This window comes from Dickeya sp. MK7, assembly GCF_000406305.1.
Lineage (GTDB): Bacteria > Pseudomonadota > Gammaproteobacteria > Enterobacterales > Enterobacteriaceae > Dickeya > Dickeya fangzhongdai.
In genome coordinates this window covers 2,559,115-2,640,311 of the sequence record NZ_CM001984.1, presented here as the reverse complement: position 1 = coordinate 2,640,311, position 81,197 = coordinate 2,559,115, and the positions used below count along the sequence as shown (strand labels likewise).

Genomic DNA, 81,197 nt, shown 5'->3' with positions numbered 1-81,197 from the left:
GGTGGAGAATAACTATCTGAGTGCGAAAGAAGCGGAAAAGAAAACTGCACTGGAGCGTAAGGAAAAAGACGGGACACTGACAGCGGACGAAGCCAAGGAACTGGCCGATACCCGTCAACTGGATAAAGATCGTGACCAGGCCATCCGTGATATCTGTACGCAGGGCAACAAGTCAGGCGGGGCGTGCTCGGCACTGGTGGCTCAGGCGCAGCAGGCGCTGAACAGTTACGGTGAAAGTGCAGCGAGTTACCGATTGATCTTTAAAGACCTGTACCCGCAGGATGCGGCCAATGCGAGCGCGATACTGAAAGGGCTGGATGAAGGGAGCATCACCCGCGACGCGGCCATCACTGCCATCGCCAAAGCGACCGGAAAAGGCTGGGATGACGTGGCGTCGCAGTATGATTCTGTCATGACGGCTCATGCTATTACGGTGGCACTGGCTGGTGTGTATGGGATGAAACCGACTGTTCCAGATAGTAAGGGAATAACACCTGCTTTAGAGTCTGGAGAATATTCAGCAATCAAACCCGGTCCACTTAAACCATCAATGGCGGAAACATTCTCAGGTGGACGCTATCAGGAAAAAATCTTCACTGAAGATACGATCTTGTATCGTGCTGGGGTAAGTGATACTCCCTTTGGGCAATATTTTAGTTTCGAGAAGCCGACAAGTGTGATTCAAACGCGAATTGATAAAGCGGTACTTCCTGTATGGCCTACTGGGGATAAGTCGCCTATAGATACCACATTCGGAATTAAAATCCCTGCCGGAACTAAATACTATGTCGGTGAAGTTGGTTCCCAAAGTGGATTTTATGTTGGGGGAACTCAGCAGGTTGTGATACCAACACCGTGGAAGTTACCCGGAGTTGAGGTGATCTCTAAAGAGCCTTTGAAATGATAAAATCTGTTGAAATTAAAGAAGTATTGAATGAAATGGCGTTTTTATTGGCCGACTGTAATATGAGTGACTGGTCACATATATTACTGCGACTGTGTAACTACATTGATGATGATCCGCAAGATGCGATTTATAGAATTCTTAATTTGTACGGTGGCATGGGATCTTTGAATGATCTTGTGTTGTGTAAAGATGGACAAATGCTACAGGCTGAGAATGATATCTTTGATGAATTAAGAACTCGTTTATATGAGTTGTCTGTGTCTCATTAGCAACAAAAATCCCAGCCCCTAAAACAGGCCGGGATTTTTTTATCTGCTTATCAGACCCTGAGTTCCACCTTAACTATCAGTCGCTCTTGAACTTGAGCGGCGGGGTTGCCCGAAAAAGCCTAACCACCCGGACAGGAAATGTTTTGTGGCCACCGCCAGTGGGCCGTGCCCCCAAAACCACCCGGTCAGGGCCATGCCCCGACACCCCAGCCATAAAACAAAAAACCCCGGTATGACCGGGGGGTGGTGTTGGTTACTCGGCAAACGTCAGCCCGCCGGGGTAATGCTTGATCCAGTTGGCCGCCGCGTCCGGGTCAAAGGGTTCGATGCTCAGCCCTTCGAGACAGTGCCACAGCTCGCGGGTGTTCTGCACGGTGATCACCATGCAGCCGGGCATGACACGTATTTCTAACGGCATCCCGTCGGTAAATCCGGCCTCGGTAAGCCACGCCCCTTGCCTTGAGCGCGAGTTATGTCGTCGGTGTGTTCTCCATTCCATCAGGGGAACCGATGGCATAGTTTTCCTCGCTGCTGCTTAACGCATAAACTCCGTACCTTCCCGCCATTCCCCCAATCTTCACGTCCCTTGACGCACGTCAAGGGACGACCCGCAGACAGGAATATGATTGATAATCGTTATTACTTGCTTTGATGCATTGCCGCCAGTGGGTTGGCGGAATGCCGCGTACTGTCAGTGAAGGAATGTCGTATGGCCCTGAGTCTTCAAACGCTGCTTGATCTCCCTCTTAACGTGAATGCCGTGGTGGCGCGTATCCGTTCAACGGGCGAATACCAGCAACGGCTGACCGAGCTTGGCATCCGCGTCGGCGGGCAGGTGCGCGTGATTCAGCGCGACGCCAATCAGCCTCTGATGTTGGCCGCCGGCGATAGCCGGGTGGCGATCAACTGGGAGATGGGCAAGCAGGTGTGGGTGTCGCCACAGCAATAATCAGCCTGACAATCGGTCTATAACCGCAGGTTTTAGAATAACGGTGTTTATAACAACCGTTTTTACAACAACAGGTTTACGACAACGGTCGTTCTTCTGACGCAACAATGGGTATGAGGTCAACACAGCGATGACACTGGAAGCATTGGCGGTGGGCACACAGTGGCGTGTGCTGGGGTTTCAGAAGGGCTCGGCGGATTACCGCAAGCGTCTGCTGGCGCTGGGCGTTACGCCGGGGGTGGAGTTTTCGGTGTCGCGTGTGGCGCCGTTGGGCGACCCGATTGAGCTGCGTCTGCGCGGCGCGGCGATCAGCGTGCGCAAAGGCGAAGCGCAGATTTTGATTCTGGAAAAATGTTAATCCGGGCAGGTAAGGATTTTTTATGAGTACGCAATCCGTAATTTGCGTGGTGGGTAACCCGAACTGTGGCAAAACGACGTTATTCAACGTCCTGACCGGCGGTAAGCAAACTGTCGGCAACTGGCCGGGCGTGACGGTGGAAAAGAAGGTCGGGAGCTACCGTTATCAGCAACAGCAGGTGACGCTGGTGGATCTGCCTGGGGTTTACTCGCTGAACCCGTCTTCCGAGAGTTCGGAAGATGAGCGGGTGGCACGCGATTACATCCTGTCCGGTGAAGCCAACCTGGTGCTGAATATCGTCGATGCTTCCAATCTGGAGCGTAACCTGTATCTCACCGCGCAGTTGCTGGATATGCAGGTGCCGATGGTGGTGGCCGTCAACATGATGGATATCGCCATCGCCCGCAAACTGGACATTGATATCGCCGGTTTGCAGCAGCGATTGGGATGTCCGGTCATCCCAATTACCGCCAGCCAGAAGAAAGGCATCGAGATGCTGCGCGAGGTGTGTCAGGCGGCGCTGGCGCAACCGGTCATTCCACCGGTGTCGATTCCTTACGACGCGCCGCTGAGCCAGGCTGCGCAGGCGATTGCGGTACAGCTGCAGGGGCAGAGTGCCATTCGCAATCCGCATTGGCTGGCGATTCAGTTGCTGGAAGGCGATGTTACCGTGCGTCACCGGGTGCCTGCTGACGCGCTGGCGTTTGCCGATGCGCAGGTGACCCGGCTGGTGGCGGAATATGAAGATGAGCTGGATATCTTTCTGGCGGACGCGCGTTATCAGTTTGTGGGAGCGGTGGCTCGTGAGGTGATCACCCGGCGCGGCGAAGTCTCCGCCACCCTGACCGACAAGATCGACCGCATTGTGCTGCATCGTTTTTTCGGTATTCCGATCTTCCTGCTGGTGATGTACCTGATGTTTGTGTTCACCATCAATGTCGGCAGCGCGTTTATCGACTTCTTCGATAAGCTGTTCGGCACATTGCTGGTGGAGGGGTTCGGCGAACTGCTGCTGGCGCTGCACACCCCTGAATGGCTGAAAACCTTGCTGGCGGATGGCGTGGGCGGCGGTATTCAGACCGTGTCCACCTTTATTCCGGTGATCGGTTGTCTGTATCTGTTCCTGTCCTGGCTGGAAGACTCCGGTTACATGGCGCGGGCGGCGTTCGTGATGGACCGGTTCATGCGCAGCATCGGTTTGCCGGGTAAGGCGTTTGTGCCGTTGATCGTCGGTTTTGGCTGTAACGTGCCCGCGGTGATGGCGACCCGTACTATGGAACGTCACAGCGATCGCGTGGTCACGGTGATGATGGCGCCGTTTATGTCTTGCGGCGCGCGGCTGCCGGTATACGTGTTGTTTGCCTCGGCGCTATTTGTCGAAGGCGGGCAGAATCTGGTGTTCGGGTTGTATCTGGTAGGGATTGCCGCCGCCATTGCCACCGGTTTTCTGCTGAAAAACACTGCGCTGAAAGGCGATGCTTCCGCCTTCGTCATGGAGATTCCTCCTTACCATCTGCCCAGTCTGCGCAGCGTGTTGATCCGTACCTGGGAGCGCCTGAAAGGGTTCCTGTTGCGCGCCGGCCGGCTAATTGTGGTAGTGGTGACGGTGTTGGGTTTCCTTAACTCGATGGGGACGGACGGTTCGTTCGGCAACCAGAATACCCAGAAGTCGGTGCTGTCGGCAGTGGGACAAGCCATCGTGCCGGTGTTCAAACCGATGGGGATCCGGGAAGAGAACTGGCCGGCGGCGGTGGGTGTCTTCACCGGGATCTTCGCCAAAGAGGCGGTCGTCGGTACGCTGGATTCGCTGTATGGCGCCATGGCGGCCTCGCAGAGCGGCGGCGCGAAGGAGGAAAAAACCTTCAGCCTGATCGATGGTATTCACGGCGCGCTGGCGACCATTCCGGAAAACCTGGGCAAGCTGGGCGACGCGCTGCTTAACCCGATGGGGATCAACGTCGGGGATTTGACCGATACCGATACCATCGCCAAAGACAACAAGTTTTCCGTCACCTCGCTGACCGTGATTAGTCAGCTGTTTGACGGCCGGTTGGGCGCATTCAGCTACTTGCTGATGGTGCTGCTGTACATCCCGTGCGTGGCGGCGGTGTCGGCTATTTGGCGTGAAGTGGGAACCGCCTGGACGCTATTCTGCGCCGGGTGGACCATTCAGGTCGGGTATAGTACCGCGGTGGTGGTGTATCAGATCGGACGTTTTGCCCAGCATCCGCTGTATTCGTCATGCGCGCTGGTAGGTGTGGCGGCGATGCTGTGCGTCACGGTGATGATGCTGCGCCGTAATGGCTTGCAACGCCAGCGAATAGCGGTGGGTGAAGCGAAGTAACCAGTCGGGTGGGCCTGCCGCCCGCCGGGGAGAACATAATGACGCTACTGGAATTGCGGGATTTTGTCCGCGAAAGAAAAAAGGTGTCGCTGCAGGACATCAGCACCGCTTTTAAGGCGGATCCCGGCGTAGTGGAAGGGATGCTGGCGGTGTGGGTGCAGAAAGGCAAAATTCGCTTTCACAGCGGCGAAGCCGCGCCAAAATGCGGCAGTTGCTGCGGCTGCGATAAAAGTCTGGGCCAGTATTACGAGTGGTTGTAACCTACGCATGCCGGCGGGCGTCAAACCGCCGGCCCATACTCCTGCCTTGTGGCGACACGTGGTCGCCAGTCTCTATGTGTTAATGGTTTGTTGTTTAATTGCTGAGCCTCATGGCGCGGCCGGTATGCCGGTGTGTTCGCTGCCCCGCGGCGCTGGCGGCCTGAGCGGTGGCGCCGGGGGGAAAACCAATAAAAACTGACCTGACGCAATATCTGACGCTGACACCCTCTACATAATGAAACACGTAATCCATCGGAGGGGGTGGTGATGGAAAAATTACTTGATCGTTTTTTGAATTATGTTGCGTTTGACACCCAGTCCAAACCGGGTGTACGGCAGGTGCCGAGTACCGAAGGGCAATTAAAACTGGCGCAGGCGCTGCAACAGGAATTGACCGAACTGGGATTTGAGCAGGTATCCGTCAGCAAGCACGGCTGCGTGATGGCGACGTTGCCGTCCAATGTGGCCTGGTCGGTGCCGGCGGTGGGGTTTATCGCTCATATGGATACCTCGCCGGATTTCAGCGGCAAGCACGTTAATCCGCAGATTGTGGAGAATTACCGCGGCGGTGATATCGCGTTGGGCGTGGGTGACGAGGTGCTGTCGCCGGTGATGTTCCCGGTGTTGCACCATCTGCTGGGGCAGACGCTGATTACGACCGACGGCAAAACGCTGTTGGGCGCCGATGACAAGGCGGGGATCGCGGAGATCATTACCGCGCTGGTGCGGCTGAAAAAGCGGCAGATCCCACATGGCGATATTCGCGTCGCCTTTACGCCGGATGAGGAAGTGGGCAAGGGCGCGCAGCATTTTGATGTCGAGGCGTTCCGGGCCGAGTGGGCTTATACGGTGGACGGCGGCGGCGTGGGCGAGCTGGAGTATGAAAACTTCAATGCCGCGTCGGCAGTGGTGAAGATTGTCGGCAACAATGTGCATCCTGGCTGGGCTAAAGGGGTGATGGTTAATGCGCTGTCGCTGGCGACGCGTTTCCACCAACTGGTGCCGGCTGATGAGACCCCGGAACAGACCGAAGGCTATCAGGGGTTCTACCACCTGCACAGCGCGAAAGGGACCGTGGAGCGGGCCGAGCTGCATTACAGCATCCGGGATTTTGAGCGCGACGGTTTTGAGCGGCGCAAGAAAACCCTGCTGGATATTGCTGAAACGGTGGGTAAAGGGTTGCACCCGGATTGTTATATCGAGGTCACGATTACCGACAGCTACTACAACATGCGCGAGCAGGTAGAGCAGTACCCGCATATTATCGCGCTGGCGCAGCAGGCGATGCGCGATTGCGACATTACGCCGCTGATGCAGCCGATTCGCGGCGGCACCGATGGCGCGCAGCTTTCCTTCCGGGGGCTGCCGTGCCCTAATCTGTTCACCGGTGGCTACAATGCCCACGGTAAGCACGAGTTTGTCACGCTGGAAGGGATGGAAAGCGCGGTGGCGGTGATTATGCGTATCGCCGAACTGACCGCGCTGCGTGCCAAAACCCGGCAGAGCAGCAGTGAGAGCATGTCGGTTAAAGCCTGATAATGGTTTGGGCTTTGGGCAAAAAAAGAGACGCCGAATGGCGTCTCTTGCGTTTCTGATGACCGGGAAACCGATAATCAGTCGACAAAATACCAGTAGCCGCTGTTGACCAGCGCGGTCAACTGAGCAAGGAACGAGGGATCGTCCAGCGCGTCGCCAAGGCGTTCGGCATTCAGCACGTCATAGTGCGCCAGCGCGGCAATTGCCTGCGACTGGCGGCTGTCCAGATGCTCGCCGTTTACGAAGCAGTCCTCGCCGATACGCACAACCCGCAGCCCGCCAAGACGGCGCAATGCCTCGCCCTGTTGTAGCAGATCGTACATCTCGCCCGGCTGATAAGGCGGCTCTGGCGGCGCCAGGTCCAATTCATGACGCGACTGAGAGACAAATTCGCCGAACCACTGGCGGAAAGCGTCTTTATGCTGCACCAGATCCAGCATCATGTGCTGCAGTTTATCCAGCTCCTGCGGCAGTATGTCCGCCGGATGCGCGCGCGAAGGGATATCCGGGTCGCTGTAGCGCTGGCCGCCCAGTTCACGAGACAGCACATAGTCGGCGAAACCGCTGACCAGTTCACGGGAGCTGGGCGCGCGGAAGCCTACCGAGTAGTTGAGCGAGTTTTCCAGCGAATAGCCTTCATGCGGGAAACTGGGCGGAATATAGAGAATATCGCCGGGTTCCAGTTCCTCATCAATAATGGCGTCGAACGGGTCGACTTGCAGCAGGTCAGGATGCGGGCAGTGCTGCTTCATCGGCACTTTGTCGCCCACGCGCCAGCGGCGGCGGCCGGTACCCTGAATGATAAACACGTCGTACTGGTCAAGATGCGGACCAACGCCGCCGCCCGGCACCGAGAAGGAAATCATCAGGTCGTCAATGCGCCAGTCAGGCAACTGACGGAAAGGGCGCATCAGCGCGGCGGAAGGTTCATGCCAGTGATCGACCGCCTGCACCAGCAGAGACCAGTTGCTTTCTCCCAGGTGGTCGTAGCTTTCGAACGGACCGTGGCTAACATCCCAGCGGCCGTCCTGATGGCTGACCAGCCGGCTGTCCACCTCGTTTTCCATAGCAAGCCCGGCTAATTCGTCGGGGGTAATTGGATCGATGAAATGGCGGAAACCACCTTTGATGATTACCGGTTTTTTTTGCCAGTGGTGGGCCAGAAAATCCTGCCAGTCGAGATTAAGTTGGTAGTCCATAACGCATTTCCAGTAACAGGGAGCTGTCGGCGATTATAACGAAGTCGCCGCGATGGTGTCCCGTCCTTAATTCACGGGCGAGACGGAGGGTTAAAAAATCCTGAACCGTGTCGACCGGCAGACGGTGGTTTTCCCTGTATTGTAGACGGTTAATGCCAGACGGTGTCAGTTCTCATTCTGACCAAGATGCTGACGGCCGAAAATGGCTTCCACCTTGGCGCCGCCGAGCGCGCTGGCGCCGATCAGAATTTCCCCTTGATACTGATCGATGATTTCCGCCGCGACCGCCAGCCCGATGCCCTGACCGGGGCGCAATGTGTCCGCCCGTTGTCCGCGCTGGAAAATCACTTCCCGTTTGCTGTCGGGAATGCCGGGGCCGTCGTCCTCAATCACCAGATGCAGTTTTTGACCGGAATAGCGAGCGCTGATTTCCACGAACTCCAGACAGTATTTACAGGCGTTGTCGAGGATGTTGCCCATCACCTCCATAAAATCGTTTTTCTCGCCAATGAAGGTCAGTTCCGGAGCGATGTCCATCGTCAGCACCACGCCTTTACGCTGGTACACTTTGTTCAGCGCAGAGCAGAGCGCGTCCAACTGCGCCGGAACGGAGTGCACTTCCCGCGTGATGGCCAGATGTTCCGTTCGCACGCTGGCGCGGTGCAGGTAATAGCCGATTTGCTGCGAGATACGGCTGATTTGCGTCAGCATGATCGGTTCGGCCTGCTCGATGGTCAATTCTTTACCGGTACGCAACGAACGCAGCGTGGTTTGCAGCACGGCCAGCGGCGTTTTCAGGCTGTGGGTCAGGTCGGTGAGGGTAGTGCGGTATTTGTGATAGCGCTGGCGCTCATTACTCAGCAACGTATTCAGGTTGCGTACCAGACTGTTCAGTTCCCGCGGCGGATTTTCGTCCAGATGCTCGCGGGAGCCGTGCTCCAGCTCGCTGATCTGATGCACCAGATGTTTGATCGGCCGCAGGCTCCAGTGCGCCGCCAGCCACAGCAGCGGCAATACCAGCACCAGATGGGCGATAAACACGTAGCGGAACCACTCCCAGACTACGTCCGCCTGTTGCAGTTCCTGCGGCACCCGGTCCACCACCACAATCACCATTTTGGGCAGGCGTTCGGACGCCGGGTAAACATTAACGGCGATAGAATGGGTAAACGGCGTTTTGTCTTCTGAACTGTAGGCGTGCAGTTTGTCCAGCATCTGCGGGTTGCTGCCCTGCAATACCGCATTACTGGTGTTGGTGTCGGCGTCCAGCTCGTGATAGTCGGTTTTTTCCAGCCATTCCGATTTGATCTGGGATTCCAGCTCCGGGACGGCGCGCTCCCGCCACAGCAGTTTGCCGTGCTTATCGTAGATAAACACCAGCGTCGGGTAATTGATGTCGATTTCAGGCGGCGTGGCGATAGTCAGTTGATTGTCGTGCCATTGCGCCAGGCTGTAGAACAGGTTGCTTTCGCCGCGCAGCAGGCGGAATGAGGTTTTGTCGAAACTGACGCTGTATCCCACCACGGCGACGATGCCGTAGGAGAGCGTCAGCGCCAGCACCACCGCGGCGGTGGCGATCAGAAAGCGAAAACGCAGCGAAAAAGGAGATTTTTTCAATATGCCATCCAAAATAATATGCCATCCAAAATAAAACATACCGTCCAGAATGATTAGATATCGAAGCGGTAACCCTGCCCGCGAACGGTAGTGATGACATCGTGGGAATTGGCGGACTGCAATTTTTTGCGCAATCGGCCCATCAGCACGTCAATGGTATGGCTTTCCCGCAATTCGGCGTCCGGGTACAACTGCAGCATCAGCGACTCCTTGCTGACCACCTTGCCATTATTGCGGATCAGGGTTTCGATGATGGTGTATTCAAACGCCGTCAGCTTCACCGAGTCGCCATTCACCAGTAATTCCCGCCGCGACAGGTCCACCTCAAAAGGCGGCAGGCTGATGATTTGAGAAGCCAGGCCGCTGTTGCGACGCATCAGCGCCTGCATGCGCGCCACCACTTCCTCGATGTGAAACGGCTTCGTGACGTAATCGTCGGCGCCGGCTTCCAGCACCGCTACTTTTTCCTGCCAGCTTTCCCGTGCGGTAAGCACCAGAATCGGCAATTTGATCTGATGCGCGCGCCAGCGGCGGATCAAACTGGTGCCGTCTTCTACCGGCAGGCCCAGGTCGATAATGGCGATGTCCGGCGCATGTTCCTGAAGGAAATAATCCGCTTCTTTCGCGTCCGCGGCCGCGTCAACCTGATGCCCCATTTCATTCAACTGGACATTGAGGTGATGGCGTAACAGAACATTATCTTCAACGACAAGAATGCGCATGACGTTTTCCTCGGTCATTTTCCTGATGGGATCTATCCAAACTTAGTGAACTATCAACGTGTTGTACAGACCTTGCAGCCTGCGCCCGCACGTTTACCGCAATCCGGGATAGTCATAGGTAGAAATACGCCATTGTCGGCGGTACGTCAGCATTATCCACAGTCGTTATCAACTGAGGCTAAACAGTGAGGCAGGAAATAAGCGTCTCTCCCAATAGGGTTGGGATAGACGCTAAGCCGGGCGGCGGGATAATGCCGCCCGGAGCAGGGTCAGAGTTCGTCGACCAGTTTCACGGCGCGGCCGATGTAATTGGCCGGGGTCAGCGCTTTGAGCCGCGTTTTTTCGTCGTCCGGCAGCGCCAGACCGTCGATAAAGGCTTTCATGCCTTCGGCGTCCACGCGCTTGCCGCGAGTCAGTTCTTTGAGTTTCTCGTATGGTTTCTCAATGCCGTAACGGCGCATCACCGTCTGGATCGGCTCGGCCAGCACTTCCCAGTTATGATCCAGCTCGTCCAGCAGGCGATCGCGGTTGACTTCCAGCTTGCTGATGCCTTTCAGGGACGCCTGATAGGCGATGACCGCATAACCTACGCCGACGCCGAGGTTACGCAGCACCGTGGAGTCGGTCAGGTCGCGCTGCCAGCGCGATACCGGCAGTTTGCTGGCAAGGTGGCTCATTACCGCATTAGCCAGACCCAGGTTGCCTTCGGAGTTTTCGAAATCGATCGGGTTGACTTTGTGCGGCATGGTTGACGAACCGATTTCACCCGCGATGGTTTTCTGTTTGAAATGGTTGAGGGCAATGTAGCCCCACACATCGCGGTCGAAGTCGATCAGAATGGTGTTGAAACGGGCGACGCAGTCGAACAGTTCGGCAATGTAGTCGTGAGGCTCAATCTGCGTGGTGTAGGGGTTCCACTGGATGCCCAGCGAGGTGACGAAACTTTCGCTGAACTGGTGCCAGTCGACTGCCGGGTAGGCCACCATATGGGCGTTATAGTTCCCCACGGCGCCGTTGATTTTGCCCAGGATTTCCACCTGCTGCAGTTGACGGAACTGGCGTTCCATACGGTAGGCGACGTTGGCGAATTCTTTACCGATGGTGGACGGCGTGGCCGGCTGGCCGTGGGTACGGGACAGCAACGGAATGTCGCGATACTGCAGCGCCAGCTGTTTGATGGCGTCAATGATGTTGCGCCAGAACGGCAACAGCACATCGCGACGGGCGGTGTCCAGCATCAGGGCGTGGGACAGGTTGTTGATATCCTCGGAGGTGCAGGCGAAATGGATAAATTCGCTCACGGCGTGCAGCGCCGGAACCGCCGCCACTTTTTCCTTCAGGAAATACTCCACCGCTTTGACGTCGTGGTTAGTGGTACGCTCGATGGTTTTGATGCGCGCGGCGTCTTCTTCGCTGAATTCGGCGACAATTTTGTCAAGGAAAGCGTTTGCGTCAGCGTCAAATGCAGGAACTTCCCTGATTTCTGCACAGGCCGCCAGTTTTTGCAGCCAACGTACTTCAACCTGCACACGGAATTTCAGCAGACCGTATTCGCTGAAAATAGTGCGCAACATGCTGACTTTATCGCCATAGCGTCCATCAATGGGGGAAACGGCGGTCAGTGAGGATAATTCCATCGCAAGCAACTCCTGGGATTGTTTTCAAATAAAGAACATCGTTTGTCGTCATCCTATCGCATGACGAATAGCATTTCATGACGAATGGTATTTCATGGCGAATAGTATTTCATAGTAGACAGTATCTCATGGCGGCGGCTGAACCGGAATAAGCGGCCGCCGTCAATGAGCAGATGCATTGGTTCGGGTCAGTCCTGGCAGCGGGCCAGGATCTCCTGCGCATGGCGCACCAGCTTGCTGCGGGAGAACATCAATTGCAGCCGGCTGCCGCCCACCTGTTGCCAGAGCACGGCGGCGCGGATCCCGGCCAGCAGCGCCGCCCGAACCTTCGCCTGAATCTGTGGGTTCCGCAGCACTTCCTGCGCGCCGGTCACCTGGATGCGCGGGCCGAGTTTGCTGATCACGTCCACGTAAACGCCTGCCAGCACATTAATGAAGGTGTCCGACAGCAGATCGTAGTGCTCCAGTTGTCGGTCCAACTGGCTGATGCGGCTGCCCAGTTCGTCCATCGCTTCGCGGTTATTGTGCAGGCGGCGTTCCAGCACCATCAAACTGAAGGTATAGCGCGACAGTTCCGCGCCCAGCCCTTCGCGTGATGAATTGAGAATGCCCAGCAGGGTTTCCAGCCCGGTTTTTAGATTACGTTCCGTGTTGCCAAAAACATCCAGCGTGTTGGGCGGGTTAATGTTCATGATGCTTTTCAGCGACGCTTTTAGCGCGTCCATATTACAACTGCCCTGGTGTGCCAATTGCTGCACCAAATGAGCAGACTGGCAGATTCCTGCCATTGCCAGCGTAATGTCATGATAGTTTTTAGCCACAATTGCTCCTGTCAACATCATCTGGCCGGCGTGCGAGTCCGGAATACCTGTACTATCTGTGTTTCCGACTCGGCTGTGTTTCCGGTTCGATCCAGAGGAAAAGTAAACGCCGGCGAACATGCCCTGGCTTTTTCACTCACACAGCCTAAAAGGGCGGTGATCATGCCATAAAAATCAGCATGAACCCAGCCTGAACCCGGTAAAACCTTGTTCAGGCTGAAAATCGTCAGACTCGATCGTCCGGCAATTCAAGTTTAGTGTCATGAAAACGGAAAAGGTGCCCGAGCCGCGTTTTATTTGACGCAGCGCACTGGTGTGATTGGTTTCTTGTGGGGATGTCAGAAATGCCAGAGGAACCGATGCGGTTCCTCTGACTGATGCGACGACCGATTATTGTGCCGCGCGCAGACGTTCTTCAATGATGCCGCCGCCAAGGCAGACTTCGCCCAGATAAAATACGGCGGACTGACCCGGCGTGACCGCGGCCACCGGCTCGTCAAAACGGACGTCGATGCGGTCCGCGTCGATCGGCGTTAAAAGGCAGGGAATATCGGCCTGACGATAGCGGGTTTTTACCATGCAACGCAGCGGTTGAGTCAGCGGTTCACGATCGACCCAGTGCAGTTGCTGAGCTATCAGGCCGACGGACATCAGGCGCGGGTGTTCATGACCCTGAGCGACATACAGCACGTTGCTGGCGACATCTTTGTCGACCACATACCACGGATCGTCGCCGCCTTCTTTAACGCCGCCAATGCCAAGACCTTTGCGCTGACCCAGCGTGTGGTACATCAGCCCCTGGTGTTCGCCCATCACCTTACCGTCGTCGACGGACAGAATCGGACCGGGCTGTGCGGGCAGGTAGCGCGCCAGAAAGTCGCGGAATTTGCGCTCGCCGATGAAACAGATGCCGGTGGAGTCTTTTTTCCGGGCGGTGGCCAGATCCAGCTGCTCCGCGATTTTGCGTACCTGCGGTTTTTCCAGCTCGCCGACCGGGAACAGGCTCTGCGCCAGTTGCTGGTGGCTCAGGGTGTAAAGGAAATAACTCTGGTCTTTATTGCCGTCCAGACCGCGCAGCAGGCGGCTTTTACCATCCACATCCTTACGGCGCACGTAATGGCCGGTGGCGATGTAATCCGCCCCCAAATCCTCGGCGGCAAACTCCAGGAAGGCTTTGAACTTGATTTCCTTGTTGCACAAAATATCGGGATTGGGAGTGCGCCCGGCGCGGTATTCCGCCAGAAAGTGCTCAAAAACGTTGTCCCAATATTCGGCGGCGAAATTGACGGTGTGCAGTTCAATGCCCAGTTTGTCGCAGACAGCCTGCGCATCGGCCAAATCAGTGGCGGCGGAGCAATACTCCGTATCGTCATCTTCTTCCCAGTTCTTCATGAACAGGCCTTCTACCCGATACCCCTGCTGTTGCAGCAGGTAGGCGGATACCGATGAGTCAACACCGCCGGACATACCGACAATGACTTTTTTCTGGCTGTTATCTGACATGGCAGTCTCGCGAACTCTTAATAAAGCGTCTTAATTCTTAATGATGTAAAGCGTTAAGGCGAAAAACAGGCGTAATACTATAACACACTCGCCCTGCGGAAGCACGGCCGATGCCTGCGCAGGGATAGGCTGTTCCGGTACGCCGCATGCCGTACCGGACGTGGTTTTCCCAACGTTATGCCGGGTCAGGAAACGGCCAGTTGAAGGCTTCCAGTATACTTAGCGGGTAGCGCTGGCCGCGCTGATAGCATGTCAGGCTGGCGGCCACGAGGGGGGAGCGCAGGCAGTCGGCCTTGAGAATGTCTTCCGGCTTCAGCCAGTGGCAGCAGGCGATATCGCTATCGTGCGGAGTGGTGGGCAGCCGTTCGGGCAGGTCGATGGTGAAACTAAAACGCAGAAAGGGCGTTTTGTCCGGCGCGATCCACTGGTGTAGTTGCAGGAAGCTTTGCGGCGTGGCGTGAATGCCGGTTTCCTCAAACAGTTCTCGCTGCGCCGCCTGAATCAGGGTTTCGTCCGCCTCCAGATGGCCGGCAGGCTGGTTCCACAGACGCCGGTGGTTAATTTCTTCCTCAACAACCAGAAAATAGCCTTCCGCCTGTACGACACAGGCCACGGTCACATGCGGTTTAAACATGGTCGATCTCCCTCCATTCGCCGGGGTGTAATCCATCAAGCGTTTGATTCGCCATACTGTAGCGAATCAAACGCAGCGTTGGGTAGCCGATATGCGCCGTCATACGCCTTACCTGGCGGTTACGCCCTTCGTACAACGTGATTTTCAGCCAGCTAACCGGAATATTTTTACGTTCGCGGATCGGCGGCTGGCGCGGCCACAACCAGGACGGCTCTTCCACCTGTTCAGCACCGGCGGGTAGGGTCGGGCCGTCACTCAGTATCAGGCCGGAGCGAAACGCGTGCAAAGCCTCTTCGTCGGGAACGCCTTCTACCTGGGCGTAATAGATTTTGGGCGTTTTCTTGCCGGGCTGGGTAAGGCGCGCCTGCAGTTTGCCGTCGTTGGTCAGTATCATCAGGCCTTCGCTATCCCGATCCAGTCGCCCGGCGGAATAAACGTCGCGAAAGGGGACATAGTCCTTCAGCGTGGCGCGGCCGCCCTCGTCGGTAAACTGGGAAAGCACATCGAAAGGCTTATTGAACAACACGATGCGCGTTTTCGTTACGGCGGTGGATTCATTTTTTGCCGGTCGAGAGCTGAATCGTTTAAGTCGGTGATTTTTAACAGGGAATTTATTCATCTTATTACTGGCTGTGGATGGCAAAACCATTATACTCGAAATGGTTTGTGATTGGCTCAGGCTAAATATTCAAGTAGTATTGACACGCATCTTACAAGTCATTAACAAAATGGCGCTCGAAGGAGAGGTTAATGGAAAGTAAAGTAGTTGTACCGGCAGAAGGGCAGAAAATCACGGTTGACGCCCAGGGTAAACTGGTCGTGCCGGCTAATCCGATCATTCCGTTTATCGAAGGCGACGGTATCGGTGTCGATGTTACGCCAGCCATGATTAACGTAGTCGATGCCGCGGTGAACAAAGCTTACCAGGGCAAGCGCAAAATTTCCTGGATGGAAATTTACACCGGTGAGAAATCCACTCAGGTGTATGGTCAAGATGTTTGGTTGCCGGATGAAACGCTGGATCTGATCCGCGAATACCGTGTAGCCATTAAAGGGCCGCTGACCACGCCGGTAGGCGGCGGTATCCGTTCTTTGAACGTGGCGCTGCGCCAGCAACTGGATCTGTACGTTTGTCTGCGTCCGGTTCGTTATTACGAAGGCACGCCAAGCCCGGTTAAACAGCCCGAACTGACCGACATGGTCATTTTCCGCGAAAACGCCGAAGACATTTATGCCGGTATCGAGTGGAAAGCCGGTACGCCGGAAGCGGACAAAGTCATCAAGTTCCTGCAAGACGAAATGGGCGTGAAGAAAATCCGTTTCCCGCAACAGTGCGGTATCGGTGTGAAGCCTTGCTCTGAAGAAGGGACTAAACGTCTGGTTCGTGCCGCGATCGAATACGCCATCACCAATGATCGCGATTCCGTGACGCTGGTGCACAAAGGCAACATCATGAAGTTCACCGAAGGCGCGTTCAAAGACTGGGGTTACCAGTTGGCTCGCGAAGAGTTCGGCGGTGAGCTGATTGATGGCGGGCCGTGGGTAAAAATCAAGAACCCGAAAACCGGCAAGGACATCATCGTTAAAGATGTGATCGCCGACGCCTTCCTGCAGCAGATTCTGCTGCGTCCGGCAGAGTACGATGTCATCGCCTGTATGAACCTGAACGGCGACTATATTTCCGATGCGCTGGCGGCGCAGGTAGGCGGGATCGGCATCGCGCCGGGCGCCAACATCGGTGATGAATGCGCACTGTTCGAAGCCACTCACGGCACGGCGCCGAAGTACGCCGGCCAGGATAAAGTGAACCCGGGTTCCGTGATCCTGTCTGCTGAAATGATGCTGCGTCACCTGCAGTGGTTTGAAGCGGCTGACCTGATCGTGAAAGGTATGGAAGGCGCGATCAAGAACAAGACCGTCACCTATGACTTTGAGCGACTGATGGAAGGCGCTACGCTGCGTAAATGTAGCGAGTTTGCCCAGGACATCATCAGCAATATGTAATCGACGATTACATCGAACCTCACGGCGGCGCTGGCCTCCGTGAGGTTTTTTTCTGGGTGAGGTTGCTTTCCGGCGATGTTTGCCGTTTTTCTGACGTACTATTCCGCACTAATTGTGAGTCTTTGGGCTTGCCGTTCCGCATTTTTGTACTATTACTTTACTTTCTCTTCTCTTTTTTAGCGCATTTTCTTCGTGCGAACCGTCGATCTCGTCCGGAATAAAGCGAGTGAACCCACAGCAGCCTGTTTTTCCTGTTCATTTCCGCATCGGGTCAGAATGAGATTGGCATCGGATATAACGCCGGTAGGTATAATTGTTATTTCGGTTTTACGCGCCAATTTTCTTAAAGAGAAAGTCTTTTATCGGCATTTAACCGATCAGAGAAAACGTATCCGCTGATCTGCCAGTTATGATAAGCCGTAAATAAGAACATTTTTATAGTGATAAGTTATCAACTTTACGTTGACGATTGGGAATAACGATCTATTAAGATAATTAACCACTTGCGTTGTCCTCTATTTTTTATAGGAACCGAGGAATCTTAGAAAATCTTGACGGCAGGTCTTCCTCCTTGTCTGCATTTTGCTATTCTGTTGACGCTGCCCGCTAATTTGCATGAAAGAGGCGAACCCTGGTGTGGGGAAGAAACCGAGCAAAGAGGGATAGTAGCCAGTTATCGTTTTAAATTTAATCGAAAGAGATCGATGGATTTTATTCATCGATGATTTTTTTGCGTGAAAAGTTACGGTAAGCACCGTCGCGACAACAGGCTACAATTTTTTCTGAAAGAAAAAACAATGGATAATGTGAGGGGAACCCCCATGAGTCGAGCCCCAGCAAATAAAGATGAAAAAAGCCGACTTGAGGCATTGAGAGAGTACGGCATCAGTAAACCACTGTCTGATCCTGGTTTTGACAATTTGATCAATTTGGCGGCTAACGTTTTCAATGTCCCTATCGTATTGATTTCGCTGATAGAGGAAGAACGACAATTGTTTGCCGCCAGCGTCGGCATGTCGGTGTGCGAAACGTCAAGAGACGAATCATTCTGTGCGCATGCGATTCTCAAAAAACGGATCATGGTGATCCCCGATACGCGCAAGGATCCCCGCTTCCAGGATAATCCATTGGTAACCGGTGAGCCGCACATCCGTTTTTACGCTGGTATCCCATTGCGGACGCCGAGCGGCTTTCCCATCGGCGTGTTATGCATTATTGATAACAAGCCCCGATCTTCTCTCAGCGCCCGCGATGCGCATAATTTGCAGGATTTTGCCGCGCTGGTGATGGACAAATTGGAGATGCGGCGGCTGGATCTGGCGCGTCGCGCTAGTCAGGCTCGTTTTGAGAGCATCGCCGAGTCCTCGCCGGATGCCATTCTCTGCGTCAACGACAGAGGCACGATCACCTTCTGGAACGAGTCGGCAGAAAAAATGCTGGAGTACAGCCGTGAGCAGATTGTCGGCGAACACATCAGCATCATCGTGCCGGATATGTTCGTGGTGCAGTTGCATCATCTGGCGACGGACAAAACCGCGATATTCAAAGGTAGCTCGATCGAGCTGGAAACGCGCGCATTGCCCGGCACCCTGATTCCAACCGAGCTAACGGTGTCGATGTGGCATGACAACCATCAGACGCGTTACGGCATCATTCTGCGCGATATCACTGAAAGGCAACGTTACGAAGAGCGGTTGTTCCTGCAGGCGCACCGCGATCCGCTGACCGGGCTGGCCAACCGCACGTTACTGACGTCCACGCTGGAGCAGGTGCTGAAAAACGGTGAGCCAACCGCCATCATGATCATTGATCTGGATGGCTTTAAGGATATCAACGACAGTCTTGGTCATGCCAGCGGCGATGAGATTCTGTCCAGTGTCGCCAAACGATTACAGGATAACGTGCGTTCCGGCGACCTGGTGGCCCGTATGGGGGGCGATGAGTTCGCGATTCTGTTGCCGAAGCAGAATGACGAGGCGCAGGTGGCAACGCTGGCGGAAAAAATCATTTATGATATTTCGCAAGCTGTGCCGGTTGATGACAAACAAATCAACACCAGCGCCAGCATCGGGCTGGTCATGTATCCGGCGCATGGCACAACCGTGCAGGATCTGCTCACCAGCGCCGATCTGGCGTTATACCAGGCGAAGGCGGACGGGCGTAACTGCTACCGCTTCTTTACCCGTGAGCTGAGAGAAGTATTTCAGGCTCGGCATGCTTTCCAGCTGGAATTTATCCGGGCGTATGAACAGGAAGAGTTCGAGGTGTTTTATCAGCCGCAGGTCAGCCTGGTTAACAGTAAGGTTGTGGGCGCTGAGGCGTTGCTGCGCTGGCGTCATCCTTATAAAGGGCTGCTGGGGCCGGCGGCGTTTATGTCCGCGCTGGAGCGAGGCCCTTGGGCTGAGCGTATTGGCGACTGGGTCGTGCGGTCCGCCTGCCAGCAGGCATCTGACTGGTGCCGGTCTGGCGCGGGGAATTTCCGTATCAGCATCAACCTGTTCGCGGCCCAGTTCCGTTCCGGCATGCTGGCGCAGAAAATCAAGGAAGTCCTGACGCAAACGGGTCTTAAACCTGGCGCGCTGGAGCTGGAAATCACGGAGAACATCATATTGCGGCACGATGAGAATATGATGAAACCTCTCAATGAACTGCGTAATAGCGGCGTCGGCATCGCTTTTGACGACTATGGTACAGGTTATGCGTCACTCAGCATGTTGAAGCATTACCCGGTCACGCGGCTTAAGATCGATCAAACCTTTGTGCGCGCTATGTGTGAGTCGGCGCCGGATGCGGCGATTGTCCGCGCGATTCTCTATCTGGGAAAAAGCTTCGGTCTGGATGTAATCGCTGAAGGTGTGGAAACACAGGAGCAATGTGAAAGATTGCTCAACAAAGGGTGTGAGCAGGCGCAGGGCTACCTGTTTGGCCGGCCGATGCCGGCAGATGAGTTCGAAAAACTGTTGGGTTTAGAGGATGCGCCGTTGGCCCATTGATATTGCAGTGATGTAACTGGCATCTGTTAAGTAGCGAAGATGCGCATGGATGCCACGATATTTTTGAATAATTCGTGTGAAACGCGGTAAAGCAGGTCCGGTTGCATCGCTTTTGAGCATACGGCCTGTGCCATCGGTCAGGCTGCTTAATGTTTTTCGCCGGCTCGGGATAAATATTACGCAAATTATATTTTATTACATCTCAACCTGCGGATATGTCAGGCCCTTTCATGGTATCCAACATAATCACATCAGATTTCCTGCTGTTGACTGTCGTTGCAAACAGTCCGCTATGCATGGATGACATTCTTTATTTTTCCCGAATCTTCCATCAATAAAAATGTAAAGTTATGTTAATTTGGTAACATAAAGGTTATGGATGCTTGAAAATGACGGCGCAACCCATACGATGTGGTTGTTGCAAACACTTTTGTTGCTTTTGCTGAAAGAGGAAATCTGAATCATATGATGCGTATTGCGCTTTTCCTGCTCACCAACCTGGCGGTGATGGTGGTATTCGGACTGGTGCTTAGTCTGACGGGCGTTCAGCACAACAGCATGGCGGGCTTGATTATCATGGCCGGCGTGTTCGGCTTCGGCGGGTCGATTATTTCACTGCTGATGTCTAAGTGGATGGCGTTGCGCTCCGTTGGCGGTGAGGTGATTGAACAACCGCGTGATGAAACCGAGCGCTGGCTGCTGGACACGGTGCGCGCCCAGTCTCAGCAGGTGGGGATCGCCATGCCGCAGGTCGCTATCTACCATGCGCCTGATATTAATGCGTTCGCGACGGGCGCTCGCCGCGACAGTTCGCTGGTTGCGGTCAGCACGGGGCTGTTGCAGAACATGAGCCGTGATGAAGCCGAAGCGGTTATCGCTCACGAAATCAGCCACATCGCTAACGGCGACATGGTCACGATGACGCTGGTGCAGGGTGTGGTGAATACCTTTGTGATCTTTATTTCCCGCATCATTGCGCAAATCGTTACCAGTTTTCTTTCCGGCAATCGTGACGACGGCGAAGAGAGCAGCAACGGCAACCCGTTGGTTTACATGGCGGTTTCCATGGTGTTGGAACTGGTGTTCGGTATTCTGGCCAGCATCATTACCATGTGGTTCTCTCGTTACCGTGAGTTTCATGCCGATGCCGGTTCAGCGAAACTGGTCGGGCGTGAGAAGATGATTGCTGCATTGCAGCGACTGAAAACCAGTTATGAGCCGCAGGAAGCGGGTAGCATGATGGCATTCTGCATCAATGGCAAATCCAGGTCCCTTAGCGAGCTGTTCATGTCGCACCCGCCGTTGGACAAACGTATCGAAGCGCTGCGTGCAGGCGAGTACCTCAAATAATCGCTGGTTCTATTCGCAAAGGCCCCTCGGGGCCTTTGTTTTTTCTGGCGTTCGGTCAGGTTCTTCATTGCCGCATCTGGATCAATATCGGGCAAAATAATCTTGCGTCAGCGCAAACAGTCAGTGAAAAGTGAAAGAATGTTTTATAAAATAAAACCACGATCACGGAAAAATGAAACATTGTTTCTACAATATCGGTATAACAAGGCGATTGGCCGGGATGACGGGTAATCTTTCACCTGGCTGCGTCGATTTTTCACGATAAGTGCTAAGGATTTACGGATGGCCAAAGGTAAAAAGCTTTCTTTTTCGTTCCATACCTACCAGGATTCAGTCACCGGCACCGAAGTGGTGCGTCTCACTCCTCCCGATGTTATCTGCCACCGCAACTACTTCTATCAGAAGTGTTTTTCCAATGATGGCAGCAAGCTGCTGTTTGGTGGCGCCTTTGACGGGCCGTGGAACTACTATTTGCTGGATCTGAAAACCCAGCAGGCAACGCAGTTGACCGAAGGCACCGGCGACAATACGTTCGGCGGTTTCCTGTCTCCAGATGATGATGCGCTGTATTATGTAAAGAACGTTCGTAATCTGATGCGCGTTGACCTGAAGACACTGGAAGAAACCAATATTTATCAGGTGCCGGACGATTGGGTCGGCTACGGTACCTGGGTTGCCAATTCCGATTGCACCAAAATGGTCGGCATCGAGATTAAGAAAGAGGATTGGAAACCGCTGACCGACTGGAAAAAATTCCAGGAATTCTACTTTACCAACCCATGCTGCCGTTTGATTCGTATCGATCTGAAAACCGGCGAAGCCACCACCATCCTGCAGGAAAACCAATGGCTGGGTCATCCCATTTATCGTCCGGGCGACGATAATACGGTGGCGTTCTGCCATGAAGGCCCGCATGACCTGGTTGATGCGCGTATGTGGTTCATCAATGAAGACGGCACCAATATGCGTAAGGTGAAAGAACATGCGGCGGGTGAAAGTTGCACCCACGAGTTCTGGGTGCCGAATGGTTCTGCGCTGGCTTATGTTTCCTATCTGAAAGGCAGCACCAACCGCTTCATTTGCAGTGTCGATCCGGTAACGCTGGAAAACCGTCAGTTGACTGAAATGCCGCCGTGTTCTCACCTGATGAGCAACTACGATGGCACGCTGATGGTGGGAGATGGGTGTAATGCGCCGGTGGATGTGAAAGATGACGGTGGCTACAAAATTGAAAACGATCCGTTCTTGTATGTGTTCAATATGAAGACCGGGAAACATTTCCAGGTCGCGCAACACAACACCTCGTGGGAAGTGCTGGAGGGCGACCGTCAGGTAACGCATCCGCACCCGTCCTTCACACCGGATGACAAACATATTCTGTTTACGTCTGATGTCGATGGCAAGCCGGCATTATACCTGGCAAAAGTGCCTGATTCGGTCTGGCAATAACAGCACCTGCAACCGTGCCCGCCAAGGGCGCGGTTTTTTTCGCTTTTACAATAAGATTATTAATCCGGCAGCGCCATTATAATGGACAATATTTAATCATACTGTCAGTTATAGTAATGCCTGATTGCCATATTCAAAGCGTTCCCTTTATACTAAAACAAGTGTTCTATTTTTTTTAAAACAAAAAATACTGAGTAGGGTAACCACAAAAATGGCTATTGCAGATTTAGATAAACAACCCGATTCCGTGTCATCTGTCTTAAAGGTTTTTGGTATTTTGCAGGCGTTGGGCGAAGAGCGTGAGATTGGCATTACTGAACTTTCACAGCGCGTGATGATGTCTAAAAGTACTGTTTATCGTTTCCTGCAGACGATGAAATCTCTGGGATATGTTGCCCAGGAAGGTGAATCAGAGAAATACTCGCTGACGCTGAAATTGTTCGAGCTGGGCGCTAAAGCGCTGCAGAACGTTGATCTGATCCGCAGTGCGGATATTCAGATGCGTGAATTGTCGGCATTAACGCGTGAAACCATCCACCTCGGCGCGTTGGATGAAGACAGCATTGTCTACATCCATAAAATCGATTCCATGTACAACCTGCGCATGTATTCCCGCATCGGCCGTCGGAATCCGCTGCACAGCACGGCGATTGGCAAGGTGTTGCTGGCCTGGCGCGACCGTGAAGAGGTTAAAGAAATTCTGTCTCAGGTGGAATTCAAGCGTAGCACTGTGCGCACCATCGGTAGTACGGAAGAATTGTTGCCTCAGCTTGATCTGGTGCGTCAACAGGGATACGGCGAAGACAACGAAGAGCAGGAAGAAGGGTTGCGTTGTATCGCGGTTCCGGTATTTGATCGCTTTGGCGTGGTAATTGCCGGCCTGAGTATCTCTTTCCCGACTATTCGTTTCTCGGAAGAGAATAAACATGAGTATGTCGCCATGTTGCATACAGCAGCACGCAACATCTCAGATCAAATGGGATATCACGATTATCCGTTCTGACACCGAAAGGTGTGAGGCCAATTTGACCATCAGCCTGTCCCGGTGACAGGCTTTTTTATGGGCGAAAGTCGGTATTCCAGATAATGAATCTCGGCATGACTGTCGAATTGTCTGTCGGCACAGTGCTAGAATGCGCGGCTGAGTCAGGTTACGTAACAGGTTTTAGACATGAGTAGTTTTGCTTCAGACATGCTGGAAGTGGTTTTTGTCGCGCTGATTGTGCTACTGGTGATTTTGGTCTGGTTCTTTATCAACCGGGCCAGTGTGCGGGCCAATGAACAGATCAGGCTGTTGCATGAAATTGTCGAGCAGCAGAAACAGCAAATCGCGCTGTTGCAATCGCTGTCGCCAGTGCCGGCACAGGAGGTAGCGGTAGAGCCTGCTCCCGAGCAGCCGGTTTCCTTACCGGAAATTAAGGAAAGCGAGATTGATCCGCTGTTTAAGGACATGATTCCGGAGCGTTGATTCTCCGCCCTCCGGCATATTGCCGGGGGTATCAACAAGGCCCCGCTGTAATGACGGGTCTTTGCCCGTATCTCAATGACGTCAATCCGTATTTCTGCCGCCTGTTTTGACCGGATGGGTGGCATCCCCAGGAGCATGGTGCTACTCTACGCCGTCGGGTTAAGGCATTGGCGCGTTATCCCGTTGAAGTGTCACGCCGTGACCATTGCCATGCCACCTGACGACAGGGCGGAACTGATTTAACAATTGTGGGTTAAATCCTTTTCCACCGACCACCTAAATCAAACGCAAATATCTTTTGCACGTGAGCTTTCGTGTGGCTCACCACTGCAAATAAGGGAATTTACATGCCTGTTATTACGCTTCCTGACGGCAGTCAGCGTCATTATGACCATGCCGTTTCTCCTCTTGATGTCGCACTGGATATCGGCCCGGGTCTGGCGAAAGCCTGCGTTGCCGGCCGGGTCAATGGTGAGCTGGTTGACGCCGTCGATTTGATTGAGTCCGACGTACAGCTGTCCATCATCACGGCCAAAGATGAAGAGGGGATGGAAATTATTCGCCATTCCTGCGCGCACTTGCTGGGTCATGCCATCAAGCAGCTGTGGCCGGACACCAAAATGGCGATTGGCCCGGTGATCGACAACGGTTTCTATTATGACGTTGATCTGGACCGCACCCTGACTCAGGAAGATCTGGACCTGCTTGAAAAGCGGATGCATGAACTGGCGGGCAAAGATTACGACGTTATCAAGAAAAAAGTCAGTTGGCAGGAAGCGCGTGATACATTTGTAGCGCGTGGCGAAAGCTACAAAGTGGCGATTCTGGATGAAAACATCAGTCATGATGACCGTCCGGGGTTATACCACCACGAAGAATATATCGATATGTGCCGTGGGCCGCACGTACCGAACATGCGTTTCTGCCATCATTTCAAACTGCAGAAAACGTCCGGCGCTTACTGGCGCGGCGACAGCAAGAATAAAATGCTGCAGCGCATTTATGGCACCGCCTGGGCAGACAAGAAACAGCTGAGCGCTTATCTGCAACGCCTTGAAGAAGCCGCCAAGCGCGACCACCGTAAAATCGGTAAACAGCTGGACCTGTATCACATGCAGGAAGAAGCGCCGGGCATGGTGTTCTGGCATAACGATGGCTGGACGATTTTCCGCGAGCTGGAAGCCTTTGTGCGCATGAAGCTCAAAGAGTACCAATATCAGGAAGTAAAAGGTCCGTTCATGATGGACCGTGTGCTGTGGGAAAAAACCGGCCATTGGGAAAACTACAAAGAGGCCATGTTCACGACGTCGTCTGAAAACCGTGAATACTGCATCAAACCGATGAACTGCCCGGGCCACGTGCAGATCTTCAATCAGGGTCTGAAATCCTACCGCGACCTGCCGCTGCGTATGGCGGAATTCGGCAGTTGCCATCGTAACGAGCCGTCAGGCTCCCTGCATGGCTTGATGCGCGTGCGCGGCTTTACGCAGGATGATGCCCACATCTTCTGTACCGAAGAACAGGTGCGCGATGAAGTAAATAGCTGCATCAAGATGGTGTACGACATGTACAGCACCTTCGGTTTTGAAAAAATCGTGGTGAAACTGTCAACGCGTCCTGAAAAACGTATCGGCAGCGATGACATGTGGGATCGCGCGGAAGAAGATCTGGCGGCTGCACTGACTGAAAACGGCATTCCGTTTGACTATCAGCCGGGCGAGGGCGCGTTTTACGGTCCGAAAATCGAGTTCACCCTGCATGACTGCCTGGATCGCGCCTGGCAGTGCGGTACGGTGCAGCTTGACTTCTCGCTGCCGGGGCGTCTGAGCGCATCTTATGTCGGCGAAAACAACGAACGTCAGGTACCGGTGATGATTCACCGTGCGATACTGGGGTCGATGGAGCGCTTTATCGGGATTCTGACCGAAGAATTCGCGGGCTTCTTCCCAACCTGGCTGGCGCCGGTACAGGTCGTGGTGATGAATATCACTGATACACAGTCTGATTATGTCAGCGAATTGACAAGAAAATTGCAAGATGCGGGAATTCGCGTTAAAGCAGACTTGAGAAATGAGAAGATAGGCTTTAAAATCCGCGAGCACACTTTACGGCGTGTTCCCTATATGCTTGTTTGTGGCGACAAAGAGGTGGAGGCAGGCAAAGTGGCTGTCCGTACCCGCCGCGGCAAGGACCTGGGAAGCATGGACGTCAGTGAAGTAATCACGAAGCTGCAGGAAGAGATTCGCAGCCGTAGTCTTCATCAGTTGGAGGAATAAGGTATTAAAGGCGGAAAACGAGTTCAACCGGCGCGTCCTAATCGCATCAACAGAGAAATTCGCGCACAAGAGGTACGTCTGACAGGCGTTGATGGCGAACAGCTCGGTATTGTCAGCCTGAATGAAGCGTTAGAGAAAGCTGAGGAAGCAGGAGTTGATTTAGTTGAAATCAGCCCGAACGCCGAGCCGCCGGTTTGCCGAATCATGGATTACGGCAAGTTCCTCTATGAGAAGAGTAAGGCCACTAAAGAACAGAAGAAGAAGCAAAAAGTTATTCAGGTTAAGGAAATCAAATTCCGACCTGGTACCGATGATGGCGACTATCAGGTCAAACTACGCAACCTGGTTCGCTTTCTGGAAGATGGTGACAAAGCTAAAATCACGCTGCGTTTCCGCGGCCGTGAAATGGCGCACCAGCAGATCGGCATCGAAATGCTTAACCGCATTCGTGACGACCTGAGTGAATTGTCTGTCGTCGAGTCGTTCCCGAGTAAGATCGAAGGGCGTCAGATGATTATGGTGCTGGCACCGAAGAAGAAACAGTAAGGCACTCAAGTAACACGTTCCGCGCTGCCTTCGTGTGGCGCGGTTTTTGTTCGCCTTATCTGATTCATTGTTTAACAATGCGAAGTGGAAATAACAATGCCAAAGATTAAAACTGTACGTGGCGCCGCTAAACGCTTCAAAAAAACCGCCAGCGGTGGTTTCAAGCGTAAGCATGCTAACCTGCGTCATATTCTGACCAAAAAAGCGACTAAACGTAAACGTCATCTGCGTCCGAAAGCTATGGTCTCCAAAGGAGATCTGGGCCTGGTTGCAGCATGTCTGCCTTACGCATAAGTAACCTTTTTTTAATTCAGAATAAGACTTTAGGAGAGAGCATATGGCTCGCGTAAAACGTGGTGTGGTTGCTCGCGCACGTCACAAGAAGATCCTGAAACAAGCGAAAGGTTACTACGGTGCCCGTTCGCGCGTTTATCGTGTTGCCTTCCAGGCAGTAATCAAAGCTGGTCAGTACGCTTACCGTGACCGTCGTCAGCGTAAGCGTCAGTTCCGTCAGCTGTGGATTGCACGTATCAATGCAGCAGCCCGCCAGAATGGCTTGTCTTACAGCAAATTCATCAATGGCCTGAAAAAAGCCTCTGTTGAAATTGACCGTAAGATTCTGGCTGACATCGCCGTATTCGACAAAGTGGCGTTCAGCGCACTGGTTGAAAAAGCGAAATCAGCTCTGGCGTAAGTCAGTGAAAGAGGGAGCTTGTCTCCCTCTTTTCGTCTTTGACGCCGGTTGGAAGCTGACAACCCCCGCAATTGCCGACGAAAAACTTTCAGAAAGAGTGAAATTGGTATATTGTCAACGGGTTAGACAATAATTAGCTAAACAACGATAAGGTAACGCAAGTATGAACGCTGCTATTTTCCGTTTCTTTTTTTACTTTAGCGCCTGAACGTCGGGGGCTTTGCGCGTAAGAATAGAAACGAAAAGTAGCGCCTAAGCCTCCTCTGTGGAGGCTTTTTTATTGGACCCGATTCCTGAATCCGTGGGTAGTGTTAGCGTCCGGCGCACTGAAAACTGTATCTTTCCAATCATGATTGTCGGCCATACAGGCAGAAGAAGAGGAATGCAATGCAACATCTCGCAGAACTGGTTGCCAAAGCCAGAACAGCCATAGAACAGGCTGGAGACGTCGCCGCACTGGAAAATGTGCGCGTCGAGTTTCTGGGCAAAAAAGGTCACTTAACCCTTCAGATGACCTCGCTGCGCGAGCTGCCTGCTGAAGAACGTCCTGCCGCGGGCGCGGTTATCAATCAGGCGAAGCAGGAAGTGCAGGATGCGCTGAATGCGCGCAAGCAGGCGCTGGAAGGCGCTGAATTGAATGCGCGTCTGGCGGCGGAAACCATTGACGTCTCTCTGCCGGGTCGCACGATTGAAAACGGTGGCCTGCATCCGATCACCCGTACCATCGATCGCATCGAAACCTTCTTTGGCGAACTGGGGTTTGCGGTGGCGTCCGGTCCGGAAATTGAAGACGATTACCACAACTTCGACGCGCTGAATATTCCGGGTCACCACCCGGCACGCGCCGATCACGATACCTTCTGGTTCGACGCCAAGCGCCTGCTGCGTACCCAGACCTCCGGGGTGCAGATCCGCACCATGCAGAAACAACAGCCGCCGATTCGCATCATCGCGCCAGGCCGTGTTTACCGTAACGACTACGATCAGACCCACACTCCGATGTTCCATCAGATGGAAGGGTTGATCGTGGATAAAGACATCAGCTTCACCAACCTGAAGGGAACGCTGCATGATTTCCTGCGCAATTTCTTTGAGGAAGATTTGCAGGTGCGTTTTCGTCCGTCCTATTTCCCGTTCACCGAACCGTCCGCCGAAGTGGATGTGATGGGCAAGAACGGCAAATGGCTTGAAGTGCTGGGATGCGGCATGGTGCACCCGAACGTGTTGCGTAACGTCGGCATCGACCCGGAAGTGTACTCCGGTTTTGCCTTCGGTATGGGGATGGAGCGCCTGACCATGCTGCGTTATGGCGTGACGGACCTGCGCGCCTTCTTCGAAAACGATTTACGCTTCCTCAAACAGTTTAAATAAGGCAGGAATCAACATGAAATTCAGTGAACTCTGGTTACGGGAATGGGTTAACCCAGCCATCAGCAGCGATGCCTTATCTGAACAAATCACCATGGCCGGTCTGGAAGTGGACGGCGTTGAGCCGGTTGCAGGCGCATTCCACGGCGTGGTTGTTGGGGAAGTGGTGGAGTGCGCACAGCATCCGAACGCGGACAAATTGCGGGTGACGAAAGTCAACGTCGGCGGCGATCGTTTGCTGGATATCGTTTGCGGCGCGCCTAATTGCCGTCAGGGCCTCAAAGTCGCGGTGGCTACCGTGGGCGCCGTTCTGCCGGGCGATTTCAAAATCAAGGCGGCCAAGCTGCGCGGCGAACCGTCTGAAGGGATGTTGTGCTCCTTCTCCGAACTGGGGATCTCCGACGATCACAGCGGCATTATCGAATTGCCGGCTGACGCGCCGCTGGGCACCGACATCCGTGAGTATCTGAAGCTGGATGACAATACCATCGAAATCAGCGTGACCCCGAACCGTGCCGATTGCCTGGGGATTCTGGGCGTGGCGCGTGATGTCGCGGTGCTGAATGAGCAGGCGCTGGCTGCGCCGGCTATCGAGCCGGTGAGTGCGACCATCGCCGACCGTTTCCCGATTCAGGTGGATGCGACTGAAGCATGTCCGCGCTATCTGGGACGAGTGGTTAAGGGAATCAACGTTAAGGCCGCCACGCCGCTGTGGATGCGCGAAAAATTGCGTCGTTGCGGTATCCGCTCTATCGATCCGGTCGTGGATGTCACCAACTATGTGCTGCTGGAACTGGGGCAGCCGATGCATGCGTTCGATCTTAACCGTCTGGAAGGCGGCATCGTGGTGCGCATGGCGAAAGAAGGGGAAATCCTGCGTCTGCTGGACGGCACTGACGCTACGCTGAGCGCCGACACCCTGGTGATTGCCGATCATCAGAAAGCGCTGGCTATGGGCGGCATCTTCGGCGGCGAGCATTCCGGTGTGAATGGCGACACGCAGGATGTGCTGCTGGAGTGCGCTTATTTTAATCCGCTGTCGATCACGGGGCGTGCGCGCCGTTACGGCCTGCATACTGATGCGTCGCACCGCTATGAGCGCGGCGTGGACCCGGCATTGCAACATCAGGCGATGGAGCGAGCAACCCGTCTGCTGCTGGATATCTGCGGCGGTGAGGTCGGTCCGGTGGTGGAAGTCGTCAGCGAGAAAGACCTGCCGGCACGCGCCACTATCACATTGCGTCGCGACAAGCTGGATCGTCTGATCGGTCATGTGATTTCCGATGAGAAAGTCAGCGATATTCTGAATCGTCTGGGTTGCCAGGTAACCAAAACTGCCGATGGCTGGCAGGCGGCGGCGCCGAGCTGGCGTTTCGACATGGAGATTGAGGAAGATTTGGTGGAAGAAGTAGCGCGTGTTTACGGCTACAACAACATTCCGAATATTCCTACTCAGGCGCCGTTGAAGATGACGCAACATCGCGAGGCGGATCTGGCGCTTAAGCGCGTGAAAACCCTGCTGGTCGATCACGGCTTCCAGGAAGCGATCACGTACAGTTTTGTCGATCCCAAAATTCAGTCGCTGATTCACCCCGGTGAAGAGGCGCTGATTCTGCCGAGCCCGATTTCGGTGGAAATGTCCGCGATGCGCCTGTCGCTGTGGAGCGGTCTGCTGGGAGCGGTGGTGTATAACCAGAACCGCCAGCAAAGCCGGTTGCGCCTGTTTGAGAGCGGCCTGCGCTTTGTTCCGGATCAGAGCGCCGATTTGGGTGTGCGTCAGGAAACCATGCTGGCGGGCGTGATTACCGGCACCCGTTACGAAGAACACTGGGATCTGGCGCGTCAGGCGGTTGACTTCTATGATTTAAAAGGTGATTTGGAAGCCGTATTGGCATTGACCGGGAAACTGTCTGCGCTTGAGTTCCGGTCCGAAAGCCATCCGGCGTTGCATCCGGGACAGACTGCGGCCATTTATCTGGCTGGCGAGCGCATCGGTTATATCGGTGTGATTCACCCGGAGCTGGAACGCAAGCTGGATCTGAACGGGCGCACCGTGGTGTTTGAAGTCCTGTGGGACAAGCTTGCCGAGCGTGTGGTGCCTGAGGCGGCGGACATTTCCCGTTTCCCGGCGAATCGCCGTGATATTGCTGTGGTGGTGGCTGAAAGCGTGCCGGCGGGCGACGTTTTGGCCGAGTGCAAGAAAGTTGGCGCAAATCAGTTAGTTGGCGTAAACTTATTTGACGTGTACCGGGGCAAGGGCGTAGCGGAAGGGTATAAGAGTCTGGCTATTAGTCTGGTATTGCAGGATACCGCTCGTACACTGGCAGAAGAGGAAATTGCCGCTACCGTTGCGCAATGCGTAGCAGCACTAAAACAGCGATTCCAAGCATCCTTGAGGGATTAACCTATGGCGCTTACTAAAGCTGAAATGTCTGAATACCTGTTTGAAAAGCTTGGGCTCAGCAAACGGGATGCCAAAGAGCTCGTCGAGTTGTTTTTCGAAGAAGTTCGGCGCGCTCTGGAGAATGGTGAGCAGGTTAAGTTGTCGGGGTTTGGCAACTTTGATTTGCGGGACAAGAACCAGCGCCCGGGACGTAACCCAAAAACCGGCGAAGATATTCCGATTACGGCGCGTCGGGTCGTCACGTTCCGTCCAGGGCAGAAATTGAAGAGCAGGGTGGAAAATGCTTCACCCAAAGTGTCTTGATTTGGCAAAAAGTGTCTTGATTTGACAAAAAGGCCGCATTAGCGGCCTTTTTCTTTTGCAGAATCGTCTGAAAGTGAGGCGGGCGATTCAGGTCTTTCCCCTGTGCGCGGACGTTGCGGCGCAGCAGGCGCAGGTTTACGGTCATCCAACAGGTGACGGATAGCCAGTATCGGGTGATACAACAGCATTCTCGGTCCCGCCCAGCGCATAACCACTTTGATGGCTTCCCGTTTTGCCGGCTGGTAGCAGTGGATTGGGCACTGTTTACAGGCGGGTTTGTTTTCACCGTAATAGCATTTTTGCAGCCGGTTCAGCGCGTAATCGCGCAGTTTGGCATAGTAGTCCGCGTCATCCGCCGGAGCAGGGAACGCGCGTTCATACAGCGTGAGCATCGCCTGAATCGTTTGGATTTCACGCTGGATACGTTTGCCGGAAGAAGAGGACATCGTGGCGCTCTCGTGGTTGTGTTAAATTGTATAATACATGCAATTTAACACGGGAACCGTGTTCTGAGGCAGATTAACCGGTTGAGCGCGTGGCCAGCCACGAAAGCAGCGATCCCAGCGTCACCATGATGACGCCTTGCCAGAAAGTGAAGGTAGGTACGGTTTGCAGCCACAATGCCGCCATCAGCGTCGTGAGTATCGGCGTAAAGTAAGACGCGGTTGCCAGTAGCGCCATGTTGCCACGTTGAATACCGACATCCCAGGCGGCATAGGCCAGCGCGGTGGAGCCGCCGATGAACAACAGTTCCAGCAGGGTTTGCGCCGGGAAGGAAAAACCGGGCGCGTCGCTGAGCAAATACTTCCCCCACAGGACGACGGAAACGGTGATGAAAAACAGCAGGATGCCGCTTTTTCCGTTGCCGAAGCGGCGTGAAACGTTACAGTACAACGCCCAGACCAGCGCCGCGATCAGCGCCATGCCATAGGCCAGCGGATTGGCGCTGATATTCCGCCACATCAGCGCGGGCGACCAGTCGCCATCGCCCTTCAGAATCCACAGGATCCCCGTTACCGACAAGGCCAGACCCGGCCACAGCCAAAACCGGCTTTTCTGTTGATTGATAAACAGCGAAAACAGAATCGTCAGGCAGGGCCATAGGTAATTGATCATTCCCAATTCCATCGCCTGCATCCGATTTTGCGCCAGCCCAATCGACAGCGAGAAACAGATTTCGTAGCTGACAAACAGCGCGCCGCCGAGCAGCAGGTAGATTTTGGAGTGGGAACGAAATGTGGGACGATGCCCGAATAACAGCAGGAAGAGGGCGCTGGTGGTATAGATCATGGCAGCGCCGCCTAACGCGCCCAGCGCCTCGGTCAGGCTGCGAATCAGGCCAACAGAGGTGCTCCAGAGCATAATCGCCAACAGGCCGGCCAGCGTGGCGCGATAAGGGGTTATGGCTATCATCAAAGGGTTATCGTTATGGCATGGCATAAAAGGCGGATACCAGGCGGTATCCGCATGAATGTTTTGGCTCTGGGATGAATGTTCCGGGTCTAACGCCGTGCAGTCATCAACGCCAGAAATCATCAAACACGGTAACAGGAGGACGGCGCTTGTGCTCGGTTCTGCGATACCAGGTTTCGATAATCGCGGTATCTATTGGGTCAAGTTGCTTGCCTTCCAGATAGTCGTCGATTTTCTCGTAGGTTACGCCCAGCGCTACTTCATCCGGCAGGGATGGGCGGTCGTCCTCCAGATCGGCCGTCGGCGCCTTGGTATAAAGGTGTGACGGGCAGCCCAGCAGTTTGAGCAGCGCTTTGCCCTGGCGCTTGTTGAGGCGGAAAATCGGGTTGATGTCGGTGCCGCCATCGCCGTATTTGGTGAAAAAGCCGGTGACCGCTTCCGCCGCGTGATCGGTTCCGACGACCAGACCGGCGTTCATGCCCGCAATACTGTACTGGGCTTTCATGCGTTCGCGCGCCTTTTCGTTACCTTTGACGAAATCAGACAGCTCGATGCCGATGGCGCGCAACGTCGCTTCGCTGGCGTCCACCGCCGGTTTGATATTAACGGTCAGCACCCGGTCCGGCTGGATAAATTGGATGGCGTCCTGACAGTCCTGCTCATCGGCCTGCACGCCATACGGTAAGCGTACCGCGATGAACTGATAATCGGTTTTGCCGGTTTCTTCGCGCAACTCGGTGATAGCCGTCTGACATAATTTACCGGTGAGCGTCGAGTCCTGTCCGCCGCTGAGCCCCAGTACCAGGCTTTTGGCGAACGGATGCGCCTTCAGATAATTCTTTAAAAAATCAACGCTCACCCGAACTTCCTGCGCCGGATCGATGGTGCTTTTCACCCCGAGCGCCTGAATGATTTCCTGCTGTAATGACATGTCGCCCCCTCCTGAACCTATTGATGTGCCAGAATAATTATTCACATCACCAAAGGGTAACGTTAATTCCGGCGGAACAAAAGAACAAGAGAAAGCCGGAGGTTTTACATCGAACCGGGGGCTTTTTCGCCAACTATCAGCCTGTTGAAAAAACGCGGCCGATTTGAAAAAGCCGCGGTTGCTATCTAGTCTTAGCAACACCGATAGCCAATGAGGTCATGCCATGAAGAAAAATCGTTTACTCATGTGTATCGCGGCAAGTGCGCTGATGCTTTCTGGCTGTGTCGCTTATGATCGTGCGGAAAATTTCCTCACCAAACCGGTAGTGAAGGATGTGAAAAAAGGCATGAGCCGCCAGGAAGTGAACCGGATTGCCGGTCCCGCATCGACGGAGGCCACGATGATTCACGCCCGCGGCACCTGTAATACCTATGTACTTGGCACACGTGACGGCAAGATTCAGTACTACTTCGTCAGCTTTGATGAAACCGGCCATGTGTTGAACAAAGGATTCCAGAGTTGTCAGGAATATGACACCAATCCGAAACTCTGATCGGAGCGTAAAAAAATGCCGGAGGGGGAAACCGCTCCGGCATTTTTTATGCCATGACAGAAAGAACTAACGCTGCGTCAATGCGGCGTCGTCGTCCTGATTGAACACGGTTTTATCGGTTTGCTTCAGCAACTGGCTGGTAATGGTGCCTGCTGTCATCGAGCCGCTGACGTTCAGCGCGGTACGCCCCATGTCGATCAACGGTTCAATGGAAATCAGCAGGGCAACCAGCGTCACCGGCAGGCCCATAGCGGGCAGGACAATCAGCGCGGCGAAAGTCGCGCCGCCGCCGACACCGGCCACGCCTGCCGAGCTGAGCGTCACGATGCCTGCCAGAGTGGCAATCCACATCGGATCCCACGGGTTGATGCCTACCGTCGGCGCGACCATGACCGCCAGCATGGCCGGATAAAGCCCGGCACAGCCGTTCTGGCCGATGGTAGTACCAAAGGAAGCGGCAAAGCTGGCGATAGATTCCGGTACGCCGATACGGCGCGTCTGAGCCTCAATATTCAGCGGAATGGTGGCTGCGCTGGAGCGGCTGGTGAAGGCGAAGCTCAGTACCGGCCAAACCTTACGGTAGAAACGAGCCGGGTTCACGCCTGTCAGCGCCAGCAGCACGGCATGTACGCCAAACATCAGTCCCAGTCCGAGATAGGACGCCACGACAAAGCCGCCCAGCTTGAGGATGTCCTGCAGGTTAGAACTGGCGACCATTTTGGTCATCAGCGCCATAACGCCATAAGGCGTGAGACGCATCACCAGGCGGACCAGCTTCATCACCCAGGATTGCAGCGTATCAATGGCCGTCAGCACGCGTTCGCCTTTTACCGCATCGTCTTTCAGCAGGTGCAGCGCGGCGACGCCGAGAAACGCAGCGAAAATCACCACGCTGATAATCGAGGTCGGGTTGGCGCCGGTCAGGTCGGCAAACGGGTTTTTGGGGATAAACGACAGCAGCAACTGCGGGACGCTCAGGTCCGCGACTTTGCCGGCATAGCTATTCTGGATCGTAGACAGACGAGCGCTTTCCTGCGCGCCTTGTACCAGTCCTGTGGCGGTAAGGCCAAACAGGTTGGTGACGAAGATACCGATCAGTGCGGCAATCAAGGTGGTCAACAGTAACGTGCCCAGCGCCAACAGGCTGATTTTCCCCAGCGATGAGGCGTTATGCAACCGGGCAACCGAGTTGAGAATTGAAACGAATACCAGCGGCATCACAATCATCTGCAGTAATTGTACGTAGCCGTTGCCGACGATGTTAAACCAGGCGATGGATTGCTTTACGACCGGATTGTCGTCGCCATAGATCAGATGCAACACCAACCCAAACAAGACGCCGGTGATCAGACCCAGCAGCACCTTTTTGGACAGACTCCAGTTTTTATTACCGCCATACCCTAGTGCGAAGAGCAACACAGCAAAAACCACCACATTTATTATCAGCGGAAAATTCATCCCACTACTCCTTTTTTAATGTTCAAAATGGCTACGGTCAGAGAAACGTAGCCAGCGCAGTAGCATAGCAGGTCTTTTATATCGCGGTTATAGAGATAACTAACATGGGGTGATAAGAATGGAATAACGCGCCAGATTAGAGCGTCAGCAACTGACGGAGTTGCTGGCTGAACTGTTGCAGCCATCGCGCCGGTTCGCCGTAATGCCAGGATTCCAGCGGTTGTTGCGGTTGCCATAGCATAAACAGAATCAGTCCTACGCACAGTAATCGCTCCAGCTGATTTCCTTTGTCGCTGTTGAGGATGGGAAAACGAAAGCGCCAGCGACAAGGCCATAACAACGGTACGCCCGCAGTAGTCAGCATATCGGCGACGATATGGCTCAAATACCCTACGATCATGGCGTGGTAAACATCACCCGGCAACGGCCAGTCTGCGGGTAGCCGGGTGCGGATAACATAAACGCCGGCCAGAATCGCCAGCAGGCTGTGCGTAAAACCGCGGTGACCGCATAGCCTGGCGATCGGCACCGAAATCCATTTCAGGCGCTGGCCCAGAATGGATTTCGGGTGATCGATGTCGGGCAGCAGCGCCGTCAGCATGGCGGCGGGAATAATGTGCCACCAGTCGCCGGCTGCCAGAACGGGCGATAATTCTGCTTTTTTGGCGAAGATTGCGCTGGCTACGGCAAACAGGAGGTGGCCTTCCGCGGTCATGAAACATCTCAAAAACTGTCATTTTATACAGTATAGGAGATTGTGATAGACGGCGGAAGGTGTGACGGTGTAACTAGTTATGTTTTATCCGGTTGATTCGCCGTATTTTTCTTTGACGGCAGCGATGTTAGCCAATTATCCAGCAGTTGCGGCCAGATAGCGGCCGGCAATCCGACCGTGCCGCGGATACCAAACCCATGTTTTCCCTGTTCAAACAGATGGATTTCTGCCGGAATCTGGTGCGCGCGTAGCGCCGCCAGCATCACCAGACTGTTGTCTACCGATACGGAAGGATCGTCAATGGCGTGGACCAAAAATGTCGGCGGAGTTTTCGCGCTGACCTGTTTCTCCGCGGAGTAGCGCTGGACTTGCGCGTCGCTGGGGTGAGAGCCGATCAGCGCTTTACGGGAGCCAGCGTGCGCAATGTCCTCCTGCATGGAGATGACCGGGTACATCAGCACCATAAAGTCCGGGCGGGCGCTCAGATGGTCGATCTCATCCTGCGCCGGGTAAACGGTTTGCGCAAAGCGGGTGCCCAGGCTGGCGGCGACATGCCCGCCGGCAGAGAAGCCCATGATGCCAATGCGTTGCGGGTCAATGTGCCATTGCGCGGCATGGGCCCGCAACGTGCGGATAGCGCGCTGGGCATCGGCCAGTGGCGCATCCGCGCCTTCCTGATGACCATCGCCCGGCATACGGTATGTCATGACGAACAGGGTGTAACCCTGCCGGGTGAAAAAGGGCGCCAAATCGCTGCCTTCTTTGTCCAGCACCACGCGCTGATAGGAGCCGCCGGGGGTAATCAACAACGCTGTGCCATTCGGCTTTTCCGGTGCATAAACCGTGATTTCCGGGCTGCGGATACCGGTCACGGCCCGGTCTGGCAAGGTAGGGTCTTTACTGCGTTCAACGACCTGCTGTTGTACTGACGATGTTGCCGCACCAGGCGCTTCACCCTGCGGCCATACCGGGAAGATGGTGTCGGCGAGACTGAGTCCACTGACAGACATCATAAGCGTTCCTGCAATTACCCTTCGTAGTGACATGACAGTTTACCTATTTGATTAATAGAAATTAGTATGACGCTGGTGGGGATAAAAAAACAGGTAAACATTTCATCGAAGAGAGCAAAATGTTTACCCAAATTGGCGAATGGTATTATTTCCCTCGGAGGGAAATAGACGCAGAAATTTAAAAGACGAATTGATGGTTTGGCTAATTCCCGTCAGGTGATTAGCCGGGATGATAAATAACAACCTATTGAGATGTTATTTATTATCCATTTTTGGCGCCGATATTCCGGCGCCACGGGCAGCTATCAGAAGCTGTACTGCACGCCTACGCGATAACGAGTCTGGCGGTTATCGGTTGTTTTACTTTCCGATACGTTGCCGACTTCAACATACGGCTTCCAGTTTTTGTCCCATTTATAGGACAATTTCACGTTATGGGTAATATCGTAATTATCATTGTCGGCCAGAATAGTCTCGCCAGAGGTACCTTTTTTGTACTCAAGCTCGTAACCGATGGTGTAATCCTTCAGGAAGGTATAATCGATATTACCGGTCAGCGTATAACCTTTATCGGTAGTACTTGAAGCGCTACCAATACTACCGCTATTACGTTTGAAATAAGGACGGTAGCGCAGAGCAACAGACAGATCGTCGGTTACATTAGCGCGACCCCGGAGGTATGGACGGTAGTTGTTGCTAGATGATCCTGATTCTAAAGAGAAACCTGGTTCGATAGAGAAAGTGTTGTTGAATTTGTATACATAACTGGCAACGACCTCTGTACCATTGCTCACCTGCTCATTATACGGCTTATTAGGCGTATTATCCTTGGAGGATTGTGTCCATTTTACTTCGGAAGATAATCCGAAACCGTTAGCAAAGCGGTGAGAAATTAACAGGCGATCTTTATGATCGGCTTTAGCGGTATCCTGCATTTCATGACGATAGTCGATAGATACAGCCAGAGCGTTGACGCTAACCAGAGATGCAACAGCCAAAGTTAATAATTTAATCTTCATTGTATTTTCCCTATAGATATACAGATAAAGAAAAGAATAAAAAAATAAAGTCGATGTGTTCTTATGGAACAAGTTCTATTTTATGGATTATTTAATATCGTTTTGTGATCTCGATCTTTTAGAACCACAATAAATTCAAAATGATTTCAAATTGTGACGATGATCGACAGGATGATTCATTTTGTTTCATTTTTAATAAAAAAGCCCCGGCGGAGAGCACGGGGCTTAAAACAGACAGCCAATTAAAGATTATTCTTTCATGGCGCGTTTCAGAATACGATCGGCCTGACGCTGGAAGTATTTGGCCGTTTCTTCCACGGATTTCTGATCGTAATCGATATATTGAATAGCATCGCCAAACAGGGCGACAATCTGCGGATCATCGAAATAAGGCGATGTCTTGGTTTCATGCGGCAAAGACAAGGCCAGATTCAGGCCGGCTACCGACGGGTCGCTGTCCTTGATGACGCCATCGGCACGCAACTGGGCGACAGCCGCTTTGCTCAACGGCACGCCACGCTCCAGCCCCAGCGCCTGAATGCCTTCCTTGTTGTTCAACAGGTAGTTGATCAGCATGGCCGCTTCTTTCGGGTGCTTGGTGGATTTGCCGATGGACAACATCTGGGCCGGTTTGAAGAACAGACCCGCTTCCTTGGCGCCCGCCAACATCGGGTAGGCGCCCAGTTCCAGTTTGGCCGGCGGCTGCAGGTTGTCGGAGTACTTGTTGATGGTGGAGTTCCACATGTATATGCCGCCCCAGTCACCGGTAATCCACGGTTTCATTTCATACATGTTGCTCTTGCCGAACGATGCGTAATATTTCGCAGACGGCATGACGTGGGCATCGACCATTTTTTTGTACATCTGGAAGAATTCCACCCATTGCGCGTCGGTATAAGAGAATTTCTTGTTCTTCTCGTCTACCGCCGGAATGTTGTATTTCTGCACCATGTAGGAATTCAGCAGCGCCAGCGAGTCCTGATGTTCCAGAACCAGCGGGTAGGACTGGTCGCCCAGTTTTTCCTTGAACACTTTACCGGCGTTCAGCAGCTCATCCCAGTTTTTCGGGGCGGTCAAACCGGATTTCTTCCAGGTTTCGGTGTTGTAATAGAACACGCGCGCCGTCACGGAGATCGGAATCCCGTTCAGTTTGCCGTCTACCGTGGTGGCCTGCAGTTCTTTGGCTTCAAACTGCGACAGATCCAGCACGTCTTTCACCTTGTTCAGGTCGTAGAAGCCGTCACCGGTGCGGGAGAAAATGGGCAGCCAGTTCCAGTTGGTCTGCATCACGTCCGGTTCGGTGTTGCCGGCGATCTGGGTGGTCAAACGGGACAGGTGCCCGTCCCAACCCGTGTATTCCGCCTTCACTTTGATGTTCGGGTACTGTTTCTGGAATTCCTCGATGGCTTTCAGCGTGACCTGGTGGCGTCCGTTGCCGCCCCACCATGACATGCGCAGGTCAACCTGGTCAGCGGCGAAAGACTGATGTGCCATCAGCGCCAGAGAAGAGGCAATCAATGTGCGTAGGATTACTTTTTTCATCGGTTATACTCCTTTAAAGAGAGATATTTTGTTCTGTTTTTGCATCAAAGATATGGCATTTATCCATATCAAACTTGAAATACACCTTACTATTCATTCTGTTATTGATAATCAGCCGGGCTTCGTCTGAAGGCATGCGGCTGGTCAGTTCAAAACCATCGACCTTGATGTACATAAAGAATTCGTGGCCCATGTTTTCGGCGCGCACCAGTTCGCCCTGGAAGTGACCGCCGTCGAAAGGCGCTTCCGATACCGTGACGTATTCCGGGCGAACACCGAAGCAGATGTCCTTGCCGATGTAATCACGAACTTTATCCTGCTTGGTTTGGTTAAGGCCCATGGTGTACTGGCCTACCTGCAGCGTGATCTGGCCGTTTTCTTCCAGCAGCTTGCCCGGTTTGATGTTCATTTCCGGTGCGCCGATAAAACCGGCGACGAACATGTTTTTCGGGAAGTGATAGAGATTATCCGGCGTATCCACCTGCATGATGTGGCCGAGCTTCATGACGCAGATACGATCGCCCATGGTCATGGCTTCGGTCTGGTCGTGGGTAACGTAGACGCTGGTGGCCGGGTGACCGCTCTTTTTCAGCTGCTTATGCAGATCCGAAATACGGATACGCATTGAGGCGCGCAGTTTGGCGTCCAGGTTGGAAAGCGGTTCGTCGAACAGGAACACATCCGGTTTTTTCACGATGGCGCGACCTACCGCCACACGCTGGGCCTGACCGCCGGACAGCTGGCGCGGCAGGCGATCCATCAGCTCTTCCAGTTCCAGAATCTTGGCCGCTTCGTTAACCTGCGCTTCGATCTTGTCTTTCGGCATCTTGCTCAGTTTCAGGCCGAAGGCCAGGTTTTCGCGAACCGTCATGTGCGGATAGAGCGCATAGTTCTGGAACACCATCGCAATGCCGCGATCCTTCGGCGCCAGGTTGTTGACGATCTTGTCGCCGATGCGAACTTCGCCGCCGCTGATGGTTTCCAGACCGGCCAGCATGCGCAGGGTAGTGGATTTCGCACAGCCGGACGGCCCTACGATCACCATGAATTCACCGTCTTTGATCGTCAGGTTGATACCGTGAACTGCTTTGAAACCGTTGGAGTAGACTTTTTCCAGTTTGTTGAAAATGACTTCAGCCATGATAAATCCTCAATTAACCTTTAATTCCGCTGCTGGTAACGCCCTGAACGAAGTAGCGCTGAGCCATGAAGAAGATGATGATAGACGGCAGAATGGAGATGCTCGCCATTGCCAGAATTTCGTTCCACGGTGCGCCTTCCGTAACGTCGATAGACATTTTCAGAGCCAACGCAATCGGGTATTTGTCCACGCTGTAAACGTAAATCAGCGGGCCGATAAAGTCGTTCATTGACCACATGAACTGGAACAGGGCGACCGAAATAATGGCCGGTTTCAGAATCGGCACGACTACGTACCACAACACCTGCCAGGAGTTGCAGCCATCGATTTGCGCCGCTTCTTCCATATCGCGCGGTACGCCGCGCAGGAACTGGATCAGCATGAACACGAAGAACCCTTGCGTCGCGAACGCAACCGGCACATACAGCGGCAGGTAGCTGTTCAGCATGCCCATTTCGCGGAACATGATGTACTGAGGAATCAACAGCACGGTGCTCGGCAGCAGCATGGTGGCGATCAGGGTGGCGAACCAGAAGTTCTTCCACGGAATCTCAAACCGGGCGAAGCCGTAAGCCACGATGGTGGAGGAGATCACCGTCAACGCCACCTTCGGAATCACATACTTGAAGGTATTGATCATGTAGTGACCGAAGTTGTATTCGGTGCCGGTTTTCCAGCCGTTGATAAAGCCATCCCAGGTCGCATGTGCAGGCCACAGACTGAGGGTGGTGAAGATCTCATGGTTCGGTTTGAACGACGCCGAGAACATCCACGCCAGCGGGTAGAGCATCAGAATGCCGACAGCCAACAGAATGGTGTAACGGATGCCCGCGCTGATTTTTTCACGGCGCAGCGTACGGCGAACTTCTGCCGCTGCAATAGCCTGCGCAGACAGTGGGGAATGAATATCAGCCATTTTTTCCTCCTTTATCGGCGGAATAGAACACCCAGTATTTAGACGATTTGAAGGAGATAGCGGCGAAGACGGCTACCACCAGGAACAGCACCCATGCCAGAGCTGCGCCGTACCCCATATCGAAATACTTGAAGGCCGTATCATAGATATAGAGCGAGAACAGATAGGTGTAGTGGGTTGGTCCACCACCGGTAATGACGTAGGGCGCGGTAAACTCCTGGAACGCCTGCGTCGTCTGCATGATGAAGTTGAAGAAGATAACCGGTGTAATCAGCGGCACGGTCACTTTCATGAACATCTGCCATTTCGAGGCACCGTCGATCATCGCGGCTTCATACTGGGATTGCGGTACGTTTTGCAGCGCAGCCAGGAAGATCACCATCGCGGAACCAAACTGCCAGACGCGCAGCAGGGTTACCGACATCAACGCCAGTGACGGTTCGCCCAGCCAGTTGACCGGGTCGAGCCCGAAAACGCCGATAAAACTGTTCAGCAACCCGTCGATAGCGAACAGGGCGCGCCACAGTACGGCGATAGCTACGCTACTGCCAAGAATCGACGGCACGTAGTAGGCGGTACGGAAAAAACCGATTCCACGTAACTTGAAATTCAGCACGAACGCGATCAGCAGTGCGAAAATCAGTTTTAACGGGATGGTCAGGAACACATAAGCAAAGGTGACTCCCATGGATTTCCAGAAAAGATCGTCCTCCATAAACATCCGGTGGTAATTTTCCAGACCGGTGAATGTGGGCGGACTCATTAAATCATACTCAGTAAAACTGAGTACAAACGATGAAAGAAAGGGGAAAGCGGTAAAAACTATCAACCCTATTATATAGGGGGAGATATAAGCTAACCCCAGCATTCTGTTTTCATTCATAATGCCTACCTACTTTTAGTAATGGTGAATCTGTAAAAAATAAAATCAGTGGATTAATTTTTCTGGGTAAATAAACTCCGTGTCGTAAATAACCCGGCTTTCCCCATTAATTCGATAATCTCCATGGATGTATCCCCCTTGTGTCAGGACAGCAGGAACTTCCGGCCATTTATTTCTGCAGGCAGCGATCAGCGTTAACAGAATGGCTGGGAAAGGATCATCAAGTCGTACATAGCGATGATGTTCAGAACGCACGAACAAACCGTGATGGAAATAACGCTTAAATAAAATCTCCGCCATTTGCCAGGCATATTCCGCCCATTGCGCCGATTGTTTGGCTTGCGCCAGCTCGGTAATCGCCAGCAGCAGGAAAGGCGAAGCGGATTGATGGATACCCTGTTTTTCCAGCCGGGACAGCATGGTGACGATCAGCGTGTACAGGTCGTTATCGTCGCTCAGGCGCCAGGCGCGTACCAGCGGCAGCAGGTAGTCGCCTTCCAGCGGGAAGGGCTTCAACACGGTACCGGCTTTGCCGTAGTAACCGTCGCGTTTGAAGCAGTAGCCGGTCATGTCCTGACCGTTGTTCCACATCGGACGCAGGCTGTTGCTGTCAACGTCATAAGCGTACTGATAGTAGTTTTTCAGGCCGGCGATCACCCATGTCAGAATTTCGGCGTCGGGTTGATGGCGCAGAATATCGAGCATGGCCAGCGGGTTATCAATCAGCAGCGGGCGCATGTCGCGGAACAGCACGTTGGCTTCACGGGCAATGGCGCCAAACTCAGGCCCAAACTGCCGCTGGGCGCGGTCACCGAACCAGGATTGGGTCTGGTTATCGTCTGCCGGCACCGGCTGGCGCTGTAAGGGCGAGCTAAACTGGTAAACCGGCATACCGGTTTCCGGGTTACGCGCCAGCACATATTGGCGGTAGAGGTGTTTACCCCAGGCTGCCGCGTGCGCGTCGCCAGTGTGGCGCGCATAGACGAAGGCGGCATAGATCAGGTCGGTGCCGGCATTGACGAAGGTCAGTCCTTTGGTCAGCGGCAATTCCGGCCATTTGGCTGGGGTGACCACATCATGTCGGGAATGCAGAAACACGTCCGGATCGCGTTGCTTGGCGTAATCACCGTGGCGGCCCAGATCCAGGCAACTCCAGTCTTCTACGTGAGCATTCCAGAATCCCTGAATGAAATGGCGGGTTTTTTCCGGATTAACCTGATGCAGAAATTCATAATAGGGCAGATGGTGTTTTAATTCATGCACCATCGACTTGGATTCCGGACCTTCGCCGGCCAGCGTATCAAGATTAATAAAACGGTGGCCGCCCCAATAAAAAAGTCCGCTATTTTCATCGACAAAGCGATCCAGAAAATATTCGCTCTGAGATAACGCCATCTGACGATATTTTTCTGTTTCTGTGACGGCACTCATGGAAATTAATAACCGCAACCAGTTTTGCTGGCTGGCGAAGTTAGAGATCGGTGCATCATGGCCGTCGGGAAACTGCCAGACAACTGGAGACTGTGTTTTTATCTCAAATCCGTCAGCTAATAACGGCGTTGGGTTGACAGCGCTGTGGCCGTATTGCTGAATCTTTTCAATGTGGCTGTTAATCGCCGATAGCCATTGGTCGATTTGCCATTTTCTGCTGGTGTTCAAATCAGTAAAAATACTCATGGAGTACCTTCTTTCAGAACTGTGCGAAACAGTTCCTTATAAATAGAAACATTGTTTTGATTGATTATATTGCCCAACTTCTATTTTCGTCATGCGCTCAATATCGAAAGTGTGATCAAAGTCGGAACGTTGTTTTGAAAATTTTTTATGGAAGATTTGGAAACGGGAGGGAAAGAGTGTTGGAAGATAACTTACTGATAGATAAAAGAAAGGCACAATTCAGTATTGTGCCTTTGATCACAAAAAAATTTTGCGGAAAAACTTAGCGAGCCAGCCAGCCGCCGTCAACGGCAATGGTGTAACCGTTCACATAGTCGGACGCGCTGGAAGCCAGGAACACGGCCGGACCCTGCAGGTCCTGCGGCAGACCCCAGCGACCCGCCGGGATACGGTCCAGGATTTCTTTGCTGCGGTCCTGGTCGGCGCGCAGTTGCTGGGTGTTGTTGGTCGCCATGTAACCGGGGGCAATCGCGTTGACGTTGATGTTATGTTTTGCCCATTCGTTGGCCAGCAGACGGGTGATCCCCATAACCGCGCTCTTGGAAGCGGTGTAAGACGGTACGCGGATACCGCCCTGGAAGGACAGCATGGATGCGATATTGATGATTTTACCGCCATGACCCTGTTTGATGAACTGACGGGCAACCGTCTGCGACATGAAGAATACGCTCTTGATGTTCAGATTCATCACATCGTCCCAGTTCTTTTCGCTGAACTCGATGGCGTCTTCACGACGGATGATGCCGGCGTTGTTGACCAGAATGTCCACTTTACCGAACTCGGCAACGGCTTTTTCCACCAGCGCGGCATGACCGGAGATATCGCTCATGTCAGCGGTCAGGCTGAGGAAACGACGGCCTGTGGCAGTGACTTTTTCGATGGTTTCTTTCGGCTCAACGATGTTGACGCCGACGATGTCACAGCCCGCTTCAGCCAGACCGACAGCCATACCCTGACCCAGGCCGGTATCGCAACCGGTGATCAGCGCCACTTTGCCCTGTAAATTGAATGTATTTAGAATCATAGCCTTGATCTCTCTGTAAACGACATGTTTTGTCGTGAGCTTGTTACTGTAGGGAAATACCGGTTTATACCCGTCATATTTCAGGTTGCCGGCTTGCTGGCTGCTTTCACTCATCCCGGTCATTGACTGGGGATGCGCTCACTTGCCACTTTCCCGCAACGCGAAATTATTGGGTAAGCCGTTAGCGTAGTTCGCTAACTTTGACGTGATCCATGTCTGAGAAAACCTGATTCTCGCCAACCATACCCCAGATAAAGGTGTAGCGTTTGGTGCCTACACCCGAATGAATCGACCAGCTCGGTGAAATCACCGCCTGTTCGTTGTGCACCAGAATGTGGCGGGTTTCCTGTGGTTGTCCCATCATGTGGAACACCGCCGTTTCTTCATCCATATCGAAATAAAAATAGACTTCCATGCGACGCTCATGGGTATGGCACGGCATGGTATTCCAGAGACTACCTTCCGCCAGTTTGGTTAACCCCATAGTGAGCTGGCAGGTGGGCAACACATCCGGAACGATATACTTGTTGATGGTCCGACGATTGCTGGTCGCATCATCACCGATGGTCTGCGGGGATGCTTCTGCAGCGGTAATTTTGCGTGTCGGATAGGAAGTGTGCGCCGGCGCACTGTTATAGTAGAAGCGGGCGGGCTTGGCCGGGTCCACGCTGGTAAAACGGATATCCCGCGCGCCTTTGCCGATATAAATGGCTTCTTCATGGCCGATTTCATAGCACTCGCCGTCTACGCTGACTACGCCGGCGCCGCCGATATTAATCGCGCCCAGTTCACGGCGTTCAAGAAAGTAGCTGACGCCCAGCTGTTTTCCCACATCCTCGCCGATAGTGACCGCCTGATGAACGGGCATTACCCCGCCCACGATGATTCGATCGATGTGGCTGTAGGTCATGGTGCAGGCATCTGCATCAAAAACGTGTTCGATCAGAAACTCGCGCCGCAGGCCAGCGGTATCAAGCTGACGGGCGTGGTCGCTGTGGATGCTCTGACGGACTTGCATGGTTGCTCCTCGCTTTCAGATGGAAATCAGGCTGAGGGCCTGACAGGAAAGCGCCGGGCGGAACAGGTCACCTTGCGTGGCAGTGACAACGTCACCTGAACCTTTTTTGCCCGGTTCTTTCGTGTTATGGCGCGATGATAGTGTGGTTGAGATGTGAATTCAATAAAAATGAAATAATGTTTTATTTATTTCTTGAGAGGCGTCATGGTTTTGCTTATTTTATGTTTCATCTGATGCCGATGTTACTAGAATATCGGTATTTACCCTTTGTGTTACCTTGTTCACACAAGGGAGGCACGCTGAATGATCTTTAAGGAGAAACCATGAGAAGGTACTTTATTGACGATGAAACGCCGTGGGAAGAGCTGGGCGGTGGCATTAAACGTAAAATCATCACCTGGAGCGATGATCTAATGATGGTGTGCGTGCATTTCGCCAAGGGTGCCATCGGTACGCCGCACAAACACGATATCCACGATCAGATCGCCTATGTGGCGGCCGGCAGCTTCGAAGTGGTAATCGAAGGCGAAAAACGCATCCTGAAAACCGGCGATGCCTATATGGCGGTGAAGAACGAAATGCACGGCGTGGTATCGCTGGAAGAAGGCAGCGTGTTGATCGACACCTTCTCGCCGAAACGTGCCGACTTCCTCTGATCCTTTCTATTAATAAGGTGCCGGCGATGTTGCCGGCGCCTTGCCGAAATTCCTTCCTTTATAGTCTGCTTTTCATCAGTCTGACGGTGGGTGTAGCCTGCAACGTGCGGTAGGACTGTGCCATCGGGAAAGAAAACGTTGACTCTGCTAAAACCTGAAGTACCCTGCTAACGGGTTTTATGGGTCTACACTTTTCTTGCTCATCGTGGCACTGGGTGTGACGTCACGCACAAGGGGAACACATGACGTATCGACAGGCTGGCCTTTTTGCCGTGATCAAACGTATTGCGGGATGGGTCATCTTTCTCCCGGCTTTGCTCTCGACCATTATCTCGCTGGCCAATCTTATTCATGCCTTTACCGAGAAGAAGCAGGGGATTAATGGCGTGATGCAGGATTTTTTGCATCTGGTGGTGGAAGTGCTGCGCTTCAATACGCCGTTCCTGAACATTTTTTGGTACAACTCGCCGGTGCCTGATTTCGGCCGTCTGTCGGCGTCAGCCACCATCATGTTCTGGCTGATCTATCTGTTGATGTTTGTCGGTCTGGCGCTGCAGGTGTCGGGTTCCCGGTTGTCCCGCCAGGTCAAACATATCCGTGAAGGGCTGGAAGATCAGCTGATTCTGGAGAAGGTCAAAGGCGATGAAGGCAAAACCCGTGATGAACTGGAATCCCGGGTGGAATTACCCCGCCATACTATTCTGCTGCAGTTTTTTCCGTTGTATATCCTGCCGGTCATCGTTGCCGTGATCGGTTATCTCACGCTGAAAACCGTGGGTATCCTGGCCTGACGGCACTGCCGGGGCTATGTAGCCCCGGCATCGGTTTCGTCCTTCGTTATAGCAACTGACTTTCTATCGCCTGTTGGGCGGTAACCACATGTTTGCCGCCGAACAGATTGGCCCGGTTAAGCAGGTAGTAGATCTGATAAATCGGCTGACGCTCGACAAAATCCTTTTCCAGCGACCAGACGCTCTGATAGCCGTCATAAATTTGCGGCGGGAGTTCGGCGTGCAGCGGCAGCATCGCCAAGTCACATTCCCGATCGCCCCAGTGACAGGCCGGATCGAACAGGTAATAACCGTGGTCGGTATTGAGGCAATTGCTGGACCACAGATCGCCGTGCAGTAGTGACGGCTGAGGCTGATGGCCTGAGAGCCGTTTTTCCACCTGTGCTATCAGGGTGTCGATATCACCGAAATGAAGCCCTTTTTCTGCCGCCAGTTGCAGTTGCCAGCCGATACGCTGCTCTGCAAAAAAACTGGACCAGCGGCGCTGCCAGGTGTTGGGTTGCGGCGTAGTGGACAGATCATTATCGAAATCAAGGCCAAACTGGGGCTGATCGCTCCACTGGTGCAGTTGTGCCAATTGTTGCCCCAGACGCCAGGCATCGTGGGCAGAAGCGGGTTTGGGTGAGAGGTATTCCAGCAGCAGGAAACTGTAATCGCGGTTACTGCCTACGCCGTACACCGTTGGGACCTGCACCGTTTTACTGCGGGCCAGCAGTTCCAACTGCTCGGCTTCCGCGCGAAATTTGGTCAGCAGTTCACGAGCATCGCATTTGACGAAGACATCATGCTGACCATAACGCAGATGCCAGGCAGGGTGCACTTCGCCGCCAGGTAATTCCCGTCGATCCAGAATATCACCGGGGCCGAGATGTTCTTCCAGCAGTTGATCAATCGTCTGCCACATAGGTCACCTCCCGTTGATGTTGCCGATTATCATTACATTAGCGATTTGTGCAGTGTAAAAACGGAATCTGGCGCACAGCTGACAGCGCTATCGGGGCTGCCGAAACGGGGGAAAGCAGGTGGTCGTTACAACAACCGTAATGTCTGGCGGCTTCCCTCAAAAAAGTGTGAGCCCGCCGGGTATGATGTGATTGGAAGATGGCGGCAGGGACACAATAACGCGCTCTGCCGGGGTTGTCACGGTGGATGTCAAAAAACGGAGGCGATATCTGTGCGAATGACCGACGTGATGGCTGATTTGACCCAGACCGGTATTTGGGATCTGGCACAACGATCCTGACGGTTGATTCAGATTAATTTTTTGTTAGGCATAAAATGTGATCGCGATAGATGAATCAACGGCGTGTATTCGGGGAGAAAGAATATAACTCAGTAACATAATTGAAGGGTTGAGAAATAAGCGGGAGGGGCGCGGCATAAAGCACGGCATAAACATTTTTTTAGCGGCTAAAAAACAGAAATAAAACCGGAATAGGGCAAAGGAAAGTCATCGGTAAATCATTTTTTTGCAAAAATAATGTTATCTCTGTTCTAAGTTGCGGAAGAGTATACTTGCTATGTTTCATTATTATTATATGACCAGATAGTCACTATCAGGATTCGATCGATTGCATCTGTTTGTCATAAAAGGATTTTCTTATCATTGATAGCTGAAAAAAGAATGCCTTAATCACATTTTTGATAAACAGTGGCTGGACAATCGATACATCCTGTAACCAGTGGGGTAATATCATTTTGTTATGGCATGACGCGACTGGCAATAAGTCAATCATGCCGACTTGCGTAATTGGAATACCATGCACATAATCAAACGATTGGATGTGCCGCAGAGAATGCTTTAGCGTGTCAATATCCCGGGATATTGTAGAGTGGATATTAATGATACATTAAAGACTCTAATTTGTGCGACGCATCCATCGGTGGCAAAAAATGGCTTGCCAACGATTACAGAGTATGTAATAACGCATCTGGGTAAAACGAGGTACAGTTCTGTATATGAATGGCATTTTCAGTAAAGAAGTCTTGAGTACAAACGTTAGCGTTGAATACCACTTCTCTGCCGATCCTTATTTTAGTGCCTCAAGCAGTAACGACTCTGGTTTTTCTGTATAACGCCTCTGTGCGGTTTAAACTATTAAAGGAAACTTTGAAATGGCAAAGATTAAAGGTCAGGTTAAGTGGTTCAACGAGTCTAAAGGCTTCGGTTTCATCACTCCGGCTGATGGCAGCAAAGACGTGTTCGTACACTTCTCTGCAATTCAGGGCAACGGTTTTAAAACCTTAGCCGAAGGCCAGAATGTTGAGTTTGAAATTCAGGATGGCCAGAAAGGTCCTTCTGCAGTGAACGTTACTGCGCTGTAATTTTCAGCTCATGCCATAAAACCCGCCTTGTGCGGGTTTTTTGCTTTTCTGGTGTTATCCGCGAAATCATCAAGAGTGTTATGCAAAAATCTTCAGTGCCTTATCAATGCCCTCTGTGTCATCAACCCCTGAATGTTGAAGCGGGTCGATGGTCCTGCGGACGTCATCATTTCGATCGTGCGCGGGAAGGGTACGTCAATTTACTGCCGGTGCAGTTTAAACGTTCCAGACAGCCGGGAGACAGCGCCGAAATGATGCAGGCCAGGCGGGCGTTTCTTGATAATGGACACTATCAGCCATTACGGGATCGGGTATCGGAGCAGTTGGCGGCCCGCCTGCAGATGCAACCGGGCGCGCTGCTGGATATTGGATGTGGGGAAGGGTATTACACGGCTGCGTTGGCAGATAAACTGACGCCGCAGGGGATGGCGGTTTATGGGCTGGATGTCTCCAAAGCGGCGATACAGCGCGCGGCGAAACGTTATGCCCAGGTGATGTTCTGCGTGGCGTCCAGTCAGCGGCTGCCTTTTCAGGACCATTCTCTGGCTGCGGTATTGAAAATCTACGCGCCCTGTAACGGTGACGAACTGGCACGAGTCATCCGGCCTGGCGGCGGGCTGATGACGGTTTCTCCGGGGCCAAATCATTTGCTGTCTCTGAAGGCGCGGGTGTATCAGGAAGTCAGGCCGCACCCCGACGTAGAAGAGGTATTTCCGGGGTTTGTATTGGAAACGGTCGAACGGTTGCAGTACCGCATGACCATGACGGGAGCCGATGCCGCCAGTCTGCTACAGATGACGCCGTTCGCCTGGCGAGCCACGCCGGACGTGAGCGAAGGGTTGAAGGCGGAAGCGCAGTTTGAGTGTGAAACCGATTTTTTGATTCGTTTTCATCGCCGCGAGGGGTGAACAAAAGGCGGGCAGCCGGGCTGCCCGCTGTGCGTATCAGGCGAGGTCGAGCAGATGTTCGTAAAGAATGTTACAGCCAATGCCGATCAGTACGATACCACCGAGGATTTCAGCGCGTTTGCCGAGGATCGGGCCGACATAACGGCCAATCATCATGCCGAGAGTCACCATAATCATGGTGGCGCAGCCGATAACCATCGCGGTGTGGAAGATATTTACCTGCAGGAAAGCCAAACCGACGCCAATCGCCATCGCATCCAGACTGGTGGCGACAGCCGTACAGATCAAAACAAACAGGCTGTGTTTGGAGATTTTTTCACAGTTGTGGCTGTCTTCGCCTTTCAGGCCTTCCATAATCATGCGGCCGCCTAAAATCAGCAGCAGACTGAAAGCCACCCAGTGGTCCCAGGCGATAATGAAACGGCTGGCATAAAAACCCAGCGCCCAGCCGATTAACGGCGTCAACGCCTCAATCAGACCGAAGATCAAGCCGGTTCGAATTGCTTCACGAAAGCGGGGTTTGTGCAGTGCGGCACCTTTACCAATGGACGCAGCAAAAGCGTCCATTGACATGCCAAAAGCAAGAATGAGTGTAGCTGATAAGTTCATGTGTAATAGCCTCGGCTGGGCGGTTCTCCATATCCACGTAACCCACCCCCAACCAGACGACGGATCACGTGTCTATGGTCTCGCCTGCCAACCTGGCCGCCCGTACCACGTTCAGTGAAGAACGAGTATGTTGATACGAGCATTCCTGAATTTAAGGCTTCAGGAACCGGCTACTCCCCAATGACGGCGCAACGATATCATATTATTCCTACATTAAACAACAATAAATAATATATGGATTATTAATGCAATTGATAATTATTTTCATCTTTAATGAATTGGAAACAATTGGTGTTAATTACATCAGTAACCATGTGGTCAAAATAACAGCACGTTTTTTGTGGAGAGATGAGTCATTATTTATCCGAAAAAGAAAAATATTTTAACCTACTGATTTTCAATCATAAAATGATATATTTTTTCCAGATCATCCAATTCATTAACCGCGATAAGTAGTCGACTTTTTTCAAGTTCTATCACCAAAATGCCGTCTTCCGATAAATTCATATGTTTAATGCGGTGATAAGCAATATAGGTATTGGCATAAAAGAAACCCTGATCTTTGAAGAGTAATTTCGGGTAACGAATTAGGGTCAGATATATCGCCATCAGTATCAGCGAGAAAAGCAGCAGCGTGGTGAAAGGCGAGCCGTGAGTCGTGACATTTTTATAGATGAGTATTGCCACCAGCAGGCTGAAGATCAGCGCATCCAGACGATGTGCGCGCCGCAGCCGCACCTTGAGTCGGGTCTGGCCTTGCCGCCGGTCCATGATGAATTCATCGTAAATTGCATACAGCAGGGCCAGGGCAATGGATACCATCAGAACGATGTCGGTGAAAGTCATGAGCAACTCCGGTGGTGGCGTGAATACAGGATGTGAGACAACGGGTTAGAGTGATGAAAACAGAATGCATCATGCGGGATGAGAAATGGCCGGGTTGCCCCGGCCGGTAGATTCAGAGCCCCAACAGGCCGATCCAGTAGCCTATGATGCCGATAACGAAAAAGCCGACGATCAGCCAGAGCGCATTAACCTTGCGCCGCAGTAGCCACATACAGCCAAACGTCAGCAGTAACGGCACCAGGCCGGGCATCAGTTGATCAAGGATCGATTGCACCGTGGTGACGGCCGTTTTCCCATCCTGCCCGGTTACGCGCGATACCACCAGCGGGATGTTGACGTGGGTCCACTTGTTGACCAGCGCGCCCATGACGAACAACCCCAGAATCGATGCCCCTTCGGTCATTTTCTGCAGGAGGCCGCCGCCCATGTCGCTTACGATATCCGCACCTTTGCGATAGCCGTAGGCGACGCCGTAATAACGCACCAGCAAACGCACCAGATTAAACAGCACGAAAAACAGGATCGGCCCGAGCAGGCTACCGCTCATGGCGATACCGGCGCCGAGCGCGGCGAAGACCGGGCGCGCGGTTCCCCAGAATATCGGGTCGCCAACGCCGGCCAGCGGCCCCATCAGTCCGACCTTCAGGCCGTTGATGGCCCCGTCGTCAATCGGCGCGCCGTTGGCACGCTGCTCTTCCATTGCCATGGTCACGCCCAAGACCGGCGCGGCGACGAAAGGCTGGGTATTGAAAAACTCCAGATGACGTTTGATCGCTTGTTTACGCTCTTCCGAATTTTCCGGGTAAAGGCGACGGATCACCGGTACCATGGAAAAGCAGAATCCCAGTGCCTGCATGCGTTCGAAATTCCACGACCCCTGGAACAGGTTGGAACGCAGAAATACGGCGCGAATATCGCCGGGAGTCAGTTTCTTTGTCGTATCCACCATTTCTTGCTCTCCTGTTAATCCAGTTCGTTATCAAGATCGTTGTTTGACGATGCGGCCGCCACACCCTGAGCCTTGTTGTATTTGGGGCTAAGCTGAATATACAGCACCGCCATGACGACACCGATGACGCCCAGCGCCACCAGATTGAAGTTGGTGAAGGCTGCGGTAACGAACCCCAGATAGAAGAACGGCATCAGATAACCGGCCCGCATCATATTGATGACCATGGCATAACCGACGACCACAATCATGCCGCCGGCGATGTTCAGACCGGTGGTGACCACCTCGGGGATGGAAGAGAGCAGGCCGTGTACCGCTTCAGTCCCGACCGAGACGGCGACAATCACCGCCGGAATGGCGATGCGCATCGCCTGCAACAGCAGGGCGGAAACGTGAATCCAACTGATGGCGGAAAGATTGCCGCGCTCGGCCGCGCTGTCGGCGGCATGCTGGAAGGCGACGGTGATGGTGCGCACAATAATAGTCAGGACCTGGCCTGCGGCCGCCAGCGGAATCGCCAGCGCAATCCCGGCGCCGACGCTTTGCCCGCCGGCGATGACCAGAATGGTGGAAATAATGGAAGCCAGCGCCGCATCAGGCGCAACGGCAGCCCCGATGTTCATCCAGCCCAACGCGATCATTTCGAGCGTACCGCCGATAATGATCCCGGTTTTGATGTCGCCCAGCACCAGCCCGATCAGGGTACAAGCCACCAGCGGCCGGTGAAACTGGAATTCATCGAGAATGGAACCCATACCTGAAATACAGGCTACGATAAATATCAGCACGATTTGAAACGTGGTGATCTCCATGGTACTTCTCCTGTGAGAATAGTGGTCCGAAAAATAACGTCGTTACCCAATCCGTTGCTTCGGAAGTGCTAACGCGCCATCTTGGTGATCAAATCCATCATATTGATTTTGGTATCTGTCGACACTTTGCGGACTTCCAGTTCAATACCGCGCTCATGGAGCTTGTTGAACGCCTCGATATCCTTGTCGTCAATCGAGACGGCGTTATTGACCTGGGTTTTGCCCTGACGATAGGCCATGCCGCCGATGTTGACCGAGGTAATCTTGACGCCATCCTCCACCAGCCGCAGCACATCGGTTGGATTGGTGAACAGCAGCATGACGCGGTCAGCGGCGTATTTCGGGTTGTCGTAGACCCTGACCGCTTTGGCGACATCGACCACGTGGGCCGTGACGCCGGGCGGGGCCACCTGCGTCAGCAGGGTTTTTCGCACGTTGTCCGCCGCCACTTCATCGCTAACCACGATAATCCGGCTGACGTTGGTTTCCTTGGTCCAGCGGGTGGCGACCTGCCCGTGGATCAGACGGTCGTCGATACGTGCCAGTCCGATCTTCATGTGCCCGCCGGCTCCCGGCGCTGCTGCCGGTTTGGCGATGACGGGCGCGGGGCGGGGCGCTTTTTCCGGGTCGGGCGCCTTCAGCGCTTTGACGCCTGCGCGACCGGCCTCCACCGCGATCGCGACCAGTTCGCCAAATTCAGGGTTGTCATCGCGGGCCATAAACGTTTCGGCCAGCATTGGAATATTGACCCCGGCGATCACTTCATGATTTTTCTTGTCGTTCACCAGACGGCTGGCGGCGTTGAACGGGCTGCCTCCCCAGGTGTCCACCAAAAAAAGCACACCTTCCGAGGTGTCCAGTTCGGCCAGCTTCGCCTGATATTTTTCCATCAGGATCTCGGCGTTTTCGCCGGGAACAAAATCAATCCAGCCAACGTTACTCTGTTCACCAAGAATCATTTCAGCTGTATTTAGCAGCGGACCGGCAGTGGCGCCGTGAGTGCATAGCATGATGGCAATACTCACTTGCTCCCTCCTTTCATGAGTCACTGTTTTGTTGAGAGTGAAATCTGTCTGATAATCTGGATAAATTAGTCACGTTTATCCGTGAGCGATATTCAGTATGGCTGTAATACTGTTTCTTGCCCGATAGATGGCACAAAAAGCGTTTACGACACTCATCACGCCGGGTTATGAATCGATTCAGGCCAGTCTGATATCGGCAGGATTTATTTTAGGGGTCGAAGAAATAAATTATGTGATACCGGTCGATAATCGGTGGCGGAATATATTCAGGGAGAACGGTGATGCCAATGAATGCGACCCGCTTCGCGGAGTGGAGGAAAATCGTTGTGGAAAATCGCATTAACTCTGTTAAAGTTGTCCTCCCTTTAATTACAGAGGAGTAACGGGTAAACACCCTTCCTATGGACTGTCACCGACGATTCATTTCTTTTGCCCCGGCGCTGACCGGTGGTGTTCTTCACCCAGTGGGCCATTCAGGCCGAATTCAGCCTTATACTGACACTTCCCTTTCGTTTTCGTCGCACAATGCTGCTGCATTGATGTCGTTCGCTCGTTCATTTTCCGGAGTCTGACATGGAATTTTTGCTGGATCCCTCAATCTGGGCAGGCTTACTGACGTTGGTGGTACTCGAAATTGTATTGGGTATCGACAACCTGGTGTTCATCGCCATTCTGGCGGATAAACTGCCGGCCAAACAGCGTGACAAGGCGCGTATCATCGGCCTGTCGCTGGCGCTGCTGATGCGGCTTGGCCTGCTATCGCTGATCTCCTGGATGGTGACGCTGACGCGACCGCTGTTTTCTGTCGGGGAGTTCAGTTTTTCCGGCCGTGACCTGATTTTGCTGGCCGGGGGGCTGTTTTTGCTGTTCAAAGCTACGATGGAGCTGCATGAGCGGCTGGAAAACCGTCCGCACGACCCGAATGCCAACCGTACGCATGCTAGTTTCTGGGCGGTGGTGGTGCAGATTGTTATTCTGGACGCGGTGTTCTCCCTCGATGCGGTCATTACCGCCGTGGGGATGGTAAACCACCTGGGCGTGATGATGACCGCCGTGGTGATCGCCATGGCCGTGATGCTGCTGGCATCCAAACCGCTGACCCGCTTTGTCAACGCCCATCCGACGGTGGTGGTGCTCTGTCTCAGTTTCCTGCTGATGATCGGTTTGAGTCTGGTGGCGGAAGGGTTTGGTTTCCATATTCCGAAAGGCTACCTGTATGCCGCGATCGGTTTTTCGATCGTCATTGAGATGTTTAACCAGATTGCCCGGCACAACTTCATCAAACATCAGTCGCACCGGCCGATGCGCGAGCGCACCGCCGAAGCGATTCTGCGCCTGATGGGGGCGCGCAAAGCCAGCCATGACGATCAGGAAGAACAGCCGCAGCAGCAACCGGAAGAAACGTTCGCTGAAGAAGAGCGCTATATGATCAGCGGCGTGCTGACGCTGGCCTCCCGTTCCCTGCGCAGCGTGATGACGCCGCGTACCGATATCTCCTGGGTGGACTGCGAACGTTCGGTGGAAGACATTCGCCTGCAACTGCTGGACACGCCGCACAGCCTGTTCCCGGTATGCCGCGGCTCGCTGGATGAACTGGTCGGCGTAGTGCGCGCCAAAGACCTGCTGGTGGCGCTGGATGAACACACCGATGTGGAACAGTTCGCCGCCGCCAACCCGCCGATCGTGGTGCCGGAAACGCTGGATGTCATCAACCTGTTGCCGGTGCTGCGTCGCGCGAAAGGCAGCCTGGTGATGATCACCAACGAATTTGGCGTGGTGCAGGGGCTGGTGACGCCGCTGGATATCCTGGAAGCGATCGCCGGCGAATTCCCGGATGAAGATGAAACGCTGGATATCATCGCAGACGGCGACGGTTGGCTGGTGCGAGGCGGCACCGATCTGCATTCGTTGCAGCAGGTGCTCAACGTGCAGGATTTGGTCGATCCGAAAGAAGACTATACCTCGCTGGCCGGTCTGTTGCTGGCGCACAGCGATGAGTTCCCCAAAGTGGGAGACTGGCTGGAACTGAACCGGTTACGGTTCCTGATCGTGGAAGCGACGGACTATCGTATCGAACTGGTTCGTATTGTCCGTATTCCTGAGACGGCTACGGAAGACGAGGCGTAATGCCAGGCGCGGAGGCCTGTCCTGACCGGCGGCCTCCGCGGTTAAATGATATTGCATTGCGTGGTTAGTCGAACCATGCCGAAGCGAGCCTAAGGCTCGCTTTTTCTTTATCTTTTCGGCCTACCGCTGAAGGAGGGCTGAGGTGATTTCATCATCGTTTGTTCCTCGCTACGGCAAGCCCAATCCATCGGTTCACCATTTATTACAATTCATGGCCGCTCTTTTCAGCCATTAAGTATCTTTTGCGTTCAAGTGCCACTGCCGGCTGTCGATACCATTTAAGTACGAAACAATTTCGTCACATTACAGATCATACCGCAAGGTCATCTGTGTCTACTTCATCAGACCGTTATAATTTGAGAACAACCTATGAACGTATGGACTGTTAAAAAAAAGCTGGCAATGATGATCGCCGTTATCATCATATCCTTTATGGTATTGGCCGCATTTCTGCTTTCCCGCCAGACCGCCACCACCTCAGAATTACAACGTTTGTATGAAAAGGACTACCAGGCTGCGTCGATTATCGGCCAGATTGACGGCCTGCTCACGCGTGTGGATATCAACATCTTGCGTATGATTGCCATTGGCGACCCCACGTCGATTGCCGGCTGGAAAAGTCAGAATACCGAGAACTTCACGAAGGTGGAGGGGCTGTTGAGTAAACTGAAAGCCATTATTGACCCTACGATGGCGCAATCTTTTGACGGACTGGTGTCATCGTACACGCTAATGCGCAAAGGCATGGAGCATCAGGTACAGGCCGTTGAGTCTGGCGATATGAAAAACGCCAGCGAAATTAATAAAAATGAAGTCAAGGGGCCGGCAGACAAGACATTTGGCGAATTGTCCGCGTTAAAAAAATATCAGGATGAACTGGCAAACAAGAAAGTAGTTGAACAGCAAAGCAGCAATGTCACGACACGCATCATTTCACTGTTTGCCGCAGGCATCGTTGCGCTGGGGTCAGTGGTGCTGGGCGCGGTGATTCTACGCAGTCTGCTGCGGCAACTGGGCGGCGAGCCGGTGGTAGCGACACAGGTGGTGAACCTGATGGCGCAGGGCGATCTTTCCAGCCCGATCCCGGTAAAAGACCATGATCAGGTAAGCCTGCTCGCCCAACTGAACGAGATGCAGTCGTCCCTGGCGGGGATTGTCACCAGCGTACGCAGCAATGCGGAAAGTCTGGCGACCGCAAGTATTCAGATATCCCAGGGTAATCAGGACCTGAGTCAGCGTACGGAAGAGCAGGCCAGCGCGCTGCAACAGACCTCCGCCACCATGGAACAGTTAGGGTCTACCGTCAGCAACAACGCTGAAAACGCGCGTCAGGCCAACCAACTGGCGCTGGGCGCATCAACGCTGGCGGCGGAAGGCGGGAACATGGTTGAACGCGTGATCGAAACTATGAAAGGCATCAACGACAGTTCGAAAAAGATTTCGGACATCATTAATGTGATCGACAGCATCGCTTTCCAGACTAATATTCTGGCGCTGAATGCGGCGGTGGAAGCGGCGCGGGCGGGCGAGCAAGGGCGTGGTTTTGCGGTCGTCGCTTCCGAAGTGCGCAGTCTTGCGCAGCGAAGCGCGAACGCCGCCAAAGAGATCAGCACGTTGATTACCAACAGCGTCGGACAGGTTGAACAGGGCAGTCAGCTGGTGGATGAAACCGGCGCGACCATGACGCAGATTGTGGCGGCGATCAATCAGGTTACCGATATTGTGTCAGAAATCAGCGCGTCCAGCCTGGAACAGAGTTCGGGAGTGAAACAGGTGGGACAGGCCATCACGCAGATCGATACCGTCACACAGCAGAACGCGGCACTGGTGGAAGAGAGCGCGGCGGCGGCAGAGAATCTGAAAGAACAGGCCCAGCAACTGGTACAGGCGGTAGCGGTGTTCCAGGTGGCCTCAACTGCGGCCCAACCCCGATTGTTTTTGGGGCGGTAATGGCGGTCGCCAGCACTTTTTAACGGGTAGCGTCACGCCGGCGGGGGAACTCGCCGGCGTTGTATTTGGTTAGTCGCACTGCACCTTGATGGCCAGACCGCCGCGGGAGGTTTCGCGGTATTTGGCGTTCATGTCTTTACCGGTTTCGTACATGGTTTCAATCACCTTGTCGAGCGATACGCGAGCTTCGGTGGTGCGACGCACCGCCATGCGGGTGGCGTTGATGGCTTTGACCGCGGCGATGGCGTTACGCTCGATACAAGGCACCTGCACCTGACCGGCCACCGGATCGCAGGTCAGCCCCAGATTGTGTTCCATGCCGATTTCCGCGGCCACGCACACCTGTTCCGGACTGGCGCCCAGCAGCTCGGCCAGGCCAGCAGCCGCCATCGAACAGGCCACGCCCACTTCGCCCTGACAACCGACTTCCGCCCCGGAAATCGAAGCGTTCATTTTATACAGCGACCCGATCGCGCCAGCCGCCATGAAATAACGCAGATAAATGCCGGGACCGACCGGCTCGATAAAATGATCGTAGTAGGCCAGCACCGCCGGCACGATGCCGCAGGCGCCGTTAGTGGGCGCGGTGACCACGCGCCCGCCGGCGGCGTTTTCCTCATTGACCGCCAGTGCGAACATGTTGACCCAATCCACCACGTTCATCGGGTCGTTGGACAGCTTGTCCGAGGACACCAGCATGCGGCGCAGCGCGGCGGCGCGGCGCGGTACCCGTAGCGGGCCGGGCAGCACGCCCTCGGTGTTCATGCCGCGATCCATACAGGCGCGCATGGTCTGCCAGACGGCGGCGAAATAGTCTTCGATCTCCTGACGGCTATGCAGCGCCAGCTCGTTGCGCATCATCATGCCGGAGATAGACAGACCGCTCTGTTTACACTGCTCCAGAATTTCCCGCGCGGAGCGGTAAGGATGCGGCACGGTGAAAGTGGATTCCTGAGACTGGCCAAAGTGCGCTTCATCGACGATAAAACCGCCGCCGATCGAGTAATAGGTTTGGCGAAACAGCGGAAGGTCGGCGGCAAAGGCGGTCAGCGTCATGCCGTTTTCATGCAGCGGCAGGTTTTCGCCACGGAAAATCATACCGCCTTCACGAGGGAAAGCGACGTCATGCGTGCCTGCCAGCGATAACCGCTCAGTTTGCTCCACATCCCGGATAAACGCCGGGATGGCGTCGATATCCACGGTATCCGGCTGATTGCCCGCCAGCCCCAGGATAATCGCAATATCGGTGTGGTGGCCTTTGCCGGTCAGGGCGAGGGAGCCGTAAACCTCCACCGTCACCCGATCGGTGCGAGACAACAAATCCCGTTGTTGCAGTTCATCGACAAATTGTTTACCGGCTTTCATCGGTCCGACTGTGTGAGAGCTGGAGGGGCCAATACCGATTTTGAACATGTCGAATACGCTTATCACGCTGAAACTCCTTTAGGGCACTGCTGTTACTATAGGGGAACGAGGGGGGCATCGCTCGCCATACCACCATTTATCTGGCGTTATGGCCGACGACACGACTCGCTCCAGAATAAAACTCGATAGATCGCGCTATTGTAGTGGAGAGTATGCTGCCATATTCGGCTTTTCACATGAAATAAAGTTATGTTATGCCGAAAAATAACTTATGGCAGATTCGACATTTGGCCGGGAGATTACGCCGGTTCCGGCGTCGCCACCTGCAATGCCAACTGGCGGATAATGGCGGCGGTCAGCCCCCAGACGAACTGCTGCCGATACCAGGAAAGGTAGACGCGGTGATGCTGCTGGCGGCGCTCGATATCCAGCGAATAGTAGCGCTGGAGGGCAAAGGCATCCCGCAGCGGCATTTCAAACAGTTCCGCCACTTCGTCGGCGTTGGGATGAAAAGGCGTGTTCTCCGGCAACAGACCGACCACCGGGGTGACCTGATAACCGCTGGTGCTGTCGAACGCCGGCAGCGTTCCCAGTATCTGGACCGATGCCGGGGGAATCGCCACTTCCTCCTGCGCTTCGCGCAGCGCGGTGGCGATCAGCGAATGATCGTCCGGGTCCGCCGCGCCGCCGGGAAAAGCTACCTGTCCGGCGTGTTTGCGCAAACGAAGCGAGCGGCGGGTCAGCAGCAGGCACGGATCGGGGCGACGGATGATCGGCACCAGCACCGCTGCCTGCCGGTGGTGCTGGGTGACCGGCAGATCGGGGGCGCTCTGCAACTGAAAGCGGGTAATAAACGCGTCCAGATCATAAGGATGGTATTCGTCAGTGCGGTCTGAGAGAGGCAACAGCGTGGCGTCGGTCATGTCGGTCAGCCCTGTTTAATCCGTGGTCGATACGGTTAATAACGGCAGAATGCGGCCAATCTTGTCGAATGTTTCCTGATATTCTGCCTGTTCTTCGCTGTCGGCCACAATTCCGCCGCCAGCCCAGCAGGAAAGCGTGCCATTGGCGGCGATCAGCGTACGAATGGTGATGTTGGTGTCCATCGTGCCGCAGACGCTGAGATAGCCGATGCTGCCGCAATAGGCGTTGCGGCGATGCGGTTCCAGCTCTTCGATGATCTCCATGGCCCGCACTTTGGGCGCGCCGGTAATGGAACCGCCGGGAAAGCAGGCGCGCAGCACATCCGTGGCGTGCTGCTGCGCGGGTAATCGCGCTTCAATGGTGCTGACCAGATGGTGCACCGCCGGAAACGGCTCCACCACAAACAATTCCGGCACCCGCACGCTGCCCGGCACCGCCACCCGGCCGATATCGTTACGCAGTAGATCGACAATCATCAGGTTCTCGGCGCGATCTTTCTCGGAGGCAGCCAGTCGCTGCGCCTGACGGGCATCGGCGTCGGCATCCGGCAGCCGCGGCAGCGTACCTTTGATCGGTCGGGTCTGAATGTGGTTATCGTGCAGCCACAGGAAACGCTCCGGCGAAATGCTGAGCACCGCGCTGTGCGGCAACCGCAGGAACGCGGAAAACGGCGCCCGGTTGCTGGCGGAAAGCGTCAGGAACGCCTGCCATTCGTCGCCCTGATAACCGGCTTGAAAACGCTGGGCCAGATTGACCTGATAGCAGTCTCCGGCACGCAGATAATCCTGAATACGGCGAAATTTTTCGCCGTACTGCTCCCGGCTCATGTTGGCTTGCCAGTCGCTGGTCAGGCGAAATGCGCCCGGTTCGGCAGGCGACAGAGCGTTGAGCCAGGCCAGTCTGGCGTCGATATCGCCGTGGGCGACCAGGGTCAGGCGTTGTTGATGATGGTCGGCAATCAACGCCCAGTCGTACATGCCCACCGCCATGTCGGGCAGGTCGATATCCCGGTCGGCGATGGACGGCAACTGCTCCACCCGTCGCCCCAGATCGTAACCGAACAGACCGAGAGCGCCGCCCTGAAACGGATAATCCGGGTGCGGCGGCACATCCAGCGCCAGCGCATCGAGCTGCTGTTGCAGCAGGTGAAACGGGTCTTCCGCGGAGGTCTGCCGGGCATCGCCGTGTTGGATCGTGGTCAGTTCGCCGACGGTCTGCAGGGTCAGGCGCGGCTCCGCCACCAGAATGTCAAAACGGTTATGAGGATGGTCGGCAAACCCGGAATGAAGCAACATCGCCCAGGGCTGGCGCGACAGGGAACTAAAAAGGCGCAACAGCGCATCCGGCTGATACGGGAGCGCGTGATAGACTATCGGTGTCGGCATAGCGGTATTGGTATGGTTTCTCGGCGTTGGTCATGCCGGCAGCCGTACGCTGAACCGGCAGCATGCATCACAGCGGTGCAAGCGTACCACAAACCGTGGCGGATCGCTGGCGTGGCCGGCATAAAAAGGTTTTCAGGAGAAGAATGATGTTTGCAGGTATCCCGGCGCTGACTCATGAGCAGCAGCAACAGGCGGTGGAAAGAATACAACAGCTGATGGCGGAAGGCATGAGCAGCGGCGAAGCCATCGCGCAGGTGGCGGAAGAACTGCGCCAGAATCATCAGGGGGCGCGGGTGGTGGCGCGTTTTGAGGACGACGAAGCTTCTTCGCAGGAGTAGCAGGAATAATGGCTTTCGGGCGGCGCGTGAACCGCCGCCCGCGCAGGATCAGCCGACTGCGGCGATCGCTTTGATTTCCACTTTGAATTTCGGGTTCATCAGTTTGGCTTCCACGGTGCAACGCACCGGCGCGCTGCCGGCCACTACCCAGGCGTCCCAGGCGGCGTTCATGGCGGCGAAATCAGCTTTATCGGCCAGAAAAATGGTCACGTCCAGCAGGCGGCTTTTATCGCTGCCGGCCTGTTGCAGGATGGCGTCCAGCGACGCCAGCGCGTTTTCGGTCTGGGCGAGGGCGTCGTCGTCCAGATTTTCCGGCACGCTGGTGTAGTACAGCGTGTTGTTGTGGATCACGGCGTCGGACCAGCGTGCGTCGGGATTGATGCGGGTAATCGACATGAAGTCAGGCTCCTCGTTTCAGTCTGCGCGCCTGCCGGGACAGGCGCTAAAACCGCAGAGACTAACACAGTTCTTCCCAACAGGTGACCCCTGATCGGGACGGCAGACACGACCCGAAGTGGTGTCGTGCGCGCAGGCTTGGCATAATCAGCCACCTTTATCCAGCCGAATCAGGGCGACGGTAGTGTCAGACAAGAGAGGCAGCGTGGCAGCAGACAGCTCAATCGACGATTTTGCAACCGATGGCGTACTGGCGCAGGCGATTCGGGGTTTCCAGCCGCGCGAACCGCAGCGTCAGATGGCGGCCGCCGTGCTGGAGGCGATCGACGCCAAAAAACCGCTAGTGGTGGAAGCGGGCACCGGCACCGGCAAGACCTACGCCTACCTGGCGCCCGCGCTGCGTTCCGGCAAAAAGGTGATTGTCTCCACCGGCTCGCGCGCGCTACAGGATCAGCTGTACAGCCGCGATTTACCGACTGTCGCCAACGCGCTGAATTTTCAAGGCAAGCTGGCGCTGTTGAAAGGGCGCGCCAATTATCTGTGCATCGAACGACTGGAACAGCAATCGCTGGCGGGCGGCGATCTTGGCCGCGACGTGCTGCGCGAACTGGTGAGGCTGCGCGGCTGGAGTTCCGAAACCGAAGACGGCGACATCAGCCAGTGCGGCGATGTGGCTGAAGACAGCGCGGTATGGCCTCTGGTGACCAGCACCAACGATAACTGTCTCGGCAGCGACTGCCCGCACTACAAGGAGTGCTTTGTGGTGAAGGCGCGCCGACGGGCGATGGATGCCGATGTGGTGGTGGTGAATCATCATCTTTATCTGGCTGATATGGTGGTTAAGGAGAGCGGATTTGCCGAACTGATCCCCGACAGCGACGTGGTGATATTTGATGAAGCCCACCAGATCCCGGATATCGCCAGCCAGTACTTCGGCCAGCAGCTCTCCAGTCGCCAGTTGCTGGACCTCGCCAAAGATATCGTGATTGCCTACCGCACCGAAGTGCGGGACGCCAGCCAGTTACAGAAGAGCGCCGATCGTCTGAGCCAGAGTACCCAGGATTTTCGTCTGGCGCTGGGCGACCCGGGATTTCGCGGCAATTTACGTGACATTGTCACGGATAACATGTTGCAGCGGTCGCTGACGTTGCTGGATGACGCGCTGGAACTGTGTTGCGATGTCGCCAAGCTGTCGCTGGGCCGCTCCGCGTTGCTGGACGCGGCGTTTGAACGCGCGACCATATACCGTGCCCGGCTGAAGCGACTGCGGGACGTGCAGCAACCCGGTTACAGCTACTGGTACGAATGCACCTCGCGTCATTTCGTGCTGGCGCTGACGCCACTGTCAGTCGCAGACCGTTTCCGGGACGTAATGAAAGAAAAACCGGCCTGCTGGGTATTTACCTCAGCTACGCTGTCGGTAAACGATCAGCTCACGCATTTCATTGACCGACTGGGGCTGGAGCAGGCCCGGACGTTGCTGCTGCCGAGCCCGTTTGATTACGCGCGTCAGGCGTTGTTGTGCGTGCCGCGTTACCTGCCGGAAACCAACCGACCCGGCGCGGCCAGACAACTGGCGCGCATGTTGCGCCCGCTGATTGAGGCCAATCAGGGGCGTTGCTTCATGCTGTGTACCTCGCACCAGATGATGCGCGACCTGGCCGCCGAGTTTCGGGCGTCGCTGACGTTGCCGGTGCTGGTGCAGGGCGAAACCAGCAAGCCGCAGCTGCTGGCGCAGTTTCTGGCGGCAGGCAACGCGTTGCTGGTGGCGACCGGCAGTTTCTGGGAAGGCGTGGATGTGCGGGGCGATGCGCTGTCGTGCGTGATTATCGACAAGCTGCCTTTTACCTCCCCGGACGATCCGTTGCTCAAGGCGCGCATGGAGGATTGCCGGGTGCGCGGCGGCGACCCGTTCGACGAGGTGCAATTGCCCGATGCGGTGATTACGCTAAAGCAGGGCGTCGGCCGATTGATCCGCGACGTGGAAGACCGCGGCGTGCTGGTGATTTGCGACAACCGGCTGGTGACGCGGCCGTATGGCGAAGTGTTTCTCACCAGCCTGCCGCCGGCGCCAAGAACACGGGATTTGCGGCATGCCATCGATTTTCTGACGCGCAAACCGTGACGGTCACCGGCGCTGGCTGCTATGATGCGCGCCGTTGAAATATTCTCTCCCTGCCTGAGGTTGGCATGTCTACGCGAATTTTAGCGCTTGATACCGCAACGGAAGCCTGTTCCGTTGCACTCTGGAATGACGGTGAAATCCATTCCCTGTTTGAAGTTTGCCCCCGCGAGCATACCCAGCGGGTATTGCCGATGGTCCGGCAATTGCTGGCCGATCACGGCATGACGCTCGGCCAGTTGGATGCGCTGGCATTCGGGCGCGGGCCGGGCAGCTTCACCGGCGTGCGTATCGGCATCGGCATCGCGCAAGGGCTGGCGCTGGGCGCGGATTTACCGATGCTCGGCGTGTCGACGCTGGCGACGCTGGCGCAAGGGGCGCACCGCCTGACCGGCGCCAGCCGGGTGCTGACCGCCATTGATGCCCGCATGGGCGAAGTCTACTGGGCAAGCTACCAGCGCGACGAACAGGGCGACTGGCGCGGCGAGGCGAGTGAAGCCGTGCTGGCGCCGGTTCAGGTGCAGTCACTGGCGGCATCGCTGAACGGCGACTGGGCCACCGCGGGAACTGGCTGGCAAACCTATCCGGATTTGATCGGCCATCCCGATATCGTCCTGAATCACACCGATATGCTGTTGCCGCAGGCGCAGGACATGCTGCCGCTGGCGTGGCGGTTGTGGACGTCGGATGGTGCGGTGAGCGTGGAACAGGCCGAACCCCGTTATCTGCGCAACGAAGTAGCGTGGAAAAAATTACCCGGCCGCGAATAACAGCAACTTATCGCATCGGCTACAGTCTAAGTCAGGTATCTGTCATAAATTGACGATGGCAAGCAGGGTGTATGTGATGACTATCCAATCTTTCGGAAATAGAACGTCGATGCGGCTGCGCCGGACCGGGCTGTGCGGACTGCTGTTGCTAAGTCTGAGCGTGTTGTCTGGCTGCGTTACGTTACCGGATGAAATCCGTGGGACCTCGGCCACGCCGCAGATGGACCTGATTCGGGTGATGAATGCGCCGAATCTGTACGTTGGGCAGGAATCGCGCTTTGGCGGCCGGATTGCCGATATTCGCAACGAGGCCAATCGCACCCGGCTGGAGATTGTCAGCTTGCCGTTGGATGATGCCGGCCGGCCGCGACTGGGCGAGCCGTCTGGCGGTCGTCTGGTCGCCTACGTCAATGGGTTTCTGGAGCCGGTGGATTTCAAAAACCAGCTGATCACCGTGGTAGGGCCAATTAGCGGCACCGAGCAGGGTAAAATCGGTGAACGGCCATATCAGTACGTAGTGATTAACGTGCAGGGCTATAAACGCTGGCGCGTGGTACAGCAGGTGGTGTTGCCGCCGCGAGCCTACGATCCGTGGTGGGATCGCCGCTACCGTCATGTCTGGGGACCCGGTTGGGGCCCGGACTGGAACGACGGGTATGCGCCGGCTCAGGTGGAGTCTGTCGTCACGGAGTAACGATCGTCAGCAATCAGGCGATAGCCTGACAGTGAATGACAGTGAATAGAGGCGGCCTGGGTCGCCTCGTTTTTTTTTCGGCACTGATAACAAGTTGAAATAAGTGATCATCTTCTCAACCTGAACATTGTGAATTTCACAGTTGTTAATATGAGTTAAAATGTTGTTACAGATCACTCGGGTTGGGATTGATTATGCCACTTAAAAAATATCTCGGGAGTGACGTTTTGGAAAAAATCTGGTTAGCGCGTTATCCGGCGGATGTCCCCGCGGAAATTGACCCGGATCGCTACGCTTCGCTAATCGAGTTGTTTGAACACGCGGTGGCGCGTTATGCCGACCAGCCCGCCTTTATCAATATGGGCGAGGTGATGACCTTCCGTCGGCTGGAGGAGCGCAGCCGTGCTTTTGCCGCTTACCTGCAGCATCAGTTGAAACTGAAAAAGGGCGATCGCGTCGCGTTGATGATGCCGAACCTGTTGCAGTATCCGATCGCGCTATTCGGCGTCCTGCGGGCCGGTCTGGTGGTGGTCAACGTCAATCCGCTGTATACGCCGCGTGAGCTGGAGCACCAGTTGAAAGACTGCGGCGCCTCGGCCATCGTTATCGTCTCCAATTTTGCCCATACGCTGGAAAAGGTGGTGTACAACACCCCGGTGAAACATGTGATCCTGACCCGCATGGGCGATCAACTGGCGCCGGCTAAAGGCACGCTGGTCAACTTCGTGGTCAAGTACATCAAGCGTCTGGTGCCGAAATATCACCTGCCGGACGCCATTTCGTTCCGTCAGGTGTTGCAACAGGGCAAACGGATGCCGTATGTGAAGCCGGAGGTGAACAATCAGGATCTGGCGTTCCTGCAATATACCGGCGGCACCACCGGCGTCGCCAAGGGAGCGATGCTGACTCACCGGAATATGCAGGCCAATCTGATGCAGGCCAGAGCGGCTTATGGCCCGGTATTGCAGGAGGGACAGGAGTTGGTGGTGACGGCGCTGCCGCTCTATCACATTTTTGCGCTGACGGTGAATTGTCTGTTGTTTGTCGAAATCGGTGGAAAAAACCTGCTGATCACCAACCCGCGCGATATTCCCGGCATGATCAAAGAGCTTACGCACTACCCGTTTACCGCCATTACCGGGGTGAATACGCTGTTCAACGCCTTGCTGAATAACGCTGCGTTTAGCCGGCTGGATTTCTCCACGCTGCGGCTGTCGGTAGGCGGCGGCGCATCGGTGCAACAGGTGGTGGCCGAGCGCTGGGAAAAACTGACTGGCATCCATCTGCTGGAAGGCTATGGATTGACGGAAAGCGCGCCGCTGGTGGCGGGAAATCCGTATGATCTGCAACATTACAGCGGCAGCATCGGCTTGCCGGTGCCGTCCACCGATGTGCGTATCGTCAATGATGACGGTCAGGATGTGGCGCCCGGCGAACCCGGCGAATTGTGGGTGCGCGGCCCGCAGGTGATGTCCGGCTACTGGCAGCAGCCTGCCGCGACTCACGACGTGCTGAAAGAGGGCTGGCTGGCGACCGGTGACATTGTCACGGCGGACGAGCAGGGGTTCCTGAAAATCGTCGACCGTAAAAAAGACATGATTCTGGTGTCCGGCTTCAATGTTTATCCCAATGAAATCGAGGAAGTGGTGGCGCGCCATCCGAAGGTATCCGAAGCGGCGGCGATTGGCGTGCCCAGCGAAACGTCGGGCGAAGCGGTCAAAGTTTTCGTGGTGTGCCGCGATCCCTCGCTGACGGTGGAGGAGCTGATCAGTCACTGCCGTCGTAACCTCACCGGGTATAAGGTGCCGCGGCTATTCGAATTCCGCGCCGAGTTACCGAAGTCCAACGTGGGAAAAATTCTCCGGCGTGAGCTGCGTAATGAGCAGTCAGCCGCCTGAAGGTTGCCTGTGGTAGCCATGACGGGTATGGTGGGGGCCTGCCTGCTGAGCACCACAGGACAACATCGCCTTTCGCGTCAAGCCATTACCTGCCCTGATGGAGCGGTCTGACCCGCGTGATGTCGATTGTCCGCCATGAATATGTTCCATGCCCCGGTCGCGGTTGCCGCACCGGGGCGCAACCAAGAGAATACCGTTTTGAATTATCAGTTGATTACTACCGATGAAGGATTATCAGCGGTGTGCGCGCAGGCGTGCGCAGTGTCCGAGGTGGCGCTGGACACCGAGTTTGTCCGTACCCGTACCTATTATCCGCAACTGGGGCTGATTCAGTTGTATGACGGTGACAATCTGTCGCTGATCGACCCGTTGGCGATCGGTGACTGGGCGCCGTTTCGCGCGCTGTTGCAGAACCCGCAGGTGACCAAGTTTCTGCATGCCGGCAGCGAAGACCTGGAGGTGTTTCTGAATGCGTTCGGCTGCCTGCCGTCGCCGTTCATCGATACCCAGATTCTGGCGGCGTTTCTGGGTAAGCCGTTGTCCTATGGTTTTGCCGCGCTGGTGGCGGATTACCGTCAGGTCACGCTGGATAAAAGCGAATCCCGCACCGACTGGCTGGCGCGTCCGCTCAGCGAAAAGCAGTGCCAGTACGCCGCGGCGGACGTGTTCTATCTGCTGCCGGTAGCCAGAACGCTGGTGGAGGAAACCCGTACCGCAGGCCGGTTGGAAGCGGCGCTGGACGAGTGCCTGTTACTGTGCCAGCGCCGTCAGGAGGTGCTGGCGCCGGAATTGGCGTATCGGGAGATCGGCAATGCCTGGCAACTGCGCGGCCGTCATCTGGCCTGTTTGCAGAAACTGGCGGCGTGGCGTCTTCGTAAGGCGCGGGAGCGCGACAGCGCGGTCAATTTCATTGTTCGGGAAGAGAACCTGTGGCAAGTGGCCCGTTGTCTGCCCGGTTCGCTTGGCGAGCTGGATTCGCTGGGGTTGAGCGGGCCGGAAATTCGCTATCACGGCAAGACGCTGCTGGCGCTGGTGGCGGAAACCGCAGCGCTGAGCGAGGCGGATTATCCGCCGCCGGTGGTCAATCTGATCGACTATCCCGGTTATAAGAAAGCGTTTCGCGACATCAAGGCGCTGGTGCAGCAGTGTGCGGAGCAAAGCGGATTGTCGGCCGAATTGCTGGCATCCCGGCGGCAGATTAACCGATTGCTGAACTGGCACTGGAAACTGACATTGCCGGAGAATGAACCTGAAATGGTAACCGGCTGGCGTGGCCGCCTGTTTGGACCAGGTCTGAAAGATATTCTGGCGCATTACTGATATCGACATGCCGCCCTTGCAGACAAGGGCGGCGGCCGCAACCGTTTCCTGCTGGAGCAGGGGAAACGGTGATTACTTATCGGCGGGCGTCGTGGGCTCGTCGGCTTCCGGCAAGGTGACGTTCAGTTCCAGCACGGAAATGTCGTCGCCTTTCTGTTCCAACTGCACCGTCACCATCTCCGGGTCAATCTGCACGTATTTGCAGATGACTTCCAGAATGTCGCGCTTCAACTGCGGCAGGTAATGCGGTTCACTGTCCCCACGGCGTCGCTCCGCGACAATAATCTGTAGCCGTTCCTTGGCGATATTGGCTGTCGTTTTTTTGCGGGACAAAAAGAAATCGAGTAACGCCATGATTTACCCCCCAAAGAGTCGTTTCAGGAAGCTTTTCTTCTCTTCCTCGATAAAACGGTAAGGCCGTTCTTCTCCCAACAGACGATCCACGGTGTCCTCATAGGCTTTGCCCGCATCGGCGTCTTTGTCCAGAATGACCGGCTCGCCCTGGTTGGACGCACGCAGCACCGACTGATCTTCCGGGATCACGCCGACCAGAGGAATGCGCAGAATTTCCAGCACGTCCTCCATGCTCAGCATGTCGCCGCGGCTGACGCGGCCCGGGTTGTAACGGGTGAGCAGCAAATGCTCTTTGATCGGCTCCTGGCCCTGTTCGGCACGGCGCGACTTGGAGGACAAAATCCCCAGGATTCGGTCGGAGTCGCGTACTGACGACACTTCCGGGTTGGTGGTGATGATGGCTTCATCCGCGAAGTAAAGCGCCATCAACGCACCGGTTTCAATACCGGCGGGGGAATCGCAGATAATGAAGTCGAACTCCATGTCGGCCAGATCCTTGAGTACCTTGTCCACGCCTTCACGGGTCAGGGCTTCTTTATCGCGGGTCTGCGACGCCGGCAGGATATACAGATTTTCGGTACGCTTATCTTTTATCAGCGCCTGATTCAGGGTGGCGTCGTTCTGGATGACATTCACAAAGTCATACACGACCCGGCGCTCACATCCCATGATCAGGTCGAGGTTACGCAGACCGATGTCAAAATCGATGACAACCGTCTTCTTACCTTTTTGGGCTAAACCGGTAGCAATGGCCGCGCTTGAAGTGGTCTTGCCAACGCCCCCTTTACCTGAAGTAACAACAATGATGCGTGCCATAAATAATTCCTTTCAAGGGCCTAGTCTAGAGGTTGTATGGTCAGAACATGGTCGGGCGGACTGAGTTTCAGGCGCGCCGCCTTCCCGAAATAGTTTTCCGGTATCTGATCGCTGAGCCAGTAACGCCCGGCGATCGACACCAACTCGGCGGCCAGATGGGTGCAGAAGATCTGGCTGCTGACATCGCCAGAAACCCCCGCCAGCGCACGGCCGCGCATCATGCCGTAAATATGGATATTGCCATCGGCAATGACCTCGGCACCGGCGCTAACATGGCTGGTAACGATAAGGTCACAGTCGCGGGCGTAAATTTGCTGTCCGGAACGGACGGGTGTATTGACCACCCGGGTTTTAACCGGCGCGGCGACCGGCGCCGGCGGTTGAGTCGCCCGGCGTTCCTTGCCTTCGCGCAACAGCGGGAGCCCCGCTTTGGCGATAGATAGCCTGAGTTGCTCATCATCGCACCCGCTTACCCCCACTACCCGCAGACCGGCGGCGGTAATCGCCTGCTGGAGCTTAATCCAGTCAGCGTCAACGGGCAGCGCCGAGACATTGACGACTACCGGCGCGTTTTTAAGAAACGCCGGCGCCTGTTCGATTTTTTCCTGCAGGGCCTGGTGAATAATATCGGGCTGCGCATCATGCAGATGAACAACGGATAAGGTAAAGTTGCTGCCTTTCAACTCAATTGGCGTTTGTGACATCTGTCCTGACTCAGTTTCAGCATCTTTAAATCCCCAGAGTAGCATTTAAGGCATGATATTCCAGAGCGCTTCAAGCATGTTATAGTCACATGAAAATACAGGCAAGACACCATTCCCCTAGTTCAGAGTAAAAAACATGTATTGTGTGATCTACAGAAGTTCCAAACGCGATCAAACATATCTCTATGTCGAAAAAAAAGACGATTTTTCCCGCGTGCCTGACGAACTGATGAAAAGTTTCGGCCTGCCGCATCTGGTGATGTTATTACCGCTTGATGGCAGGAAAAAACTGGCGTCAGCGGATATTGATAAAGTAAAACAGATGCTTATTGAACAGGGTTTTTATCTGCAACTGCCGCCGCCGCCGGAAAATCTATTGGATGAACTGCAGGCAAGTGTAAAAAAATAATACCCGAATTATTTTTCAGATAATGTTCGCTGCCGCGACGGGAATTGGCCGCTGTTTTTTAATACAGGGGTGTCAGAAATAAACCGGGCAATGGTTTAATCCTGTTCATGCTATTTCCCAATACTGATTTATATACAGGTATATTCGTCGCAGCGATTAAATAAACGAATTTTCATCCACCCCGCGTAATTCCTTTCTTCGGCCGGCGTATTGATAGCGGTCGCAAAAGATAGTACGGGGGTTATGATAAATTTCGGATACCGTTGTTCATCAATCGCGCTTACTTTTTTGATGGCGATGCCGGTATGATGGGCAAGCCGAGTCTGTCATGACAGGCTGGCGCCATCCGCTAACAGAAGGTCAGGAGAGGGTACATGTATCAACACAGAGACTGGCAGGGCGCATTACTGGATTTTCCGGTTAACAAAGTGGTATGCGTCGGCAGCAACTATTCCGAGCACATTCGTGAAATGGGCAGCGCCAAATCGGCGGAACCGGTTCTGTTCATCAAGCCAGAAACCGCGTTGTGCGATTTGCGTCAGCCGGTGGCGATTCCTAAAGAGCTGGGTTCGGTACACCACGAGGTTGAACTGGCGGTGTTGATCGGCACGCCGCTCAAACAGGCTAATGAAGAACGGGTTGCCAGAGCGATTGCCGGTTACGGCGTAGCGCTGGATCTGACGCTGCGTGATTTGCAGGCCGGGTTCAAGAAAGCCGGGCAACCGTGGGAAAAAGCCAAAGGGTTCGATGGTTCCTGTCCGGTATCCGGGTTTATCCCGGTGGCGGAATTTGGCGATCCGCAGCAGGCGGAACTGGGCATCAGCATCAATGGCGAAGTGCGTCAGCAGGGGAATACGCGTGACATGATCACGCCGATTCTGCCGCTGATCGCTTACATGAGCCGCTTTTTCACCCTGCGCGCCGGCGACATCATCCTGACCGGTACGCCGCAAGGGGTGGGGCCGCTGCAGCCGGGCGATGCATTAACCATCACGCTCAACGAGCGCACGCTGACAACCCACGTTATCTGAGTATTCTGTCACCGCTCGCGGCGTTGCCGCGGGTGGTATCCCGCCGCATCCCCCTTTACAATACACAGTCAGATACAATACACAGTCAGACGCCCTGTTTATCATCATCGGAATTGCAGTTATGACTCAAAAACCCTTTTGGGAAACCCAAACCCTGGAGCAAATGTCGGACGACGAGTGGGAAGCGCTTTGTGACGGCTGCGGGCGTTGCTGTTTGCATAAGCTGATCGATGAAGACACGGACGAGCTCTATTTCACCAATGTGGCCTGTAATCAGCTGAATATTAAAAGCTGTCAGTGCCGTAACTATGCGCGCCGGTTTGAATACGAGCCGGATTGCATCAAGCTGACGCGGGAAAACCTGTTGTCGTTCGACTGGTTGCCCGAAACCTGCGCTTACCGGTTGATACACGAAGGGAAAGGGCTGCAACCGTGGCATCCGTTGCTGTCTGGCTCGAAAGCGGCGATGCATCAGCAAAGGATCTCGGTGCGCAACATCGCCGTGCGTGAAAGTGATGTGATGGATTGGCAGGACCACATCCTGAACAAGCCGGAGTGGGCCAGATAATTCGTTGTTTATCGCCGCTCTGGCGACGGCTGATTTGCTCGACTCTGCTGCTTTTGACGGGGGAGGATAACAGCTAAAACCGGGCCGGCGATAGCCTGACCCGGTTCAGGACGCTTTTACCGACCGAACAGGTCGCGGCGTTTGGGGCGGAAAGGTTGGGCGATCAGCACCAGCACGGCGACCAGCAGATAGGCGCCGAAAATCACGATCATCCACTGCGGCATTTCCAGATTCAGGAAACTCCACTGGCGCTCGGCGCAGTCGCCGGTGGCGGTGAAAATCGCCGGCAGCCATTTGTCCAGCGGCAGCCAGGACGGGAAACTGACAAAAAAGTCGCAGGTGACGAAAGGCGACGGGTGCAACTGAATATTAGTGTGTTTGATGGCCAGCGACAGTCCTTCCCAGGCACTGTAAATCCATAACCCGATTGCCGGATAGCGCAGCAGCGTACCGGGGGCAACGGCGCCCACCAGACCGGCGGCCATCACGCCGTAGAGCGCGGCGCGCTGATAGATGCACAGTACGCAGGGCTTAAGCATCATCACGTACTGGAAGTAGAGGGCAATCAGTTCAAAAGCCAGTGCCGTGAACGCCATCAAAAGCCAGGCGCCCCGACCGCGGGAGCAACGGTTCAAAAATCGCAACATAAAAATATTCCATGCTAAAAACGATAGTATGGGCAGTGATAACCGTGCTCGCTGCCCTCATTGAATCTCTGATCCGGATGAACTGACGTTTCTTGCGGCGGCGCCAGTGACGCCTGTACCGCTCGGAATCTGCATCAGTGCCTGAGGAGATTCTGCTGTGCCAACAAATACTCTGCTGTTTTTAACGCTTTCTATGAGGGATCGCCAGTTTCATGGCGAAATCCGCCCCTTACTATACACGATTTATGCTGGTGCATGACGGTATTGATCAATGAAGTGTCCGCATCATCTTATGAGAGCACAACACGATGATAAATAGCGGAAAAGCTAAATAGGGTACGGAGAAATGATCGGTACGGCGGCAGGGCATCGGAAAAAGTGAAAATAAAACCCCGCGCGCCCAAAAATCGGCACCCGCTTGAGGTGGTGCGGATATCCAGCAGCCTGCGGTAAGTACAAGCAGCAATAGCTGTTTGATAAACGCAATTCCCGTTATCATTGGAAACCGGCAATGACAAAACTTTTATATTATTGGCAACGTCATGCCATACTTGATCTGAACTGATCAAGCCAGTGAAAATAGCCTCCGGCGCCAGCAGATCCGCCGGGTTACGACAGGCCGTATTTCAGGGCATGCCCAGAATGAAAATAAACCCGACGACCGGCCGACGGCAAATGCGTTAACCGAAAGAACAGCAGGTGATTGATAATTAGAAATAATAGAATGGCTGGCTTGTACCCGTTCGGAATGTTGCCAGGAACGTTTTTCAGAAGAATGCGGTTGAAGTGGCGGATCCCGCACCGTTGGCTTTCTTCTTTAACGTTAATTTAATTTAACAATCGATGTGTGTTTAAAGAAAATTACCGTAAAGCGGGGCATATTCGCGTTTGTCTGGCAGGAATTGTCTTTAGTCACAGTTTTTATATCGAATTAAGATTTTCAGGTCCTGCTATGCTATGTGATGTAGGGTTCGTTTGGTATGATGATGTTGACTTTCACTAGTAAACATCGCTACGGAATATAAACTTATGGTTATAAAGGCGCAAAGTCCGGCGGGATTCGCGGAAGAGTACATTATTGAAAGTATATGGAATAATCGTTTTCCCCCGGGATCCATTCTGCCTGCGGAACGGGAGTTGTCCGAATTGATCGGGGTCACGCGCACTACGTTGCGCGAGGTGCTGCAGCGCCTGTCCCGTGATGGGTGGCTAACGATTCAGCACGGTAAACCGACCAAAATCAACAACTTTTGGGAAACTTCAGGGCTGAATATTCTTGAAACGCTGGCCCGGCTGGATCACGACAGCGTTCCTCAATTGATTGACAACCTACTGGCGGTGCGCACCAATATCGCCGGGATTTTCATTCGCACCGCGATTCGTCTGCACCCGGCTAAATCGGTCGAAATACTTAAGCTGACTGAATCAGTTAAGGACACATCGGATGCCTACGCCGAACTGGATTACAACGTGTTCCGCGGATTGGCGTTCGCCTCCGGCAACCCGATTTACGGCCTGATTATCAACGGGTTGAAAGGGCTGTATATCCGCGTTGGACGCTACTATTTCTCCAATACGGAAGCTCGCAAAACCGCACTGGCGTTCTATCGCCGTCTGGAGTCGCTGAGCCGTGACGGGCTGTATGAGCAGGTTCCCGATGTGATCCGCCAATACGGCAAAGAGAGCGGAGCGCTGTGGCACAGCATGCAGAACACCATTCCGCGTGATCTGGCCGAAGGCCGCGGTTAGCTGATAAAAAGCCCGGTTTATGAAAAACCGGGTTGTAAAAAACGGGTAGCCATCTCAGCTACCCGTTTTTGTTGCTGGCGATCCGCCAGGGCGTCACAGGGCGGCGTTGCGTGGCGGGCAGCGATCAATCAGTTCGACGCTGCCGTCCTCATTCATTTGCTCCAGCGTTACCTCAAATCCCCATAAACGGTACACATGTTTCATCACCTCATGGCTGCTTTTGTCCAGCGGTGCGCGATTCTGCGGCACATAACGCAAGGTCAGCGAGCGATTGCCGCGTAAATCCACGTTCCAGACCTGAATATTGGGTTCGATGTTGCTCAGGTTGTACTGGGAAGACAGTTCCTGACGGATCTTCCGGTAGCCTTTTTCATCGTGGATGGCGGCGATCTCCAGATAATTATTGCGGTCGTCATCCAGTACGGTAAACAGACGGAAATCGCGCATCACTTTGGGCGAGAGGAACTGGCTGATGAAACTCTCATCCTTAAAGTTCTGCATCGCGAAGTGCAGGGTATCCAGCCAGTCTTTGCCCGCGATGTCCGGGAACCAGTAACGGTCTTCTTCCGTCGGCTCCTGACAGATACGCTTGATGTCCTGAAACATGGCGAAGCCGAGCGCATACGGGTTGATGCCACTATAGTAAGGGCTGTTGTACGGCGGCTGGTAGACCACGTTGGTGTGGCTGTGGAGAAACTCCAGCATAAAGCGGTCGGACAGTTTGCCCTCGTCATACAGATGATTGAGGATGCTGTAGTGCCAGAACGTGGCCCAGCCTTCATTCATCACCTGCGTCTGTTTTTGCGGGTAAAAATACTGGCTGATCTTACGCACGATACGCAGGATTTCGCGCTGCCAGGGTTCCAGCAACGGGGCATTTTTCTCCATGAAATAGAGCAGGTTTTCCTGCGGCTCATTCGGGAAACGACGGGCTTTTTCCGGCGATGTTTCCTGTTCGCGGCGGGGAAGCGTACGCCAGAGTTCGTTTACCTGGCTTTGCAGATAGGCTTCGCGGCTTTTTTGACGCAGTTTTTCCTCTTCCAGCGAGATTTTCTGCGGTCGTTTGTAGCGATCCACGCCGTAATTCATCAAGGCGTGGCAGGAGTCGAGCAACTTTTCCACCTCGTCAACGCCGTGGCGCTCTTCGCATTGGGCGATGTACTGACGGGCAAACAGCAGATAATCGACGATTGAGCTGGCGTCGGTCCAACTGCGAAACAGGTAGTTGCCCTTGAAAAACGAGTTGTGGCCGTAACAGGCATGAGCCATCACCAGCGCCTGCATCGGCATGGTGTTCTCTTCCATCAGGTAGGCGATGCAGGGATTGGAGTTGATGACGATTTCGTAGGCCAGCCCCTGCTGACCGTGCTTGTAACGTTGCTCGGTTTCGATGAATTTCTTGCCGAACGACCAGTGGGCATAGTTGATGGGCATCCCGATGCTGGAATAGGCGTCCATCATCTGCTCGGAGGTGATCACCTCGATTTGGTGGGGATAGGTATCCAGACGGTACAGTTTGGCTACCCGGTCAATTTCATCCAGATAGACCTGCAGCAAATCGAATGTCCAGTCAGGTCCGTCACTCAGACGTTGTGGGCTCGTTACCCGCTCATCAGTCGATATAACCATCAGCGCACCCCTCACTATAACTGCCGCCACCTCATTGCGCCGGCATACTTAATCGTAGCTTACTTTGGGAAAAGTGATGTGAAATCGGTAGCTTGGATGAAGCCTTCGGGTGAAAAAACGGATGGCATGCTGCCAGCGCTACGCCTGATTGGCTGCACGTCGCCAATGTTTATCCTACGTTGCCGTGTTCACTCTCTCATAATAAATAAAAGCTATATCTGCAACAGATGACAATTAACGGCCAAATGCTAAAGTAGACTTTTATTTTGGTGTTTACGGCGTTAAGCAGCATATTCCGCGGGATTAGCGGAGGAAGTGGGGAGAACGGTAATAATGAAGGTGGTTGTTTTAGGGAGTGGTGTTATTGGCGTCAGCACAGCCTGGTATCTGGCGCAATCAGGACATGACGTCACCGTTATTGACCGGCAGGCTGAACCCGCGCTGGAAACCAGCGCCGCCAACGCCGGTCAGATTTCCCCGGGCTATTCTGCGCCCTGGGCCGCGCCGGGTATTCCGCTCAAGGCGGTTAAGTGGTTGTTTCAGCGGCATGCGCCACTGGCGATTCGCCCGGACTTTACCGCCACGCAACTGCGCTGGATGTGGCAGATGCTGCTGAATTGCGACAGCGCGCATTATCGCGTCAATAAAGCCCGCATGGTCAGACTGGCTGAATACAGCCGCGATTGCCTGCAGGCGCTGCGCGCCAAAACCGGTATTGCCTATGAAGGGCGTCAGGGCGGCACGTTACAACTGTTTCGTACCCCGCAGCAGTATGAAAACGCTTACCGTGATATCGCGGTGCTGAAAGAAGCCGGCGTACCTTATGAACTGCTGGAGGCCGATCAACTGGCCACGGTCGAACCGGCGCTGGCTGGCGTGCGTCATAAACTGTCGGGCGGGTTGCGCCTGCCGCACGATGAAACCGGCGATTGCCAGCTGTTTACCCGGCAACTGGCGACGATGGCGGCGGCGGCGGGCGTCACGTTCCGTTTCGACAGCGTGGTGCAGCATCTCGACGTAGACGGTCAGCGGGTCAGCGCGGTGTATTGCAACGGCGAAAAGATCACGGCTGACGCGTATGTCATGGCGTGCGGCTCTTATTCCCGCGGTCTGCTGGAAAAATGGTTCGACATCCCGGTCTATCCGTTGAAGGGCTATTCGCTGACCATTCCGCTGTCCAGCGAGGCGGGGGCGCCGGTTTCCACCGTACTGGATGAAACCTATAAGATCGCTATTACCCGCTTTGACCAGCGCATCCGTGTCGGCGGCATGGCGGAAATCGCCGGATTTGATCTTTCGCTGAATCAGAAACGCCGTGAAACGCTGGAGATGGTGGTGCGCGACCTGTACCCGGACTGCGGACCGGTGGAGCAGGCGACGTTCTGGACCGGATTACGGCCAATGACGCCGGATGGCACGCCGCTGGTCGGGCGCTCGCCGTTACACAATCTTTATCTGAACACCGGGCACGGTACATTGGGCTGGACCATGGGATGCGGTTCCGGTCAATTGCTGGCCGATATCATTTCCGGCAACACGCCGGCAATTGAATATGACGATCTCTCCTTCTCCCGTTATGCCTAGTCTGTAATTCCGATCGTTAGCTAACCGCCCCATTGGGGCGGTTAGGCTTATCAGTAAACCCTGTTAAAAAACCGTGAAGCATCATGGGTGGAAACAACACGTCTCCGTTATCCGGTTGTCATTCAAACTTCCGTCTGGTTCTCACTCGCTTACTTTTTCATGAATAAATAATCCGTCAGTTTATTCCCGGAGATGGAAAAAAGAAGCGGGATTGAAAAAATATGATTAATATCAGTTTGTTGGGTTATTCCTTTTCGGCATATTAATTGAAATTTTTTTGTAAATTTTTGTATTGTTTTTGAAAAGATGACGAATTAATATGTCGCCGATTATTACTGCATGGATGTGGTCTGCGTAACAGGACGTTGGCGGTTCCCGCTGTCATTCTTCTTTGCCTCTCCCTTCCAGCTTTTTCCTCGCCGTCGGCCCCGACGGAAATACACAGCAGCCGATATCGCGGTAGCGTTTGGGCGCAAAAATAAAAAATGGTACGGGCCTGTTCAGCCGCATTCATTCCGCAGGATCTGAATGGGTTATGCAGGTGTGCCGTTAGGTTACTGGTTTGCCTTGTGCATTATTATT

General features: G+C 54.3%; 79 protein-coding genes, 1 riboswitch and 1 other annotated feature. Of the genes, 40 read left to right on the top strand and 39 right to left on the bottom strand.

Going from position 1 to position 81,197, the window contains the following annotated elements:
- Both DXXMK7_RS21370 and DXXMK7_RS11465 read left to right on the top strand, forming a co-directional pair.
- Positions 1–904: DUF6862 domain-containing protein (locus DXXMK7_RS21370; protein WP_371205656.1), on the top strand; the 904-nt coding region annotated here is incomplete at its 5' end.
- Complete coding sequence (locus tag DXXMK7_RS11465; protein ID WP_038919197.1) at positions 901–1,176, top strand: hypothetical protein; 276 nt, start codon at positions 901–903, stop codon at positions 1,174–1,176. The genes DXXMK7_RS21370 and DXXMK7_RS11465, both read left to right, overlap by 4 nt.
- A gap of 253 nt (positions 1,177–1,429) precedes the next feature.
- On the opposite strand, the gene DXXMK7_RS21365 is transcribed toward DXXMK7_RS11465, so the two are convergent.
- A complete protein-coding gene (locus DXXMK7_RS21365) occupies positions 1,430–1,675 on the bottom strand; it encodes a SymE family type I addiction module toxin (RefSeq protein WP_049842451.1) in 246 nt (81 codons plus the stop codon).
- A 210-nt stretch (positions 1,676–1,885) separates the two neighbouring features.
- On the opposite strand from DXXMK7_RS21365, the gene DXXMK7_RS11460 reads away from it, so the two are divergent.
- The 5 genes from DXXMK7_RS11460 to pepT all read left to right on the top strand — a co-directional run bounded on the left by DXXMK7_RS11460 (position 1,886) and on the right by pepT (position 6,623).
- Positions 1,886–2,125: a FeoA family protein gene (locus DXXMK7_RS11460; protein WP_016941525.1), complete on the top strand. Its 240-nt coding sequence runs from the start codon at positions 1,886–1,888 to the stop codon at positions 2,123–2,125.
- A 130-nt stretch (positions 2,126–2,255) separates the two neighbouring features.
- Positions 2,256–2,483: a FeoA family protein gene (locus DXXMK7_RS11455; RefSeq protein ID WP_012769649.1), complete on the top strand. Its 228-nt coding sequence runs from the start codon at positions 2,256–2,258 to the stop codon at positions 2,481–2,483.
- A gap of 22 nt (positions 2,484–2,505) precedes the next feature.
- The gene (gene feoB / locus DXXMK7_RS11450; RefSeq protein WP_038919196.1) at positions 2,506–4,827 is read left to right on the top strand and encodes a Fe(2+) transporter permease subunit FeoB; all 2,322 of its coding nucleotides are present in this window, start codon (positions 2,506–2,508) and stop codon (positions 4,825–4,827) included.
- A gap of 38 nt (positions 4,828–4,865) precedes the next feature.
- The gene (locus DXXMK7_RS11445) at positions 4,866–5,087 is read left to right on the top strand and encodes a FeoC-like transcriptional regulator (RefSeq protein WP_033112326.1); all 222 of its coding nucleotides are present in this window, start codon (positions 4,866–4,868) and stop codon (positions 5,085–5,087) included.
- 267 nt (positions 5,088–5,354) lie between these two features.
- Positions 5,355–6,623 (top strand): peptidase T, encoded by a 1,269-nt coding sequence (gene pepT, locus DXXMK7_RS11440; protein ID WP_038919194.1) that lies wholly within the window; start codon positions 5,355–5,357, stop codon positions 6,621–6,623.
- A 77-nt stretch (positions 6,624–6,700) separates the two neighbouring features.
- Here the strand turns inward: pepT and DXXMK7_RS11435 are convergent, their stop codons facing one another.
- The 8 genes from DXXMK7_RS11435 to rluE all read right to left on the bottom strand — a co-directional run bounded on the left by DXXMK7_RS11435 (position 6,701) and on the right by rluE (position 15,375).
- A complete protein-coding gene (locus tag DXXMK7_RS11435; protein ID WP_038919193.1) occupies positions 6,701–7,822 on the bottom strand; it encodes a cupin domain-containing protein in 1,122 nt (373 codons plus the stop codon).
- 165 nt (positions 7,823–7,987) lie between these two features.
- Positions 7,988–9,478, bottom strand: a complete 1,491-nt coding sequence (gene phoQ / locus DXXMK7_RS11430; RefSeq protein ID WP_049842450.1) for a two-component system sensor histidine kinase PhoQ — start codon at positions 9,476–9,478, stop codon at positions 7,988–7,990.
- 14 nt (positions 9,479–9,492) lie between these two features.
- Positions 9,493–10,161, bottom strand: a complete 669-nt coding sequence (gene phoP, locus DXXMK7_RS11425) for a two-component system response regulator PhoP (protein ID WP_038920986.1) — start codon at positions 10,159–10,161, stop codon at positions 9,493–9,495.
- A 269-nt stretch (positions 10,162–10,430) separates the two neighbouring features.
- On the bottom strand, positions 10,431–11,798 hold the full coding sequence (gene purB / locus DXXMK7_RS11420; protein WP_038919191.1) for an adenylosuccinate lyase: 1,368 nt from the start codon (positions 11,796–11,798) through the stop codon (positions 10,431–10,433).
- Between the two features lie 188 nt (positions 11,799–11,986).
- Positions 11,987–12,619 (bottom strand): high frequency lysogenization protein HflD, encoded by a 633-nt coding sequence (gene hflD / locus DXXMK7_RS11415; RefSeq protein ID WP_038919190.1) that lies wholly within the window; start codon positions 12,617–12,619, stop codon positions 11,987–11,989.
- Between the two features lie 390 nt (positions 12,620–13,009).
- A complete protein-coding gene (gene mnmA, locus DXXMK7_RS11410) occupies positions 13,010–14,122 on the bottom strand; it encodes a tRNA 2-thiouridine(34) synthase MnmA (protein WP_038919189.1) in 1,113 nt (370 codons plus the stop codon).
- Between the two features lie 175 nt (positions 14,123–14,297).
- Positions 14,298–14,756 (bottom strand): NUDIX hydrolase, encoded by a 459-nt coding sequence (locus tag DXXMK7_RS11405; protein ID WP_038919188.1) that lies wholly within the window; start codon positions 14,754–14,756, stop codon positions 14,298–14,300.
- The gene (rluE, locus tag DXXMK7_RS11400) at positions 14,749–15,375 is read right to left on the bottom strand and encodes a 23S rRNA pseudouridine(2457) synthase RluE (protein ID WP_038919187.1); all 627 of its coding nucleotides are present in this window, start codon (positions 15,373–15,375) and stop codon (positions 14,749–14,751) included. Before rluE ends, DXXMK7_RS11405 begins: the two co-directional genes overlap by 8 nt.
- Before the next feature lie 131 nt (positions 15,376–15,506).
- Here rluE and icd point away from each other — a divergent pair, with 131 nt between their 5' ends.
- The 14 genes from icd to ihfA all read left to right on the top strand — a co-directional run bounded on the left by icd (position 15,507) and on the right by ihfA (position 31,611).
- Entirely contained in the window at positions 15,507–16,760 is a 1,254-nt protein-coding gene (gene icd / locus DXXMK7_RS11395; RefSeq protein WP_038919185.1) for an NADP-dependent isocitrate dehydrogenase, read from the top strand.
- 821 nt (positions 16,761–17,581) lie between these two features.
- Entirely contained in the window at positions 17,582–19,753 is a 2,172-nt protein-coding gene (locus DXXMK7_RS11390; protein ID WP_038919184.1) for an EAL domain-containing protein, read from the top strand.
- 465 nt (positions 19,754–20,218) lie between these two features.
- Positions 20,219–21,103, top strand: a complete 885-nt coding sequence (gene htpX / locus DXXMK7_RS11385; protein ID WP_038919183.1) for a protease HtpX — start codon at positions 20,219–20,221, stop codon at positions 21,101–21,103.
- A gap of 282 nt (positions 21,104–21,385) precedes the next feature.
- Positions 21,386–22,552 carry an oligogalacturonate lyase gene (gene ogl / locus DXXMK7_RS11380; RefSeq protein WP_038919182.1) on the top strand — a complete coding sequence of 389 codons (1,167 nt, stop codon included), beginning with the start codon at positions 21,386–21,388 and terminating at the stop codon, positions 22,550–22,552.
- Positions 22,553–22,763: 211 nt separating this feature from the next.
- Positions 22,764–23,555, top strand: coding sequence for a DNA-binding transcriptional regulator KdgR (kdgR, locus tag DXXMK7_RS11375; protein WP_038658296.1), 792 nt, complete (start codon positions 22,764–22,766; stop codon positions 23,553–23,555).
- 168 nt (positions 23,556–23,723) lie between these two features.
- Positions 23,724–24,020, top strand: a complete 297-nt coding sequence (locus tag DXXMK7_RS11370) for a YebO family protein (protein ID WP_038919181.1) — start codon at positions 23,724–23,726, stop codon at positions 24,018–24,020.
- A 347-nt stretch (positions 24,021–24,367) separates the two neighbouring features.
- The gene (gene thrS / locus DXXMK7_RS11365) at positions 24,368–26,296 is read left to right on the top strand and encodes a threonine--tRNA ligase (protein WP_038919180.1); all 1,929 of its coding nucleotides are present in this window, start codon (positions 24,368–24,370) and stop codon (positions 26,294–26,296) included.
- Positions 26,297–26,299: 3 nt separating this feature from the next.
- Entirely contained in the window at positions 26,300–26,842 is a 543-nt protein-coding gene (gene infC / locus DXXMK7_RS21900; RefSeq protein WP_071605205.1) for a translation initiation factor IF-3, read from the top strand.
- A gap of 96 nt (positions 26,843–26,938) precedes the next feature.
- Positions 26,939–27,136, top strand: a complete 198-nt coding sequence (rpmI, locus tag DXXMK7_RS11355; RefSeq protein WP_012769670.1) for a 50S ribosomal protein L35 — start codon at positions 26,939–26,941, stop codon at positions 27,134–27,136.
- A gap of 43 nt (positions 27,137–27,179) precedes the next feature.
- Positions 27,180–27,536 carry a 50S ribosomal protein L20 gene (gene rplT / locus DXXMK7_RS11350; RefSeq protein WP_012769671.1) on the top strand — a complete coding sequence of 119 codons (357 nt, stop codon included), beginning with the start codon at positions 27,180–27,182 and terminating at the stop codon, positions 27,534–27,536.
- A 157-nt stretch (positions 27,537–27,693) separates the two neighbouring features.
- Positions 27,694–27,818 (top strand) — a sequence feature (Phe leader region).
- Positions 27,700–27,744, top strand: coding sequence for a pheST operon leader peptide PheM (gene pheM, locus DXXMK7_RS22650; protein ID WP_106120997.1), 45 nt, complete (start codon positions 27,700–27,702; stop codon positions 27,742–27,744). Its footprint overlaps the feature before it by 45 nt.
- Before the next feature lie 105 nt (positions 27,819–27,923).
- Positions 27,924–28,907, top strand: coding sequence for a phenylalanine--tRNA ligase subunit alpha (gene pheS, locus DXXMK7_RS11345; protein WP_033570774.1), 984 nt, complete (start codon positions 27,924–27,926; stop codon positions 28,905–28,907).
- Positions 28,908–28,920: 13 nt separating this feature from the next.
- Complete coding sequence (gene pheT / locus DXXMK7_RS11340) at positions 28,921–31,308, top strand: phenylalanine--tRNA ligase subunit beta (protein WP_038919179.1); 2,388 nt, start codon at positions 28,921–28,923, stop codon at positions 31,306–31,308.
- A gap of 3 nt (positions 31,309–31,311) precedes the next feature.
- Positions 31,312–31,611 carry an integration host factor subunit alpha gene (gene ihfA / locus DXXMK7_RS11335; RefSeq protein WP_035341598.1) on the top strand — a complete coding sequence of 100 codons (300 nt, stop codon included), beginning with the start codon at positions 31,312–31,314 and terminating at the stop codon, positions 31,609–31,611.
- Between the two features lie 38 nt (positions 31,612–31,649).
- Here ihfA and DXXMK7_RS11330 read toward each other — a convergent pair whose 3' ends face one another.
- The 3 genes from DXXMK7_RS11330 to nadE form a co-directional block, all read right to left on the bottom strand.
- The gene (locus DXXMK7_RS11330) at positions 31,650–32,057 is read right to left on the bottom strand and encodes a nitrous oxide-stimulated promoter family protein (RefSeq protein ID WP_038919178.1); all 408 of its coding nucleotides are present in this window, start codon (positions 32,055–32,057) and stop codon (positions 31,650–31,652) included.
- A 73-nt stretch (positions 32,058–32,130) separates the two neighbouring features.
- Entirely contained in the window at positions 32,131–33,024 is an 894-nt protein-coding gene (gene yddG / locus DXXMK7_RS11325) for an aromatic amino acid DMT transporter YddG (protein ID WP_082202630.1), read from the bottom strand.
- A 106-nt stretch (positions 33,025–33,130) separates the two neighbouring features.
- Entirely contained in the window at positions 33,131–33,955 is an 825-nt protein-coding gene (gene nadE / locus DXXMK7_RS11320; protein WP_038919176.1) for an ammonia-dependent NAD(+) synthetase, read from the bottom strand.
- 223 nt (positions 33,956–34,178) lie between these two features.
- Between nadE and osmE the strand changes: the two genes are divergently transcribed.
- Complete coding sequence (osmE, locus tag DXXMK7_RS11315; protein WP_038658322.1) at positions 34,179–34,508, top strand: osmotically-inducible lipoprotein OsmE; 330 nt, start codon at positions 34,179–34,181, stop codon at positions 34,506–34,508.
- A 66-nt stretch (positions 34,509–34,574) separates the two neighbouring features.
- Here osmE and DXXMK7_RS11310 read toward each other — a convergent pair whose 3' ends face one another.
- The 11 genes from DXXMK7_RS11310 to kduI form a co-directional block, all read right to left on the bottom strand.
- Positions 34,575–35,966: an L-cystine transporter gene (locus tag DXXMK7_RS11310; RefSeq protein ID WP_038919175.1), complete on the bottom strand. Its 1,392-nt coding sequence runs from the start codon at positions 35,964–35,966 to the stop codon at positions 34,575–34,577.
- Between the two features lie 136 nt (positions 35,967–36,102).
- Positions 36,103–36,681, bottom strand: a complete 579-nt coding sequence (locus tag DXXMK7_RS11305; RefSeq protein WP_038658328.1) for a metal-dependent hydrolase — start codon at positions 36,679–36,681, stop codon at positions 36,103–36,105.
- Positions 36,682–36,758: 77 nt separating this feature from the next.
- Complete coding sequence (gene paeX, locus DXXMK7_RS11300; RefSeq protein ID WP_038919174.1) at positions 36,759–37,727, bottom strand: pectin acetylesterase PaeX; 969 nt, start codon at positions 37,725–37,727, stop codon at positions 36,759–36,761.
- A gap of 272 nt (positions 37,728–37,999) precedes the next feature.
- Positions 38,000–38,713, bottom strand: coding sequence for an oligogalacturonate-specific porin KdgM (gene kdgM / locus DXXMK7_RS11295; protein ID WP_038658334.1), 714 nt, complete (start codon positions 38,711–38,713; stop codon positions 38,000–38,002).
- A 249-nt stretch (positions 38,714–38,962) separates the two neighbouring features.
- The gene (locus DXXMK7_RS11290) at positions 38,963–40,255 is read right to left on the bottom strand and encodes an ABC transporter substrate-binding protein (protein ID WP_038919173.1); all 1,293 of its coding nucleotides are present in this window, start codon (positions 40,253–40,255) and stop codon (positions 38,963–38,965) included.
- Positions 40,256–40,268: 13 nt separating this feature from the next.
- On the bottom strand, positions 40,269–41,396 hold the full coding sequence (locus DXXMK7_RS11285) for an ABC transporter ATP-binding protein (protein WP_038658340.1): 1,128 nt from the start codon (positions 41,394–41,396) through the stop codon (positions 40,269–40,271).
- Between the two features lie 13 nt (positions 41,397–41,409).
- Positions 41,410–42,312, bottom strand: coding sequence for a carbohydrate ABC transporter permease (locus DXXMK7_RS11280; RefSeq protein ID WP_038658343.1), 903 nt, complete (start codon positions 42,310–42,312; stop codon positions 41,410–41,412).
- Positions 42,305–43,195 carry a carbohydrate ABC transporter permease gene (locus tag DXXMK7_RS11275; RefSeq protein ID WP_038919172.1) on the bottom strand — a complete coding sequence of 297 codons (891 nt, stop codon included), beginning with the start codon at positions 43,193–43,195 and terminating at the stop codon, positions 42,305–42,307. Before DXXMK7_RS11275 ends, DXXMK7_RS11280 begins: the two co-directional genes overlap by 8 nt.
- Positions 43,196–43,240: 45 nt before the next feature.
- Positions 43,241–44,872 (bottom strand): pectate disaccharide-lyase PelW, encoded by a 1,632-nt coding sequence (gene pelW, locus DXXMK7_RS11270; RefSeq protein ID WP_038919170.1) that lies wholly within the window; start codon positions 44,870–44,872, stop codon positions 43,241–43,243.
- A gap of 262 nt (positions 44,873–45,134) precedes the next feature.
- Positions 45,135–45,896 carry a 2-dehydro-3-deoxy-D-gluconate 5-dehydrogenase KduD gene (kduD, locus tag DXXMK7_RS11265; RefSeq protein ID WP_038668473.1) on the bottom strand — a complete coding sequence of 254 codons (762 nt, stop codon included), beginning with the start codon at positions 45,894–45,896 and terminating at the stop codon, positions 45,135–45,137.
- A 181-nt stretch (positions 45,897–46,077) separates the two neighbouring features.
- Positions 46,078–46,914 (bottom strand): 5-dehydro-4-deoxy-D-glucuronate isomerase, encoded by an 837-nt coding sequence (kduI, locus tag DXXMK7_RS11260; protein WP_038919169.1) that lies wholly within the window; start codon positions 46,912–46,914, stop codon positions 46,078–46,080.
- Between the two features lie 323 nt (positions 46,915–47,237).
- On the opposite strand from kduI, the gene DXXMK7_RS11255 reads away from it, so the two are divergent.
- Both DXXMK7_RS11255 and DXXMK7_RS11250 read left to right on the top strand, forming a co-directional pair.
- Positions 47,238–47,570, top strand: coding sequence for a cupin domain-containing protein (locus tag DXXMK7_RS11255; protein WP_022633697.1), 333 nt, complete (start codon positions 47,238–47,240; stop codon positions 47,568–47,570).
- Positions 47,571–47,812: 242 nt separating this feature from the next.
- Positions 47,813–48,361 carry a YniB family protein gene (locus tag DXXMK7_RS11250; protein ID WP_038919168.1) on the top strand — a complete coding sequence of 183 codons (549 nt, stop codon included), beginning with the start codon at positions 47,813–47,815 and terminating at the stop codon, positions 48,359–48,361.
- Between the two features lie 46 nt (positions 48,362–48,407).
- Here DXXMK7_RS11250 and DXXMK7_RS11245 read toward each other — a convergent pair whose 3' ends face one another.
- On the bottom strand, positions 48,408–49,265 hold the full coding sequence (locus DXXMK7_RS11245) for a fructosamine kinase family protein (RefSeq protein ID WP_038919167.1): 858 nt from the start codon (positions 49,263–49,265) through the stop codon (positions 48,408–48,410).
- A 1,055-nt stretch (positions 49,266–50,320) separates the two neighbouring features.
- Between DXXMK7_RS11245 and DXXMK7_RS21895 the strand changes: the two genes are divergently transcribed.
- The 3 genes from DXXMK7_RS21895 (at position 50,321) to rlmA (ending at position 51,594) form a co-directional block, all read left to right on the top strand.
- A complete protein-coding gene (locus DXXMK7_RS21895; protein ID WP_071526204.1) occupies positions 50,321–50,437 on the top strand; it encodes a DUF2627 domain-containing protein in 117 nt (38 codons plus the stop codon).
- 39 nt (positions 50,438–50,476) lie between these two features.
- The gene (gene cspE, locus DXXMK7_RS11235) at positions 50,477–50,686 is read left to right on the top strand and encodes a transcription antiterminator/RNA stability regulator CspE (protein WP_005968829.1); all 210 of its coding nucleotides are present in this window, start codon (positions 50,477–50,479) and stop codon (positions 50,684–50,686) included.
- Between the two features lie 95 nt (positions 50,687–50,781).
- The gene (gene rlmA, locus DXXMK7_RS11230; protein ID WP_038668475.1) at positions 50,782–51,594 is read left to right on the top strand and encodes a 23S rRNA (guanine(745)-N(1))-methyltransferase; all 813 of its coding nucleotides are present in this window, start codon (positions 50,782–50,784) and stop codon (positions 51,592–51,594) included.
- Positions 51,595–51,630: 36 nt separating this feature from the next.
- Here rlmA and mntP read toward each other — a convergent pair whose 3' ends face one another.
- From mntP to manX, 5 genes are all read right to left on the bottom strand, one after another.
- Positions 51,631–52,203, bottom strand: coding sequence for a manganese efflux pump MntP (gene mntP, locus DXXMK7_RS11225; protein WP_038658363.1), 573 nt, complete (start codon positions 52,201–52,203; stop codon positions 51,631–51,633).
- Positions 52,204–52,210: 7 nt separating this feature from the next.
- A riboswitch (yybP-ykoY riboswitch) is annotated at positions 52,211–52,394 on the bottom strand.
- 196 nt (positions 52,395–52,590) lie between these two features.
- Positions 52,591–53,049 (bottom strand): DUF986 family protein, encoded by a 459-nt coding sequence (locus DXXMK7_RS11220; protein WP_038919165.1) that lies wholly within the window; start codon positions 53,047–53,049, stop codon positions 52,591–52,593.
- Between the two features lie 112 nt (positions 53,050–53,161).
- A complete protein-coding gene (locus tag DXXMK7_RS11215) occupies positions 53,162–53,998 on the bottom strand; it encodes a PTS mannose transporter subunit IID (protein ID WP_038919164.1) in 837 nt (278 codons plus the stop codon).
- Between the two features lie 14 nt (positions 53,999–54,012).
- Positions 54,013–54,810: a PTS mannose/fructose/sorbose transporter subunit IIC gene (locus DXXMK7_RS11210; RefSeq protein WP_038919163.1), complete on the bottom strand. Its 798-nt coding sequence runs from the start codon at positions 54,808–54,810 to the stop codon at positions 54,013–54,015.
- Between the two features lie 68 nt (positions 54,811–54,878).
- Positions 54,879–55,835 (bottom strand): PTS mannose transporter subunit IIAB, encoded by a 957-nt coding sequence (gene manX, locus DXXMK7_RS11205; RefSeq protein WP_038919162.1) that lies wholly within the window; start codon positions 55,833–55,835, stop codon positions 54,879–54,881.
- Between the two features lie 573 nt (positions 55,836–56,408).
- Here manX and DXXMK7_RS11200 point away from each other — a divergent pair.
- Positions 56,409–57,962, top strand: coding sequence for a TerC family protein (locus tag DXXMK7_RS11200; protein ID WP_038919161.1), 1,554 nt, complete (start codon positions 56,409–56,411; stop codon positions 57,960–57,962).
- A 369-nt stretch (positions 57,963–58,331) separates the two neighbouring features.
- A complete protein-coding gene (locus DXXMK7_RS11195; protein ID WP_038919160.1) occupies positions 58,332–59,912 on the top strand; it encodes a methyl-accepting chemotaxis protein in 1,581 nt (526 codons plus the stop codon).
- 69 nt (positions 59,913–59,981) lie between these two features.
- Here DXXMK7_RS11195 and DXXMK7_RS11190 read toward each other — a convergent pair whose 3' ends face one another.
- The 3 genes from DXXMK7_RS11190 to pabB all read right to left on the bottom strand — a co-directional run bounded on the left by DXXMK7_RS11190 (position 59,982) and on the right by pabB (position 63,586).
- The gene (locus tag DXXMK7_RS11190; RefSeq protein WP_038919159.1) at positions 59,982–61,343 is read right to left on the bottom strand and encodes an L-serine ammonia-lyase; all 1,362 of its coding nucleotides are present in this window, start codon (positions 61,341–61,343) and stop codon (positions 59,982–59,984) included.
- 233 nt (positions 61,344–61,576) lie between these two features.
- Complete coding sequence (locus DXXMK7_RS11185; protein WP_038919158.1) at positions 61,577–62,200, bottom strand: CoA pyrophosphatase; 624 nt, start codon at positions 62,198–62,200, stop codon at positions 61,577–61,579.
- A 15-nt stretch (positions 62,201–62,215) separates the two neighbouring features.
- The gene (gene pabB, locus DXXMK7_RS11180) at positions 62,216–63,586 is read right to left on the bottom strand and encodes an aminodeoxychorismate synthase component 1 (RefSeq protein WP_038919157.1); all 1,371 of its coding nucleotides are present in this window, start codon (positions 63,584–63,586) and stop codon (positions 62,216–62,218) included.
- A 146-nt stretch (positions 63,587–63,732) separates the two neighbouring features.
- On the opposite strand from pabB, the gene DXXMK7_RS11175 reads away from it, so the two are divergent.
- On the top strand, positions 63,733–63,924 hold the full coding sequence (locus DXXMK7_RS11175; protein ID WP_038658394.1) for a YoaH family protein: 192 nt from the start codon (positions 63,733–63,735) through the stop codon (positions 63,922–63,924).
- A 48-nt stretch (positions 63,925–63,972) separates the two neighbouring features.
- Here DXXMK7_RS11175 and DXXMK7_RS11170 read toward each other — a convergent pair whose 3' ends face one another.
- Entirely contained in the window at positions 63,973–64,320 is a 348-nt protein-coding gene (locus tag DXXMK7_RS11170) for a RidA family protein (protein WP_038658397.1), read from the bottom strand.
- A 205-nt stretch (positions 64,321–64,525) separates the two neighbouring features.
- Here DXXMK7_RS11170 and DXXMK7_RS11165 point away from each other — a divergent pair, with 205 nt between their 5' ends.
- The 5 genes from DXXMK7_RS11165 to rnd all read left to right on the top strand — a co-directional run bounded on the left by DXXMK7_RS11165 (position 64,526) and on the right by rnd (position 71,124).
- Positions 64,526–66,445 (top strand): ATP-dependent DNA helicase, encoded by a 1,920-nt coding sequence (locus DXXMK7_RS11165; RefSeq protein WP_038919156.1) that lies wholly within the window; start codon positions 64,526–64,528, stop codon positions 66,443–66,445.
- Between the two features lie 65 nt (positions 66,446–66,510).
- On the top strand, positions 66,511–67,212 hold the full coding sequence (gene tsaB / locus DXXMK7_RS11160; protein WP_038919155.1) for a tRNA (adenosine(37)-N6)-threonylcarbamoyltransferase complex dimerization subunit type 1 TsaB: 702 nt from the start codon (positions 66,511–66,513) through the stop codon (positions 67,210–67,212).
- Between the two features lie 76 nt (positions 67,213–67,288).
- Entirely contained in the window at positions 67,289–67,906 is a 618-nt protein-coding gene (locus tag DXXMK7_RS11155) for a Slp family lipoprotein (protein WP_038919154.1), read from the top strand.
- A gap of 227 nt (positions 67,907–68,133) precedes the next feature.
- The gene (fadD, locus tag DXXMK7_RS11150) at positions 68,134–69,804 is read left to right on the top strand and encodes a long-chain-fatty-acid--CoA ligase FadD (protein WP_038919152.1); all 1,671 of its coding nucleotides are present in this window, start codon (positions 68,134–68,136) and stop codon (positions 69,802–69,804) included.
- Positions 69,805–70,002: 198 nt separating this feature from the next.
- A complete protein-coding gene (gene rnd, locus DXXMK7_RS11145; RefSeq protein WP_038920983.1) occupies positions 70,003–71,124 on the top strand; it encodes a ribonuclease D in 1,122 nt (373 codons plus the stop codon).
- A 72-nt stretch (positions 71,125–71,196) separates the two neighbouring features.
- Here rnd and minE read toward each other — a convergent pair whose 3' ends face one another.
- From minE to minC, 3 genes are read right to left on the bottom strand one after another with little or no spacing between them, the layout of a single operon-like run.
- The gene (gene minE / locus DXXMK7_RS11140) at positions 71,197–71,478 is read right to left on the bottom strand and encodes a cell division topological specificity factor MinE (RefSeq protein ID WP_033570808.1); all 282 of its coding nucleotides are present in this window, start codon (positions 71,476–71,478) and stop codon (positions 71,197–71,199) included.
- Positions 71,479–71,481: 3 nt separating this feature from the next.
- Positions 71,482–72,294, bottom strand: a complete 813-nt coding sequence (minD, locus tag DXXMK7_RS11135; RefSeq protein ID WP_038658412.1) for a septum site-determining protein MinD — start codon at positions 72,292–72,294, stop codon at positions 71,482–71,484.
- A 20-nt stretch (positions 72,295–72,314) separates the two neighbouring features.
- The gene (gene minC, locus DXXMK7_RS11130; protein WP_038658414.1) at positions 72,315–72,998 is read right to left on the bottom strand and encodes a septum site-determining protein MinC; all 684 of its coding nucleotides are present in this window, start codon (positions 72,996–72,998) and stop codon (positions 72,315–72,317) included.
- 136 nt (positions 72,999–73,134) lie between these two features.
- Between minC and DXXMK7_RS11125 the strand changes: the two genes are divergently transcribed.
- From DXXMK7_RS11125 to DXXMK7_RS11115, 3 genes are all read left to right on the top strand, one after another.
- Positions 73,135–73,407 (top strand): YcgL domain-containing protein, encoded by a 273-nt coding sequence (locus DXXMK7_RS11125; RefSeq protein WP_013318040.1) that lies wholly within the window; start codon positions 73,135–73,137, stop codon positions 73,405–73,407.
- A gap of 374 nt (positions 73,408–73,781) precedes the next feature.
- The gene (locus DXXMK7_RS11120; protein ID WP_038658419.1) at positions 73,782–74,438 is read left to right on the top strand and encodes a fumarylacetoacetate hydrolase family protein; all 657 of its coding nucleotides are present in this window, start codon (positions 73,782–73,784) and stop codon (positions 74,436–74,438) included.
- A gap of 121 nt (positions 74,439–74,559) precedes the next feature.
- The gene (locus tag DXXMK7_RS11115; protein ID WP_022633724.1) at positions 74,560–75,006 is read left to right on the top strand and encodes a YcgN family cysteine cluster protein; all 447 of its coding nucleotides are present in this window, start codon (positions 74,560–74,562) and stop codon (positions 75,004–75,006) included.
- A gap of 116 nt (positions 75,007–75,122) precedes the next feature.
- Here the strand turns inward: DXXMK7_RS11115 and dsbB are convergent, their stop codons facing one another.
- Both dsbB and DXXMK7_RS23265 read right to left on the bottom strand, forming a co-directional pair.
- Complete coding sequence (dsbB, locus tag DXXMK7_RS11110) at positions 75,123–75,653, bottom strand: disulfide bond formation protein DsbB (RefSeq protein WP_038919151.1); 531 nt, start codon at positions 75,651–75,653, stop codon at positions 75,123–75,125.
- A 290-nt stretch (positions 75,654–75,943) separates the two neighbouring features.
- Positions 75,944–76,252 (bottom strand): hypothetical protein, encoded by a 309-nt coding sequence (locus DXXMK7_RS23265; protein WP_123130522.1) that lies wholly within the window; start codon positions 76,250–76,252, stop codon positions 75,944–75,946.
- Positions 76,253–76,682: 430 nt separating this feature from the next.
- On the opposite strand from DXXMK7_RS23265, the gene fadR reads away from it, so the two are divergent.
- Positions 76,683–77,402 carry a fatty acid metabolism transcriptional regulator FadR gene (gene fadR / locus DXXMK7_RS11105; protein WP_038919150.1) on the top strand — a complete coding sequence of 240 codons (720 nt, stop codon included), beginning with the start codon at positions 76,683–76,685 and terminating at the stop codon, positions 77,400–77,402.
- A 93-nt stretch (positions 77,403–77,495) separates the two neighbouring features.
- Here the strand turns inward: fadR and DXXMK7_RS11100 are convergent, their stop codons facing one another.
- On the bottom strand, positions 77,496–79,031 hold the full coding sequence (locus DXXMK7_RS11100; protein WP_038919148.1) for a SpoVR family protein: 1,536 nt from the start codon (positions 79,029–79,031) through the stop codon (positions 77,496–77,498).
- A 333-nt stretch (positions 79,032–79,364) separates the two neighbouring features.
- Here DXXMK7_RS11100 and DXXMK7_RS11095 point away from each other — a divergent pair, with 333 nt between their 5' ends.
- Positions 79,365–80,615 (top strand): D-amino acid dehydrogenase, encoded by a 1,251-nt coding sequence (locus DXXMK7_RS11095; RefSeq protein ID WP_038919147.1) that lies wholly within the window; start codon positions 79,365–79,367, stop codon positions 80,613–80,615.
- Positions 80,616–81,197: the final 582 nt, after the last annotated feature.

Coding starts and splice junctions, on each gene's coding strand:
- DXXMK7_RS11465 (WP_038919197.1), top strand. CDS start 901: ATGATAAAATCTGTTGAAATTAAAGAAGTATTGAATGAAATGGCGTTT.
- DXXMK7_RS21365 (WP_049842451.1), bottom strand. CDS start 1,675: ATGGAATGGAGAACACACCGACGACATAACTCGCGCTCAAGGCAAGGG.
- DXXMK7_RS11460 (WP_016941525.1), top strand. CDS start 1,886: ATGGCCCTGAGTCTTCAAACGCTGCTTGATCTCCCTCTTAACGTGAAT.
- DXXMK7_RS11455 (WP_012769649.1), top strand. CDS start 2,256: ATGACACTGGAAGCATTGGCGGTGGGCACACAGTGGCGTGTGCTGGGG.
- feoB (WP_038919196.1), top strand. CDS start 2,506: ATGAGTACGCAATCCGTAATTTGCGTGGTGGGTAACCCGAACTGTGGC.
- DXXMK7_RS11445 (WP_033112326.1), top strand. CDS start 4,866: ATGACGCTACTGGAATTGCGGGATTTTGTCCGCGAAAGAAAAAAGGTG.
- pepT (WP_038919194.1), top strand. CDS start 5,355: ATGGAAAAATTACTTGATCGTTTTTTGAATTATGTTGCGTTTGACACC.
- DXXMK7_RS11435 (WP_038919193.1), bottom strand. CDS start 7,822: ATGGACTACCAACTTAATCTCGACTGGCAGGATTTTCTGGCCCACCAC.
- phoQ (WP_049842450.1), bottom strand. CDS start 9,478: ATGTTTTATTTTGGATGGCATATTATTTTGGATGGCATATTGAAAAAA.
- phoP (WP_038920986.1), bottom strand. CDS start 10,161: ATGCGCATTCTTGTCGTTGAAGATAATGTTCTGTTACGCCATCACCTC.
- purB (WP_038919191.1), bottom strand. CDS start 11,798: ATGGAATTATCCTCACTGACCGCCGTTTCCCCCATTGATGGACGCTAT.
- mnmA (WP_038919189.1), bottom strand. CDS start 14,122: ATGTCAGATAACAGCCAGAAAAAAGTCATTGTCGGTATGTCCGGCGGT.
- DXXMK7_RS11405 (WP_038919188.1), bottom strand. CDS start 14,756: ATGTTTAAACCGCATGTGACCGTGGCCTGTGTCGTACAGGCGGAAGGC.
- rluE (WP_038919187.1), bottom strand. CDS start 15,375: ATGAATAAATTCCCTGTTAAAAATCACCGACTTAAACGATTCAGCTCT.
- icd (WP_038919185.1), top strand. CDS start 15,507: ATGGAAAGTAAAGTAGTTGTACCGGCAGAAGGGCAGAAAATCACGGTT.
- DXXMK7_RS11390 (WP_038919184.1), top strand. CDS start 17,582: ATGAGTCGAGCCCCAGCAAATAAAGATGAAAAAAGCCGACTTGAGGCA.
- htpX (WP_038919183.1), top strand. CDS start 20,219: ATGATGCGTATTGCGCTTTTCCTGCTCACCAACCTGGCGGTGATGGTG.
- ogl (WP_038919182.1), top strand. CDS start 21,386: ATGGCCAAAGGTAAAAAGCTTTCTTTTTCGTTCCATACCTACCAGGAT.
- kdgR (WP_038658296.1), top strand. CDS start 22,764: ATGGCTATTGCAGATTTAGATAAACAACCCGATTCCGTGTCATCTGTC.
- DXXMK7_RS11370 (WP_038919181.1), top strand. CDS start 23,724: ATGAGTAGTTTTGCTTCAGACATGCTGGAAGTGGTTTTTGTCGCGCTG.
- thrS (WP_038919180.1), top strand. CDS start 24,368: ATGCCTGTTATTACGCTTCCTGACGGCAGTCAGCGTCATTATGACCAT.
- rpmI (WP_012769670.1), top strand. CDS start 26,939: ATGCCAAAGATTAAAACTGTACGTGGCGCCGCTAAACGCTTCAAAAAA.
- rplT (WP_012769671.1), top strand. CDS start 27,180: ATGGCTCGCGTAAAACGTGGTGTGGTTGCTCGCGCACGTCACAAGAAG.
- pheS (WP_033570774.1), top strand. CDS start 27,924: ATGCAACATCTCGCAGAACTGGTTGCCAAAGCCAGAACAGCCATAGAA.
- pheT (WP_038919179.1), top strand. CDS start 28,921: ATGAAATTCAGTGAACTCTGGTTACGGGAATGGGTTAACCCAGCCATC.
- ihfA (WP_035341598.1), top strand. CDS start 31,312: ATGGCGCTTACTAAAGCTGAAATGTCTGAATACCTGTTTGAAAAGCTT.
- DXXMK7_RS11330 (WP_038919178.1), bottom strand. CDS start 32,057: ATGTCCTCTTCTTCCGGCAAACGTATCCAGCGTGAAATCCAAACGATT.
- yddG (WP_082202630.1), bottom strand. CDS start 33,024: ATGATAGCCATAACCCCTTATCGCGCCACGCTGGCCGGCCTGTTGGCG.
- nadE (WP_038919176.1), bottom strand. CDS start 33,955: ATGTCATTACAGCAGGAAATCATTCAGGCGCTCGGGGTGAAAAGCACC.
- osmE (WP_038658322.1), top strand. CDS start 34,179: ATGAAGAAAAATCGTTTACTCATGTGTATCGCGGCAAGTGCGCTGATG.
- DXXMK7_RS11310 (WP_038919175.1), bottom strand. CDS start 35,966: ATGAATTTTCCGCTGATAATAAATGTGGTGGTTTTTGCTGTGTTGCTC.
- DXXMK7_RS11305 (WP_038658328.1), bottom strand. CDS start 36,681: ATGACCGCGGAAGGCCACCTCCTGTTTGCCGTAGCCAGCGCAATCTTC.
- paeX (WP_038919174.1), bottom strand. CDS start 37,727: ATGTCACTACGAAGGGTAATTGCAGGAACGCTTATGATGTCTGTCAGT.
- kdgM (WP_038658334.1), bottom strand. CDS start 38,713: ATGAAGATTAAATTATTAACTTTGGCTGTTGCATCTCTGGTTAGCGTC.
- DXXMK7_RS11290 (WP_038919173.1), bottom strand. CDS start 40,255: ATGAAAAAAGTAATCCTACGCACATTGATTGCCTCTTCTCTGGCGCTG.
- DXXMK7_RS11285 (WP_038658340.1), bottom strand. CDS start 41,396: ATGGCTGAAGTCATTTTCAACAAACTGGAAAAAGTCTACTCCAACGGT.
- DXXMK7_RS11280 (WP_038658343.1), bottom strand. CDS start 42,312: ATGGCTGATATTCATTCCCCACTGTCTGCGCAGGCTATTGCAGCGGCA.
- DXXMK7_RS11275 (WP_038919172.1), bottom strand. CDS start 43,195: ATGAATGAAAACAGAATGCTGGGGTTAGCTTATATCTCCCCCTATATA.
- pelW (WP_038919170.1), bottom strand. CDS start 44,872: ATGAGTATTTTTACTGATTTGAACACCAGCAGAAAATGGCAAATCGAC.
- kduD (WP_038668473.1), bottom strand. CDS start 45,896: ATGATTCTAAATACATTCAATTTACAGGGCAAAGTGGCGCTGATCACC.
- kduI (WP_038919169.1), bottom strand. CDS start 46,914: ATGCAAGTCCGTCAGAGCATCCACAGCGACCACGCCCGTCAGCTTGAT.
- DXXMK7_RS11255 (WP_022633697.1), top strand. CDS start 47,238: ATGAGAAGGTACTTTATTGACGATGAAACGCCGTGGGAAGAGCTGGGC.
- DXXMK7_RS11250 (WP_038919168.1), top strand. CDS start 47,813: ATGACGTATCGACAGGCTGGCCTTTTTGCCGTGATCAAACGTATTGCG.
- DXXMK7_RS11245 (WP_038919167.1), bottom strand. CDS start 49,265: ATGTGGCAGACGATTGATCAACTGCTGGAAGAACATCTCGGCCCCGGT.
- DXXMK7_RS21895 (WP_071526204.1), top strand. CDS start 50,321: ATGAATGGCATTTTCAGTAAAGAAGTCTTGAGTACAAACGTTAGCGTT.
- cspE (WP_005968829.1), top strand. CDS start 50,477: ATGGCAAAGATTAAAGGTCAGGTTAAGTGGTTCAACGAGTCTAAAGGC.
- mntP (WP_038658363.1), bottom strand. CDS start 52,203: ATGAACTTATCAGCTACACTCATTCTTGCTTTTGGCATGTCAATGGAC.
- DXXMK7_RS11220 (WP_038919165.1), bottom strand. CDS start 53,049: ATGACTTTCACCGACATCGTTCTGATGGTATCCATTGCCCTGGCCCTG.
- DXXMK7_RS11215 (WP_038919164.1), bottom strand. CDS start 53,998: ATGGTGGATACGACAAAGAAACTGACTCCCGGCGATATTCGCGCCGTA.
- DXXMK7_RS11210 (WP_038919163.1), bottom strand. CDS start 54,810: ATGGAGATCACCACGTTTCAAATCGTGCTGATATTTATCGTAGCCTGT.
- DXXMK7_RS11200 (WP_038919161.1), top strand. CDS start 56,409: ATGGAATTTTTGCTGGATCCCTCAATCTGGGCAGGCTTACTGACGTTG.
- DXXMK7_RS11195 (WP_038919160.1), top strand. CDS start 58,332: ATGAACGTATGGACTGTTAAAAAAAAGCTGGCAATGATGATCGCCGTT.
- DXXMK7_RS11185 (WP_038919158.1), bottom strand. CDS start 62,200: ATGACCGACGCCACGCTGTTGCCTCTCTCAGACCGCACTGACGAATAC.
- pabB (WP_038919157.1), bottom strand. CDS start 63,586: ATGCCGACACCGATAGTCTATCACGCGCTCCCGTATCAGCCGGATGCG.
- DXXMK7_RS11175 (WP_038658394.1), top strand. CDS start 63,733: ATGTTTGCAGGTATCCCGGCGCTGACTCATGAGCAGCAGCAACAGGCG.
- DXXMK7_RS11170 (WP_038658397.1), bottom strand. CDS start 64,320: ATGTCGATTACCCGCATCAATCCCGACGCACGCTGGTCCGACGCCGTG.
- tsaB (WP_038919155.1), top strand. CDS start 66,511: ATGTCTACGCGAATTTTAGCGCTTGATACCGCAACGGAAGCCTGTTCC.
- DXXMK7_RS11155 (WP_038919154.1), top strand. CDS start 67,289: ATGACTATCCAATCTTTCGGAAATAGAACGTCGATGCGGCTGCGCCGG.
- minE (WP_033570808.1), bottom strand. CDS start 71,478: ATGGCGTTACTCGATTTCTTTTTGTCCCGCAAAAAAACGACAGCCAAT.
- minD (WP_038658412.1), bottom strand. CDS start 72,294: ATGGCACGCATCATTGTTGTTACTTCAGGTAAAGGGGGCGTTGGCAAG.
- minC (WP_038658414.1), bottom strand. CDS start 72,998: ATGTCACAAACGCCAATTGAGTTGAAAGGCAGCAACTTTACCTTATCC.
- DXXMK7_RS11125 (WP_013318040.1), top strand. CDS start 73,135: ATGTATTGTGTGATCTACAGAAGTTCCAAACGCGATCAAACATATCTC.
- DXXMK7_RS11120 (WP_038658419.1), top strand. CDS start 73,782: ATGTATCAACACAGAGACTGGCAGGGCGCATTACTGGATTTTCCGGTT.
- DXXMK7_RS11115 (WP_022633724.1), top strand. CDS start 74,560: ATGACTCAAAAACCCTTTTGGGAAACCCAAACCCTGGAGCAAATGTCG.
- dsbB (WP_038919151.1), bottom strand. CDS start 75,653: ATGTTGCGATTTTTGAACCGTTGCTCCCGCGGTCGGGGCGCCTGGCTT.
- fadR (WP_038919150.1), top strand. CDS start 76,683: ATGGTTATAAAGGCGCAAAGTCCGGCGGGATTCGCGGAAGAGTACATT.
- DXXMK7_RS11100 (WP_038919148.1), bottom strand. CDS start 79,031: ATGGTTATATCGACTGATGAGCGGGTAACGAGCCCACAACGTCTGAGT.
- DXXMK7_RS11095 (WP_038919147.1), top strand. CDS start 79,365: ATGAAGGTGGTTGTTTTAGGGAGTGGTGTTATTGGCGTCAGCACAGCC.